Source organism: Ruegeria lacuscaerulensis (assembly GCF_013033355.1).
Lineage (GTDB): Bacteria > Pseudomonadota > Alphaproteobacteria > Rhodobacterales > Rhodobacteraceae > Ruegeria > Ruegeria lacuscaerulensis_A.
On sequence record NZ_WQDY01000003.1, the window covers coordinates 392,470 to 507,812 of the forward strand.

A 115,343-nucleotide genomic window follows, 5' to 3' on the forward strand; every position below is an offset into this window, starting at 1 on the left:
TGACCGCTCTCGCCCAGCAACGGAGCGATATAGGGAATCAAAACCGAAGTCGCCGTGGCATTCACATTGACGGCCTTTGCCCATTCCTTCGGGTCGATAAAGTGCGCAGGCGTCAGAGCCGAGCTGTGAACAGCCGTGTGCAGCCACAGATCCACCTTGCCCCAACGATCATGAATACCCCGGCACAGCGTCGCCATGGCGTTCGGGTCGGCGATGTCCATGGGGGCCAGCGTGGCCGCGCCACCTTTGGCCTGAATACGGTCATCCAGCTCTTCCAGCCCACCGGTGGTACGGGCGACAGCGACAATGTGGTACTCGGGGGCCAGCGCCTCGGCCAGAGCAGCGCCCAAGCCCCGTGACGCCCCAGTGATTAGGGCAATTTTGGTCTGATCGGTCATGACAGCGGTTTGAACCCCCGCAGGCAGGGCGTCAAGTCGGTTTAGCTGCCGGGAATGGCGATGCGCCGGGTCTGGCCGCTTTGTCGCAGCATCACGCCATCCGGATCAATTGCCACCACAGTGCCCGAGGATACGCGGCTGCCGGGCTTGACCTCTTTCACTCGTCCCGACGACAATCGCATGAGCGCGCGCAAATCCGATTTCGGGCCAAAGACCCCAAGGAGGGATACAGAGTTCTTTTTAAGCGCGCTTTTTTGCGTGGCCGCGCTTTTGACGGTGGCGTTCGACATAAATTCCGGCCGGGCCGCAGCGGCCCGATCCCTTGTTGTGAGTGCTTGGTAGGCGGGGCCTTAACAAAGCCAACCAGTAAGAAAAACCCCCTTGGGGGATCACGAAAACGACAGCGAATGTGCCCGTGGAGAAGCCCTTGAGCTTACGTTTTCTTCGCCGCAGAGTTGTGGGCGAAAACCCACCGATCCAGTATGCACGGGCAAAAAGAAAGCCCGCATCACTTCAGTGACGCGGGCCTTCGTCATTGCCGATTCGGTATATAAACTAACCCGAGGCCAGTTTTGCGGCGTTCCACGATCCGCCGGGTACCTGCATATCCTCGCGTTTTTTGCTGACGCGGCTGCTGTTTTCCAGCGTGTCCAGGTAATCCCCACTGACGCTGCCAGTGATGTAATTTCCGTCGAAACACGAACAGTCAAAAGCCTCGATCTCGGGGTTTCCTTCCTTGGCCGCCCAGATCAGATCGTCGAGGTTTTGATAAAACAATGCATCCGCGCCCAGTTCCTGCCGGATTTCTTCAATATCCTTGCCATTAGCGACCAGCTCATGCTTGGTGGGCATGTCGATGCCATAGACATTGGGATATTTCACAGGCGGCGAGGCGCTGGCGATATAGACTTTCTTCGCTCCGGCCTCGCGGCACATCTGCACGATTTTCTTGATCGTGTTGCCGCGCACAATGGAATCGTCGATCAGCAGCACGTTGTGACCTTTGAACTCCAACGGAACCGCGTTCAGCTTGCGGCGCACAGATTTTTGACGCTCTTCCTGACCGGGCATGATGAAGGTCCGGCCCACATAGCGGTTCTTTACCAAACCCTCGCGGTATGGGATGCCAGTTGCCTTGGCGACCTCCAGCGCGACGGGACGGGCGCTGTCCGGCACAGGAATAATGCGGTCGATATCCAGACCGGCGGCCTCGATCTGTCGGGCCAGTGTTTGACCCATGCGCATTTGGGTTTTGTAAACCGAAACCCCATCCAGCAGCGAATCCGGACGCGCCAGATAAACATACTCGAAAATGCAGGGCGTCAGTTGCCCATCAACCGCCTGGAATGTGTGCATGTTGCCGTCCAGATCGATCAAGATCGCCTCGCCGGGTTTCACATCGCGTAGTTTGTCAAAGCCGTTGATGCCAAAGGCCACATCCTCAGAGGCAAAGGCATAGTCGTCACCCTTTCCATCCACATCACGCTTGGCGACCGAAAGCGGTCGGATGCCATAGGGATCACGGAAGGCCAGCATTCCGACGCCTGCGACAAGACAGATCACCGAATAGGCGCCCTGTACCCGCTCCATTGTCATCTTGACGCCGGCAAACAGGTTGCGGATCGGTTCTGCATTGCCGTTAACCTTGATCGCATCGGCGACCTTGTCGGCCAGCACGTTCAGCAGGATCTCGGAATCCGAAGTGGTGCGCAGGTGGCGGCTGTATTTAGCGGTCACCTTTTCGCGCTGTTCGGCGGTGTTGGTGATGTTGCCGTTATGGACCAGATAGATGCCGTAGGGCGCATTGACGAAAAAAGGCTGTGCCTCGGCCGCGCTGAGCGAGCCTGCGGTCGGATAGCGTACATGGCCCATGCCAACTTTGCCCAGCAAGGTTTCTGCGTCCTTGGCGTTGAACACGTCTTTGACCAGACCGTTGGCCTTTTTCTCTCGGAAGAACTCTCCGGTATATGTGACGATCCCCGAGGCGTCTTGCCCCCGGTGCTGCAGCATCAGCAGCCCGTCATAGATTTCCGCAAAGACATCATGTGTCCTGCTTGCGATCCCCAAAATCCCACACATGTACGGGCTCCAATTTTCTATGACGATTTGAGAGGTTTCGGTGACTGGTGGTGCTGGATGGCAGTATCTGAGGACTCGATCGCCTGACAGGCGTTGAATGCGCGCGCTTTGTCCTTTGCAGGGGCGGGCACGTGAGAAAACAGATACAGCAAGATCGGCAGCTCCGATTCCATGTCAGTTCGGCTCTCACATAATGCCTTACGGTGCCTGTGTCATCAAAGGATCACAATTGCGATTTGACGCAGGTGGTTTTTGCGGGAATTGCGCTTCAAACAGTGACAGGTCAGGCCGCATGTGCTGTCATTTCTGTGATTACCAATTTTCTGTTTTGATACCATTCGGACGGACCTACCCATGTGGCAACACAAACAAGGACAAAAAAAAGAAACACAGCCAAAACGCAGATGTCACCGATGCCGTGGCATGGGTCGGTCTCCCTGTCCGATTTGCAACGGCGCGGGCGAAGTTGTCAAAAGCCGAGACATTCACGGAAAACCAATCTTTACACGGTGTACCGGGTGTTTTGGGCTCAAAAACATCAAATGCACGGTCTGTGCGGGTGAAGGGTTCACCTGAGCAATACAGTCTTGCCCAAAAAAAAGCCCGGTCCATGCCGGGCTTTTCGCTTATTCTGTGGTTGCCGGGGCGGCTTCGGGTGTGACCTCGCCGCCTTCTGTGCAGCTTGCCACCAACTCCTCGTATTGGCGTGTCACCCAACCGAGCGCTGCTTCGGGGTTCTGTTCTTCGATCTGACCGCTGAACTGTTCAAACACCTTGGCCGAGCGGCTTTCATCGACGATCGTATATGACTGACCTGTCATGACGGTATCGTAGACAAAGAATGCGATTGCGACCAGCAGGATGCCGCGCGCGATCCCGAAGAAGAAGCCAAGTGCTTGATCCAAACCACCCAGGGCTGAGCGTTGCACAAGCGACGAAAATAGAGGGGTGAAGATGCTGACCACGATCAGCGCCACCGCAAAGACCGCCGCAAAACCGGTGATAACAGACAATTCACAACTGTCTTGCAAGAAATCTCCGACGACCGGAACCTCTTTCACCAATGGCACCGCTTGAGGTGCAAAAATAAAGGCCAGTACCGCGGCTGCGACCCATCCCGCAATTGCCAGAATCTCACGCAACAAACCGCGGGAATAGGCCAGAAGGCCCGACACCACGATGATCAGGGCAACCACCCCGTCAATAATTGTAAAACCTTCCATGGCCCTCGCCTGTAATTTTTTCAGCCTCTTAAGGCGTTACCTTAACCTGCTCCGAAGGTTTCGCCAACAAACCCTACCAAATCAGAGGGGCGGGTGAGTGTCAGACCTGCCACAGTGCCAGTTTTGCCACCTGCCGGAGCTATGGCTGATGTGAAACCAAGTTTCTGGGCTTCTTTCAACCTATTTTCGGTTTGTGCAGCTGGTCTTAGAGCACCTGACAGAGAGATTTCCCCGAATACAACGGTGTCTGAAGGCAGAGCTGTATCCTCGCGCGCGCTCAGCAAAGCGGCGGCAACGGCAAGGTCTGCTGCCGGCTCGCTAATTTTTAATCCGCCTGCAACGTTTAGATATACGTCCAACCCAGTGAAGGGGACGCCACAGCGGGCTTCAAGCACCGCCAGTATCATAGCAAGTCTACCGCTGTCCCACCCGACGACCGTGCGACGCGGTTGCGAATGTGGTGATGGCGCGACAAGTGCTTGTAATTCAACCAAAACCGGGCGCGTTCCTTCGATTCCGGCAAATACCGCCGAGCCAGGGCTGGGTGTTCCGCGCTCGGACAAAAACAGGGCAGAGGGGTTCGTGACCTGGGCCAGTCCTTTACCCGTCATTTCGAAAACGCCGATCTCGTCCGCAGGACCAAAACGGTTCTTCACCGCACGCAGGATACGGAACTGATGGCCACGTTCCCCTTCAAAATAGAGCACAGTGTCAACCATGTGTTCGACGACACGGGGGCCTGCGATCTGACCCTCTTTGGTTACATGGCCGACCATGATGATCGAAATGCCATGTCGTTTCGCAAACGTGGTCAATTCATGCGCTGCTGCCCTTACTTGTGACACCGATCCGGGGGCGCTGTCGACATTGTCCGCCCACATGGTCTGAATCGAGTCGATAATGGCAAGGCCGGGTTTTTCCGCTTCAAGCGTGGTAAGGATGTTGCGCAGGTTTGTTTCTGCCGCGAGTTGCACCGGCGCGTCCTCCAGTCCCAGACGGCGGGCGCGCATCCGCACCTGGGCGCTGGCTTCCTCGCCCGAGACATAGATGGTCTTGACGCCAGCACGAGCAAACCGTGCGGCGGCTTGCAACAGAAGGGTGGATTTGCCGATGCCCGGATCTCCGCCCACCAGCAGGGCCGAGGCGGGGACAAGGCCACCGCCCAGCACGCGATCCAGTTCCTCGACCCCACACATTGTGCGAGGCGGAGGGGTTTCCTCGGTCGACAGGTCCGTGAGTGCGATGGTCTGGCCCCGCTTGCCGCCGAGGGATTTCTTGGCCGGGCCAGCCGAAAGGGGGGCTTCTTGTATGATCGTGTTCCACTCGCCGCAGCCGTCACAGCGGCCGGACCAGCGGGAATGCGTGGCACCACAGGCCGAGCATGAAAAAGTCGTCTTTGCCATGCGGCCCTTGGTGCCCGAGGTGGGGCGGTTCTTCAAGCCCTTGCGGGCTTTCATTTCCGCCGGTGGCGCGCCACGTCCTCAAGCCCTGCGGGCCATCGTCCGCGGCGGGCGCCTGTGGCGCCTATTCAGCGGCGCGAGGGGGCGACATCGCGATGACACTGGATTCGGTGGACTTGTGCTCGTCCGACTGCGATTGCAGTTGCGTGGACAACTCAGGCAACAGGTCGAACAATTCGTCACGCAGGCGGGCGAGTTGCGATTTGGCGATCGATTCCTCGATCTCGACATCGCGGGTCCATTGCCGCAGTTCTTGCTGAATGGTTTGCGCGTCACCGATGCGCTGCTGGAATTGCTCGATCTCTTCTTGGCGCTGCTGGAGGAACGTACGTGCCCGCGCCACGCGTTCGTCGCTGTAGGTGACGGCGAGTTCGTGGCTGATCTGGCTCATTTGCGCGGCCAGTTCGAGGATTTCCGGCTCCAGCGATTGGAGGTCGGGATGTTGGCGCAGAAAGGCAATACGCTCTTTGACCGCGTCGAATTCAGACGACATCATGAATGTGTCACCTCGGTCTGCAGCATGGGCCATTTGGTAGGCGTAGGTGATGTCATGCATGTTCATCGCGAACTTGCGATGCGCATTCTCAAGCGCCATCATTCGACCGTTTGCGGGCAGATAGAAGGCCAGCATGAGAATCAGTGCGGTCAATCCGATCTGGATAAACATGCCCGCATCTATAGCCGGTGTGGTGCCGAATCCGGCTTGCATGGACAGCCAGGGCAGGACCCCAAATGCCGATAAGGCGGTGGTCGTCACGGCCGCAAGCGCAGCCGCGCAGATTACGATAAAGGTCAGTCTTAAAAAGGCATTCTGAAATTGCAATGTTATGTTTTGGAGGGCGGCCATGGTTGTCGATCTCCTTCTAGAACCGGAACACACCGGAGCCGAAGCGGAGTAGACTTAACGTACAGACAGAGATCCGCCACGGACCCGAAAACTACTATTTGTTGCTGCTCGAAATATTAAGATGATACTTGGGTAAATGTTTTCAATCAATTAGCTTTAAGCTTTTCGTGAGGCGGATGTCATCTCTGTAATATGTCCCAATGCCAGCGAGGCCAGAATGCAGCCCGTGAACAGGTAAAGACCCCATGCGGTTTCGATGGTCGCGTAAGAGATGCCCTTGGCCAGCGTGATGTAGAGCGCGATCAGGAAAATATCGGCCATGGCCAGCTTGCCGAGGATGTTGAGCGCGGGCTGGACGCGCGGGTCCAGCAGGTTCCATTGGATCAGTGCGGTGCCGATGGTTTTGACGTAAGGCGCGAAGAGCGCGAAGACTGTGACGACCAGTGCGAGGAAGATATCGGATTTCCAGAGCGATTGCAGGCCGGTGATGACACTGATTTCGCTTAGGCCGAAGATCGGCAGGAGGCCCGCGCGCATCAGCGGGGCGAACCATGCGATGGGGTAGAGGATCAGGAGCGAGAGGGTGGCGAGGCGGAGGGTCATTGCATTGGTAAATCCGGTTCTTGTTGCCAACATCTATGGGCCGACAAATCCAGTCGCAAGTTTTTCATTGAGGTCGCAATTGCCCATGTTTAAGTGCTTTGGGGTTTAGTCATTCTTCTTGGAGTTGCAGTGCCTGATCCTGTGATAAAAATCGTATACGGTCCGTCTGCACTGAGCAAAGGTGTCTCTAATGCGTCGACAGGGGGACCAGGCGCTCTTCTGTCCGCCGGTAGTTCGGCTGCTGACAGATTGCCCTTCGACCGGGAGCAGCTTTTTAGAGTGCTGCATTTCCGGTTGTACGAAACCAACGGTGCTAGACAAAGGGCCAATTGGTTTGGAGGACGGATTTACAACAAGTTTTCTGGCGAAGATCCTATATATATACCAGTTTCGGGAACGCATTTGACGCAAACACTGGATGCAATCCGAATTCAGGCTTCGGACTTTGTAGTTGCTAGTGGGCACTACTTGCTGAGATATGACTACGCTAAACGGGCTTATTACCAATTGAAAAGCGAACGGCAGCGGGAAGGCGATTAACGCACCGCCTCAATCGGCCCCTCAGCACTGCCACTGATGAACTGCTCGACATAGGGATCACCCGACGCATCCATCTGCTCAACAGGGCCAGTCCACTGTATGACGCCTCCGTGCAGCATCGCCACATTATCGGCAATGGCGCGGACGGAACTCATATCGTGGGTGATGGTCATGGCCGTTGCGCCCATCTCGGTCACGATCTCGCGGATCAGGTCGTTGATAACGCCGGACATGATCGGGTCCAGCCCGGTGGTGGGCTCGTCAAAGAAAATGATCTCGGGCTCGGCAGCGATGGCACGGGCAAGGCCCACGCGTTTTTGCATCCCGCCCGACAGTTCCGAAGGGAACCGGTCGGCAACGTCCGATTTCAGGCCCACACGCCTCAGTTTATCAATCGCGATCTCGCGGGCATATTCCGCGGGGCGCTTGAGCGGGCCGCGCAGCAGACGGAACGAGACGTTCTGCCAGACGGGCAGAGAGTCAAACAGAGCCGCCCCCTGAAACAGCATCCCGAACCGGGCCAAAAATGCATCGCGGTCGCCTGTTGCGGCATCCTTGCCATCCACATAGATCATGCCGCTGTCGGGTTTGATCAACCCGAGAACGCATTTCAGCGCCACAGACTTTCCGGTTCCCGAACCGCCTATGATCACCATCGACGTGCCCTTGGGGATATCGAGGTTCATGCCTTGCAGGACTCGGTTATCACCGAAGGCTTTGTGTACATTCTCCAGCCGTATCATACCGAAAAAAACACCCCTGTGAGAATGAAGTTGGCGGCCAGGATCATGATCGCCGCCGCTTCGACCGAGGATTTGGTCGCACGGCCCACGCCCTGCGCGCCGCGGCCCGAGTTCATGCCATAGTAGCAGCCCATCACGGCCGTGATGAGGCCAAACGTTGCACCCTTGACCAGCGATGAAATCACATCGTGCAATTCCAGAAAATTGACCGTGTTCTGAAGGTAAGCGGCAGAGTTGAAACCTAGGTTCTGAGTGGCAACCACATAACCACCTGCGATGCCAATCACGTCGCCCACGGCAACAAGAACTGGCACGGTCAATATGGCTGCCAGAACACGCGGTGCGGTTAAGTATTTCATCGGGTGCGTGGACAGGGTGACTAGCGCGTCGATTTGTTCAGTCACTTTCATCGTTGCGATCTCGGCCGCGATCGAAGAGGTCACGCGTGCCGCGATCATCAGACCACCAAGAACTGGTCCCAGCTCGCGTACCATGCCGATGGCCACGATCTGAGGCACCACGGCCTCGGCGTTGAAACGGGCGCCGCCAGCATAGATTTGCAGCGCCAATGCGCCGCCGGTAAAAATGGCGGTCAGGCCGACCACGGGCAGGGAAAGCCAACCGATATTCATCAGCGCAACGACAAATTCGCGTGGATAAAACGGAGGCCGGAAGACGTGCGATATCGCGTCCACTGTAAACAGTGCCACCTTTCCAAAGGTGGCAAACACAGTCAGGACGGCACGGCCTATACCGCCCAGCAGTCTCAAAGGGTTCATTCCACGTAACCTCGGGAATAGCGCGCACCGAGCGACGTGAGAATCTCGTAGCCGATAGTGCCTGCGGCCTCGGCGAGGTCGTCTACGGTCTGGTGGCCGTTGAGAATGCGCATTCGTTCTGGGTCCTCAGGCAAATCAGTGACATCCACGGTGATCAGGTCCATGGAGATACGCCCAACGACGGGGCAGGGTTGACCACCTGCGAACGCATCAATGCCGCCCCCGATCGCGCGGTGCAGACCGTCAGCATAGCCCGCTGCAACGGTCGCGATACGTGACGGACGGCGCGCGGTCCAACTGTTGCCGTAGCCAACAGTCTCGCCCTCGGCCAACTCGCGGACCTGAATGACGGGCAGGTCCACAGTCACCACAGGTTTCGCGTCGGCAAAAGGCAGACCACCGTACAGACCGACACCGGGCCGGCAGAAGTCGAAATGGAATTCCGGCCCCAAAAGTAACCCTCCGGTCGCAGCCAAGGACCGTTGGGCCGAGACTCCATCAGTCATATCGCGGAAAGTCTTGAGTTGTTGCCGGTTCATCGGGTGATCCGGCTCGTCCGAGCAAGCCAGATGCGACATGACAACAACCGGGTTCAGATCCTCAACCCGCGTTCGCAGCTCGGCCCAATCGGATGGTTCAAAGCCAAGTCGGTTCATGCCGCTGTCGAGCTGGATGCCAAATGAATGCGAGGGCAGGCTTTGTTCGTGGCGCAGAAACTGTTCGGGCGAGTTCAGCAAAGGTGTCAGGTCGTTCCCGCGCAGCAGTTCGGTATCGCCTTCCATATGCCCTGAGAAGACGCCGATCATCGGACCTGGGCCAACAGCTTCGCGGACGGCTGCGCCTTCTTCGGCGACGGCAACAAAGAACTTGCGAACACCTTCTTCGGCGAGGGTGTCCGAGACAGGACCCGCACCCAAGCCATAGGCGTCTGCCTTGACCACGGCGCCGGTCTCGACATTCGTTTTCGTATCTAGTGCGCGCCAGTTGCTGGCGAGCGCATGCAGGTTGATCGTCAGACGTGCGGTACTCATGGAACTGTTCATGACATTGGATCGCTGCAGGTCAAGGGGGTACGCACCGTTTATTGCCGGTTTGACGGGAACGTGGGCGAGGAATGGCTTGTCAGTATGGCAAACAAGGAACCTATGCGCCGAAAAAATCAGGGCTTATTGTTTTCACTGCGTCATCAACACAAGATTGGTGCGAGAATCATTTACGCTCATCCTGGGCGTCGGCAGGAGTAGAATTTGTGCAGTTTTCATCAGGTGTTACTGGCATAGAAGCCGAAATCCCCGAGTTCTTCCGGGCCGTTTTCAGCGCATCCGAAGGGTCGGATGAAGGTGAAGCGTTGAAGGCGCTGACTGTTGCACTGATCAAGACCACTGAGGCCGATGATTTGCTGTGCGTGACAGTGCATACATCCGAGCGCCTGTGCGGGTGCATTTTCTTTTCTCGCCTGACTTATGACGAAGACCCGCGCAAGGTGGTGCTGATGTCCCCGGTTGCGGTTGCTACAGATCGTCAGAAGCAAGGGATCGGACAGAAGTTGATCGCGTACGGGTTGGAACAGGTTCGCCAAGCAGGGGCCGAGGTCGCGGTGACTTATGGTGACCCGGCCTATTACGGTAAGTCGGGGTTTCAGTCGATGACACCAGAGTTCGCGCGACCGCCCCACGATCTGAGCCAGCCGCATGGGTGGCTTGGCCAATCGCTGAACACCAAGGAATTTAGGCCAATAGCCGGGCCATCGCGCTGTGTGCCAGCCTTCGATCAGCCCGGGTTGTGGTGACTGTCAGTAGCCTTCGATCTGGCCGTCCTGCTGCCAGGGTTTGACCAGGTTGCCAAAGCGAGTGAACTGCGCCTCAAACGACAGTTCGACCGTGCCGATGGGGCCGTGACGCTGCTTGCCGACAATGACTTCGGCCTTGCCATGCAGGCGGTCCATGGCCTGCTTCCACTCTTCCATCTTTTCCAGCTCATGATCGCCAGGCTTTTCACGCTCTTTGTAGTATTCCTCGCGGAACACGAACATCACAACGTCGGCGTCCTGTTCGATCGAGCCCGATTCCCGCAGGTCAGACAGTTGCGGGCGCTTGTCGTCGCGACTTTCCACCTGACGCGAGAGCTGAGACAGGGCGATCACCGGGATATTCAACTCCTTGGCGATGGCCTTCATGCCCATCGAAATTTCGGCAATTTCGTTGACGCGGTTGTCGGACATGCCCCGGCACAGCTGCAGATAGTCGATCACCAACAGATCCAGCCCATGCGTTCGCTTGAGCCGCCGCGCGCGGGCGGCAAGCTGCGAGATCGGCAGGGCAGGGGTGTCGTCGATGAACAGCGGGCAGGCTTCCAACTCCTTGGCGGCGTCCACGAACCTGCGGAACTCGGCCTCGGTCATATCGCCTTGACGGATCTTGTGGCTTGAGATTTCAGAGGCTTCGGCCAGAACCCGGCCGGCCAGTTGTTCCGCGCTCATCTCCAGAGAAAAGAACCCGACCACGCCGCCATCCACAGCCCCTTCGGACCCGTCCGATTTGGTGCCGCGCTTATACGCCTTGGCCACGTTGAACGCGACGTTGGTCGCCAATGAGGTTTTCCCCATCGACGGACGCCCGGCCAGAATGATCAGGTCCGACGGGTGCAGGCCCCCAAGCTGTTTGTCCAAATCGGCCAGACCGGTGGAAATCCCCGCCATGCCGCCACCGCGCTGATACGCTTCGTTGGTGACGTTGACGGCTTCTGTGACCGCCTTGAGGAAGGATTGAAATCCCTGTTCGGTCTGGCCCTGCTCGGATAACTGGTAAAGCTGTTGCTCGGCCTCGACGATCTGTTCCTTGGGCTCGCTGGACACATCAACCCGTGCCGCCTTGTCCGAGATGTCGCGGCCCAGCCGGATCAATTCGCGCCGGATGGCGAGGTCATAGATCATCTGGGCATAATCATGCACCGCAAACGCACTGATCGAAGCACCCGCCAGTTTGACCAGATAGGCGGGGCCCCCCAACTCCTTCAGGCCCTCATCCTCGGCCATGAAGGACTTCAGCGTCACGGGCGAGGCCAGCGCATTCTTGGCGATGCGATTGGCCGCGACCTCATAGATGCGGGCATGGACCGGATCATAGAAATGCTCGGCCCCAATGATCGAGGCCACCCGGTCATACAGATCGTTGTTCGTCAGGATGGCACCCAGAAGCTGTTGTTCAGCCTCAATGGAATGCGGCATGGTTTCGGCGTTCTGAATCTGCGCCGCTGCCTGCTCGATACTGCTTATCTCGTTCATTTTGTCCCCACTGCCCTGATGAGGTTCTACACGCGAATGGCCGTCCCAATCCATCTGGAAATCCCTGTGGTTAACTTAGGGTAAGACCTAGGGATAAGTTTCCAGACAGATAGGATATCTGAATGTGTATCGCTTATTATGTAGGAAAGGCGGGGAAAGTCACCAGATATCGTGCTAGGTGCACCGATTCTTCCGGGCTTATCCCCAAATTGCCCACAAGAGGTTTATGTGGATTTATTGGCTTCCTGCCATCCACGCGGGTCGTTCAGGAAGGCCTCGACCCCGTCAAGTGTCTCAGTGTCAAAGGCTTTCTGCGCCTTGGCCTCGGCCAGAACGTCCCACCACGTACACAGCGAATGCAGCTTCACGCCGTGGTCGCCCAGCGTCTTTTCGGTCTCGGGGAAGATGCCATAGTAGAAGATCACCGCCGTATGGCCGCAGGTTGCGCCGGTTTCGCGGATTGCATCCACAAAAGACAGCTTGGACCCGCCATCGGTGGTCAGGTCCTCGACAAGCAGCACGCGATCACCTTCGGACATTGCGCCCTCGATACGGGCGTTGCGGCCGTATCCTTTGGGCTTTTTGCGCACATAGGTCATCGGCAGGGCCATACGCTCGGCGACCATGGCGGCAAAGGGGATGCCTGCGGTTTCGCCACCGGCGATGTTGTCGAACGCCTCGAACCCGGCATCGCGCATCACGGTGACGGTCAGGAAATCCATCAGAGTCGAGCGGATACGCGGATATGAGATCAGCTTGCGGCAGTCGATATAGGTCGGGCTGGGCAGGCCCGAGGCCAGCGTGAACGGCTCGCGCGAATTAAAGTGGACGGCCTTGATCTCCAGCAGCATCCGCGCGGTCAGGCGGGCGATTTCGGTGCTGTCGGGGTACGAGCTGGGGATCATGGTGCAAACCTCTGGGCTGAAAACAGGTTGCGGGCTGATAACGCGCGGCACCCCCTAGAGTCGAGGGGGCGGGCAAAAGAAAAGCGGACCCGCAAGGGGCCCGCTTTGCACGTTCAGTATGGCGCGCGGTCAGCTTGTCATGTCATAGGCGCGTTCACCATGCACCGACAGGTCGAGGCCATTGGTTTCTGTCTCGGCATCCACCCGCAGCGGCGTGATCAGCGCGACCAGTTTGATCAGCACAAAGGTCACGACGGAGGTGAAGACACCCACGATGACCAGGCCACCCAACTGTGCGGTCCAGGCCCCTAGGCCAAAGACGGCGATCATGATGGTGCCAAAGATGCCCCCAACGCCATGCACGGCGAACACATCCAGCGTATCGTCGATTTTCAGAATGTTGCGGATGACATTCACCGCTTCCTGGCACAGCACACCAGCGACGGCACCGATGATCAGCGCCTGAACCGGATCCACATAGCCCGAGGCAGGTGTGATGGAGGCCAAGCCAGCGATCGTACCGGTCACCAGACCGACCATCGACGCCTTGCCATATTTGATCCGCTCGTACAGTGCCCAAGTCAGAGAGGCGGTCGCGGCCGAGATATGCGTCACGGTCATCGCCATCGCAGCGCCGCCGTCAGCGGCCAGTTGCGAACCGCCATTGAAGCCGAACCAGCCAACCCACAGCATCGCGGCACCGATCATGACAAAACCCGGATTGTGTGGGGGCGTCGTGCGGTTGCGGCGCGGGCCCAGCACCACGGCGATGATCAGCGCGGCCAGACCGGCGGTTTCATGCACAACGATGCCGCCTGCGAAATCGCGCACGCCGACTTCGCCCAAAATGCCGCCATCGGTCAGCATGCCGCCGCCCCAGATCCAATGCACCACCGGCGCATAGCACAGCAACATCCACAGGCCCGAGAAGGTCAGCACAAAGCCAAAGCCCACGCGTTCCACATATGCGCCTACGATCAGCGCGGGCGTGATGATGGCAAAGGTCATCTGGAACGCGAAAAAGAGAACCTCAGGCAGGTTGCCTGACAGGCTGTCTGCATCGACCCCATTCAGAAACGCCTTGCCCAGACCGCCCCACAGCCCAGATCCACCGTCGCCGAACGCGATGGAATAGCCTGCGACTAGCCACAGGATGCTCATCAGGCAGGCGATGCTGAAACAGTGCATGAAAACGCTCAGCACGTTGCGGGCGCGCACGAGGCCACCATAGAACAGGGCCAGGCCCGGAAGTGTCATAAACAGGACCAGGGCGGTTGCCACTATGATCCAGGCGGTATCGGCTCCATTCATCAGCCGCTCTCCTCTTCAGCTTGCGTGGCGGGGCTTGAAGCGGAGCACGGGTGGGGAAAAAAGAGGCAATCGTTAAAAAAGACGCCTATTTATGGGGCTTTTGTCTAATTGATGATTAAATGTGCGTCATGTTTGCGTGTTTGCAAAAAAATTAGGCGATATTAGAAAGCGCATCTGACAACAAATTCAGCGCGTGATTGCGCGCGGCCAGCCGGACGGCGCCTCGGCCAAGTGCTCCAAATTCGATGGTTTGTGTTTGGGTCAACTGCCCTGTAGCGGCGATTCCGAAGCAGACGCGCCCCTCGGGTTTGAACTCGGACCCACCGGGGCCCGCGATGCCGGTGATCGATACGGCCAGTTGCGCGTTGGAATGGTGCAGGGCGCCCTCGGCCATCTCGCGGGCAACCTGCTCCGAGACCGCGCCGTGCGCGTCCAGGGTCGCCGCCTGTACGCCCAACATCTGCTGTTTTGCGGCGTTGGTGTAGGTCACGAAACCTCGGTCCACCACGGCCGAACTGCCGGGGATGTCGGTCAGTGCCGCAGCGACCATACCCCCGGTGCAACTTTCTGCGGTGGCGATCATCACTCCTTGCGCCTTGGCGCGGTCCAGTAGCGCGGCGACGGTCATAGCCCCAAAACCCCATGCGCGATCCCGGCCAGGATCAAGACGCCGATGGCGGCAAAGACCCCGGCGATCACATCATCCAGCATCACGCCCATCGCATCCCCCTTGCGGTCGGCCCAGCCAACCGGGCCGGGTTTGGTGATGTCGAACAGACGGAACAACAGGAACCCTGCAACCCAGCCGGGCCACAGCGCCGTGATCTCGATCCCATGCGCCCATGACGGGTATGAGATCGCCCACAGCGCGATGAACTGGCCTGCGACCTCATCTATGACGATCTCGGACGGGTCGTGATCCTCTTGCCCTGCGGTCATCACGCGGGTGGCCCAGAGCCCGCCGAAGAACACCGCGAACGTGGCGATCACCAGCAGGGGAAAACCACCCAGTGTATGCAAGACCCACGCCAAGGGCAGGGCGGCGAGCGATCCCCATGTGCCGGGCGCAGGGCGCAGATAGCCCACACCGCAGACGGTGCCGATCAGCCGCGCGGCGGTCATGATTTCACCAGACAGGCTGTGGCAAGCGAGGCAATGCCTTCGCTGCGGCCCGTGAAGCCCAGCCGTTCGGACGTTGTCGCCTTGACCGAGACCTGATCGGTCCGCAGCCCCATAATCCGGGCCATCTCGATCCGCATCGCCTCGGCATGCGGGCCGATCTTGGGGTATTCGCAGACCAGCGTGCAATCGATATTCGAGATCGCGTATCCCATCGTCGCGGTCAGCTCGACCGCGTGGCGTAGGAAAATCTCGCTGGCGGCCCCTTTCCATTGCGGGTCCGAGGGCGGGAAGTGCTGGCCGATATCGCCCTGCGCCAGCGCGCCATAGATCGCATCCGTCACAGCGTGCATCCCAACATCGGCGTCCGAATGCCCTTGAAGACCACGATCATGCGGCACCTGCACGCCGCACAGGATTACATGATCCCCGTCGCCAAACCGATGCACGTCATACCCGTTGCCCAGCCTTACATCCATATTCGTTCCCAATATGCGTTCCGCCCGGGCAAAATCCTCGGGCCTTGTGATTTTGATGTTATCCGCATCGCCCGGCACGATGGCCACGTTCAGTCCTGCGGCGCGGGCAACCTCGACATCGTCCGCCGCGCCGCCCGCATGAGCGGCATGGGCCGCGACGATGGTGTTATAGTGAAAGCCCTGTGGTGTCTGTGCGGCGAAAAGGCCGGTGCGATCCTGCGTGCCAGTCACCGCTTGTCCGTCTCCGGTCCAAAGCGCATCCGTGACTGCCAAGCCGGGGGCGGCAGCGGGGCTGGCTTCGAGCGCCTGCAACACGTTGTGAATAGTCTGAGCACTGACACAGGGACGGGCGACATCATGGATCAGAACGCGGGTCACATCCAGATCGCTCAGGGCGGCCAGCCCATTGCGCACCGAACCCGGACGATCTGCGCCACCTGCGGTCAGGATCAGATCTGAAGCGGCAAATTCTTCCCAAGCGGTGCTGTCCTCGGGGGACAGGACCAGCACGATGTGATCGACTTGCCCGTGAAACTGCTCAATCGTCCAGTCCGCGACGCGGCGTCCGCCTAGCGGTCGCCATTGTTTCGGGATACCCCCTCCGGCGCGCAGGCCACGTCCTGCGGCAACGATTATGGCTGCGGTGATCATGGGCGGTGTCTCCGGTAAATTCGGGGCAATGTTTAGGGTGCGGTGAATGCAGAGGCAATCACCCGCGTTATCCCGCCTAAAAATTAAGCAGGTGATGATTTTGCGGGCTTTTCAGCTGCCGTTTTGTTGTTCATATACGCTCAATTCGATATCTAAGTCGCAACTGCCCAAGGATTAAGCACGTTGAATCTTCAACTCGCAGACAAAGACCTGACTCCGCCGGTGCTGCTGGCCCCGATGGCCGGAATCACCGACCGCCCGTTTCGCGATCTGGTGATGCGCTTTGGCGCGGGTATGGTGGTCAGTGAAATGGTTGCAAGCCAGGAAATGGTGCAGGCCAAACCCGGCGTGCGCGAACGGGCCGAGCTGTCGGCCGACGTGGAAAACACCGCCGTTCAACTAGCCGGGCGTGAGGCGCATTGGATGGCCGAGGCCGCCCGGCAGGTCGCTGATCGGGGCGCGCGGGTGATCGACATCAACATGGGGTGTCCGGCCAAGAAGGTCACGAATGGCTATTCCGGCTCGGCGCTGCTGAAAACGCCGGATCATGCGCTGACATTGATCGAGGCGGTGGTCGCGGCGGTTGATGTGCCGGTCACGCTGAAAACGCGGTTGGGGTGGGACGACAAATTACTGAATGCGCCGGACGTCGCGCGGCGCGCGCAGGAGGCAGGGGTGCAGATGGTGACGATCCACGGGCGCACGCGCTGTCAGTTCTACAAGGGGCAGGCGGACTGGCAGGCGATCCGCGCGGTGAAAGAGGCGGTCGATATCCCTGTAGTCGCAAATGGGGATATCGTGGATACGGAAACAGCGGGAACCGCGTTGGATCAGTCAGGCGCGGATGGCGTCATGATCGGGCGGGGTGCTCAAGGTCAGCCTTGGGTTCTGGCTCAGGTCTGCCACGATCTTTATGGCGCGCCTGCGCCGGTGGTGCCTCAGGGCGAGGACCTGATCGAGATGGTCCGCGCGCATTATCAGGCGATGCTGGGCTTTTACGGTAGCGATCTGGGTCTGCGCGTCGCGCGCAAACACCTGGGTTGGTATATGGATCAGGCTGGTACGCCAGCAGCCTTGCGCCGCGCCGTTCTGACCTCTCGCGATACGGATGAGGTGATCCGCCTGCTGGGTGACGCCTTAAGCACTGAGGCGGAGGCTGTCGCATGAATTCAGACCAGAGTATTTGGACTTCGCTTCCGGTACCGGCATTCATAATTGATGGCGATGATCGGATATCCGACGTTAATTCAGCCGGCGAAGGATTCCTGAATGCCTCGCGTAAATCGGTGATCGGGCACCCGGTTTGGGATCAGATTGCGGTCGACGCGCCACTGGAAGAGGCGTTCGAGCGCGCGCGGGCGCAGGGAACACCCTTGTTCGTGAATGATGTAGATGCGGGCTCGGGCAATCGTGCGCCGCTGCAATGCGCGCTGCAGATTGCCCCTTTGGTTGGCCATCCGGGTTCAATGATCATGATCATCTCGCCGCGAGAACTGGCAGGGCGGATGACGCGGGGCAATACTGTTAAATCGGCGGCGCAGTCGGCGATCGGCATGGCCGAGATGCTGGCGCATGAGATCAAGAATCCACTGGCCGGCATCACTGGCGCGGCGCAACTGCTGAGTATGAATATCTCACAGCAAGACCTTGAACTTACAGACCTTATCGTCGCTGAGAGTCGTCGTATCGTAAAGCTGTTGGAACAGGTCGAGCAATTCGGAAACCTGTCGGAGCCTGATTTCAAGCCAGTGAATATTCATGATGTTCTGGACCGCGCACGCCGGTCGGCCTTGCTGGGATTCGGCGCGCATATGAAAATCATCGAGGAATACGACCCTTCGTTGCCGCTGGCCTATGGAGACCCGGATCAATTCCTGCAGGTTATTCTGAACTTGTTGAAAAACGCGTCGGAAGCTGCTGATCCCAAAGGTGGAATAATTCGCATCAAGACGTATTTCGAACACTCCTTCCGACTTCGGCGCAGTGATGGTTCGGGTCATTCCCTGCCATTGCAGATCGAGATTATCGACGACGGGCCGGGCCTGCCCGAGAAAATCCGCAGCGATATCTTCGACCCGTTCGTGTCGGGCAAGGAAAACGGCACCGGCCTGGGGCTGGCGCTGGTGAGCAAGATCATCTCGGACCATGACGGCTGGATTTCCGCCGACTCGGTGCCGGGCCGTACGGTGTTCCGCATTTCGCTGAGGCGGGCGCCGAAGGATGCAACGTAAGACAAAGCCGGAAAGAGCTTAAGGAGAGCACCAAATGGATGGAACAGTTCTGGTCGCAGATGACGACCGCACGATCCGCACCGTTTTGACACAGGCCCTGACGCGGGCAGGATGCAAGGTGCATGCGACCTCTTCGCTGACCACGCTGATGCGCTGGGTTGGTGAGGGCAAGGGGGATGTGGTGATCTCGGATGTTGTCATGCCGGACGGAAACGGTCTGGAAATGCTTCCAAAAATCGCTCAGGACCGCCCAGGTTTACCGGTCATTGTGATTTCGGCCCAAAACACGATCATGACGGCAATTCAGGCGGCCGAGGCGGATGCATATGATTATCTGCCCAAGCCCTTCGACCTGCCGGATTTGATGAAGCGTACTGCGCGCGCACTCGAGCAGAAACAGCGCGTTCAGACCGAGGTTGCTGAACCAGTCGACGAGCGTCCGGAAGAATTGCCTTTGGTCGGACGGACACCGGTAATGCAAGCGCTTTATCGGCTGGTTGCACGGGTGATGAACACCGATCTTTCGGTCATGATATCTGGTGAAAGTGGAACGGGTAAATCGCTGATAGCAAGGGCAATTCACGATTTCTCGGATCGTCGGACGCTGCCATTTGTAACTGCAACTGCGGCTGATCTGCGGGATCTGGAAGGCCCCGCGCGGGTGATGGCTCGTGTGCGTGGCGGAACGTTGCTGATTGATGAAATTGCCGATATCGAGGACGAACTGCAGGCCCGTATCGTGCGCATGATGGACACGCCCGGCGATCACGTACCGCGCTTTATGGCAACCAGCCAGTCCGACCTGACCGAGGCGATGGAGAGTGGGCGTGTGCGTCAGGATCTCTACTACCGTTTGTGCGGAGCGACCATCCATGTGCCAGCATTGCGGGAACGGGTTGATGACATCACCTTGCTGGCTGATCACTTTCTGGCACGCGAAGAACGTGAACACGGCACCAAGCGCTGGCTTAGTGCTGACGCGGTGGAACTGGTTCGACGCTATTCCTGGCCGGGTAACGTGCGGCAGCTTGAAAACGCAATCCGCCGCCTGAGCCTGACCAGCCGCGCCGATGAAATCTCGAAAGCCGAGGTTGAGATGGTGCTGGGCAGTCAGCCCGAGGCTGAACCTGTTCTGGGTGACGGCGAACGCGAAAAACTATCGGCGTCGGTTGCGCGTCATCTGAGGCGCTACTTTGATCTGCACGGTAATTTGCTGCCACCTCCGGGTCTCTACCAACGCATTCTGCGCGAGGTCGAAGCCCCGCTTATCGAACTGGCGCTGGATGCAACTGGCGGGAATCAGGCAAAATGTGCTGATCTTCTGGGGATTAACCGGAATACGCTGCGGAAAAAGATTACAGACCTCGATATTCAGGTGACACGCAGACGCAAACTGATGTAATATGGCCACACAAAGCGTGGCATCCGGGTTCTGACCCGGCAAGGATCACGAAATATGGCGGTTAGCTGCGAAAGCGGCGCATCAGGATGAGGGCAGACGGTGGCATCCCGAGCACAGAGCGGGCTGATCCTATCGATTAATCGGTGGCGAAAATCCCGAAAGCTGCGCAATTTTAGCACCTTGGGTCTGGTTCTGCTGGGCCCTGCTTTGGCGTTGGCGACGTATCTTGTGATCGGCCCCTTTGACCTTGGGGCTTCTGCGCCAACTCTGCGGCTGATCCTGCTTGCAGACTTGGTCTATGTACTGGTCGTTGCGGCGCTTGTGCTCAGTCAGGTTGGTACGTTGATTGCGGCACGGCGTGCGAAATCGGCCGGATCGCGTCTACACCTCAGACTGATCGGAGCATTTACGCTTTTGGCGTTGGTTCCAACCGTGACAGTTGCCATCTTCGCCGGATTGACGGTGAACATCGGGCTTGAGGGTTGGTTTTCAGACCGTGTTAGGCAGGTTGTGGGCTCATCTCTCACGGCCGCTGAAGCTTACGAGCAAGAGCACCGCGAGGGCTTGACGCAGGACGCCACAGTTCTTGCGCGGTTCTTGGACAATTCACGCGCAGTGGATTTCTATATCTCGGACGCCGAATTGCGGTCTGTGTTGGCACAGGGACAATCTCAGATTCAGCGTGGTCTGCGCGAGGCTTATGTCATCGACGGCAGTGGCGAGATCAAATCGCGCGGCGACAGGTCGTACCTGTTCAACTACGAAGCTCCGACGCCAGAGCAACTGGTCGAAGCCGCCGATACGGGCCTTTTGATCATTGCAGATTGGCAGAACAGCGAATTCAGGGCGTTGGTTCCTCTGCGCGCCTTTCTGGATCGATACCTTTATGTAAGTCGCGAAGTCGACGGGCAGTTGCTGACCTTGCTGGACGACACCAAGGAAACGGCACAGTTCTATCAACAGCTTGAAAGCGACCGGGGCCGGGTTCTGTTCGAGTTCGGTCTTTTATATCTTGGCTTTGCGGTCATTTTGATCCTTGCTGCGATGTCTTTGGGAATGTGGTTTGCCGAGCGCCTCTCGCGCCCGGTGGGGCGGTTGACAACGGCGGCCCAAAGGGTTGGTGCGGGTGATCTGAGCGTTCAGGTGATTGAAGAGGCCAGCGATGATGAGATCGCGATGCTGGGCCGTTACTTCAACCAGATGACACGGCAGTTGAAAGGGCAGCGCGATACCCTTCTTGAGAATACGCGGCAAATCGAACGCCGCCGGCGATTGTTTGACTCGGTTCTCAGCTCGGTTACCTCCGGGGTTGTCGGCGTAGATCCGGACGGTTGCGTAACATTCGTGAACCGCTCGGCTGAACGGTTGCTGGATTGGTCGCGTGGCGAAGAACACTTGGCCATCGGCATTGCCGTTCCTGAATTCCTTCCCCTGTTCGAAACGCTGAAGGACAGCGGTCAGGAAGCGGTTCAAGGTGAGGTCAAGGTGACCCGTAAAGGGCGCTTGGAAAACCTGTTGGTACGTATGGCCACCCGCCGCGGCGAGGACGGTGGACTTGAAGGATACGTGGTTGCATTTGACGACGTAACCGATCTGGTCAGTGCGCAGAGGTTGGCAGCCTGGGGGGACGTGGCGCGCCGGATCGCGCATGAGATCAAGAACCCTTTGACCCCGATCCAACTGAGCGCGGAACGGATCAAACGCAAATTCTCGACCAAGCTGGATGAAGAGGATTGCGACAAGTTGGTGTCGATGACGGATGTCATCGTGCGTCAGACTAATGATTTGCGCCGGATCGTCGACGAGTTCTCAAAATTCGCCCGGATGCCCGAACCCGAGCGGCGCGAGGAAAACATTGTCGAGCTGGTGCAAGAAGCGGTCTTGTTGCAGCAATCGGGACAACCGGATGTCGAGATTCTGGCCTCTTTGCCAGACCAGCCCATCCAACTGGATGTGGACGCGACGATGTTGAATCAGGCTTTGACGAACCTGATCAAAAACGCGGGTGAAGCTATCGAAACGCTGAAAAGAAAGGGTGCCCCCGACAATCTGAAGCCACAGATAAAAGTGGACGTGACGCCCGATGACGCAGGTACGGTGATAACGATAGCAGATAACGGAATAGGTTTACCGGAAGACAGGGCGCGATTGTTCGAGCCCTATGTGACCACACGAGACGAGGGGACGGGCCTAGGCCTGCCCATCGTTAAGAAAATAATCGAAGAACATGGCGGTGCACTGACTTTGGAAGATGCACCGGTATTTGACGGACAGGACCATTTTGGCGCGATGGCCGTGATCCGGTTGCCCGGGGGCAATTTCCCCCAATCCTCGGCGCCACAAAAGCAGGCAATTAAAACAAACAAACTGAAAGCAGGCCAAAGATGAGTGACATTCTAATCGTAGATGACGAACGCGATATTCGCGAGCTGGTGTCCGACATTCTGGAGGACGAAGGCTATTCAACCCGGCTGGCTGGCAACTCGGACGAGTGCATGGCCTCGATCAATTCCGAGCCGCCGGGTCTGCTGATTCTGGATATTTGGCTGAAGGACAGCCGTATGGACGGGATCGACATTCTTAAGGCGGTCAAACGCGACAATCCGGATGTGCCCGTGGTGATCATTTCGGGTCACGGGAACATCGAGATCGCCGTCGCGGCGATCAAGCAGGGGGCTTATGATTTTATCGAAAAGCCCTTTAACATTGATCAGTTGATGGTTGTTATCCGTCGCGCGATGGAAACCTCGCGCTTGCGCCGCGAGAACGCCTCGCTCAAGCGCAAGGAGGTCACGAATTCCGACATGATCGGCAAGTCCGCCTCGTTCCGCGCGATGCAGGGACAGTTGGACAAGGTGACCAAGTCGAACGGTCGCGTCATGCTCAGCGGCCCTGCCGGATCCGGCAAAGAGATCGCAGCGCGGTACATTCACGCCCATTCGAACCGGGCAAACGCACCATTTGTGACGGTCAATTGCGCCGGTATCGAACCAGAGCGTGTGGAAGAGGTTCTGTTTGGTCGAGAATCATCAGAGCGCGGCGTCGAATCCGGATTGCTGGAAGAGGCTCATGGGGGTGTTGTCTACTTTGACGAGGTTGCCGATATGCCGTTGGGGACTCAGTCCAAGATCCTGCGGGTGCTTGTCGATCAGCAATTCCAGCGTGTTGGCGGGTCAGACAAGGTGCGCGTGGATCTGCGTGTCATTTCATCGACCAACAAGAACCTCGACGAAGAAATCGCGGCAGAACGGTTCCGCGAAGAGCTGTATCACCGCCTGAATGTTGTTCCGATTGACGTGCCCTCGTTGGAGGATCGGCGCGAGGACATTCCGGTTCTGGCGCAACACTTCATAGAAATGTGCAATGAGTCTCAGGGTCTGCCGGTGCGCGAGATTTCGGATGAAGCCGTGGCTTTGCTGCAAACCATGACCTGGCCGGGCAACGTGCGTCAGCTGAAGAACTTGATCGAGCGTGTGCTGATCCTTGGAGATGGGACCGGCCCGATTGAGGCCAGAGAACTGCCGACCGAGGATGAAAAATCCGACGACTCCGGTCGTGTGGTTTTGTCGGGTACACTGGCGACTCTGCCGCTGCGCGAGGCGCGCGAGGCGTTCGAGCGTGAATATCTGCTGACGCAGATCAACCGGTTTGGCGGCAATATTAGTCGCACCGCCAGCTTTGTCGGGATGGAACGCAGCGCGCTGCATCGCAAGTTGAAGTCGTTAGGCGTTGTGACATCGAACAAGTCGGGTGCGCGGGTTGCGCAGATTGACGAACCTGAGCCGGCGGAATAATCCGCCGGGTCTTTAACCCGTCTGGCCAGGTGTGATGATCTGGAAAGAGCCATCGTCAAATTTGACGAAACAGGACTCGGTGCTCAGGGGTGGTAGTTCGATTGTACGAACGGCGGGCACGCGGCTTTTAACGCTTTGCTTACAAGGCGGCAGGCTGATCGGGCGATAACCTTTGGCAGCCATGCACTGTGCTTCGACCGTGTTGCGCAGGCCTTGGTTGACATCGACTGTGTAGATCTGACCAGGTTGCCACCAACCGCCTGTGCGGTGGCATCGACCACGGCTGTCGCAATATGTTCGTCCGGGCCAATAAGTCGGCGGTCCCTGACGAACCTGATTGGCGACTGGCGCATCATTCAGGGCCTGCACCTGACATTGCGTCGTCTCGGTCTGCACGCGCGATACACTTTCGCCCTCGCGATAGTACATCGACAATGGTCCGCATGCGGTCAGGACTGTCAAAGGAAGGAGTAAACGAATTACTGTTTTCATGGGCTTAGAATGCCCTGACCTCAGGGATTTTACAATTCAATTGACCACTTCGGGACCATCTGTCATTCAAAACGTTCAGGCAGAAGGGCCCACGATATGAAGGTCATCATTTGCGGCGCTGGCCAAGTAGGCTGGCAGATTGCACGGCATCTGTCGGGCGAATTGAACGACGTGACGGTAGTGGACAATAACCCTGATCTTGTCCGCAGGGCTACTGAAACGTTGGACGTTCAGGGCATTGCCGGCTTTGCCAGCTACCCGGATGTCTTGGAGCGGGCAGGTGCGCGCGATGCCGAGATGATCATTGCGGCAACGCATTCGGACGAGGTGAACATGGTCACCTGTCAGATGGCGCATTCCGTTTTTTCAATTCAGCGCAAGATCGCGCGTTTGCGGTCAAAATCCTACCTGCAAGCTATTCACTCAGATCTCTACCGTCGGGATCACCTGCCTATAGACGTCGTAATCAGTCCCGAGCGCGAGGTGGCCGCTGCCGCCATGCGCCGCCTTTCGGCGCCTTCGGCATTCGATACCGAGATGTTCATGGATGAGAAGGCACAGCTTTTGGGCATCCGTATCGATGAGGATTGCCCGATCGTGAACACGCCCCTGAGGCAGCTGACGGATCTGTTTTCGACCCTCAGTTCCATCGTTGTCGGGGTGCGGCGCGAGGGTACGTTGTTTGCGCCGGAATCCGAAGATCAGCTGTTCGTTGGTGACGAATGCTATGTCTTTGCCAATGTCAAAGACGTGGACCGCACGATGGAGGTTTTCGGCAAAGCGCAAAGGAAACAGGATCGCGTGGTGATCGTTGGAGGCGGCAATGTCGGGCTGGAAGTCGCGCGCACATTGGAAGAACGCGAAAGTCGTGTCCGCGCCAAGATTATCGAGCGGGACCGCAGTTGTGCAGAACAAGCCGCCGAAGCATTGGAACGGACAATTGTTCTGAACGGCGATGGTCTGGACGCTGCACTGCTGCGTGAGGCCGGGATCGAACGGGCGGACGCCATGCTGGCCGTGACGGATGACGACCGCGCCAACATGTTGGCTGCCGTGCGAGCCAAAGCTGAAGGATGCGCATTGGCGATTGCTTTGATCAACGACCCCAGCATGGTCGCGCTGATGGGGCCGCTTGGCATTGATGCATATATCAACCCGCGCGCGACAACGGTCAGTTCGATCCTGCGCCATATCCGGCACGGACGGGTGCGGCAGGTCTATTCGATTGGGGACGCCGAGGCCGAGGTGATCGAGGCCGAAGTCCTCTCGACCTCTCCAATGGCCGGGCAAAGGCTGCGCGACATTGACTTCCCCGAAGGTGTTCTGGTGGGTGCGGTCCGCAAGGGCGATGAGTTGGTGCGTCCCTCGGGCAGTCTGCGGATCGAGGAAAAAGACGTGGTCGCGATCTTTGCGATGGCCAAGGATGTGCCAGAGGTCGAGCGCTTGATGCAGGTTTCGATTGATTTCTTCTGATGGCGCGGGTTGTTGCACATCAGATCGGACTGGTGCGGCGCTTGCCGTTGTTCTTGCTGATCTGGGGCATCGCCGCAGTGTCGATGTGGATACCTGCGGCTTATGCGCTGGCTTTGAATGATCACGATACCTCGCGGTCGTTCTTCTACTCTGGATTACTGGGTTTGTTCGTGGTGGCCACGATTGCGTTGGCCTCATCCAATCGTATTCCTCGCCGGGGAACTCTTGGGCAATTGGCCGTGCTTCTTGGCTGTTTTACCGTTCTACCGTTGTTTTTGGCGATTCCTTTGCATGATGCGCTTGGAAACACCACTTTTCTGAACGCTTATTTCGACATGGTCAGCGCCTTGACTACCACGGGCGCGGATATCTTCCCTGACCCTGAACGGTTGAGCGCCCCTCTGCATCTGTGGCGGGCCCAAGTAGGCTGGATGGGCGGGTTGCTGATGTGGATTTCGGCGGCGGCCATTCTTGCGCCGTTGTCGCTGGGCGGGTTCGAGGTAACGGCACGTGGTCAGCCGGGACGTCCTGTGACAGGAGTGGCGCAAAGTGAACGTGTTGATCCGCGTGGCCGTCTCATCCGCGTGACCCGGACTCTGACCCCGGTTTATGCCGGGTTAACGCTGGTGATCTGCTTGTTGCTGCTGATAACCGGCGAAACCGGCCTGACCGCGATCTGTCATGCGATGTCCACGATGGCGACGTCGGGTATCTCTCCGGTCGGGGGATTGGAAGGAGCGCAGGCTGGGATCACTGGTGAGGCGATCATCTTTCTGTTCCTTTTCTTCGCGTTGTCGCGTCTGACGTTTTCCACCGATACGGCAACAACCGGGTATTCGCGGTTGGACAAAGACCCCGAGTTCCGGATCGGCCTTATGATCGTTGTCGCTGTCGCCGCACTGTTGTTCACCCGCGTTTGGGCCGGAGTGAATGAAATCGGCAACCAACTGACGCCGGTTCAAGCGCTCAGTGTAATCTGGGGTATGGTTTTCACAGTATTGTCCTTTTTGACCACCGCTGGGTTCGAAAGTGCAAACTGGAACGATGCGCAACAGTTGTCGGGGTTGGGGACTCCGGGCCTTGTTCTGTTGGGAATCGCGTTGATTGGTGGTGGTGTCGCGACCACAGCCGGAGGGGTCAAACTGCTGCGTGTGTTTGCTCTTTACCTGAACGGTGCGCGCGAGATCGACAGGCTGATCTACCCGTCTTCTGTTAGCGGGGTCGGGGGCGGAAATAAGCGCATCCAAAGCGACGGCGCCTTTATTGCGTGGATCTTTCTGATGATGTTCGCGTTGACGGCTGCATTGTTCAACATGTTGTTGGCAGCAATGGGCGCGGGGTTCGAACAGGCGATGGTTTTGACAGTTGCCGCCCTCAGCACCACGGGCCCTCTGATCGAATTGGCGACTGACGTGCCCATCAGACTGGTCGATCTATCGGGGGGCGCAAAGCTGACAATGTGCGCGGCCATGGTGATTGGACGGCTTGAGACGCTGGCAATTATCGCCTTGATCACACCGTCCTTGTGGCGGGACTGAGAATCAACACTCGTGTTAATGATTGATTTTTCATCTGGAAACTCGGTTAACGACACTCCATACTCTGCCAGAGGGAGCGCGTTGGTCCGCAGCGCGTAGCAAGAACAATGGCGAGTTTATAAAAATATGGCTTCGGACAGACAGAATCTGCAGGACGCGTTCCTGAACAATGTACGTAAGGCAAAGGTCCCGGTCACAATTTTCCTGATCAACGGTGTGAAATTGCAAGGTGTGATCACGTGGTTTGATAACTTTTGCGTGTTGTTGCGCCGCGACGGACAGTCGCAGCTGGTTTATAAGCATGCGATCTCGACCATCATGCCATCACAGCCGATCAACCTGTATGAGGGCGAAGACGCCTCTTGATGGAACATGACAGGACGCGCACCCGCGCTTGGGTGCTGCATCCGGAAATCAAGTCAGATGAACAGCGCCGTGTCCCCGAACCGGCGCTGGCAGAAGCGGTTGCTTTGGCCGCTGCTTTGCCCGACCTTGACGTGGTCGGGTCAGAAATTGTGCGCTTGCCGCGGGCGCAGGCCGGTTTGTTGTTCGGCAGTGGCAAGATTGAAGAACTGGCCGAGCGGCTGCACGACAACAAAATCGAACTGGTGCTGATCGACGGTCCGGTGACGCCTGTCCAGCAGCGCAACCTTGAAAAGGCGTGGAAAGTCAAAATCCTCGACCGGACGGGGCTGATCCTCGAGATTTTTAGCGACCGCGCCCGGACACGTGAAGGTGTTCTACAGGTCGAGATGGCCGCACTCAGCTATCAACGGACACGATTGGTACGCGCCTGGACCCACCTTGAACGACAGCGCGGCGGATTGGGTTTTGTCGGCGGCCCCGGCGAGACGCAGATCGAAGCCGACCGGCGCGCCATTGACGAACAACTTGTTCGCTTGCGGCGGCAATTGCAGAAAGTTGTCAAGACACGCACCCTGCATCGTGCAGCCCGTGCCAAGGTGCCGTATCCGATTGTGGCGCTGGTGGGTTATACAAACGCGGGCAAGTCCACTTTGTTCAACCGTCTGACCGGTGCCGAAGTTATGGCCAAGGACATGCTGTTTGCCACGCTTGATCCAACTATGCGCCGGGTCGAACTGCCTGATGGTCCCGAGGTCATCCTGTCGGATACGGTGGGCTTTATCTCGAACCTGCCGACCGAGCTGGTGGCTGCCTTTCGCGCCACGTTAGAGGAAGTTCTGGGTGCCGATATCGTCGTCCATGTCCGCGACATCAGCCATGAAGAGACTGAAGCACAGGCGCAGGATGTCGAAACCATCCTGACCTCTCTTGGGGTCGAGGATAACCGCCCGCGTCTGGAAGTTTGGAACAAGATCGATCTGTTGAACCCCGAAGAACGCGAAGCGGCTGTTGCCCGTGCGGATCGTGACCCTGAGGTTTACGCGATTTCGGCGGTCACAGGAGAAGGGGTTGACCCGCTTTTGGCCGACATCGCAACCAAGCTTCAAGGCGTTCGACACGAAACGACGCTGTTGCTGGGCTATGCAGAGGGTGACAAGCGGGCATGGTTGTTCCGTCAGGACGTGGTTCGGGCCGAAAAACAGACCGAGGATGGTTTCGAACTGACCGTTCTATGGACGGACAAGCAAGCCGCGCAATTCGCAGCGCTTTAGGCGTTATTTCCCGTCGATCTGGCGTTGATAATCGTCGGCGTCAAACCATCCCAGCGAAGTTTTCACCTTGTGGTCCTCGGTCAATTCCCACTCTTCCCAGCCGCGGGTGATGACATGGTTGCCGGTTTGCGCGTGATGACCCTCCAATGTCCAAACAAAGATGGCGTGACTACCTGCCCATCGCATCATGTCGCAGCGCACCTCGAGGTCAGGAAAGTCTGCGTAGAACCCGCGCGCCATTTCAGCAACTGCGGCCCGTCCGACAATCGGCTCTCCTCGGTTTATCGTGATTTGCCCGTCAGGAGCGTAAAACCGCGCCACTTCGTCAGGGTTGCCGGAACTCCAGGCAATCGCATAATCGCGCGCGAGATTGTTCAACCTATCCCGAATGCTGGCCATAAATACCCCCAAACCAAATGTCTTTGCCTAAGGGGAGGGTACGGCAAAACCACCGCTTTCGTCCACGTAAGCTGAAAAAAAGGGGCAAGGTCTTGCCGAACAGGGGAAATTAGCGCGGGATCAGGTTGGTAACGCCGACCGCAGCCGCGCGGGCGAGATCAAGGTCCAGCGACATCGGAATATACTCTCCGCGGCGCCACAGTAGGGCTTGGTCATCATAATAGCGGGATAGAAAATGACCCGACTGACCGGTTGCCGTTATAAAGACCGAACTGTCGGGGTCGGCAAAATCATAGACGCCCCGATATCCTGCACCATGAACGTTCTGGAACGGGTCCGGCCCTTCGCCTGAGGTGCGCCCGCGTAGCAAAGTATTGTCTCCGCCGCTGGTGGATTGGCGGATATTGACAAAGAACCGCAGAACCGGGACCGAGCCCAGAACCGGGTGATCATGGGTCGCCTGATGAGCATCGCCCCAGCGTAAGGATTGCAGCGCGCCGCCGTATTTCTCGGTGATCCAGATCAGCGCATCATCCAGTGCAAGGCGGGCCATATTACTACATGTTTCCGTTGGTGCGCTTTGCCGAACGTCGCACCAGACCGCCGCGCCATCAATGTTCCGATAGACGCGTTCGATGAACAGCGGCTCGACATGTTTAAACTCTGCCGCAATCGGCCCCAATTCGTCCGAGATCAAACGGATCTGAAGCGCCCGCAGCCACGCCGCATAGATCAAAGGTTCAGGCAGATGTTCGTTCATCTCGCCATTCCACTCGGCCAGCAAATTAAGTGCAATCTGACGTTGCCGTTCTGGTGTACCTTCGGGGGCCGAAGCTCCAGTGAACCACAAATCTGCCCCGATCAGCGGCAACAGGGACCGAGCAGTGAAGCTTACGGTGTCCAGCTGTGCCTCGATAAAGCTGTCGCGCGTATGGACCTCGCGCGATTGCATCAGCCTTTCCCATCTGTGAATGCGTTGGGTATCGCCCCATTCATACGACACATGTCTCGGAAATGGGCGGTTGATGACCTTGTTGTTGGTATTACCTAGGATACCGCCTGCAGGGGCCACGAATTCGGGGTTATCGCCATAGGGCAGACGTCCCTGCCAGCGGTTCTCGTTCAGCCAACCCGGTGTCGGAATGCGTCCCCGGCTTTGGTTTCGCAGGTCGCGGCGGGGCATCGCACCGATCAGTTTCATACCAATGGTATCCGTATCGACCAGCGAAAGGTTCTGGGACGGAGCAATGAAAAGCTCGGCCGTGTCAATCGCCTGTCGCACTGTGTCCGCATTCATCAGCGCCATTGAAGCAGACATCGAGGTGTCCTGCGCGCTGAGCGCAGTCCACGACAACGACGTTACATGCCCCGGAGGCGTGATGGCTCCCAAGTCAAAGTCACTGCCGGGCAGGACAGGTCCGTTCTCTGTCCAGCGCAAAGTCAGTGTAATGGGCGCTTCGTCCTTTATTTCTATGATCGATGGACGGCTGCGGAACTGTTTGAAACCGTCGGGCGTCAGGTATTCTTCGGGGTTGTCGGGGTTGAGCTGTTCGATATGTATGTCCTGGTCGTCCAGATAGGACGATGTCAGCCCCCATCCCAGACGATCGCTGCGCCCGGTCATGATTGCAGGAACGCCGGGAATACTTGCCCCGATCACGCCACCCTTGGCCAGCTGCAGACGGGCCAGATACCAAATGCCTGGCGCTGTAAAGCCCAGATGCGGGTCATTGGCCAGCAAGGTGCCCCCGATGGCCGAACGTGAAGGTGCGGCGCTCCAGGCGTTGGAGGCTCCGGCCAGTCCGCGCTTGGGAAATGGGGATAACGGGGTATCGGGCTTTGGGGTGCCCGCCGCGTAGCGGGGAACGCCGGGAAACAAAGCTGCGTATTCGGGTAGGGCTGCGATCCCCGACCCCGGAACATCGGGTAAAATATCAGCCAGTCTTTCGGCATCGTTCAGCATCAGCGATGTGCGCGCCCGCAGCACCTCATCCTCAAGATGTCCAGATAGTTGCAATGCCATCAGCTTGATGACCGCTAGGCTGTCGCCGGGTTGCCAAGGAGAGACCGGCGCGTTGAACAGGAACATCTCGGGTGCGCCGCGACCCAACGCGCTTTCGTTGATCTCGGCCAGACGTGCGTTTACCCCCGAGGCATACGCCCGCAGGGCTGCTTTGGTATAGTCGTCCTGAACCGTGACCGAACGATGGGCCAGCCCGTATAGGTCCAGTCTGCGCAACAGTTTGTCGATGTGAACGGTGCGCGCGCCAAAAACCTCGGATAAACGTCCCTGTGCGGTTCTGCGCAGCACGGTCATCTGCCAAAGCCGGTCCTGAGCATGCGCATAGCCCAGCCCAAAGTACACATCCGGGTCAGTCGTACCCAATATATGAGGAACATTTGCGGTGTCGCGGACGATCTCGACCGGGGCTGTCAGGCCCTGAACTTCGACCGTCTGATCATATTCCGGCAAGGATTGACTGGCCAAAAAATACACCAGCAGGACAGCGGCCAAAGTTAACAGAACGAGGCCCGATGCGATACGCACCAGCCAGCGAAATACTATAGCCATCTGCGGTCCAATTTCCTGTTCATCCGTCGAATGGCGCAAGAGTAAAGGAACCCATCGCGAACCGAAAGAGCAGCGCGGGCAGTTTGTTCCACCGCGCCGTTACGAAAAGCAAACCCCGCCACTGACCGGGGTCAGGGCGGGGCGAAACCGGGGGTCTCCGGTTCGGGTCTTAAGGAATGACCCGTGTGTATTTGGTGCCTTCTACGGTGGCGCCAATCTGCAGGCCGGCTTGGCCAAATACAGCAGCTAACACCGGCGAGCGCAGTGTCGTTGTGTCGGTCGACAGGCTATCGCCCTGATCGCTGACCACATAGCCGATATCGGCCCCAGCGGTCCAACCGCTGGAACGGCGGAAATCGTTTAGCGCGTCTTGCGTCATGAAGAACAGGACATGTGCATATTGCTGCGCCCCGATCTGCAGCCCGGCGGTGCCTTTGACCGCCGAGTAATAATCGACAGTGGCGCCGTTGATACGCAGTGCGCCGCGGCCATATCCGCCACCAAATACAAATCCGGCTTCGGTGATCAAAGGCATGACCAGCATGCCGTTGGCCTTTTCGGCGATCTCGACCGTGTTGGGGTAGCGCGCGTACATTTCGGTCAAAGTCGCATCGACACGCGCATCAATCGTGGCTGCGTTCGAATTGCCGACACCGTTGCCGCAAGCGGCAGTCAGGGTCAGGCCGGCCATGCCAATGGCAAAGCCACGACGGCTTAGTCGGGGGGAGTTGGAACTGCTCATGTTTTTTCTCTGTATAACTGCCTGAATTGTCGGGTGTTCCCGATCTTATCTGCAAGGATACGCTGATTGATTCTGTGTGTCACGGGAAAGCTGGCCCCGTACTGATCACAATCGGCGAAAATTCGCGACAATATGTCTATTGCCCTTGCAACAGCTTGGCGACCGCCGGTGCGAAATAAGTCAGGATGCCGTCACACCCCGCGCGTTTGAATGCAAGCAGGCTTTCCAGCATCACTTTTTCCCCGTCGATCCAACCGTTCTGCGCCGCGGCCTGAACCATCGCGTATTCACCCGAGACCTGATAGGCATAGGTCGGTGCCCCGAAGGTGTCTTTTACTCGGCGGCAGATGTCCAGATAGGGCATCCCGGGTTTGATCATCACCATATCCGCGCCTTCGGTCAGGTCGCGTTCAATCAACCGCAGGGCCTCGTCCGAGTTCGCCGGGTCCATCTGGTAGGTCTTCTTGTCCCCGGTCAGCGCGCCTGAGGCACCCACCGCATCGCGGAACGGACCATAAAAGGCGCTGGCGTATTTGGCAGCATAGCTCAGGATCATCACATTATGGTGCCCCGCCGATTCCAAGGACTGACGCATCGCTCCGATCCGACCATCCATCATGTCCGAAGGGCCGATGATGTCTGCTCCGGATTCGGCCTGCGCGAGTGTCATTTTGACCAATGCCTCGACGGTCTGGTCATTCACAATCTCGCCATCTACGACATAGCCGTCATGGCCATTGATGTTGTAGGGGTCCAGCGCCACGTCGGTCATCACTGCGATATCAGGCGCCGCTGCCTTGATGGCCCGTATTGCCCGGTTGGACAGATTGTCAGGGTTCCAGGCTTCGGCACAGTCCTCGGTTTTCAGGCCGGGATCGGTGTAAGGAAAGATGCAGATTGCCGGGATTCCAAGCGCCTGCGCCTCAACAGCGGCCTTTGCGATCAAATCGACCGAGCGGCGGACGACGCCGGGCATCGATGGCACGTGCTCTTCCACACCCTCTCCATCCCGGACAAAGACCGGCCAGATCAGATCATCCGTGGTCAGAGTATTCTCGCGCACCAACCCGCGTATAGCTGGCGATTGACGGGCCCTGCGAAAGCGGGTCTGGGGATAGGGGGCGATGGTGGGTTTCATGTCGCACTCTCCTTGAATATTCCCGCATTGGGTGGCATGAATTCCGCGTAGTCTCAAGGGTAACGATGGACGCGCCGGTGCGAAGAGGGTCCCTGGTGACAGTGAACAAGGGGCCGATGCGTGAACTTATACTCTTCGATCTTTGAAGTCATTGACATGCGCAGCTTTTCCAATCTGTGGTATTGGATCGTGCTGGCGGTGCTTTGGTCTTCAGCTAGCCACTGGGCGATGGGGGTTCCGTTTGATCTCGTTTCGCGCGCCCGTCGCAACGGAGGTCAGGCCGAGCAGGATCTGTTGGATATCGTTCGGATTAACGTTAATCGGCTGATTTACATCGTCGAGGTTTCGGGACTGGTTATTCTGGCGTTTGGCTGTTTCTTTTTCACAGGTCTGGCTACGCTTGGCTTTTATTACGGGATTGAACTTGCACAGGCGGTATTCTTGTTGTTGTTTCCGGTCGGTTTGGTCATGCTGATCAACATCTCGGCGGCTCGTAAGTTGCAACGAACCGAGGTTGGCCTTGAACCGGTTGCCAAAATACTGACCAGATGCAGGATTTATACGCAGATTGTCGGAATGATTTCGATCTTGATCACCTCGCTCTGGGGTATGTATCAGAACTTTTCCTTCGGCGTTCTGGGATAGAGAATTCGGAAAGGTTAGGCGATGAAGGCTCCGAACCATGTCACGGTTGGCGGCGCCCCCGAAGGGTTTGACGCACAGCTTGTCCTGAATGAGATCACCCGCTCGGGCGGACCGGTATGCCATGTGGCGCGTGATGACAAACGGCTTGAAGCGATGCGCGCCGCATTGGCGTTCTTTGCGCCCGATATGCCGGTGTTTGTGTTTCCGGGCTGGGATTGTCTGCCCTATGACCGCGTCTCGCCCAATGCCGATATCGCCGCCGCCCGTGTGGCGACGCTGGCCGCGCTGGTGCATCAGATGCCCGACCGGTTCGTGCTGCTGACCACGCTGAATGCAGCGACCCAACGCGTGCCTGCGCGCGAGGTTCTGCGCGAGGCCGCTTTTACCGCCCGTGTCGATCATCGCGTGGACGAGGCCGCGCTGCGCAATTTCCTTGTACGCATGGGCTTCACACAAAGTCCCACAGTGATGGAGCCGGGTGACTATGCCATTCGCGGCGGGATCATCGACATCTTCCCTCCGGGCGAGTCCGGCCCCGTGCGGCTGGACCTGTTCGGTGACGTTCTGGACGGCGCGCGCCGGTTCGATCCCGTCTCGCAGCGCACCACCGAAAAACTGGAGGTGGTGGAACTGGCCCCGGTCTCCGAGGTCATTCTGGACGAGGCCGCCATCACGCGTTTCCGCCAGAACTATCGCATCGAGTTCGGCGCGGCGGGCACCGATGACCCTCTGTACGAGGCGGTCAGCGCAGGGCGCAAACATCAGGGCATCGAACACTGGCTGCCCTTCTTCCACGACAAGCTGGAGACGCTGTTCGACTACCTTCCCGAAGCATCGATCACCGTCGATGATCAGGTCACACCCGCGCGTCTGGCGCGGTGGGATACGATTGCCGATCAGTATGAAACCCGAAAACTGGCACTAGCCAACCGATCCCGCATGGACACGGTCTACAAGCCGACCCCGCCCGGATTGCTCTATCTGGACGATACGGCTTGGGAGGCTGCGGTCGGCGATCGTCGGGTGATGCAATTCAGCCCTTTACCTAAGGCCAGCGGGCCGGGCGTGATCGACGCGGGCGGGCGGATCGGACGCAACTTTGCACCCGAACGGCAGCAGGAAAGCATCAGCCTGTTTGGGGCTTTGGCCGCGCATATCACCGACAAGATGGCCAAAGGCCCGGTGCTGATTGCGTCTTATTCCGAAGGCGCCCGCGAACGCCTGACCGGTTTGATCGAAGACGAAGGTCTGGCCGAGGCGATCCCTGTCACCGATGGCACCCGCGTCGGTAAACGGGGCCTGCATCTGGCCGTCTGGGCGCTGGAGCATGGGTTTGAGACGCCCGACCTGACGGTCATTGCCGAACAGGACGTGCTGGGCGACCGCCTGATCCGCCAACCCAAGAAGCGTCGCAAGGCCGAGAACTTCCTGACCGAGACCCAATCCCTAACCCCCGGCGATCTGGTCGTCCATGTGGATCACGGCATCGGCCGCTATCAGGGGATGGAGGTCGTCACCGCCGCCGGCGCCGCCCATGAATGCCTGCTGCTGGAATACGCCGAACAGTCGAAATTGTATCTACCGGTCGAAAACATCGAGTTGCTATCGAAATACGGCCATGACGAAGGTCTGCTGGACCGTCTAGGCGGTGGCGCATGGCAGGCTAAAAAAGCCAAGCTGAAAGAGCGTATCCGCGAGATGGCGGATAAGCTGATCCGCATCGCCGCCGAACGCGCGCTGCGCAAAGCACCGGTGATGGACCCACCGCCCCACGCGTGGGAGGAGTTCAGCGCGCGCTTTCCTTATCAGGAAACCGACGACCAGCTGCGCGCGATTTCCGAAGTGATGGAGGACATGCATTCCGGCGCGCCGATGGATCGACTGATCTGCGGCGATGTGGGCTTTGGCAAGACTGAGGTCGCCATGCGCGCCGCCTTTGTCGCCGCCATGTCCGGCGTGCAGGTGGCGGTGATTGCGCCGACAACGCTGCTGGCCCGTCAGCACGCTGCCTCGTTCAAAGAACGCTTCCGGGGCTTCCCGTTGGAAGTTCGGCAACTGTCGCGCTTTGTCCCGACCAAAGAGGCGCAACAAACCCGCGATGGCCTGGCGCGTGGCACAGTGGATATCGTGATCGGCACCCATGCGCTGCTGGCCAAGGGCATCCGGTTCAACAATCTGGGCCTGCTGATCATCGACGAAGAGCAGCATTTCGGCGTCGGCCACAAAGAGCGCCTGAAACAGTTGCGCAGCGACATCCACGTCCTGACCCTGACGGCAACGCCGATCCCGCGCACCCTGCAGCTTTCTCTGACCGGCGTACGCGACCTGTCAATCATCGGCACGCCACCTATCGACCGTCTCGCCATCCGCACCTATGTCAGCGAATTCGATGCGGTCACCATCCGCGAGGCGCTGCTGCGCGAACATTACCGTGGCGGGCAGAGTTTCTACGTTGTCCCGCGCATCTCGGACCTGCCCGAGATCGAGGAGTTCCTGAAAGATCAGCTGCCTGAACTGACCTATGTGGTTGCCCACGGTCAGATGGCCGCGGGGGACCTTGATGACCGCATGAACGCCTTTTACGACGGTAAGTACGATGTGCTGCTGGCGACGACTATTGTGGAAAGCGGGTTGGATATCCCCACCGCAAACACGATGGTCGTGCATCGGGCCGATATGTTCGGCCTGTCCCAACTCTATCAAATTCGCGGTAGGGTGGGGCGTTCAAAGACGCGCGCCTATGCTTACCTGACCACCAAACCGCGTAAGAAACTGACCGCAACGGCCGAGAAACGCCTGCGGGTTCTGGGCTCGCTGGATACGCTGGGGGCGGGGTTCACGCTGGCCAGCCAAGACCTCGATATCCGAGGTGCGGGCAACCTGCTGGGCGAAGAACAATCGGGCCAGATGCGCGATGTGGGCTATGAGCTTTACCAGTCGATGCTGGAAGAGGCGATTGCCAAGATCAAATCCGGTGAGATGGAAGGGCTGTCCGACAGCGACGATCAATGGGCTCCGCAGATCAATCTGGGTGTGCCGGTCCTGATCCCCGAAGACTACGTGCCCGATCTGGATGTGCGTTTGGGCCTGTACCGTCGCCTGTCCTCGCTGTCGACCAAAGTCGAACTGGAGGGCTTTGCGGCGGAACTGATCGATCGGTTCGGGAAGCTGCCGAAAGAAGTGAACACCCTGATGCTGGTTGTCCGCATCAAAGCCATGTGCAAACGCGCGGGGATTGCGAAACTCGACGGTGGGCCCAAGGGCGCGACGTTGCAGTTTCACAATGACAAATTTGCCTCGCCGCAGGGGTTGGTCGAATTCATCCAAAACCAGCGCGGGATGGCCAAGGTCAAGGACAACAAGATTGTCGTGCGGCGCGACTGGAAGAATGACAGCGATAAGATCAAAGGGGCTTTTGCCATCGCTCGTGATCTGGCCGAGAAAGTAATCGCCCAGAAAAAGAAGGCCAAAGCAGGCTAACGCCGGCGCAGGGGGCGCTGCCCCCGCCGCGCGTGCCGCGCGACTCCCCCGAGGTATTTCGGGCCAGATGAACAAGGGATCCCAGCTTCATCTGGCTAAAAATACCTCCGCCGGAGGCATCGCGCGTCAGCGCGAATTAACTGCGCATCGCGGCTTGGGCGCAGAAACACGAGGCTGCGACTGCCCGATCTGCCCGAGCCAAGGCAAGGTCCAACCGTTGTCTGATCTGTTGGATTTCGACCGTTTCGTTCCGCGCCTTGAGGCAATCGTGTAGGCCCTTGAGGCTCCAGACGTTGTCCGGGTGGATCGACGCGCGGCTGAGTGTGCCGCCAAGGCCAAGGTCTTCGCGATAGATGGCCTCGGCTTCGGTCACGTGGCCTTGTTCGAACAAAAGAGCGCCTAGCGCATGACGGGTGGGCTGCATCCAGCCCCACGGCTCGTCATAGGGCAGGTTGTCGTCCAATTCGACCGAGCGGCGCAGGTGGGCATAGGCCGCGTCGAAGTTTTCCTTTCGGTATTCGATCTCACCCCGCAGCATTTCGTGGGCGATCTCCAGCAGGTCTACAACACGGTTGTTGTGCATCAGACGAGTTTCGGGGACGCGGGCTTTGGCTGATAGAAAGAGTTGTTCTTCGGTTTCGGCCTCGGCCACGTCTCCGGTCGCGGCATAGGCAATCGCGCGGGCGTAAAACGTGGTCGCAGTCAGTGTGCGATATAAGTCGGGGTCCGCGGGCAGCTCCAGCGCTTTGGCCTCATCCCATCGACCAAAGCGGATCAGGATATGGGGGCCCATGGACATATAGCTTTCGAAGTAATCGGCCATGGGCGGGCTTTCGATGCGCAGCATGTCTTCGGGTGTGGTGTCCCAAAGGCCCTGATTGGCGCGCAGGGCAGGTTCCATCTGCCCCAGAAACAGCGCGCCGTAGATGACGAAGTGGTAGTCGTGCTGACGGTAGCCTGTGTAGATATTGAACGCGCCTTCGCGTTCATAATACTTTAAGTCGGCCTCGATGGCCTTTTCGTTCCAATGAACCACATTGTGATAGTGGCCGCATAGTACGTCTATATGGGTGGGCATATGCACCAGATGACCCGCATCAGGGACCAGAGTGCGCAGGACATCGCCCGCTTTCAGGGCTTTTTCAGGGGTCGGAGACATCTCCATCAGATGCACATAGAGATGCAGAAGCCCGGGATGGGACACGGCGGCAGGATCATTGGCCATGGCGTCTTCTAACGCCTTTTGCGCTTCGATCGTGGCGGCACCTTTGGCGGGCTGGCCGGTTTTCAAGTCCCACATTTGCCAGGGGGTCAGGTTCAGCAGCGCCTCGACATAGATCGTTCGCAGGTCCAGGTGATCGGGCTGTGCGGCAAAAGCGTGGCGCATAGCGTCGGCGAAGTTGTGGTCCCAGACATGCATGTCGGGGATCGGATCGCGCTGAGGATACCGCGCGCGCAGGGCGTGGATCAGGGCTTGCTCGACTGGTGACCCACTGTCTGCCAAAGCAACCGCCTGCTGTGTCGCGTCATAGGCCAGCGCCAGCGCCTTTTTCTGCCCTCGATCATCGCGCAAATCCCAGGGCAGGTTGTAATTTGGCCCTGCCGCATAAGCGATCCCCCAATAAGCCATCGCACTGTCGGGGTCGGCATCGGCAGCCTTTTGAAAGCAAACGACCGCTTCGTCATGGTTATAGCCATAGGTCCAGTTTAATCCGCGGTCGAACCACTGCTGTGCCTCGGGTGAGGTGGTGGTGACCGGGCAGGAATATGTGCCCAAATCGTAATAATCGCTCATCGGAGTCTCCCCTCGGGTTGGGAGAAGCCTAGCGCGATTTCAAAGTCTTGCACAGATCAGGCAGGCAGTCGGTTTTCGATCCGCCCCATATGTAACATCAGGACGAAACCCAGTGTGCTCATGGTCAGAATGCCAGCGCCCAGCGGCAGAATGGACCCATCGAACAGCAACCCGATCGAACCGGCAATGACAGCAGCCAGAACAGTTGAAACCGCGCCGATGACCGAGGCCGCCATGCCAGCGATGTGGCCCATCGGCTCCATCGCGATGGCGTTGAGGTTACCCATGGTCATTCCGGCCATGAAGAACACCGCCGTTTGCCAACTGACGAACAGCGCGAAGGAGAGGTTGGCCGACAGGTCGAATGAATTCAGCAGCAGTACAGATGAAGTAAACAGGATCTGACCGCCCAATACCCAGGTCACAATGCGCCGCATTCCCAACCGTACCACCAGCGCCGCATTCAACAGGCTGGCCGAGCCGGACATCAGCGCGACGAAGCCAAACCAAAATGGGAAGCTATGGGCGCTGTCGTGGATCTCGCCATAGACCTGCTGAACCATTGTCAGCATCGTGAACAGCATTCCAAGGCACAGGGTCTGAACCAAAATCGACACACGGACCGAGGGATGGGCAAACATCTGCTGCGCCGCATCCAGCATCAGCGGAAAGCGCAGGGGGCGGCGGTTCTCGGGTGTCAGAGACTCGGGAAGGCGTAGGCCCATCCAGACGATGGTGATCAGCGAAAACAGCATGAAACATACGAAAATGCCGCGCCATCCCGTCAAAGCGATGACACCAGCGCCCATCATCGGAGCAATCGCAGGGACCAGAGTAAAGATCATCATAGCGATAGAGACGATGCGCGCCATTTCACGCCCGGAATAGAGGTCGCGGATGATGGCCATCGCAACCACGCGCGGGGCGGAACAGCCCATTCCCTGAAAAATGCGGGCGACGAGTAACATCTCAAGCGATGAGCTGGCCCAAGCAACTGCCGCAGACACAATGTAAAGCGCCGATCCCACATAGATTACGGGTTTGCGGCCAAACGCGTCTGACAACGGGCCAGTGAAGAACGTGCCGATCCCCATCCCCAACACAAACGAGGTCAGGATCAGTTGCGCCTTGTTGATGTCATCAGGGCTGAACTGCGCGCCGATATCAGGCAGCGCAGGCAGGATCGAGTCGATGGAAAAGGCGATCGTCGCAAACATCATTGCGACAAGCGCGACAAACTCTCCGCGTGACATACGATGCGCCATTGGGCCCTCCTGACCTGTTCGCGCTATCACGCGCGGTCAGGGGGCGCCAGCCATGTCGATGCACAGGGGGTTGTGCTAATTTGCAGAGGAAGTCTCAAGTTGAGACATGATGTCAGCGATTACACCTTCCCACATCTCGGGCGGTTGCGCACCGGGAACCGCATGCTGGTTGGCCACGATAAAGGTGGGGACCGAGTTCACTCCCATCTGACGTGAGTGGCTGTCGCGGTTGCTGATATCTTCCCGGTCCGCGTCTGACTTCAGCAGTTTCAGAACGACAGCGGCGTCCATGCCGATTGTATCTGCGATATCGGCCAGAACCTCGTGGTCGCCAATGTCACGGGTCTGCACGAAATAGGCATCAAACAGGGCGTCCACGGCCTGGGTTTGTTTGCCTTCGATTCCGGCCCAGTGAATTAGGCGATGTGCGTCCAGCGTGTTGGGGGTTCGCTTCATCCCTTCAAAGTCGATTTTCAGACCCGCGTTTTCGGCGTGTTCCACCACCGGCGCATAAGCGCGCACCGCGCCCTCTTTGCCACCGAACTTGCGTTCGAGGTATTCGCGGCGGTCCATACCGGCATCGGGCATGTCGGGGTTCAGTTGGAACGGGTGCCATTCGATAACGAACGGATGATCAGGGATCGCAGCCAATGCCTTGTCCAGGTGGGTCTTGCCGATGTAACACCACGGGCAGATCGGATCGGACATGATATCAAGCTTGACGGTCTGGGTCATGGTTGGCTCGCCTTGAAATAGGCCGGAAGCGCCCGGCGCAGGAGTTTTCCGTTGCCGCCAGTCGGAAGCTCGGGCAGGTGGATGAAGGCGCGAGGTTGTTTGTACCGCGCCAGGTTGGCCTCCACATAGGTGCGCAGGACCGTCTCGTCCAGCTTTTCCGGCCCGGTGTAGAAGGCTGCTATCAGGAACGTGTCCTGTTTGACCTCGACTGCGGCAGCGCCGACCTGTGTGATGCCGGGATACTGGGACAACACGGCCTCAACCTCGACAGGTGACACGCGATAGCCGCCCGCGTTCATCATGTCGTCATCGCGCCCGAGATAGGTGATCTGACCGTCTATGGCCATGGCACCCTGATCGCCGGTCAGAAACCAGTCACCCTGCATCCGGGCCTGTGCCTCTTCCGGGGCATTCAGATAGGTCAGCATCAAACCCGGATCATCGCGGTGAATGGCGATGGTGCCTTCCTGACCCTGCGGGACTGGACCATCCGGGCCCAGGATCGCCACGCGGCGACCGGGTTGCGGTTGTCCCAGCGCCTCACCCCGTGCCGGATGGTCGGGGCTGGACGAGATGAAGGTCGAGCATTCAGACATTCCGTAGGCTTCGAACAGCTCAGTCCCTGTGGCGCGCAGCCAATGCTGGTGCAAAGTTGGCGACAGCTTTTCGCCTGCGCATAAGCCGTGGCGCAATTCGGGCAAATGCAAAGTACCAGTCGATGCGACAATCTTGCGGAATACGCCCGGCGCGGCTGCAAAGATCGAGACCCTGTGGTCGCGTATCACATTTGGCAGTGAGGTAAGCTCGGTGCCGGGGTCGGGGATCAACGCGGTCGCTCCGATGGTCCAGGGGTCCATTAGCCCCGTGCCCAAGGTGTAGGTCCAGTTAAATGCACCCGCATGACAAAGTCGGTCATCATCGCGCAGCCCATACCAGCCGTCGACCATCATTTGTCGCGCCCAGATCGCACGATGTGCATGCGCCACGGCACGCGGTTTGCCGGAAGTACCAGACGTATAGACCACATAGGCCATACGATCGGGGTCACCCATCTGGAACGCGGCGGGCGATAGGTTCCGCATCACGGCAAGGTCTGGCAGGGTGATCTGCATCGGGTGATCCGTGCATGCGACCGAGGGGTCTCGGAGCACAGCGGTGGGGTTCAGATCTTGAATGATCTTCGCCGTCTCGGGCGCAGTCAGCTGCGACGAAGTTGGAACGGGTACAATCCCAACTGCAATCGCTCCAAGATAGGCGATTGGGAAATCAACAGTATTCCCAAGGCGCATCAACGCGATATCGCCGGGATGCAAACCGGTTTGAAGCAACCCGGCCCCTGTTCCCAGAATAGCCTGTTTGAGCGCGGCATAGGTCCAGTCCTGAGGATCATCTCCGCCGATGACGGACAAGGCCGTCTTTTCCGCCAGACGATCTGCATGACGCAACACATGGGCCGCCAGATTGAAGGGCGCGGGACAGGGCGGGGGAGGGCCTTGATCAAACACAGACAGCATGGGCCTTGGCTAACGTGACGACTGCCGCGTTGCAAGCGGGACAGCCTGCCCCTATAGAATGACGCATGAGCAAAGAAGACCAGACATCGCTGATCCGCATCGCGCGCGAAACCGGAGAACACACGGAACTAGAGCCGCTAGACCTGGGTGCCCGTGTGCGCGAATTACGTAAGGCGCGCAGCTGGACGCTGGAACAGGCGGCCACGCAGGCGGGGCTGGCGCGATCGACGCTTAGCAAGATCGAGAACGGGCAAATGTCCCCTACCTATGACGCTCTGAAAAAACTGGCTGTAGGGTTGGAGATTTCGGTGCCTCAGCTGTTCACGCCTCCGCAGCGCGAACAGGTGATCGGGCGGATGTCAGTCACGCGGATGGGCGAGGGCGCGGCACACCCGACCACGACCTATGAGCATGAGTTGCTGGCCGAAACGCTGACAAAGAAGCAGATGCTCCCTTACCGCGCCCGCGTTCGTGCCCGGTCAATGGATGAATTCGACGGCTGGGTGCGTCATGACGGTGAAGAATTTCTGTATGTGCTGACTGGGGTAGTGCGGCTGTATACGGAATTCTATGAACCGGTCGAAATGCGCCGTGGCGACAGCGCTTATTACGACGGCAGCATGGGGCACAACGTCGTATCTGTCAGTGATGAGGACGCGATGATCCTTTGGGTGACGTCACTTGCCTAGCCCGCGACTGAACTCGCGGTTCAGTCCTTCGGTGAACAGGAAGTCTTCCAGCTCTTCCCGAGCTTCATTTACGGTCAGGTGGTGGCGCTTGGCCAGATAGGCTTCAAATCCCTTGCGATCTTTGCTGAGTTGCGTCTTGTCCTGTTCGCGCAGGTTCGGAAAACGCCGTTTTGCCCGCGCGTACATCGCATCCCAGTCTTGCGTCAGGTCAGTCCAGTTCAACATCTGTTCGCATCCCGTTTTTCAGGTTCCATCGCTGCCCGGCCTTCCAATAGGTTACGAAGGGGGGGCTGCGCGGGTCGCATGACAAAATGTCGCACCCTGAGGGTGCTTTGGGCGCAATACAAAAAAGCTCGTTGCAGGCAAACCGCAACGGGCCGACGGACCGGTGTTTGGAGTGAGTGGAGGCTGGTCCGTGATTGTTGTGCGCCGCGCGGCAGGTGGAACGTTATGGTATTAAAAACAAATGAATATTATGGCCGCGCGAAGCGTATCTCTGTCAAAAGGCTACAACGCAAAGATGTATTTCGTAAAGGTATTTCTGCGATTGTCGTAAATATGATGAAAACCAAAGGCATACGCAGCTTTTGGTGGCTGGCAGTCTGCAACACACACCATGTAGGGAATGTTGCAGTTTGTGCTGATTTCCGCCGAGGGCCTTTTCTGACCTTCAGGTGCCAGAGTTGAAAGCCGCTAGGGCTCGTACCACCAAACCTGAGGCATGTACTCCGGCCCGTCGCCGTAGATTGGCAGGACCTCTGGCTGCTTCAACTCTTTGGCATGCGCAATACGCCCGACATCGAAGTTCCAAATTGGAATGACATAACGGCCAGCGGTCAGAACCCGATCCAACGCCCGTGTGGCGGCCACGAAGTCCTCGCGACTTTCTGATGCCAGCATAGCGTCGATCAACCCGTCGACAGCAGGTGACGCCACCCCCATCAGGTTGCGTGTTCCTTGCGAGTCGGCATTGTCGCTACCCCAGTACAAGCGTTGTTCATTGCCGGGCGACAACGACAGCGCTCGGCGGAAGAAAGTTATGTCGAAATCCAGATCGCCAGTTCGTCCAGTGAACTGAGCGCTGTCGACTTGTTCGATGTTGACCTGAATCCCAAGGCGTTCCAGTGCGCGGGAATAGATTTCGATTGCGGTCTCACCCTCGCTGTCGCCTTGTTGCAAGAGGACGTTAAGTGTGAATGGCTTACCTTCCGCGTTGCGCAGCAGTCCATTTTGAATGGTCCACCCAGCTTCGGCAAGCAATTGGGATGCTTTGCGGATATTGGCCCTGTTGCGCGCGGATCCGTCGCTTTCGGGCAGCGAATACCCTTCAACGGTGCCTGGCAGCAAATCCTCCTCGAATTGCAGCAAAAGCTCCTCAACCCGCCCCGTCGCAGCGCCGGGTTGCATGGCCAATTCCGAGCCTGAGAAATACGAAGTGATCCTTGGTTGGGCGCCGCCAGTGATTGTGTCGTTGATGAACTCGAAGTTGAACGCCAGCATCAATGCCTCGCGTACACGCCAATCGTCAAACGGCGCTTTGCGTGTATTTATCACAAACCCTGTCATTCCTGAGGGCTTGCCGTGGGGGATCTCGGTCTTGATGACATCTCCACGCTGAATTGCCGGGAATGTATATTGCGTGTCCCACTTGTCCGCGTTGAACTCGCGAACGGCGGTCAGTTCTCCGGCCTTGAAGGCTTCGAACAGGACAGTCCCGTCGCCATAGAACTCAATCCGTATTTCATCCAAGTTCATCGTGCCGCGGCGGAAGGGAATATCTGCCCCCCAGTAGTCTGGATTGCGACGCAGGTTCACGTAGCGGCCAGCCTCATAGCTGTCGACCAAATACGGTCCGGTTCCTAGGGGAATGTCTTGCAATGGGGCATTCGCGAAATCCTTTCCCTCCCACTGCGCTTTTTGAAGGATAGGTCTCAGACCGGCGATCAGGGCCAATTCGCGATCGGGTTCATTGAAGTTGATCCTGACAGAGCGGGGGCCGGTCCGTTCGATACTGTCTATTTTGCCCCACAAGCCGCGATAGCGCAGGTGACCTTCAGTTCCCAATATCTCATACGACCAGATGACATCGTCGATCGTGACCGATGTTCCATCCGAGAAGCGAGCGTCTTCGCGCAGCGTAAATTCGACCCAAGAGCGGTCCGGCGCAGTGTCGACTGATTCGGCTAACAAACCGTAAAGAGTGAAAGGTTCGTCCCAAGAACGTCCCATTAGGCTTTCATGGGTCCAAAATCGCAATTGCCAAGGGGAGGTCCCTTTTTGCACAAACGGGTTCAAACTGTTATAGCCGCCGGTATTCCCGAAAACGACTTTGCCGCCTTTGGGCGCGTCTGGATTAGCATAGGGCAAAGACACAAAATCCGGTGGTAGTGCCGGGTCGCCGTACATAGCTATGCCATGGGCCGATTCTGCATTGCCTGACGCGGCGGCAAAAACAATAGTGATTCCCGTGATCACAAGGCGAAAGGGACGAAGAAAATCGGGGCTCATTTTGGAAACAATCCTGCTCTGGCCTTATTTTGTTGGGATTCATCGTACCGATGATTTTTCTTATTATCAAACTTTTAGCTTGGACGAAGGCGTGGAATTGCTTATAAAGGGTGCACTGCTCGATAGGTTTCTTGCCTGTATGAAACCTGCCTCAATAACTTAACGCCCGCTTCGTGCGGGCGTTTTTTTTGGGCGGTATGCATGTCTGAAACTAAGCTTCGATGTTTCTCGTTCCCTTTGCAGGTGCAGCATGGCACTGTGCGCCCAAAGTGGTTTGCAAGGGAGAGGCGGCATGAGCCTGACGGGAAAAACGGCGATTATCACGGGGTCGAATTCTGGTATCGGACTTGGCGTCGCGCGCGAGCTGGCCAAGGCCGGGGCGAATGTGGTTTTGAACTCGTTCACCGACAGGGATGAAGACCATGCCCTAGCCGAAGAGATTTCAAAAGAGACCGGTACAAAGGCGCGCTACATTCAAGCTGATATGTCCAAAGGTGATGAGTGCCGCGCCCTGATCGAGCAGTCCGGGGCCTGCGATATTCTGGTCAACAATGCCGGCATTCAGCACGTCGCACCGATTGATCAGTTCCCGGTCGACAAGTGGGACGCAATCATCGCGATCAATATGAACTCGGCCTTTCATACAACTGCTGCGGCGCTGCCGATGATGCGGCAGGCAGGGTGGGGGCGTGTCGTCAATATCGCCTCGGCTCATGGCCTGACGGCCTCGCCTTTCAAAGCGGCCTATGTGGCGGCCAAGCATGGGGTTGTGGGTATGACCAAGACGGTTGCCTTGGAGACGGCGCAGGAGCCGATCACCTGCAACGCTGTCTGTCCTGGCTATGTGCTGACGCCTCTGGTCGAGGCGCAAATCCCTGATACGATGAAGGAATACAACATGAGCCGAGAGGACGTGATCAAAAACGTCATGTTGCAGCGCCAGCCATCCAAAGAGTTTGCGACGGTCGAACAGCTTGGCGGAACGGTGCAATTCCTATGCTCGGACGCGGCGGCGCAGATCACGGGGACAACGATTTCTGTGGATGGCGGCTGGACCGCGCTCTGAGTCAGGAGTTTTTCGGTGAAACGCATCAATCTGGCTTTGCAAGGCGGTGGCGCGCACGGGGCGTTTACCTGGGGCGTGTTGGATCGGATTCTGGATGAAGAGGATATCGAGGTTGCGGCGATCACCGGAACCTCGGCCGGGGCGCTGAACGGGGCGGCGTTCAAGTCTGGCATGGTGCGTGATGGCCGCGACGGGGCGCGTGCCAACTTGAACGGATTGTGGGAGCGGATGGGCGCTGTGGGCGACATGCGGTTGGCCAACTGGATGCAAGCGATTGAACCCGCTCAGGTCGCGCAGGCGATGGAATATTCGCTGCCCTTTTCCGTGGGCGATGCGTGGTCGCGGCTGGTTTCGCCCTATGCCTACGGCCCGTTCTACCGCAATCCGCTGGAGCCTGTGGTCGACCGATTCAATTTCGATCAGGTCTGTGCGGATGAAGGCCCGCGCCTTCATGTCTGCGCCACTTGTGTACGCAGCGGCAAGATTCGTGTTTTTACGGGGGATGAGATTTCAACCGACGCGATTTTGGCCTCGGCCTGTTTGCCGACGCTGTTTCAGGCGGTTGAAATCTTTGATCCCAAATCGGGCCGGACCGAAGCCTATTGGGATGGGGGATACACCGGCAATCCGGCGCTGTATCCTTTGTTCAACAAAGACCTGCCAGATGACGTAGTGATCGTGAATATCAACCCGCTGGAGCGCGACGAGGTACCGAAGACCCCACAGCAAATCCAGAACCGGGTCATTGAGATCAGCTTCAACTCATCTCTGTTCCGAGAGCTGCGCGCGATCAGTTTCGTGCAGCGCCTGCTGGCCGAGGGCAAGCTGCAAGCGGGTGAGATGAGCCGCGTTCTGGTCCATATGATTGCCGATGACGACTTGATGAACGATCTGTCGGTGGCGACCAAGACGGTGCCGAACCCGGTGATCCTGCACAAATTGAAAGAGGCCGGGCGCAGGGCAGCTGATCGTTTTCTGGTCGATCACAAGGGTGATCTGGGTCAGAAAAGTACTGTAAACCTGCCCGAAATGTTTAGCTGATCACTCTGGCGGCTGGGTCGGGTCTTTGTCATTCGGATAAACCAGCCCGGCCGAGATCACCAGTTTGGCAGCGTCCTCGATTGACATGTCCAACAGGATCACATCCTCTTCGGGGAAGAACAGCAAAAAGCCCGAGGTCGGGTTAGGCGTGGTTGGGACAAAAATGCTCAGCAAGTTGCCGCCGGTCTCGGCGCGGTCGTTGACTTCGCCCCGGGCCGTGGTCGAGACGAAGCCAATCGCCCAGATGCCCCGGCGGGGATATTGGATCAGGCAGGCTTTCTCGAAAGAGCGTTCAGTCTGGGCAAAGACCGTCTCTGAAATCTGCTTGATCCCTGAATAGACCGAGCGCACCACAGGCATCCGGTTCACAAGGCTTTCGGCGAAATGGATCAGCGAGCGGCCCAGAATGCCTTTGGCGATCCAGCCGACCAGCACCGTGAAGATCAGGAAGATCACCACGCCCACGCCGCGCAGGTTGACCCCCACATATTCGGATGGCTGGAATTTCTGTGGGATCAGCGGCAGGACCGCGCTGTCGATCCAGCCCACGACGGACCAGATAAGCCAGATGGTCAGCCAAACCGGCGCAATGACAACTATGCCCGTCAGGAATGACGCGCGCAGCCGGGAAAACAGGCCCGGTCGGCGGTGAGGTTCTTCGTCAAAGGGCGTGTTCATTGCGGTCCTGAGTGATTTGCCGATTTAGTTAAGCAGTCCGGGGCCTTGGTACAATAGCTTTGCTCACTCGGACAGGGCGCGTGCGATTCCGGCGGCCAATTTTGCGTTATTTCTGACCAATGCAATGTTCGCGGTCAGCGAACGCCCCTCGGTTTGTTCATAGATGCGCTGCAACAAGTAAGGGGTGACGCCTTTGCCTGTGATCCGATGCGCGTCGGCGTCTGCTTGGGCCGAAGCGATGATTGGGGCCAATTCCTCGGCCGGGATTTGATCTGCGTTGGGGATCGGGTTGGCCACAAGTTGCCCACCGGGAAGCCCGAGGGCGCGGCGGGTGGCGTGGGCCTTGGCGATAGCTTCGGCTGTGTCCATGCGCAATGGTGCCGCATACGGGGATTTGGCGGACCAGAAGGCAGGAAATTCGTCCTGTCCATGCGAGATGACCGGAACGCCCAGCGTTTCAAGAACTTCAAGCGTTTTGGCCAGATCGAGTATGGCTTTTGCACCGGCGGCCACAACAGTCACAGGGGTTTGAGCCAACTCATGCAGGTCTGCTGAAATATCGAACGAAGTTTCGGCGCCTTGATGTACGCCGCCTATCCCGCCGGTGGCGAAGACCTGAATTCCAGCGTAATGCGCAGCGATCATTGTGGCGGCGACGGTGGTGGCTCCGGTCCCGCCGGTCGAGATACAGGCCGCCATGTCCGCGCGCGAGATTTTGGCGACACCTTGCGCCTGACCAAGCGCTTTGAGTTGATCCGCTTCCAGCCCCACGTTCAGCACGCCGTCGATGACTGCAATCGTTGCTGGAACGGCACCCGCGTCGCGGATATCCTGTTCCACCTGCGCCGCGACCTCGATGTTCTGAGGGTAGGGCATCCCGTGGGTTATGATGGTGCTTTCCAGCGCAACGATGGGCTGGCCTGCGTCTTTGGCGGCGCGGACCTCGGCCGAGTAGTGGATGTCGATCACAGTGGGGTTTCTCCGGAAACGTAAGTGGCGGCGGCGTGCAAGGCGCGGGTCAGGGCTGCGTCGGGGGCGGCCCCGGCGGCCTCGGACGCGATATGCGCCGCCATGAAAGTGTCGCCAGCGCCGGTCACGCGAGTGACCAGAACGGACGGTGGTGTCTGGGTCAGGATGTCATCGCCATGGCCGACGGTGGCCGAGTTGCCGCCATCGGTGACCAGCACCCGCAGCGCGCCGCGACCCAGCAGGCCCTTGGCGGCGGATTCGGAATCGGTGAACTCGCGCTGGCATAGGATGCCGGCCTCTTCGAGGTTCACATAAAGCGTCGCGCGGGCGTGTTTGAGGAAGGGCAACAGGCGCTCGGCCTTACCGGGTGAGGCCGGGGCCACGCGCAGATCGGCCTTGGCAAAGGTCGGGCTTTGGGCGATTTCTTCCAGCAAAGTCAGCGTCAGGTTGCCGTCCAGCGCAATAGGGCCCTCGAACGGCGCGTCCGTGGATCCCAGCGGGCCTTGCATCAGCGGGCGCAGGATTTTGGCCCCTGCGGCCTCTAGCGAATGGGCATCCGCAATGGCGGCGATCAGCCCGTTGGCCCCTTCGACCGCCATATAGCGGTCGGTCGGCAAATCCTGCGAGCGGTAGACGTGATCCGTGACCATGCCCAGCCGTGCGCAGGCATTGACCAGTTCGTCGCCTTCAGGATCGCGGCCAATGGCAGTGAGCAGGGTGGGTGTCATACCGAACCGCACCAGTGTCATGGCGATATTCATGGCCACGCCGCCGGGCAGGCGGGTGATCCGCCCCGGCACGTCTGACCCCTGCCGCATGGCGCTGGCCGAACGTCCGATCACGTCCCACAGGACCGAACCGATACACAGGATTTCGCTAGTCTGAGTCATGCCCGTGTCATGCCGCAGCACCCGCGCGGGTGCAAGGGTTAACGCTCACATCGCGTCGGTCAGGGCCTTCAGCGCGGCAACCGGGTCGTCCTGCGACCAGATCTCATCGCCAATACCGAAGAAATCGGTGTGTGGCGACAGCGCGCGGATCAGGTCGGGGGTCAGTCCGCCTTCGGCCACAACCGGCACCTCGATCATCTCGGACCACCATTGGAACAGGTCTTTTTCGGCGATCGTGCCGTCGCCCAAGGCCGATGTGCCCACCGGGCCAAAGGCCACGTAGTCCGCGCCGTTCTCGCCCGCGGTCATACCATCATGGCTGGAGGCCGCGCAAAAGCTGCCGACGATGGCATCCGCGCCCAGTTCTTTGCGTGCTGCCCGGACCGAGCGCGCACCGTCATCCAGATGTACCCCGTCCAGCCCCAGCCGCTGCGCCAGCAGGACATGGTTCGAGATCACGATCGCCACATCCCGTGCATGGGCGACCTCGCGGCAGGCATCGGCGGCGCGGGCGATAGTGTCTTCGTCGCTGCCCGCCAAGGCGAGGCGAATGCAGGCGATATCAGAACTGTCCAACACGCGGCCCAGCTGCTCGGGGAAGGTGCTTAGGGTGATCGTGGGCGGGGTGATCAGGTAAATCTGCGGCTGCTCGGGGGTGTCCATTGGCGCGTCCTTCGCTTTCAGTCTTTGGCGCGGTTTAGCGGATTGCGCCGGGGAAGCAAACTTTTATGCCTGATATTGGCGCAATTGGCCGCCCGGACGGCTTGCCCTGCGCTAATGTGCCGATTACAGCAGGCGGAACTTTCGGAGACAGCCATGCCCAGCGACAAATCCCAGCCTTCCTTTGTGCTCGTGCGCCCTCAGATGGGGGAAAACATAGGCGCCGCCGCGCGGGCGATGTGGAACTTCGGGTTGGACCGGATGCGGATTGTTGCGCCACGTGATGGCTGGCCGAACCCCAAGGCTGTGGCGATGTCCAGCGGGGCGGGGCGGTTGTTGGATGAGGCGCAGCTGTTTGATGATCTGGCTGGGTCTTTGGCTGACAGCACCTTTGTCTTCGCCACTACTGCACGCCAGCGCGGGTTGACCAAGCCAGTCTACAGCCCGGAACGCGCCATGCAGATTGCCGCTGAAAAAGTCGCGGCGGGCGAAAAGGTTGCCGTACTGTTTGGCCCCGAGCGCGCGGGGCTTGAGAATGAAGATATCGCCAAGGCAAACGCCATCATCTCGGTCCCAGTGAATCCGGAATATGCCTCGCTCAACCTCGGGCAATGTGTGCTGCTGACCGCCTATGAGTGGATGCGCCAAAGCGCCGATGTGGTGCATGAGGCCACTGATTTGGGCAAGGGCGATTGGGCGACAGGGATCGAGGTTGAAAAACTGGTCGAACATTACGAGGACCGGCTGGAAGAGGCGGGGTTCTTCTACCCACCCGAAAAGGCCGAAGGGATGAAGACTAATCTGCGCAACCTGTGGTCGCGTATGCGGATGACGCGGGCGGATGTGCAGATGCTGCACGGGATCATGCGGCAGATGGTCCGCTGGAAGGACAAGGGCTAAGGCTGGACCTATCTTCCGCTTCACCCTAGCGTGCGACGAAACAAGGACATGAGGACAGCATGAGCGGCAAGCGCAGCATCTTCGAAGAGGTCTCGGGCGACCAGAAACAAGAGGCGGTTCAGCCCGGTATGATCGACCGTGGCCGAGGTGGCGCGCGTAAGGCGATCCGGGCGTGGCTGATGATGCTGTTTGCGCTGGTCGTGATCATGATCGCTGTGGGTGGGCTGACGCGCCTGACCGATAGCGGGTTGTCGATTACTGAGTGGCGGCCGATCACCGGGGCCATCCCGCCGATGTCCGAGGCCGACTGGCAATCCGAGTTCGACAAGTACAAAGAGATCGACCAGTGGCGCATTCAGAACCAGTGGATGGAGCTGAATGATTTCAAATTCATTTACTGGTGGGAATGGGGCCACCGCCAGTTGGGGCGCGTGATTGGTCTGGTCTGGGCAATCGGGTTCTTTGGCTTTTTGGCCGCGCGGAAAATCCCGACTGGCTGGACGGGCAAGCTGTTGATCCCCGGTGTTCTGGGCGGAGTTCAGGGTGCCGTCGGCTGGTGGATGGTCGCCTCGGGCGTGACGCAGGGCGAGGGTATGACTGCCGTCGCCAGCTATCGCCTGGCCACTCATCTGGGGCTGGCCTTTGTGATTCTTGGGTTCCTGGCGTGGTACATCTTAGAGCTGGGTCGCGAGGAGCGTGACCTGATGCAGGCGCGCCGCGCGAAAGAAGCGAAACTGTTCTCTCTCTCGACCGGCCTGATGCATTTCGCCTTCCTGCAAATTCTGATCGGTGCACTGGTCGCCGGGATCGATGCGGGGCGGTCCTACACCGACTGGCCGTTGATCGGCGGGCAGCTTTTGCCGCCCGATGCTTTGATGCTGGAGCCGATGTGGCGCAACTTTTTCGAAAGCCCCGGTCTGGTGCAGTTTATTCACCGCTGTGCGGGCTATCTGCTGCTGATCTTCGGCGTCATCGTCTGGCGGCGCGGCGGCACCAGCGCGCATCCGCAAACACGGTTTGCCTTCAACGCGGCCTTTGCAGCGCTGGCCCTGCAAGTGGTGATTGGGATTGTGACCGTGGTTTATGCCGCGCCGTGGCAGATCGCTATCTTCCATCAGTTCATGGCCGTGGTCGTCTGGACCCTGATCCTGCGCGCGCGTTTCCTGACTGCTTACCCAATCGCAACCTCGATCCGCGGAGCGTGACATGACCGCCTTTGACGACCTGATGGCCTTTCAACGGGAAACCTCGGCTTTGGGGCAGATTGCCGGGCGGCTGGGCTGGGATCAGGAAACCGTGATGCCGCGCGGGGCCGCCCCGCAACGGGCCGAGGAAATGGCCGCCATCGAAGCGGTCCTGCACGCGCGCCGATCCGACCCGCGCGTGGCTGAATGGCTGGATCAGGCCGACCCGCAAGATGAAGCTGGCAAGGCGCAGATCCGAGAAATCCGCCGATCCTATGAGCGCACGGTCAAAGTTCCCGCTGATTTGGCCAAGGCGATTGCGCGTGTCACATCCGCTGCGCAGGGCACGTGGGCGCAGGCCCGTGCGGACGAAGACGTGGCCACGTTCCTGCCTGTGCTGCATGAGGTCGTTGCCCTGAAACGTGAAGAGGGCGCGGCGCTAGCGCGAGGCGGTGATGTTTATGACGCCATGGTCGAAGATTATGAACCCTACACCACGGGCACTCAAATTGCCGAGATATTCGACCAGATGCGCCCGCGCCTGGTGGCCCTGCGCGCCGCTGTTCTGGATCGCCCCGCGCCGCAAGCCCTGACCGGCACTTTTGACGAACTGACCCAGATGCGCCTGTCGCAGAAACTGGCGACCACTTTTGGCTATGATCTGAACACGGGCCGCGTGGACAAGGCGGTGCATCCGTTCAGCTCGGGCAGTGGGTTGGATGTGCGCATCACAACCCGCACCAGCGAAACCGACCCGTTCAACTGCTTCTACTCGACTATTCATGAGGTCGGCCATGCCGCTTATGAGCAAGGCATCGACCAAGCTTATGCGCTGACCCCGCTGGGCAGTGGGGTGTCGATGGGTGTGCATGAAAGCCAAAGCCGGATTTATGAAAACCAGTTGGGCCGCTCCCGCGCCTTTACCGGCTGGCTATTCGATCAGATGACAGCGGCGTTTGGCGATTTCGGGATCAGCGACGCCGACGCATTCTATGCAACCGTCAATGGTGTCCATAACGGCTATATCCGGACCGAAGCCGATGAGGTGCAATATAACCTGCATATCATGCTGCGCTTTGATCTGGAACGCGCCTTGATGGCCGGAGACCTGCAGGTCAGCGATCTGGAAGCCGCGTGGAATGACCGTTTCAAGGCCGATTTCGGCTATGCGGTCGACAAGCCTTCGAACGGGTGTTTGCAGGATGTGCATTGGTCGGTGGGGCTGTTTGGCTATTTCCCGACCTATTCGCTGGGCAATGTCTATGCCGGGTGTCTGTATGAGGCTCTGCGCGCGGCGCTGCCCGATCTGGACGCGCAATTGGCGCAGGGCGACACGTCCGCCGCGACCGGTTGGCTGCGCGAGAACCTGCAAAGCCACGGTGGGCTGTATGCCCCACGCGAAACCATCCAACGCGCCAGTGGGATCGAGCCCGAGGCCGGTCCTTTGCTGGACTATCTCGAAGCCAAATTCGGCCAGCTTTACGCGCTGTAATCCTCACGTTCTTGTGTTGAGGCATGGGAATTACCGCCTCAACCGATAAACTATCCCGGATATGTTCTGGGAGGAGCGCATGTCGTTCAGAAATAAGGTCAAATCGCACGCTGCCGTCGTCCTGACAAGCGAGAGATTGCAAAGCGCACGCCGAACGGTGCGGGAAATACGTCGACGGCTAAGCGGCACACCTCATGTCGTTCAATACTTCCACGACGTGAGCGATCCTTATTGTCACCTGAGTGTGCAACTTCTTGGCCAACTTCGCGACAAATATGACGTGCGGATCGAACCGCATCTCATGTCTCGCCCGACATCAGATATCCTGCCTGCGCCAGAACAATATCGGCACAACGTCTTGCTGGATTCTGTTAGATGGGCAAAACGATTGGGTTTGAATGCGCCGGGAAATATTTCGCCGGAAGGTCCCGTATTTGATCTGGCCGAGCGGCGGCTTGCAGCCGAGCTGAATGGGGCGGATTTTGTCAAAGCGGCTTCGCAGATTAGCCAAATGCTTTGGTCAGCCAAGGATATACCCGATTGGCCGCAGGCCGATCCGATACAGGCGCGTGCAGATGGCGATCGGGCGTTGCAGGCCGCGGGGCAGTATCTGGGTGGTACGGTTTCCTATGGTGGTGAATGCTACTGGGGGCCAGACCGGCTCGCCTATTTGGAAACTCGGCTTGAGACGCTTGGGCTGGGGCAAGCAAACCCGTTTATCGTGCCCGAGATCAGCGAACCCACGCTCGATGCTGCGGGACAGGAACTGGAGTTCTTCTTTTCTTTCCGCAGCCCTTATTCCTACCTCGCATTAGATCGCGTCCGGGATTTGACGGCCCGATCGAATGCGAAACTGATCCTTCGACCCGTGTTGCCGATGCTGATGCGGGGGCTTCCGGTTCCGAGTGCCAAATCCTCATACATTCTCAAGGATTGCGCCCGCGAGGCGCGGCGTCTGGGCATCCCGTTTGGCCGCATCAGCGACCCGTTGGGTGCGGGGGTCGAACGTGGATACGCTTTGTTGGACCATGCCGAGGCCCAAGGGCGGCTGGCCGAATATTGCTCGTCCTTCATGACGGCGGTCTGGTCCAAGGGGATGGATGCCAGCACCGATGCTGGGCTGGCCTATATTGTCACGGCTGCCGGCCTGGATTGGAACGCGGCGAGGGGGGAGATTGAATCCTCACACTGGCGCGACAGGGTTGAAGCCAACCAGGCCAGACTGCAGCAAATAGGTCTTTGGGGGGTTCCTAGTTTTCACCTCGCAGGTCAAAGCGTATGGGGCCAGGATCGGCTTTGGGTTCTGGCAGACCTGTTGCGTGGCAAGGCTTAGCTTCACGGCCGAACGGATTGGAAAGACGCTGTAAATTGCCCAGAACATGATCGCGCAGGCCGCCCCCAAGCGTTTCCAAGTTGAGGTAATTCCTCAGCACATTCAGCCACAACACCAAGTTTCTCATTCAGAAAAAAAGCCCCGCAGCAAAAGGTGCGGGGCCGGATTTGTTGTTAGCAGTTTTGCTTATTCCTCGGCTTCTTCGTCACCCTGATCGGCGATCCATGCGACGCTAACGACCTCTTCGCCTTTCCCGGTGTTGAACACCCGCACGCCGCCCGCGCTGCGCGACCGGAAAGAAATGCCGTCGACCGGAACCCTGATCGACTGCCCCTTGGAGGTGGCCAGCATGATCTGATCGTCGATCTCGACCGGGAACGAGGCCACAAGCTCTCCGCCGCGCATGGCTTTGTCCATCGCCGCAACGCCCATGCCGCCACGCCCGCGCACGGGGTAATCGTGGCTGGAACTCAGCTTGCCTGCACCGCCCTTGGTGATCGTCAGGATCAAGTTTTCGGCTGCCGACATCTCGGCGTAGCGTTCCTGCGGCAGAACACTATCTGCGTTGCCTTCCTCGTCATCGCCCTCGGCCTCATCGGTGACACCGGCCATCAGGCGGCGCATCTTGAGGTAAGCCGCGCGCTCGTCCGAGCTCGCGTCGAAGTGACGGATGATCGACATCGAAACAACCTCATCCTCGCCGTTCAGGCGCACGCCCCGCACACCAACCGAGGATCGGCTGTTGAACACCCGCACATCCGTGGACGGGAAGCGGATCGCGCGGCCGGATTTGGTAACCAGCATCACGTCGTCATCTTCGGAACAGATGCGCGCGTTGATCAGCTTGGTGTCGGCGTGCTCGTCCTCGAACTTCATGGCGATTTTGCCATTGCGCTTGACGTTGGTGAAATCCGACAGGCGGTTGCGCCGCACGGTGCCCGCGCTGGTGGCGAACATGATCTGCAGGTTTTCCCATTCCTCATCCGGCACATCCACTGGCATGATGGCTGCGATGGAGACACCGGTCGGGATCGGCAGGATATTGACGATCGCCTTGCCTTTGCCGGTGCGCCCGGATTGCGGCAGGCGCCAGGTTTTGAGCTTGTAGACCATGCCGTCCGTGGTGAAGAACAGCAGCTGCGTATGGGTGTTGGCCACGAAGAGGGTGGTGACTACGTCCTCTTCCTTGGTCTGCATTCCCGACAAGCCCTTGCCGCCACGCTTTTGCGCCCGGAAATCGGCAAGCGGCGTGCGCTTGATATAACCGCCCGAGGTGACGGTTACGACCATGTCTTCCCGCTCGATCAGGTCTTCGTCTTCCATGTCGCCGGACCAGTCGACGATCTCGGTGCGACGGGGGACGGCAAACTGCTCACGGACTTCGCGCAGCTCATCGCCGATGATCGACATGATGCGTTCGCGTGAGGACAGGATATCGAGGTATTCCTTGATCTTGGCCGCCAGTTGCTCCAGCTCGTCCGTGACCTCTTTGACGCCCAGTTGGGTCAGTCGCTGCAGGCGCAGTTCCAGAATGGCGCGGGCCTGAACCTCGGTCAGGTTATAGGTGCCGTCGTCGTTCATCTTGGACAGAGGATCGTCGATCAGACGCAGGTAGCCCTCGATCTCGGCCGCAGGCCAACGGCGCGTCATCAGTTTCTCGCGCGCCTCAGCCGCGTCAGCCGACGAACGGATGGTGGCAACCACTTCGTCTACGTTCGAAACGGCCACAGCCAGACCACACAGGATATGGCTGCGTTCCCGCGCTTTGCGCAGGTCATAGGCGGTGCGGCGGGCGACGACATCCTCACGGAAGTCGATGAACGAGGTCAGGAACCGGCGCAGAGTCAGCTGCTCGGGCCGACCACCGTTCAGCGCCAACATGTTGCAGCCAAAGGACGTCTGCATCGGCGAGAAACGATAAAGCTGGTTCAGCACCACCTCAGGCGTCGCATCGCGTTTCAACTCGACCACGACACGTACGCCGTTGCGGTCGGATTCGTCCTGCACATGAGCGACGCCTTCGATGCGTTTTTCACGCACCGCCTCGGCGATCTTTTCAATCATCGAGGCCTTGTTCACCTGATAGGGAATCTCGTCCACGACGATGGCGTAGCGGTCCTTGCGCAACTCTTCCACGCGGGTCTTGGCGCGGATGATGACGCTGCCGCGTCCTTCCAGATAAGCTTTGCGCGCACCGGACCGACCCAGCATGACGCCGCCGGTCGGGAAATCAGGGCCGGGGACGTATTCGATCAGTTGCTCCGACGTCAGGTCCGGATCGTCGATCAGCGCCAGCGTGGCGTCGACCACCTCACCTAGATTGTGCGGAGGGATATTCGTCGCCATACCCACGGCGATACCGCCGGCACCATTGACCAGCATGTTCGGGAACCGGGCGGGCAGGACGGTCGGCTCTTTATCCTTACCGTCGTAGTTGTCCTGAAAATCGACCGTCTCTTTTTCGATGTCGGCCAGCAGAGAGGCGGCGGGCTTGTCCATCCGCACTTCGGTATATCGCATGGCCGCCGGGTTATCGCCGTCCATCGAGCCAAAGTTGCCCTGACCGTCAAGCAGTGGCAGCGACATCGAGAAATCCTGCGCCATCCGCACCAGCGCGTCATAAATCGCGCTGTCACCGTGCGGGTGGTATTTACCCATCACATCGCCGACCGGACGGGCCGATTTGCGATAGGCCTTGTCATGGGTGTTGCCGGTTTCGTGCATCGCGTACAGAATCCGCCGGTGCACCGGTTTCAGCCCGTCGCGCAGATCAGGGATCGCGCGGCTGACGATGACCGACATGGCATAATCCAGATAGGACGTGCGCATCTCGGATTCGATAGACACCGTCGGACCGTCATAAACGGGGCGCTCGGGCGGGGTTTCATCCATGTTTTCTGGGGTTTCTGGCGTATCGCTCACGTAAACTGCCCGATCTTTAGCTTGGGTCTATATCTTGTGGATGCACTCTATCAGACCCGGCACATAAGGTGCAAGCAAGCTGATCATTTCCGCCGAAAAAGCCAGGGTAACAGTTGGGTAACATATTGTTATCCAAGTATTAGGTGGTTTCCGTGCTACCCTAAAGAGACCTTGCAATAAACTTGGAGGTCTGAATGACGCAAAGCGAAACCGAATTGATGCTGAAAGGGTACGGGCTGACAACGGCGGAATTCTTCTATCACATGCCCGACTATATCCACGTCCTGAACACGTTCATCTGGCAGGATTACGATCTTGCCCCGGACCATCCGAAACTGTTCGATTTCATCGAATTCTGGCAGCGCGAGATCGACGGCCCGCTGCATTCCGTGCGCTATACGCATCGCAAGATGATCGCGCCGGGCGAATGGCGCAACATGGTGGGTGAGTTTCGAGTAAACTAGCGGATCAGCCGACCCGCCATGCATAGACTGAGCAGCCGGTTGAACCGCTGCCTGTAAAGCTGTTGCCATCTTCGGACAGGCGTCCACGCCAAGTCACCGTTATGCCCGGGAAGTAATCTGTACCGCTGAGTTGCTGATCGTTCAGAAAGACCACAGTGTTGGCGTTCTGTCCCAATGAATCAGTGAGGCTTCCGGTAAACTTATTCCCGCCCGCGTTGGCATAATTGATTGATCCCGTAACCTTGATGACCAAGGCGCAGGTCGCTTTGTATTTCCAGCTTCCGGTCAGGGTCACAGCCGGTGCTGTCGGTGTTCGGGCAGAGGCCACGGCTTTGCAAACCGTTCCGCTTTTTGCGTCAAGCTCCTCGAGCGCGTGTTTCGTGCCCAGATCATCAGCGCCCAGCTCCGAGCCACTGGCGGACAGATAGTTGGCAAAAGCGCGTCGGGTCCTGGGGCCGGCGATTCCGTCCGCTCCACCGGCGCTACATCCAAGCCTGTTCAATGCAGCTTGTGTTTCGCGCATGACCTTAATGTCATCGGAAACAACTGGCAGCTCATTGTCGAAGGGAACAGTGTCATCGGTCTGCGTTAAGGTATCTGAGCTGACCAAAACCTCTCGGAGTTGCAGTGCAACTTGATAGGAATAGTCATCAGATTGATCCGAGTAGTTTTCAAGAAACGTGTCGAAAGCGGCAATCGTGCCGACGGACCGCGCAATGCTCAGATCGGCGCGAATATCCGTTACGGGCGCCGCTGCGGCTGCTGTTGTCTCCAGAGCGGCGGGCGTGAAATAGAAATCACCCAGCAATTCGTCATAATACGCAGGGACTTGGTTATGCTGAACGGTCCGGGAAAGGTCGCGCACTTCGGTGCGCAGGTCGGCGACCATACTGCGCAATTCCAGCCCGGGTTCTGACAGACGCGGCAGCAGGGCGCGGGTGAACACCGAGTTTTGCGCCGCGTCCTCATCGCTCAGCCGGTCCAGGGCCATCTGGCCAGCGCCAGCCGAGAAAATCACAAACATCCCTTGCGGTGTGTTGATCCGACCAAGACCACGTGTTCCGCCGATGCTGCGCCCATTCGTCGTTTCAAAAGGGTTGTCGCGGCATGCATCGATGATCGCGATAGAAGTTCGCGCACCAGTGGCGCGCACACGATCCAACAGGCTCGACAGGGCTATGGACTCGGCTTTTACAAAGCCGGTCTCGCCGGACGTGGGGGTTACAATGTCGGTCGGCAGCAGATAGTTCTCTCCGTCGATTTCAACGCCATGTCCTGCGAAGAAAACAAACGCGGTATCGCCCGCATCCAGTTGGGATGTGAATTCTGAAATGCGCTGGTTCATACCACGACGATCAAGGTTGAGGCCGGTGATTGTCTGGAAGCCCAAACCTTGCAGTTTTTCCGAAACTGCCTCGGCATCGGCCACGGCCTTTTGCAAATCGACCACCGTATCGTAGCTGTCATTTCCGATGACGAGGGCCAGACGCTCTTGCGCGAACAAGGGCATGCCAATGACCGCAAACCAAACGATCCAAAACCATTTCATCCGGGCTACCTTTCATCAGTCGACCTGCGGAAAACATAGCGTGTAGTAGTGAAAAGGTCAGTGACTTCGATTACATTGCCTTGTCGGGCATGGATCGTAGATTTTGAAGCGTGTTTGCTTATGATCTGTTTTCAAGAGTGACCGTTCGAGGAGGAGCAGATGAACAGGTTAAGTTTCGTGATCGCAGTCGCGACCATGTTGGGCAGTCCGGTTTTGGCGGACGGCATAATGGGAAACCTGAAAAAAGGGGCCGAAAAGGTCGGGCAAACTGTCGGCAAAGGTGTCGATGCGGTTGGTGATACCGTAGATTCGACTACTGAACTTTTGTCAAACGAGGCCACACCGGAAGAAACGCGTGCCAAGTTAGACGCTATGGCCAGCCAGATCTTGAACCAGCTCATGGTCGAAAACCCACAGGCTCAGGCGCTATATGACATTAGCGCAGGGTATGCTGTGTTTGATTCCCGTAAAATCACTGTATTCCCGGTTGCCGCAGGTTACGGGCGTGGGGTGGCCGTTTCGAAAGAAACGGGCGAGCACACCTACATGAACATGGGCACGGGCGGTGTAGGAGCTGCGCTTGGCATTGGCGGATTTGAAACGAAATATGTGATCCTGTTCGAAACTCAGGCAGATTTGGACAAGTTTATCGACCAAGGATACGATGCAACTGCAGAAGCCGAAGCCATGCACGGCTACGAAAAAGAGGGCGACACCCTGCGTTTTACCGATGGGCGGTCATTCTTTGTGCTCAGTAAAAAAGGCTGGCGCGTGTCCGCAGGGGCTTCGGGAACAAAATACTGGAAGTCTCCTGAACTGAACTAGCCTGAACAGCTCGCACCACCCAACACGCAAAACTTGGCGCAATGAGGATGGTTCAGATGCACGTCCGCTTCGGCTTCGGCCAGAGTGGACCCCATTTCGAACTCGGGCTCATACGCCAACAAGGTGCAGGCCAGAACCGCGGGCTTTTCCGCGCCTTTGCGTTTCACGACCATCCGAGCATTTGAACACATGACGGCTTCGGGGGATTTGTCTAGAATGCCCCAACAAGCTGTTGTGATCTCGGGTACTTCGATGGTTTCATCCATTTCGGGGAACAGAACGGTTTGAGCCGGGTTCTGCGCGTCAATGTCAAAACCGTGTTGCTGGAAGAATGACGCATATCCGGTACGGCTGTCAGCATCACTGTCGCCCCACACCGTACGACCGGCAACTGCCATCTGAAACCCGTTGTCGCGCAACCACTCCATTCCGGTTACTGTCTTGGCAAAGCTGCCTTTGCCGCGCTCCTCATCATGCAGGGCAGGGTTGTAGTGGTCGACGGAAATCCGAAGGGTCAGCTTATCCCCATAATCTTGCTGCAACGCCAGCAGTCCGTCGCGCATCTTCCGGCGCATCATTGGCACCATCGCATTGGTCAGAATCAAAACCTCATAACCGCGTTCAAGAGCGGCGCGGGTCATGTCGATCATCTCGGGGTTCATGAACGGCTCGCCGCCGGTAAAGCCGATCTCGCGTATGGGCCAGTTTCGCTGTTCGATCTGGTCCAGATAGTCGCGCACTTCGTCAGCAGTGATATAGACCAGTGCGTCATTGGTCGGGCTGCTGAGGATATAGCAGTTCTGGCATTCGATGTTGCACAATGTACCAGTGTTGAACCACAACGTTTCGGGGTTCTTCAACGCCACCGTCGCACGGGTTTGCCCGTCCGCCGTTACCAATTTGTCCTGAAATTTGCCGATATTGGCGCTGCTTGGGGCGTTGTCTTTCATTCCGGTATCCGGTTCTTTGAAGTCATGTCACTGAATTAGCTGTTTGATATGGGTTCGTTAAGTGCGACATCAACGACCTGACAAAGTTTTGAAGATGAGGACAATGGCCCCGATGGTTGCGCTAACATTGGACATAACCCAGAGGGCAAGGTAAGGAAAACACATGGTTTCTCGTGTTATCCCTGTTGACCCCTTCGACCTGGTCATATTTGGCGGAACCGGTGATCTTGCGCAGCGCAAGATCCTGCCGGCCCTGTTTCGCCGGTTTTGCGCCGGGCAATGGGCCGAGGGCGCGCAACTCATCGGGGCTGCGCGGACCAGTTATGACAGCGTTTCGTTTCGCAAAGTCGTCCGCGAATCGCTTTTGAAATTCGCTGCAAAGCAGTGCAAAAACGGTCCTGCGTTAGAGGCATTTTTGCAGCGTATCGATTATGTCGCGCTCGACGGTTCGTCAAAGGATGGGTGGGCGCAATTGGCGGACAAGCTCAAACCCGAGCGGGTCCGGGCGTTCTACTTTTCAGTAGGGCCAAACTTGTTCGGACCCTTGGCCGAGAGGATCGAGGCTCATGACCTGATTTCACCATTGACGCGGATCGTGGTGGAAAAGCCTTTTGGCCATGATCTGGCCAGTGCTCAGGCGTTGAACGCGACTTTGGCCGCTCATTTCTCGGAAAAACAGATTTACCGGATCGATCACTACCTTGGAAAAGAGACGGTCCAGAACCTGATGGCCGTGCGCTTTGGAAACATGCTGTTCGAACCGCTCTGGAACAGTCAATATGTCGATCACATCCAGATAACGGTGGCCGAGTCCGTCGGGATTGACGGGCGCGAAGAGTATTACGAGCGCGCGGGTGCGATGCGTGACATGATGCAGAACCACCTCATGCAGCTGTTGTGCCTGATCGCGATGGAGCCTCCGGCGAAGTTTGACCCCGACTCCGTGCGGGACGAAAAACTCAAGGTAATCCGCGCTCTGGACCCGGTCGAGCCGCACCATATCGTTCGCGGCCAGTTCGAGGATGAAGATACCGGGTATCGCCAAATCGTAGGCAATCCGCGCTCGACCACGGAAAGCTATGTGGCGCTGAAGGCGCATGTCAGCAATTGGCGATGGGCGGGCACTCCATTCTATTTGCGCACCGGCAAGCGGTTGGTCGCGCGGTCTTCGGTGATCAACGTAATGTTCAAGGACGCGCCGCACTCGATCTTTGGCGCTGACGCCGGCCGGCACGCGAATGTCTTGTCAATCCGGTTGCAACCAAACGAAGGCATTACCTTGAAGGTGACGATCAAAGAGCCGGGGCCGGGCGGAATGCGTTTGGTCGACGTGCCGCTGGACATGAGTTTTGCCGAGGCATTGGGGCCGGAAAATCAGGACCCACCCGACGCTTATGAGCGGTTGGTGATGGACGTCATACGCGGCAACCAGACCCTGTTCATGCGCGGCGATGAGGTCGAGGCCGCATGGGCCTGGACCGATCCGGTTATTGCAGGTTGGCAGGCGCGCGGCGATGTGCCGAAACCATATGATAGCGGCAGCACAGGTCCGGGCGACGCCGAGCTGCTGATGAAACGAGACGGTCGCCGCTGGCAAGGAATAAACCCATGAAAATTCAGGAATACCCCGACCGGGACATGCTGGCTATCGACGTTGCCAACGCGTTGGCCGGAGAGCTTGAGGCCGCCTTGCTGCACCATGACATGGTCTCGTTCGCGGTGCCCGGTGGCACCACGCCGGGGCCGATCTTTGACGGATTGTGCGCCGCTGATCTGGAGTGGGACCGCGTTCGCATCCTGCCCACCGATGAACGCTGCGTCCCCGGTGACAGCGAGCGTTCGAATGAACGACTGATCCGTCAACGCTTGCTGACAAATCGCGCTTCGGTCGCGCAATATGTTCCCCTGTATGTCGACGGTAAAGACCCGGACGCAGTTCTGCCCGAGATCGAAAGCCTTATCTCCCCGGTTCTGCCCTTGTCTGTCCTGGTTCTGGGCATGGGCGAGGACATGCACACTGCCTCGCTGTTTCCGGGGATGGAGGGGCTTGCCGCTGCCTTGGACAGTCACGCACCACCGCTGGCCGTTGCGCGTACACAGACCCAGCCCGAAGCACGCATTTCGCTGACGGCACCCGTACTGGACGGAGCGCTGTCCAAGCATCTGGTTATTTTCGGCGCGGCCAAGCGCGACGCTTTGAACAAGGCGATGGCCTTGCCGCCGGAAGAGGCACCGATTGGCGCTGTTCTCAGCGGTATGACAGTTCATTGGGCGGAGTGAGGCGATGAAACTGGATGATCTCAAGAGTCTGTCGGACGACAGTAAGACCATTCTGCAGCTGTTCGATCAGCACCCCGACCGGGCGCAGGCGTTTTCAGCCTCAACCGGTGATTTGTTGTTCGACTATTCCAAGACCCAGATTGACGCCGATATTCGCACAGCTCTGATCGGTCTTTGCGACCAATCGAATCTGGCTGATCGTCGTGACGCCATGTTCTCGGGCGCTAAGATCAACGAAACCGAAGGCCGCGCGGTTTTGCATACAGCGCTGCGTAACCTCGACGGTGGCCCGGTCGAGGTCGACGGGCTGGATGTCATGCCCGACGTTCTGGAAACTCTGCAACAGATGCGGGTCTTTGCGGAAGAAGTGCGTGGGGGAACCTATGCTGGGGCAGGGGGCAGTTTTACCGATGTGGTGAATATCGGCATTGGCGGGTCCGATTTGGGGCCGGTGATGGCGACGCATGCGCTGTCGCCGTATCACGACGGCCCTCGGCTACACTATGTATCCAATGTGGATGGGGCGCATATCGCAGATATTCTGCGCCAGCTGGACCCGACGCGTACTCTGGTGATTGTGGCCTCGAAAACCTTCACAACGATCGAAACCATGACCAATGCCCGTACGGCACGGGCTTGGATGTCCGAGGGGGGCGGCGATCCGGCACGCCAATTCGCTGCCGTCTCAAGCGCCATGGACAAAACCCGGGCCTTTGGCATTCCCGAAGAGCGCGTGTTCGGGTTTGCCGATTGGGTCGGTGGGCGGTACTCGGTTTGGGGGCCGGTGGGCTTGCCGGTGATGATCGCCGTGGGATCGACCGCGTTTGACGCATTCCTGCGCGGCGCTCAGTCGATGGACGTTCATTTCCGGGCCGCCGATTGGATCGAGAATATGCCTGTCATGCTGGCCCTTGTGGGTATATGGCATCGGCAAGTGCAGGGGCACGCCAGCCGAGCGGTTTTGCCCTATGATCAACGTCTTCTGCGTCTGCCCGCCTATTTCCAACAGCTTGAGATGGAGTCGAACGGCAAATCCGTCGCGATGGATGGTTCAACCTTGGATGTATCCTCGGGGCCTGTGGTCTGGGGGGAACCCGGAACCAACGGTCAGCATGCCTTTTACCAACTGATCCACCAAGGCACCGACGTGATCCCGTGCGAGTTCATGGTCGCAGCCCAAGGGCACGAGCCTGAATTGGCCCATCATCATCGCTTGTTGCTGTCCAACTGTCTGGCGCAATCCGAGGCGTTAATGCAAGGTCGATCCTTGGAGGAGGCGCGAAGCCGGATGGCCGCCAAGGGGCTGGACGGGGCCGAGCTAGAACGTCAGGCGCGCCACCGTGTTTTTCCCGGTAATCGTCCGTCGACCACATTGATCTATCCGCAGCTTACACCGTTTGTGCTGGGTCAGATCATTGCGCTTTATGAACACCGCGTCTTTGTTGAAGGTGTTCTGCTGGGTATCAACTCGTTCGATCAATGGGGTGTCGAACTGGGTAAAGAGCTTGCGACCTCGCTGGGTCCGATCGTGGACGGAGAGGAAGACACCGCTGGAAAAGACGGTTCGACTGCCGCTTTGGTCGAATACGCGTTGCGACACCGGGCTGAGTGACCCTCAGCTTGCCGCCGTGCGGACGCATAAACCTGTTGTAAGGCAATGGATTGCTTGGCAGGGTTTTCCCAATCACTTGGTCTTTCAACTGGCCGAGCTAATATGTGGTGCCGCCGACAAGAAGCGGTATCAATAAAGGGAGGATGTCCATGCTAGGACAAATGATGACGCAGCCGCTGCTGATCTCGTCGCTCATTGTGCACGCGGATCGGTACCACGGCCAGACCGAGATCATCTCGGTCGAGACAGATGGGTCGGTGACCGAAAGCAACTGGTCACAAGTGTCCACGAACGCGCGCAAGCTGGCGTCGGCGCTGACGGCATTGGGGCTAGACCCTCAAGCGCGGATCGGAACCTTGGCGTGGAACAATCGTCGGCATCTAGAAATCTATTATGGAACCTCTGGTGCCGGGTTTGTCTGTCATACGATCAACCCCCGCCTTTTCCCTGAACAGCTGACTTACATCATCAACCACGCGCAGGACCGTGTGCTGTTCTTCGACGCGACCTTTATTCCTCTGGTCGCGGCGTTGAAGGACCATTTGACCGAGGTCGAACACTTTGTTCTGATGGGACCGCGAAACGAGGATGTGATTGCCCAAGTCCCCGGTGTTCAGTTTTATGACGAGCTGATCGAGACAGGCGACGCGGGCTTCGAATGGCCGAGTTTTGACGAAAACACCGCATCCAGCCTGTGTTACACCTCTGGCACGACCGGAAACCCCAAAGGGGTGCTGTATTCCCATCGCTCGACTGTGCTGCATAGCTTTGGTTCAAACACGCGCGACGTGATCGGGTATTCGGCGATGGATGTGGTCATGCCTGTAGTGCCGATGTTCCATGTGAACGCGTGGGGCTCACCCTATGCTTGCGCCATGTCGGGGTCTCGCATGGTTCTGCCTGGGCCGGATCTGCATGGTGAAGCATTGGTCAAGCTGATCGACGCTTATGGTGTGACGCTTGCAATGGGGGTTCCGACGATCTGGCAGGGCTTGTTGGCCTATGCACAGAAATCGGGCAGCAAGTTAGACAGCCTTGAACGTACTGTGATCGGCGGCGCCGCGTGCCCACCGTCGATGATTGAGACATTCCGCGAAACCTATGGCGTGGACACGGTTCATGCTTGGGGCATGAGCGAAATGAGCCCGCTTGGAACCGCGAATTACCCCTTGGCAAAGCATGGTGACCTGCCAATCGAAGAACAACACAAGCTGCGCGAAAGCCAAGGACGCCCGTGTTATGGGGTCGAACTGAAGATCGTGGACGATGACGGGAACGAACTTCCAAATGATGGAGAAACGCAAGGTGATCTGATGGTGCGCGGCCATTGGGTTTTGGATAACTATTTCCAGATGCAGGATGATGATCTGCTGCAGGATGGTTGGTTTGCTACTGGCGATGTCGCCACGCTGGACCCAGACGGTTACATGACCATTCGGGACCGATCCAAAGACATCATCAAGTCGGGTGGCGAGTGGATCAGTTCGGTTGAGCTGGAAAACATCGCCGTGGCTCATCCCAAACTGGCTACGGCTGCCGTCATTGGCGTTCCCCACCCGAAATGGGATGAACGCCCTTTACTTGTTGCGGTCAAGGCTGAAGGCCAAGACCCGAGTGAAGATGAGCTGTTGGCGTTTTTTGACGGTAAGATTGCCAAATGGCAGGTGCCGGACAAGGTGGTCTTTGTGGATGCACTGCCGCTGAACGCGACGGGAAAGGTGCTTAAACGCAATCTGCGCGCAGATTTCGAAAACGCACTGACAGCTTAGGTCCGTAGAACTAGAGAGAATGGCTCCGGCGGTAGGGATCGAACCTACGACCAATTGATTAACAGTCAACTGCTCTACCGCTGAGCTACGCCGGAACGGTTCGCGCCGTATAGCAATCACAATCTCTGCCGTCCAGAGGGGAGAGGGAAGTTTTTTGACGAAAAAAATTCGACCGCAGGACGACGATCGTTTCATGCCAAATCAGTGTGCCTTCGAAGGGGATTTGGCTCCGGCGGTAGGGATCGAACCTACGACCAATTGATTAACAGTCAACTGCTCTACCGCTGAGCTACGCCGGAACTGAGGGCCGTATAACAACCTCGAAAATTGCCGTCCAGAGGGGAACGACCCGAAATAACGAAAAATTTTTCTGATCATGCAATTCGATGGAATTCGGCGTCTATAGCTAGGTTCCCTTTCGGTGAAGCCATTGATTTTACGGTTAAATCGACCAAATGAGCGAACACGTTGCGTTCGGCGGCAGGAAGCAACGCTTTGGGAGTTTCGATGTAGATACGCTCAGCCAATTGTCTCGCCGTGCCGGGTTGATCGGCAAGCGCACCCAGAATCTGTGCCTCGCGTGTCAGGCGATGCTGTATCAGCCAATCCAGCCGGGCAGCTGGATCAGTGATAGGAGCACCGTGTCCTGCGTGAAAGGTTGACCAAGTGCGGTCGCGCAGACGGTGACAGGCTTGCATAAAGTCCGTCAGATCTCCGTCCGGGGGTGAAACCAATGAGCTGGCCCATCCCATGACATGATCGGCGGTGAAACAGGTATCACCCCAGCCCAAAGCGATGTGGTTGCCCAAGTGCCCCGGGGTATGAATGACTTCAAGCTGCCATTCGTCACCTTCGATGGTTTCGCCATCGGCGAGTTCGATATCCGGACGAAAGGCGGTATCGATTCCTTCGCCGCCTCCGGCCAGGCCCCGTTGCGCCAGGTCCGCCATCACTGTACTGCGCCCGGCTTCGGGGCCTCCAAAAGCCAGAATCGGCGCGCCGGTGCGCCGCGCCAATAGAGCGGCGAGCGGAGAGTGATCCAGATGGGTATGCGTGACGATGATATGGCTTATGCGTTGACCCGCTTGAAGGGCGGATAGAATCGCGTCCAGATGTGTCTCGCTCATCGGTCCGGGGTCGATGACCGCGCAATCCTTTGTGCCCAGCAAATAGGTATTCGTCCCGCGATACGTCATCGGCGACGGGTTCGGCGCCAGAATGCGCCTAAGCCCGGTTTGTAATTCGACCGCTTGGCCGGGCGGTGGGTTGAAATCATCGGGGGCCTGCATTCTGCGCTCTTTCTCTTGTCCGATCAGCCCGTTAGGTTTAGCGCATGTCGAGTGCATGGCTCAAACCCTATATGCCGCGAAGTCTTTATGCGCGAGCGGCCCTGATACTGGTTCTGCCAGTGATCGTGCTGTTGCTTGTTGTTGGCATCGCCTTTTTGCAGAAACACCTTGAAGACGTGACAGAGCAGATGACCCGCACGGCTTCCCGAGAGGTGATGCTTGTGCTTGCGACGATGCAGGATGCCGAGACCCAGCAGCAAGCCATGGCCGAGATTCGGCCTGATCTGAGCGCGCTTGAGATGAAGGTGCGTTTCCTTGGCATCAATGAACGCCCCGAAGTTGGTTATCGCCGATGGTACGATTTCATTGCGCCGCAGGTCGATTCCGATTTGCATGCCTTTCTACCCAATCTGGTGGCAATTGCGCTGCCCAGCGGGGATGAAGCGCGCCTATATTTGAATACAGATTTGGGATTGTTGCAGCTTACAATGGATCGGCGACGCTTGTCTCCGGCTGCTCCGCACCAGTTGATCGTGACGATGGTGTTTTTTGCGGTCATCATGACGTCGATATCGTTCTTGTATATGCGCAACCAACTGCGTCCGATTACACGGTTGGCTGATGCAGCGCAGGCGTTTGGCCGTGGCAGGGTAGTACCGTACGCGCCCGGAGGCGCAATTGAGGTCAGAGCTGCGGGAAACGCCTTTCTCGATATGCGCGCCCGAATCGAGCGGCAAATGGAACAGCGCACCATGATGTTGTCAGGTGTCAGCCACGATCTGCGCACTCCCTTGACCCGTCTGAAACTGGGGCTGTCGATGTTGCCCGAAGATGAATCCACGCCGTTGCAGAAAGACGTGGACGAAATGCAGCTGCTGCTGGACGCGTTTCTCGACTTTTCACGCGGTGCGGCGGAAGGCGCGCCCGAACAGGTGGATCCGTCTGAGCTGTTGAAACAGATCGTCAACGACGCCCAACGGGCCGGGCATACCGCTGAACTTGTCGCAACCGAAGGCTCGGGTGCCGCCATGTTGCGTCCAACGTCGATCCGCCGGGCTGTCGAGAATCTGATCGGAAATGCTGTTCGATACGGAAACCGAGCTGAGGTCAGCCTATCGCTTACCCCCAAAACGCTGCGTATCCGGGTCGAAGATGACGGGCCGGGCATTCCGCTAGAACAGCGCACCGAGGCCGTGAAACCGTTCTCGCGCCTGGACCCGGCGCGCAACCAGAATCAAGGCAGCGGTGTTGGCCTGGGGCTTGCAATTGTTGCGGATATTGCCCGCGCACACGGGGGTGTTTTGCGGCTTGGGAAAAGTGAACGCCTGGGTGGGCTCAGCGCGGATATCATCATAGGACGGTAAATTTGGTAGGCCCGGCAGGACTTGAACCCGCAACCAAAGCGTTATGAGCGCTCTGCTCTAACCAATTGAGCTACAGGCCCGTCTGAGCGCTTTGAGTATCACGGTGAACGCCCGCGTCAAGCCTGACCGTTGCAACATCTTCCACAATCGACTAACCCGCGCGGGAACCATTCATGAGGGGTTGGCCATGACAGCGGGCAAGAACGGAATCACCTATGCGGACGCGGGTGTTGATATTGATGCAGGCAACGCGCTGGTCCACCGGATTAAACCTGCGGCCAAGCGGACCAACCGCTCGGGCGTGATGAGCGGGCTGGGCGGGTTCGGCGCGCTGTTTGACCTTAAAGATGCCGGATATGTCGATCCGATCCTGGTGGGCGCGACTGATGGTGTGGGCACCAAGCTGCGCATCGCCATTGATACCGGCGTGGTTGATGGTGTGGGCATCGATCTGGTGGCCATGTGCGTCAACGACCTGATCTGTCAGGGGGCCGAGCCGCTGTTTTTCCTCGACTATTTCGCCACTGGCAAGCTGGACACCGACACGGCCGCTCGGATTATTGAAGGCATTGCTGAAGGTTGCGTGCAGTCTGGCTGCGCCCTGATCGGTGGTGAGACGGCGGAAATGCCCGGCATGTACCCCGATGGCGATTTTGATCTGGCCGGATTCTCGGTCGGCGCGATGGAGCGTGGCGCGCATCTGCCCGCAGGTGTGCAGCAGGGAGATGTGTTGCTGGGTCTGGCCTCGAACGGGGTGCATTCCAACGGCTACTCTCTGGTGCGCAAACTGGTCGAGATTTCTGGGCTGGGATGGGACGCCGAGTCGCCGTTCAGCGACGGTACGCTGGGTGAGGCACTGCTGACGCCCACGCGTCTTTATGTCAAGCAGGCGCTGCAAGCGATCCGGGCAGGGGGCGTTCACGCGCTGGCCCATATCACCGGCGGCGGTTTGACAGAAAACCTGCCGCGTGTCTTGCCCGAAGGGCTGGGTGCCGGGATCGACCTGAACGCCTGGGATTTGCCGCCCGTCTTCCGTTGGATGGCTGAAACCGGTGGGATTGCTGAGACTGAGATGTTGAAAACCTTCAACTGCGGTATCGGCATGATCGTAGTCTGCGCCGAAGACCGCGCCGATGAACTGGCCGATCTGCTGGTCGAAGCCGGGGAAACCGTATCGCGCATCGGCACAGTCACCGAGGCGGCCGGTGTGGCCTACACTGGCAAACTGCTGTGAGCCACAAGCGCGTTGCCATCCTGATCTCGGGCGGGGGGTCCAACATGGTGTCGCTGGTCGATTCCATGATCGGCGACCACCCCGCGCGACCCTGTCTGGTGCTGTCCAACGACGCTCAAGCCGGGGGGCTGGTCAAGGCGGCTGAGCGGGGCATCCCGACGGCTTCGGTCGATCACCGTCCGTTCAAAGGCGACCGCGCTGCGTTCGAGGCAGAGCTGCTGAAACCGCTTGAGGCTGCGCAGCCTGATATCGTCTGTCTGGCTGGGTTCATGCGCGTTCTGACCGGTGACTTTGTATCGCGCTTTCAGGGGCGGATGCTAAACATCCACCCTTCACTGTTGCCGAAATACAAGGGCCTGAACACGCATGCCCGCGCGATCGAGGCAGGCGATGAGGAACATGGATGTTCGGTTCACGAGGTAACGGCGGCATTGGATGACGGTCCGATCCTTGGCCAAGCCCGTTTGCAGATTGAGCCAAACGACACACCTATGACTTTGGCGGCACGGGTTCTGGTGTGGGAACATAAGCTTTATCCAGCCGTGCTGCGCCGCTTTAGCTCTGGCGACCACACACCCGTGTTGCTGCCCTGATCGCCGCAGAGTGATTTACACGCCAGTGTTATTCGGCCTATGGTTTGGGCTATCGCCCTGAACGGCACAAAAGCGACGGGCTACTACGAAAAACAAGAGCAAGAACACCACCGCGCATGAAGACCCTGACAACGACGCAAGAGCTGGCCGAATACTGTAAGGCCGCTGCAAGCTATGACTATGTGACAATCGATACCGAGTTCCTGCGCGAGCGGACGTATTATTCGAAACTCTGTCTGGTGCAATTGGCGGTGCCATCTTCGGACGAGAACAGCGCAGTGCTTGTTGATCCACTGTCTGAGGGATTGTCGCTTGAGCCTCTTTACGAACTGTTCAGAAACGAGGGTGTGGTAAAGGTTTTTCACGCGGCCCGCCAGGATCTTGAGATCTTTTGGGTTGAAGCAAATGTGTTCCCGACGCCCCTGTTTGATACCCAAGTTGCCGCGATGGTTTGCGGCTTCGGAGAGCAGGTCGGTTATGAAACGTTGGTGCGCAAGATTTGCAAGCAGGGTTTGGACAAGACCTCGCGCTTCACCGACTGGTCTCGCCGTCCGTTGTCGGACGCGCAAAAGACCTATGCCTTGGCCGATGTGACCCACCTGCGACAGATCTACGAACATCTGGCGAAAGAGTTGAAAAAAACGGAACGCAGCCATTGGGTTGCTGAAGAACTGCGCATACTGACCCACCCCGAAACCTATGATATCCGCCCGGCAGATGCGTGGAAACGGGTTAAGACACGAACGAACTCGGCCAAGTTTTTGGCTGTGGTACGTGAGTTGGCCCAGTTTCGTGAGGCCTATGCGCAAGAAAACAACGTACCCCGCAGCCGTGTGTTCAAGGACGACGCGCTGATCGAGTTGGCCTCGACCAAGCCGAAATCCCCGTCTGATCTTGGTGGCTCGCGTTTGTTGCTTCGCGAGGCGCGCAAAGGCGCGATTGCCGAAGGTATTTTGGCGGCCGTTAAAAAGGGTGTGAATTGCCCGCCTGACCAGATGCCGCGTGTTGATAACAGCCGCGACAAGCTAAAGGTCAACCCGGCATTGGCCGATCTGCTGCGGGTATTGCTAAAGTCCAAGACCGAAAGTTCGGGCGTGGCAGCAAAACTGATCGCCACCAGTTCGGAATTGGATCAGATCGCGGCGGGAGAGCGTGACCTGCCTGCGATGTCAGGTTGGCGGTTCGAAGTGTTTGGTGAAGACGCCCTTAAACTGTGCGAAGGTAAGATCGCCTTGGCAGCCAAGGGCCAGTCGGTCAAGGTTGTGTCGTTGTAGCCGACTTAGCGCCGCCGCGATTCCAGAGCATTTTCCTGACCGACTACGCGAACCAGACGGATGCCTTGCAGATCGTCTTGTGACACGTTGATTGCATCCAACACCTGACGTGAACGTTCAGAGCCTTGATTGGTTGCTGTGGCCGGATACGAAACGCGGAAGGTATATTCCAGTACGCCGTTCTTCTGGTTTTCTTCACTTTCAATACGAACGAGTCGGGCATCATAGGCGCCCTGACGTGCGGCGACGCCAGTGACCAGAATGATCGCCCCCCCGGGTGTTGGGTCGATCCTCAGCTCATCAACGCGCGCAATAGCAACGCTGTTGTCCACGGGGTCTGGCCGACTGAATAGGCCGGCGCCTTCACGCTGTTGGGGCACCAGTGCGTTTGGGTCATTGGCCAAAGTCTGTGTCGGTGCAGGCGCGGGTGTGCTGGACCCAAACCAGTTGGTCGGATTTACACGCGACTCGCGCCATCCGCTACAAGCCGACAGTGTTAGCGTGGCGACCAAAAGAACAGACAGTGTTTTTTGCATGGATTTAAAGCTCTGACCGGTATTTCCCGAACTGGCCTAACGCAAATTCCCTGCTTTGAAAACCCACGCTGGGGCTGGACAGGCAGGGGGCAGAGGCATAGGTCACGATTGTGACCGCAATGAAAGGACCGCAGGGATATGGCAACGCCTGCCTTTGAAGACATCGTCGAGGATTTCGAGTTTCTGGAAGACTGGGAAGACCGCTATCGCCATGTCATTGAGCAGGGCAAGGCTATGGAACCCCTTGAGGACGCGCTGAAAGTTCCCGCAACCAAGGTTCATGGCTGCGCCAGTCAGGTCTGGCTGCATCCGGTTATCGAAGCTGGAGTATTTAGGTTTGACGGAGACAGCGACGCGCTGATCGTGCGCGGCCTGATCGCGGTTTTGCGGGCTTTGTACAATGGCGTGCCAGTTGCCGAGGTTGCCAAGGTTGACGCCAGCGCAGAATTGGCGCGATTGGGCCTGAACGACCACCTCTCAGCGCAGCGGTCCAATGGTCTGCGGGCGATGATCGAGCGTATTCGCGAAGTTGCGCAAGAGAACGCGTGACGTAACTCAGCCGCGATTGGCCCAATCTGTTAACGTAGACTCGAGATCGCCATATCCGGTGAAACGCCTTTCGAACGCCAGGCCAAGGCGGTCGGCGCATTCCTGAGCGCGTTTCGTCAGCAACGGGTCGTCAGTCTGAGCCTGATAGACCAGTTTCGTGTAGTTGCCGAAATACATGTCGCGCAATTCAGGATGCCGGTCCAGGCCCAGCGGCTTCCAAACAAAGGCATCAAACTGGCGTGCCAGAAAATCGGTCAGGTAGAAGGCGGTGGTTTCATCCTCGCCGCGTGCGTCGAAAACATCATTGCCTTCAAAAAACGAATAGCAATGCGGGCCTTTGACCATCTCGACGCCCAATTCTGCACAAGCGTTTTGCAGCAGGCCGCCAGTACCGCAATCGGCATAGACCACATAGATCGTGTCGTACTGCGTGCGATGTTTGGTGATTGCATCCTGCACGGCCTGAGTAATCCGCTCGGGATGGACATGTAAGATGGCGGGCAAGCAGGTCAGGTCCATATGGTCCCAACCATTGCGGTTCTTCAGATCCAGAATCTCGCGTGCCAGCGCGCCGCAAGCCAACAACAGAATTCGCCCTTGCGCAGCGGACTCGTATCCGTCTGTCGTCAAGCTTGCATCGTCTGGCAGATTGTCCTGCGGCATGGCTTGGCTCCTGCGCCTAAGATGTAAACGAAAAGGGCCGCCCGTTGCCGGACGGCCCTGAATTCAGATGTCCGTCTGATCAGCCCGCCAGTTGGTTGTGCTTGCGCGACACGAAGTCTTTCGCGGTCTCAACGGCGACGGCAGCGTCGCGGCAATATGCGTCGGCACCAATGGCTTTTCCGAACTCTTCGTTCAGCGGAGCGCCACCGACCAGTACGATGTATTCTTCGCGCAAACCTTGCTCGACCAGAGTATCGATCACGACTTTCATGTACGGCATGGTGGTTGTCAGCAGGGCCGACATGCCCAGAATGTCGGGCTTTTCGGTTTCCAGTGCTTCCAGGTAGTTCTCGACCGGGTTGTTGATGCCGATATCGACGACCTCAAAACCAGCGCCTTCCATCATCATCGACACAAGGTTTTTGCCGATGTCGTGGATGTCGCCCTTGACGGTGCCGATCACCATCTTGCCAACGCGCGGTGCGCCGGTTTCGGCCAGCAGCGGCTTCAGGATGGACATGCCGCCCTTCATCGCGTTTGCGGCTAGCAGAACTTCGGGAACAAACAGGATGCCGTCGCGGAAGTCGTGGCCTACGATGGTCATACCGCCAACCAGCGCCTTGGTCAGAATGTCATAGGGGGTCCATCCGCGTTCCAGCAGGATGTTCACACCTTCTTCGATTTCTTCCTTCAAACCGTCGTAAAGATCGTCGAACATCTGTTCGACCAATTCCTCGTCATTCAGTTCGGACAGGACGATGTCTTCTTCATCGGACATTGGGTGTTTCCCTAGAGCTGTTCGGGCTTGGCGCCCATTGGTGGCATTTTTTTCGTTTTGGCCAAAACGTCGCATTTAGACTGTGACGATTGCGACCTTGGCGGTTCCGAGACCGACCTATACGTCAAAATATTGATCAACTCGACGTCATAATCTGCAAGATGATCCTGCATTCGGTTCAATTCCAGCATGTTTGGCCAAGCAATTTGAAATCAACACGTAAGACGAGGGGCGCTTGCCTGAACCGCGTATGGCGAGTATACCTGTAGAGGGAACATAAAGAGAACAAATATGACTGACGCGCAAATCCGGGGCCGAGGTGTCGCTACAAATGTTGCTGGTCGGTTCGAAGCGTTTACCACTGAACGCTGCGCGGATGGATGGCCCGAGGACGATGATCTACCGCCATTGCGCACCGAGTTGCGAGACGAGGTCGCGCGCAGCATCATAACCTACAACCGGTCGCCCGATTTGCCGTTTGACCGCTCGATCAACCCGTATCGAGGGTGCGAACACGGGTGTGTTTATTGCTTTGCGCGACCGTCCCATGCCTATCTCGGTCTGTCGCCGGGGCTGGATTTTGAAACACGCCTGATTGCCCGGCCCAACGCGGCCGAGGTGCTGCGGCGGGAACTGTCCTCGAAATCCTACAAGGTGGCCACAGTGGCGTTGGGCACCAATACTGACCCTTACCAACCAGTCGAAAAAACACGCTCTGTCACAAGGGATTGCCTGCAAGTCTTGAGCGATTTTCAGCACCCGGTCGGAATCGTCACCAAAGGTGCTTTGATCGAGCGTGATCTGGACATTTTGGCCCCCATGGCAGCCAAGGGGCTGGTACGGGTGGGGATTTCCCTGACAACTTTGGACGCCGGCCTGTCGCGCCGGATGGAGCCTCGTGCCCCTTCGCCCCGGCGGCGTCTGGCGATCATACGGCGGCTGACCGAGGCCGGGATACCGGTGCGGGTCATGACCTCGCCTCTGATCCCCGGCTTGACGGATCATGAGCTTGAGCAGCTGCTTGAGGCCGGGCGCGACGCAGGCGCCGATGCGGCCAGTTGGATCATGCTGCGCCTACCACGAGAAGTGTCCGAGCTGTGGCAGCGTTGGTTGGCAGATCTTGAACCGGCCCGGGCGGAGAAAGTCATGTCGAAACTGCGCGAGATGCATGGGGGCCGCGACTATGACCCGCGCTGGGGGCATCGGATGCGGGGTGAGGGCGAATATGCCGCGCTTATTGCGAAACGATTTACCGTGGCGGTCAAACGGTTGGGGCTGGCCACGCGCACCCCGGCGTTGCGTCTGGACCTGTTCACTAGGCCACCGCAGGCGGGCGACCAACTGGCTTTGTTCTAACGAAAAAAGCCCCGGAACCGGTCCGGGGCGTTCTGTAATCTGTAACCGCAATCAGCGGTTCTCGATATCCACATAGTCGCGAGTGGTCTCGCCCAGATACAGCTGGCGCGGACGGCCGATCTTGTTCTGGGGGTCGGCGATCATCTCTTTCCACTGGCTGACCCAGCCCACGGTGCGCGACAGGGCAAAGATCGGAGTGAACATCGAGGTCGGGAAGCCCATCGCCTCGAGGATGATACCCGAATAGAAGTCGACGTTCGGGAACAGCTTTTTCTCGGCGAAATACGGATCTTCCAGAGCCTGCTTTTCCAGCGCCTTGGCAACCTGCAGTTTTGGGTTGTCTTCGATGCCCAACAGATCCAGCACTTCGTCGGCGGACTGTTTCATCACTTTGGCGCGCGGGTCAAAGTTCTTGTAGACGCGGTGGCCAAAGCCCATCAGGCGGAACGGATCGTCCTTGTCCTTGGCGCGGGCGATGAATTCGGGGATGCGATCAACGCTGCCGATTTCTTCCAGCATCTCCAGACATGCTTGGTTTGCGCCACCGTGCGCCGGACCCCACAGGCAGGCGATGCCAGCCGCGATACAGGCAAACGGGTTGGCACCCGAGCTTGACGCCAGACGCACGGTCGAGGTCGAGGCGTTTTGCTCGTGATCTGCGTGCAGGGTAAAGATGCGGTCCATCGCACGGCTGAGGATCGGGTTGACCTCATATTCTTCGGCCGGAACGCTGAAGCACATGCGCAAGAAGTTCGATGCATAGTCCAGATCGTTGCGCGGATACACGAAGGGCTGGCCAGTGTGGTACTTATAGGCCCATGCCGCGATGGTTGGCATTTTTGCGATCAGACGGTGCGAAGCGACCTCACGCTGGCGCGGGTCTGCGATATCAGTTGAGTCGTGATAGAAGGCCGACATCGCGCCCACAACACCGACCATGATTGCCATCGGATGCGCGTCGCGGCGGAAGCCACGGTAGAAATACTGCATCTGCTCGTGCAGCATGGTGTGGCGCGTGATGGTGGTTTCGAACTTTTCCAAAACGGGCGCGCTCGGCAACTCTCCGTACAGCAGCAGGTAGCAAACCTCGAGGAAGTGAGATTTTCCGGCCAGCTGGTCGATCGGATATCCCCGGTGCAGCAGCTCGCCCTTTTCGCCGTCGATGTATGTGATGGTGCTGTCACAGCTGGCGGTCGACGTAAAGCCGGGGTCATACGTGAATACACCTGCCGTTCCGTAAAGCTTACGGATGTCGATCACGTCAGGCCCAGCGGTCGGTGAATGAATCGGCAGCTCATAAGTTTCGCCATTAAGTGACAGAGTGGCTGATTTGTTGCTGTCGGTCATAGTGTCCCTTCCTCAATCATGCGCAGTATGGATCGCTGTCCGATCCTGCGGGCAACGGATGCGCGCAATCGCGCAAACCGGGTGTTAGCGGAGCAGCGTTACCCAAATGTGAACCTTTTACTCAGGTCGCTGCGTCAGAAAGCCGTGCCAGGGTTTCATCCCGCCCAAGCACCAGCATCATGTCAAAAACCGAAGGTGTCACCGCGCGGCCTGCCAGTACGGCGCGCAACGGCCCCGCCAGCTTGCCGAACTTGATGCCTTGTGCTTCCGCAAAGGAATTCAAGGCGTCCTCCAGTTCGCTTCGCGTCCAGCTAACACTTTGCAACTGCGGCGTCAATTCATTCAGTATACCGTCGGATACTGAGGCAAGCGCCTTGGCCGCTTTCTCATCCGGTTGAATAGGGCGGGAAGTCAGTGCAAAATGTGCCTTTTCAAGCAGTTCGGGGAATGTGCGAGCCCGATCCTTGAGGCAATACATCGCACGTTCCAGATCACCGGATTGTGTTTCTGTCAGCGCAGGCAGGTCAGCCGCGGCCAGATACGCCTCGATTTCCTGCCGCAATGCGGCATCATCGGCGACGGCAATATGTTGACCGCACAAGTTTTCCAGTTTCTTCAGATCGAAACGGGCCGGGCTTTTGCCGATTCCGTCCAGATCGAACCATTCTTTCGCCTGCGCGTCGGTAAAGAATTCGTCGTCGCCGTGACTCCAGCCCAGACGCGCCAGATAGTTGCGCATCCCGGCCGCCGGATAACCCATAGCCTGGTATTCCTGCGCGCCCAACGCGCCGTGGCGTTTCGACAGTTTCTTGCCATCGGGCCCGTGAATGAGCGGGATATGAGCCCAGACGGGAACATCCCAGCCCATCGCCTGATAAATCATCATCTGGCGCGCTGCATTGTTCAGGTGGTCGTCGCCCCGGATCACATGGGTGACGCCCATATCGTGATCGTCTACCACAACGGCCAGCATATAGACCGGCGTCCCGTCCGAACGCAGCAGGACCATGTCGTCCAACTGCTCGTTGCGGATGGTCACGTCCCCCTGAACCTGATCGCGGATCACCGTCTCTCCGTCTTGCGGGGCCTTGATGCGGATCACGAAAGGCGCGTCGGGGTGGGTCGCTGCGTCAGCGTCGCGCCAAGGGCTACGGAACTGGGTCGATTTGCCCTCGGCCTTCGCTTGTTCACGGAAGGCGGCGATTTCTTCTTGCGTCGCAAAGCACTTGTACGCTTTGCCCTCGGCCAGCAGTTGATGGGCGACCTCAGCGTGACGGGCGGCGCCTTCGAACTGGCTGACGACATCGCCATCATGGTCAAGACCCAGCCACGCCATACCCTGCAGAATGGCTGCCGTCGCCTCGGGGGTAGAGCGTTCGCGGTCCGTATCCTCGATCCGCAGCAGGAACTTGCCACCGCGACCACGGGCATAGAGCCAGTTGAACAGCGCGGTGCGGGCGCCGCCGATATGCAGAAAACCGGTGGGCGAGGGGGCGAAACGGGTGACGACCTGATCGGACATTGTTTGGATTAACCTTTTGGTAACCGTGTCGGGCATAGTTTGACGCCTGTCTAACGAGGCTGAGAGACGGGAGCAACCATGCGTGTTCTGGCCCGGGTCGAGGCCGCTTTGCTGAACCAGACAGGTTACCTGTTTCAATGGTCTCCGGTCTGTCTGGCGATCGGAATCGGCCTGTACTTCGGTTTGCGGTCTGAGCCGGAATGGCAGGTCTATGCCGGCTTGTTCGTGGCGGGTATGGCAGCTTTGGCTGCTGCGCGCTGGATGCGGCCAGGCTGGGCGTCGTTGGCAATCGGGGGCGCGCTTGTTTGTGCGGGGTTTATCCTTGCAGGAGCCCGCGCCCATACGGTGGCAGAGCCGGTCTTGTCATGGCGTTACTACGGCCCGGTCGAGGGGCGGGTCGTTGCCATTGACCGCTCTGCGTCGGATGCGCTGCGGGTAACGCTGGATCGGGTGCGAGTAGGGGACGTACCACTAGATCGCAGACCGCAGCGCGTCCGGCTATCTTTGCATGGTAGTGATGCTTCGCTTGTGCCAGGACAGCGGATCATGACCACCGGTCACCTGTCTCCGCCACAAGGCCCGGTCGAGCCCGGCGGGTTTGATTTCCGGCGTCATGCTTGGTTTCAGGGTTTGGGTGCGGTCGGTTACACCCGCGTTCCTGTTCTCACGGTTTCGGGTCCGGATCCGGCCGGCGTCCGCATCACCGCGTTAAGGCTGGCATTGTCCGAACATGTGCGTGCCGTGTTGCCCGGAGAGATTGGAGGGTTCGCCGCCGCAGTAACGACAGGGGATAGAAGCGGAATGGGGCAACAAACGCTCGCGTCTTTGCGGGCGTCGAATTTGGCGCATTTATTGGCGATCTCCGGTCTGCACATGGGGCTACTGACCGGTTTTGTTTATCTACTGTGCCGAATTGCTTTATCGGCGTTTCCTGCCATCGCGCTTCGGGTCTCGGTCCGAAAGATCGCGGCGGTTGGTGCACTTATTGCCGCAACGCTGTATCTGCTGCTGTCTGGCGGAAACGTGGCAACCGAACGCGCCTTTGTCATGGCCACCGTGATGCTGGGTGCGATTCTAGTCGACCGGCGGGCCATCTCATTGCGCGCGGTTGCCGTGGCCGCGTTGATCGTTTTGATCCTGAGGCCGGAATCTCTCTTGAGCCCCGGTTTTCAGATGTCCTTCGCGGCAACCACGGCGCTTGTGGCGGTGTTTGGGGCGGTGCGAAATGTTGGCCCGGTTCCGGGGCCGAAATGGTTAAAGCCAGTGATTGGATTGTTGATGTCGTCTGCCATCGCAGGGCTTGCGACGGCACCGATCGGAGCTGCACATTTCAATACGATGTCCCATTATGGCTTGCTGGCTAACATGTTGTCAGTCCCTGTGATGGGGACCGTCGTTGTTCCAGCAGCCGTCGTTGCAGCCCTGTTGGCACCGTTTGGTCTGGACTGGGTCGCGCTCGCCGTTATGGGCCTTGGGTTAGAGTGGATATTGCTGGTTGCTGAGACCGTATCAAACCTGGAAGGAGCGCAAGGCTATATCGTCAGCCCGCCTTACTATGTATTGCCAATGTTCGCTTTGGGGGCGTTGTGGACGGTTTTGTGGCGTGGGTCCGCGAAATGGGTTGGTTTGGGACCATGTATCGCGGCTATGTTCATGTGGGGTCAGGGTGAACGTCCCGATGTCTTGGTCGCGGATTCAGGTGGATTGGTCGGGGTCTTGACGGACAAGGGGCGCGCCTTGAGCAAAGAGAAAGGCAGCGGGTTCATCGCCACAGTATGGTTGGAAAATGATGGCGATGGTGTGAACCAGAAGACAGCCGCCGACCGATGGCCCCCAGCTGACGACCTTGTCCAAAGATATGTGTGGAAGGGGCAGGAGGTGATCCACCTGACCGGAAAGCGATCTGCAGGTAGCTTTACCGAGTGCCACGAAGGCCAGATTGTTATCTCAGCTGTGCCAGTTGTACTAAGCGGGAATTGCGTATTGTTCGACCCGGATAAATTGATGGAGACCGGGAGTCTGGCTTTTCAGAACGGTAAAATAAAGACCAGCGCAGAGGTCATTGGTCGCAGATTGTGGTCCCCGAAGCAAGCCGAAGACCACCAGACACAAAAAGGTCAGTAGCTGCGGATCAGGCCGACCAATCGGCCTTGCACCTTGACCTTGTCTTCGGGCAAGACGCGGGTTTCATAAGCCGGGTTCGCGGCCTCAAGCGCAATGGCATGACCGCGGCGGAAATATCGCTTCAGTGTTGCTTCTTGATCTTCAACAAGTGCCACTACGATATCGCCGTTGTCTGCGACCGATGTCTCGCGGATCACCACAACGTCGCCGTCATTTATGCCTGCATCGATCATCGAGTCGCCTCGGACCTCAAGCGCGTAGTGCTCGCCCTTGCCGGAAACCATTGATCCCGGCACAGCGACGCGGTGCGAGACATGGCTGATCGCTTCTATCGGAACACCCGCCGCGATACGGCCCATGACTGGCAATTCCATGGCATCCACGGTAACGGGTTCGAAATTCGCCGGTCGCGGCCCTTCGGGCTTGTCGCCTTCGATCACACGCGGCTTAAAGGCGGCTGTGGGCTCGCCGCCAAGACTTTCGGGCAGTTTGACGATTTCGATCGCCCGCGCCCGGTGGGCAAGTCGGCGGATAAATCCGCGTTCTTCCAGCGCAGTGATCAGCCGGTGAATTCCGGACTTGGATCTGAGGTCCAGCGCGGCCTTCATTTCGTCGAAACTAGGGGGAACACCATCCGCTTGAACACGTTTGTGGATGAATTCCAACAAATCCAACTGCTTCTTGGTCAGCATTGCTCACACCTCGTCGGTCATGCGTTTTCTTTTGTTCTACGCATGTTCACGTTTTGTGTCAATGGATTTGAGCGTTTGCTAAATCGGTAGGTACAGGACCTCATCGCCAGCAGGCCGCGCCGGATCATTTGGCTGCCGTACCAACAAAGCATTGGCCTGCGCCAGGACGCTTAAAAGCGAGCTGTCCTGATCGTCGCAAGCCCTTATCCCGTCGTTATCAAGAATGGCGCGCAAATAGTGTTCGCGCGGACCATTCTGGCCGAGCGGGGCAACCAGTTTAGCCGTTTGGAACGGTGTCAAAGCCTCGGCCAGCCCCACCATGCGTCGCACCATTGGTACCAAAAAGAGATAGCCGCAAACCATTGCGCTGACAGGATTTCCCGGCAACCCAACCATTGCAGCCTTGCCAAGCCGCCCGGCCATCAGCGGCTTTCCGGGACGCATGCGTATCTTGTAAAATGACCGCTCCATCCCGAGATTTGCGGATACGTCCGACACCAGATCATAATCCCCGACCGAGGCTCCTCCGATCGTGACGACCAGATCGGCGCCTGTTGCCAGATCAAAGGCTGTTTCAAGCGAAGCGACTGTGTCGCGCGCGATCGGCAGAATGCGAACTTCCGCTCCAACATCCTCTAGTAACGCCTTGAGACCAAATGTGTTTGACGCGATGATCTGATCAGGGCCGGGCGTATCGCCCGGCATGACCAATTCGTCTCCGGTCGAGATCAGTGCAACGATCGGCTTGCGGGCGACGGGAACCTCGGGGATGTTCATTGCGGCCATAAGGGCCACATCCTCGGGGCGGATGCGACGAGGGGCAGAGATCGTTGTGCCGGATTTAAAATCAACACCCTTGGGTCGAATGTTGGTCTTGTCGCCGGGCATGTCCGTGATTGTAATCAGATCATCCCTGCGTTCAGTATCTTCTTGGATCACGACAAAATCCGCGCCGTCTGGCACGGGGGCTCCGGTGAAAATGCGAACTGCCTGACCAGCGCCAACTTGACCAGAATACCTGCGCCCAGCGGCGGCCTCGCCGATGACTTTGAACATTGCGTGCAGTTCGACTTGGGATGACTTGACCGCGTATCCATCCATCGAAGATGCCGCAAACGGAGGTTGATCGCGTTTGGCCGCAACGTCCTGCGCCAAAATCCGACCGGTCGCTTGCGAGAGTGAAACAGTTTCTGCAGGCAGCCGGTCAACCAGGCCAAACAAGAGGGCCCGAGCGTCTTCGACAGTTATCATTTCGCTTCGTAACGGCCTGATTTACCGCCATCTTTTAGCAAGACTTTTATGCCGCCGATCTCCATTGCTTTGTCGACAGCCTTGGTCATGTCGTAAATCGTCAGGGCTGCGGTCGAGGCCGCGGTCAGCGCCTCCATCTCTACACCTGTTTGACCCGAGGTCTTGACGGTCGCTTCAATCTGAACGCCCGGCAGATCCGGGTCCAACGTCAATTCGACAGCAACCTTAGTCACGGGCAAAGGATGACACAGCGGGATCAGGTCAGGGGTTTTTTTCGCGCCCATGATACCAGCAAGACGTGCAACGCCCAGCACATCACCCTTTTTCGCACGCCCTTCTGATATTAAATCAAAGGTTTCCTGCGCCATCATGATGTGCCCAGCCGCCACGGCAACCCGGTCTGTTACCGCCTTATCGGACACATCCACCATGTGGGCTTGGCCCTGTGCGTCAAAGTGAGTGAGCGACATTACATTACTCCGGGGATCAAAGGGTTAGCCAGCAAGTTTCGCGTCGCCGTAGTGACATTGTCCTGCCGCATCAGGCTTTCGCCGATCAGGAAGGACCGTGCGCCATAGCGGGCGATGTCGGCCAGGTCGGCTGGCGTGCTCAGACCGCTTTCGCAAACAATAGTCCGATCGCCGGGCACCAGTTTTGACAACCTGCGCGTTGTATCAAGAGTTGTCTCAAACGTCTTGAGATTACGATTATTTATCCCAATCAGGCTGCTTTTGAGCTTGGTTGCGCGTTCCAGTTCGGCCTCATCATGCACTTCGATCAGGACATCCATGCCCCACTCAAAGGCCGTTTGCTCCAACTCGGCGGCTTGTTCATCTTCGACCGAGGCCATGATGATCAGAATACAGTCGGCGCCCAAAGCGCGAGCTTCGACGACCTGATAAGGGTCGTACATGAAATCCTTACGCAGCGCAGGCAATGACGTCGCTGCGCGGGCCGCCGTCAGGTATTCTTTGGCCCCTTGAAAGCTGGGCGTGTCCGTCAAAACCGACAGGCAGGTTGCGCCGCCTTCTTCGTAGGCTTTTGCCAGTACCGGAGGGTCAAAATCCGGGCGGATCAAACCTTTTGAGGGGCTTGCTTTCTTCACCTCGGCGATCAGACCATAGCCGGATCGCGCGGCGGCGGTCAGTGCTGTTGCAAAACCGCGCACCTCAGACGCAGACTTGGCTTCATCCTCCAAATCTTCCAAAGACTTATTGGTCTTATCTAATGCGACTTCCTCAAGCTTGTATGCTTTGATCTTGTCCAGAACCGTCTCGGTCATGCGGCCTCCTGAGTGATGCGGGCCAGTACCGCGATTTTTTCTTTGGCAGCGCCGCTGTCGATGCTGTGCGCGGCCTTCTCGACCCCGTCCTTGAGGTCGCTTGCAGCGTCGGCCACCACCAGTGCAGCGGCAGAGTTCAAAAGGACTGCGTCCCGGTACGCGGACGGAGTGCCATCCAGCAGGGCGCGGAAGGCAACAGCGTTTTCTTCAGGTGTTCCGCCCAGAATGTCCTCGAACGGGTGCACTGGCAGGCCAGCATCTTCTGGATGCAATTCAACCTCACGCACACCGCCGTTTTCCCATGAAGCTACCCAGCTGACACCAGTGATGGTTAATTCGTCGGTGCCATCGGATCCGTGAACCAGCCATGCGTGTTCGGTACCAAGCAGGCCAAGCGTCTCGGCCATCGGGCGGATCAATTCGCGGCTGAACGCGCCCGTTAATTGCCGTTTCACTCCAGCCGGGTTTGTAAGTGGCCCTAGAATGTTAAAGATCGTACGTGTCCCAAGTTCCTGCCGTGTTGGCATCACGTGGGCAATGGCCGGATGGTGCATGGGGGCCATCATAAAGCCTATACCAGCCTCTTTCAGTGCTTTTTCAACGACTTCTGGTCCGACCATCACGTTGATACCCATCTGACCCAACGCATCGGCCGCACCGGATTTCGAACTGAGGTTCCGGTTCCCGTGTTTTGCAACTGTGACGCCAGCGCCCGCGACGACAAAGGCTGTTGCGGTAGAGATATTCAGCGTTCCCTTGCCATCGCCACCTGTGCCGACGATATCCATCGCGCCGTCCGGCGCATTGACCGCGTTGCATTTGGCCCGCATCACTGCCGCGGCCGCCGCATATTCGTCGACCGTCTCGCCTCGGGTTCGCATCGCCATCAGCAAACCGCCGATCTGACTGGGTGTGGCGGCGCCATCGAAGAGGATGCCAAAAGCCTGTTCGGCTTCGGCGCGCGTCAAAGGCCGATCAGCAGCAGTGCCGATCAGCGGTTTCAATACGTCGCTCATGCGGGGACTTTCATCTCGGACAGGAAGTTCTTGAGCAAGGCATGGCCGTGCTCGGATGCAATCGATTCTGGGTGGAACTGAACGCCGTGAATAGGGAGCTGCTTATGTTGCAGGCCCATGATCGTCCCATCTTCCAGCTCAGCTGTGATTTCCAGGCAATCGGGCAGGGTGGTTCGGTCGACCACCAGCGAATGGTACCGGGTTGCCTCGAAGGGGGAAGGCAGCCCGGCGAACAGACCTTTCCCAGTGTGATGCATGGTGCCCACCTTGCCGTGCACAATCTCATGGCACCGAATAACGTCACCGCCGAATGCTTGCCCGATGGTCTGATGCCCAAGGCAAACGCCCATCAAGGGGGTCTGGGTTTCAGCAGCTGCCTGTGTCAGCGCCAGGCAAATCCCGGCCTGATCCGGGTCGCATGGTCCGGGGCTAAGAAGGATTCCAGCCGGGTTCATGGCCATGGCCTCTTGCACATCCAGCGCGTCATTTCGCCGAATGACCATTTCGGCACCAAGTTCGCCTAAATAGTGTACCAGATTGTAGGTAAACGAGTCGTAGTTGTCGATCAGCAGCAGCATTTGGGCACTTGTCTCGGGTTGGGCATTTGGGACTGGCGATACAGCCCCGAGCCGCGATATAATGTCGGGACATACATGCTCAGGCTTGCGAGGCAGCGTCAAGAGGACATCCGGTTCCATGCGCGCTTGCGGGTGAGTGTCGCAGAAGACGACGCAGGCAATCGAAGCAGGAATTAGTCGAAAGGCAATTAGAATGGGCGGATTTCTAGGAGGGATGATCGCAGGTGCGGTCGTGATAATGCTGTTGGGAGCGGCGTTGTCTCTAACCACGCCCCTGTCGCGCAAACCCGTTGTTGCGGATGTTGCACCCGAACCTGCACCAAGCGAAGTACCCGAGGTCGAGGCAGACAAGCCCGAAGCCATTGCAGATGCCGATTTGGTCACTTTGCCCGCGGCAGAGCCTGAACCAACCGATCAACAAGCAGATACGCTGGCAGGGCTTTCCGAAATTGAAGAGGCTCCGGATGATCAGCCGCAGGTCAACGAATCCGCGCCTGTTGTCGAAGAGGCAGCCGTCGTCGAACCTGATGAGGTGGCAGTGACGAGTGAGGCACCTGTTCAGCCGCAAGCGCCTGCAGTTTTGCCAGATACACCTATTGCCGAAGGGCAGCCCGAATTGATTGAGGAGCCCCCAGCCCCTCCAGCCCCGGAAGTCGCTGCACTAGAAGTACCTGTCGAACAGCCCCAGCCTGAGTCTGTCGAGCCGGAACCAGACCAATCCCAGGCTGCCGAGTTGGAACCGGCCCCTGACTTTGAATCGGAAAGTACAGAAGCAGAGCCTTTGCCGGAAATTGCCGCGCTTGAGCCGAAGGAAGATTTGCCTGAAGAAAATCCCATCGCGGTTGAGGGTGATGAAACGGACCTCAACCGCTCTCTGCCGCGCATCGCAGCCGTTCCACAGATCGGTGGCGACCAAAACGGCGCGGGGGGATCAACGGTTGGTCGGCGCGTTGTCCCGCTGACCGAACGGGACAACGCTCTGGCTGATCAGGTCGGATCAGGTCAGACTGCGGTGCCGGGAAAACCGATCGAAGCCTATGCGGCCAAATTCGATAACCCCGACGCGAAACCGCTGATGTCAATTATCCTGATTGACGACGAAGGCGCTTATGGTGCCGAAGCGTTGCAGGATTTCCCGTATCCGATCAGCTTTGCCGTCAGCCCCTCCGACCCCGACGCTGCCGACAAGATGGCCAGACATCGCTCTGCAGGTTTCGAGGTTCTTGCGATGGCGGATCTTCCTAAAACCGCCAGTGCGCAGGATGCCGAAGTGTCAATGGCCGTATGGTTGCAGACCTTGCCAGAAACGGTCGGTATTCTCGAAGGGGTCGAGACAGGCATTCAGGGCAATCGCAAGCTGGCTGATCAGGTTGCCGCTATTGCTGCCGGGACAGGCCGTGGCTTGATCACCCAGGACAACGGCCTCAACACGGTTCAGAAGCTGGCTGCCCGCAATGGGACGCCGTCCAGCGTGATTTTCCGAGACATAGACGGCGCACGTCAGGACCCAAAGATCATGCGCCGCTTTCTGGATCAGGCCGCATTCCGGGCCGGGCAGGAGGGGACGGTTGTCATGCTGGGACGGTTGCGCCCTGACACCATCTCGGCCTTGCTTGTCTGGGCCCTTGAAGACCGCGGAGGGCGTGTGGCCATGGCACCGATTTCCGCTGTCATGAAACAAGCCGTCCAATAAGCCCGTATGGCTGGCCGGTTTGGCCAGCCGTTTGATTAGCTGTTACCCGGTCCCGTAAAGCGCGCAGCATCAGCAGCCGCGCGTCGGATGGCATTGGATTTGTGCACGGTCTCCATGAATTCCGCCTCGGGGTCGCTGTCATAGACAACACCGCCGCCGGCCTGAATATACAGCTTGTGATCTTTCACAATCGCTGTGCGCAGGGCGATACACATATCCATGTCTCCACCCGCGCTGAAATATCCGACCCCGCCGCCATAGACACCGCGCTTTTCCGGCTCCAATTCGTCAATGATCTCCATCGCGCGGACCTTGGGCGCGCCTGAAACCGTGCCTGCAGGCATCCCGGCAAAGAACGCATCCAGCGCGTCTTTATCTTCGGCCAGTTCACCGACCACGTTCGACACAATGTGCATCACGTGGCTGTAGCGTTCGATGATGAATTCTTCGGTGGGTCGCACGGTGCCAATCTTGGCCACGCGGCCCGTGTCATTGCGGCCCAGATCCAGCAACATGAGATGCTCGGCCAGTTCTTTCTTGTCGGCCAGCAGATCGGCCTCGTTCGCCTTGTCTTCCTCGGGGGTCGCGCCACGGGGACGGGTGCCTGCAATTGGGCGGATCGTGACCTCATTGCCAAAGACACGCACCAGAATCTCGGGGCTGGCGCCCACGACCTGAAAACCGCCAAAGTTGAAGTAGAACATGAAGGGCGACGGGTTCGTGCGGCGCAACGACCGATACAGTGCAAAAGGCGGCAGCGGAAAATCCTGCGTCCAACGTTGGGCCGGAACCACCTGAAAGATATCGCCTGCGCGGATATAGTCTTTGGCTTTCTCGACCGCTTCCATATAGCCCGACTTGGTGAAGTTCGAGACAGGCGCGGCCACTTCGGACGCGTCGCCCAGATCGCGGGTTTCAGCGGGCATGGCGCGTTCCAGATCGCGAACGGCATCCATCACGCGCTCGGCCGCTTGGGCATAAGCCGCTTTGGCGGACTGACCTTCACTGACCCATGCGGGGGAAACAACGGTCACCTCACCTTTGACGCCGTCCAGAACGGCCACGACCGAGGGACGCAACATCACCGCATCTGGTAGCCCCAGTGGGTCAGGGTTCACGTCTGGCAGATACTCGACCAGGCGCACCATGTCATAACCCAGATAACCAAACAGCCCGGCGGCAGCCTGAGGCAGATCATCGGGCAGAGCGATCCGACTTTCAGCCAGCAGTGCCCGCAAATTATCCATCGGGTTGCCATACTGAGGCTGGAACGCCTCGGGGTCGAAACGCGCCGACCGGTTTAGCTCGGACACGTCGCCCTGGCAGCGCCAGATCAGATCCGGTTTCATACCAATGATCGAATAGCGCCCGCGTACCTCTCCGCCGGTAACCGATTCCAGCATGAACGCGTCTTTTTGCGCGCCCGTCAGCTTGAGCATCAGGGAAACGGGCGTATCCAGATCAGCCGCAAGGCGCGTATAGACTACCTGATTTTCGCCAGCCTCGTAGGCGCGAGCGAAACTGTCAAACTCAGGGGTAAGGGCCATATCGGTCTCTTTTAATAGCTCGCCTGAACGGCATTCAGGGCACGCTGGTCCACGGTTGGTCGTGCACGAACCTGCGCATCGCGGACAAAAGCGTCGAAAATATTCTGTGCCAACGCCTGGTCCAACTGCGCAGCAAGGGCCTCTCGGGCTTGCCGCAGTTCGTCTGTTTCATCTGGCGGCAGCAGCTCTTCCAGACGGACGATCAGAGCAGTACCCTCACCGGAAACAACACGCAGTTCGCCGGGCTCCATTTCAAACACCTGAACCATGAAATCGGCAGGAACATCTTCAAGGAATGCTGTACGCGTCAGGGCGTTCTCGACCCGGAATGGCAAACCCGTTGCGGTGAAATCGCCATCGCCCTCAAGCTGCTCAAGGACAGTTGCGGCTTGCTCCTCCAGCGCCTTGTTCGTCTCGGCCTGAGTCCATGCGGCGATTACACGGTCGCGCGCGCTGTCCAGCGGTTCGGGGCGGCGAGGTAACACTTGGTTCAGGCGCATCGCAAAGATCGAGCCGTCTTCCAGGAACGCGACCTCGGGGAAATCGCCCTCGTTCACGGCTAGTGCAGCAGTGCGGAACCCATCATAGGCCGCAACCCCGTCCTCGCTTTGCGTGGTCCAGTCGATCTGACCCAATTCCATCTCTGTTTCGCCGACAAGCTCTTCAAGCGTGGCACCACCTGCCAGCAGGTCGTTGATGTCTTCGGCTTGCGCCTCAATCTGGCGACGCGCGCGATCTGCGGCCAGCTCTTCGCGCAGGGCTGGGGCGGCGTCTTCGAATGAGGTGTTGTTTTCAGCCAGCGATCCATTGATGCGGAACAGAGCCGGCCCCAGAGAGGACGGAAGCGGGCCAACCACGGCGTCCAGATCGGCAGCAAAGACGCCGTCAGCTGCGTCCCCCAGATCGTCGCGGGTGACGTCGCCTAAATCAACATCGCTCAGTTCAAGCTCGCGCTCACGCACCAATTGCTCGAAGGTTGTTCCACCAACCTCAAGCTGCGCTTTGGCCGCTTCGGCGGCGGCTTCATCCGCAAAGGGCAGGCGTTCGACAAGACGGCGTTCGGGCTGCAGGTATTCGCCAGCGCGCTGGTCATACAGACGGCGGACCGAGTCTTCGTCAACGTCTACATTGTCCAGCAACATCTCCGGAGAAAGGATCGCATATGTCAGCTTCTTGGTGCGGGGCAGGGTGAACAGATCCCCGTTTTCATCGTAATATGATTGAATATGCGCGTCTGTCGGCGCTGCAATCGGCGCTGCCAGTGCGTCCGGACCCAGCGTTGCCACTGTAAAGCTGCGCCGCGCGCCAACAAAGTTCATCATCGCATCCGTCAGGGTTTCGGGCATTTCGATACCCCCCATGACCGCGCCCTGAACGATGGTTCGAGCCGACTCTTTGCGCAGGTCGGATTCGAATTCGGCATCGGACATTCCTACCTGATCCAGTTGGAATTCATAGGCGTCGCGGTCAAAGTTCCCGTCGATCCCCTGAAAGGCCGGGATTGCGACAATTTCCTGTTGCAGGTTTGCGTCCCCGATCGAGATGCCCAGCAGCCCAACTTCATTGTCCAGCGACGCCAGCGCCGTCAGACGCGACAGTGCCAACTGATCCAACCCGAATTCATGTGCCTGCGCGATCTGCAGCGGCTGACCGGTCTGTTGTTCCACGGCGCGGATTTCGCGTTGCAGCTCGCGGACATATTCATCGACCGAGACGCTTTCGTTCCCGACCTGTGCGACTGTGCGCACTGTGCCGGACAAGCTGGTTGCGCCAAACCCTGCGAGCCCCAACATCAAAAGGCCCATGAGGATCCAGACAAAGGTCTTCGATAGCTTTTTTACGCCTGCGGCCATGGTGCCCTCTTGTTTTGTGGCAAAGGTCTGCCCTGTCGGTTGCGGCCCTGAATACGATGCGCGCCGCCGAGGGGCAAGCTCAGAAGGTCAACGCTTCGAGCCGGTCGAACAATTGCGCCAGTCCGGCGCGGTCCAGGTTGGCAAAAGCCACTCGGACTTGCTGCTTTCCAGCCGGGTCTGTGTCGGGCATGAACATCGTTCCCGGCAGCAACAGAATGCCTGCCTCGGAAACCAGTTTTTGCGCCAATACGTCCGAAGGCATGTCGAACGGGTGTTCGAGATAGGCAAAATACGCGCCCAGCCCCAGCAGGCGCCAGCCTTTTGAGGTCAGGCGCGGCAGCATCTCTTGGATAGCGACACGGCGATCAAGGATCTCATCCCGCTCGCCCGCAACCCACTGGGACAGGTTTTGCATCCCCCAGAGCGCCGCAAACTGCCCCATCTGGCCAGGGCAGATGGCGACTGTATCCAGAAACTTTTCGATTTCGGCCAAAAGGTCGGGGCTTGTCGCGATTGCACCGACGCGGTGGCCGGTCAGCCGATAGGCCTTGGAAAAGGAATACAGGTGAACCAGCGTTTGATCCCAGTCGGCCTGGCTGAACAGGCGATGCGGCGGACCGCTGCGGCTGTCGAAGTCGCGGTATGTTTCGTCGACCAGCAGCCGGATGCCGGTTTCGCGGGCGAGATCGTAAAAGGCTTGGACCAGATCGGATGGATATTCCACACCGCCGGGGTTGTTCGGAGTAACCAATGATATTGCGCGGGTTCGATCCGTGATCAGCGCCCGGGCGGCGTCGGGGTCAGGCAGAAGGTCGTCATTGGTTTGCAAGTCGACCGCCGTCACCCCGGCCATATCAAGCCACATTTTATGATTGAAATACCATGGGGTTGGCAGGATAACCTCATCCCCTTCATCAGTCAGCGCCGAGATCGCCGCGGCGAAAGCCTGATTGCACCCCGAGGTGATCGCCACCTGGGATGGTTGTACTTCGGCGTCATAGTGCTGGCTGATTTGTGTAGCCAGCGCCTCGCGCAGGTCAGGATTACCCAGAACGGGGCCATACAAATGCGCTGCATCTGTATTGACCGCGAAATCCGCCATTGCCTGACGCAAGGCCAGTGGCGGCGGGTCAACAGGGGCCGCTTGGCTGACATTGATCAGGGGGCGGTTTTCGGGGAAGTCCACGCCTTCAAGCCAGCGACGCGCCTCCATCACCGGAGGAGGAAAAGTGGCGCTGGTGCGGGTCTGTGTCATGGCGTGGCTGCTGTTTGCGAGGCGTTGCCTCGCATTCCCAAGTATTTTCGGCGGAAGAGGCTACGGATCAGTCCGTGCCGCGATAGGGCTCGACATATTGTAGGGCCATATCCCAAGGGAAGAAGATCCAGGTATCTTGGCTGACCTCGGTGATGAATGTATCCACCATCGGGCGGCCCTTGGGCTTAGCGTAAACGGTGGCAAAATGTGCGTTGGGGTACATCGCACGCACCAATTCCAGCGTTTTTCCACTGTCGACCAGATCGTCAACGATCAGCACGCCGGTACCATCGCCCATCAACTGAGCATCGGGGGCTTTCAAAACCTCCGCCTCGCCTTGTTCTTGGTGGTGGTAGGAGCGAACACTGATTGTATCGACGGTGCGTATATCAAGCTCTCGGCTGACGATCATAGCAGGCGCCATGCCGCCGCGAGTAATTGCGACCACAGCGCGCCACGCGCCGTCATCGGGGCCTTGCCCGTCCAGACGCCAGGCTAAAGCACGGGAATCACGGTGAATCTGATCCCAACTGATATGAAAGCCTTTTTCGTGGGGTAGGCGGTCTTTGGCGCTCATCGGTGTTAACCCTTCTCAACGTCTGGTGCATCGACGGCCTTCATACCGACAATATGATAACCCGAATCCACGTGCAGGTTTTCACCGGTCACGCCACTGCTGAGGTCAGACAACAGGTACAAGGCCGAATTGCCAACATCGTCGATGGAGACATTGCGACGCAGGGGCGAGTTATACTCGTTCCACTTCATGATATAGCGGAAATCGCCGATGCCGCTGGCGGCCAGCGTCTTGATCGGGCCGGCCGAGATTGCGTTGACGCGGATACCGTCTTTGCCCAGATCTTCGGCAAGGTACTTGACCGACGCTTCCAGTGCCGCCTTGGCCACACCCATGACGTTATAATGCGGCATGACCTGCTCGGCCCCGTAATACGTCAGCGTGATCGCGCTGCCGCCGTCGGTCATCATCTTCTCGGCGCGTTGCATCACCGCTGTGAAAGAATAGACCGAAACGTCCATGGTGAGTTTGAAGTTGGCACGAGACGTATCCACGTACCGACCGCGAAGCTCGTTCTTGTCCGAAAAGCCAATGGCGTGGACGACAAAGTCTAATTTGCCCCACTTTTCTTCAAGCGCCGCAAACAGCGCGTCAATCGACTCTTCGTCACTGACGTCGCAAGGCAGCACAATCTCACTACCAAGCTGAGCGGCCAGAGGGTCAACTCGTTTCTTCAGCGCGTCGCCCTGATATGAGAATGCAAGATCGGCCCCCGCGTCGGACAATGCGCGGGCAATCCCCCATGCGATTGATTTGTCATTGGCCAGTCCCATGATGAGGCCGCGCTTGCCGGCCATCAACTGATTTGACATGTTCGGTTCTCCGCCTGTCCTTCGCATTATGTCTGGATGGTTTATGCCATTGGATGGCCTGCATCAAGGCCGTGTGCTCTTGCTCGTGGCGGGTTCTGGCCGTAGTGTGGTTAGCAAGAGTTTCCAGGGGATGGAAATGAGTGAAAGAGACGGCATTTTTGCTGGCACCGATCCGTTTGAAATCGCGACTCGGTGGCTGGAGGACGCCAAGGGCAGTGAACCAAATGATCCTAATGCGATTGCCTTGGCGACCGTAGACTCTGAAGGGTTGCCCAATGTGCGGATGGTCCTTCTCAAAGAGATCGAGCGGGATGCGTTTGTGTTTTATACAAACTATGAAAGTGCAAAGGCAGCAGAGCTGGACAGCGCTGGCAAGGCAGCTTTCGTGATGCATTGGAAATCTTTGCGGCGTCAAATCCGAGTTCGTGGTACAATTACGCGTGAAACCGGGCCGCAGGCTGACGAGTACTATGCGTCCCGCTCACTCAAAAGTCGTCTTGGGGCCTGGGCTTCGAAACAGTCACGCCCCCTGAGCAGCCGATCGGCCTTGATGGCCGAAGTTGCAAAAGTTACGGCAAAACTGGGTCCGAACCCTCCGCGTCCGCCGTTTTGGGGCGGATATAGGCTGGAACCAAACGAAATAGAATTCTGGGCCGACGGTGCGTTTCGGCTGCATGACAGGTTCCAATGGCGGCGCGATCAAGCGGGCTCTGGGTGGCAAGTGCAAAGGTTGAATCCATGACTTTCGCGTATCGTGAAATGCAACACTCAGAGATCAAAGGGTTTTTTCGGCTTGAATTTGTGTGCCAATCCCATACACATCGGACCCTTAACAAATTGAAAAAACTCGCGATGGAAACACCGTGCCAGAAGATCTGAACAACATGTACCGCGTTCGCGGGCACGTAAAATGGTTCGACCCCGCCAAAGGTTACGGGTTCGTTGTGTCTGACGAAGGCGGTCCTGATATTCTGTTGCATGTGAACGTGTTGCGCAATTTCGGTCAAAGTTCGGTGGCTGATGGCGCCGGGATCGAGATCATGACGCATCGCACGGATCGGGGTGTCCAGGCAGTTGAAGTGATTAGCGTTGATCCGCCTGCGCGAGCCGACTCGATGTTGTTGGCGGACTTCGCGGAACTTGACCCGGTTGAGATCGCCCAAGCCCCACTTGAGGCGGCACGGGTAAAATGGTTCGACAAAGGCAAGGGATTCGGGTTTGCCAACGTCTTTGGTCGCGGTGAGGATGTGTTTCTGCATATCGAGGTATTGCGTCGGTCAGGTTTGGCCGACCTTCAACCCGGAGAAGCGCTTGCGATGCGTGTCATTGATGGAAAACGCGGACGTATGGCGGCTCAGGTCATGGCCTGGGAAGCGGCGCTGGACGACTGAATCACCATGAAAGGGCGGCTGGCGGTTCTGACGACTATTGCAGTTTTTTGGACGAGTTCAGCGTTTGCCGCATGCAGCCCCGACCGGGTTACATTAAAAAATGACAAATCCCAGGTCAGTTTCGATATCGAGCTGGCTGTAAGCCCTCAGGAAAGAGCACAGGGTCTTATGTTCCGCGAGTCTTTGCCCCAACGGGCAGGGATGATGTTTATTTTCGATCCGCCTCAGCCCGTCGCGTTCTGGATGAAAAACACGCTGATTCCATTGGATATGATTTTTTTGGATCGCAGTGGGTCGGTCGTACATGTCCACAGCAACGCCATTCCTGGCGACCTGACTCCGATTGAGGGGGGAGATTCGGTTTATGCGGTCCTGGAAATCAATGCAGGGCTGGCCGAACGTTACCTGATCTCGCCCGGAACTCAGATGCGGCACGAAGTTTTTTCACAAGGTCCTGCAATTTGGCCCTGTTAGGGCTTTTCAAATCAGAACAGCGCGTTTAGGAAGGCGCACGGTCCGGGGCGTGGCGCAGTCTGGTAGCGCACCTGTTTTGGGTACAGGGGGTCGTAGGTTCGAATCCTGCCGCCCCGACCACTTCTTCTTACAATGTTGGTGATCCCCCCATTGCCTGGTAGAGCGCACTTAGCGCTTTATCCAGAGTCTTGCTTTCGACTGGCACCTGCACAGGCGGGCCTGTCCTTTGGGGGACATTAAAAAACACCTCGGCATCGATCCGATAGCCAGCAGTGTTTTTGGTCGATGTCAGGCGCATGACACTTTGAGGCAAGTCCTGCGGATATCCCTCGTAGTTGAGAATCAGATAAGCAGTCGTGTCCGGAGGCAAAAGCTCGGTGCATTCAAACACTTGATTCCCGACCCGTTCGAACTGCTCTCCTGGACCGCTACAGCTGACTTCAAACGTATCGAACAGACGCTTTGGATAGTCTTGAAACTGTGCACTGCGGGTTGGAATGGGCACATCTTGTGCTGTGCACGCCACGATCAGGCCCATTAGGGATAGGATTCCAAGCCTCGGTATCAATTCCTGTATCCTCGATCTGTCGTTTGGCGCGGTATGCCCGGATGTGCTTGTCCGATATGGGCCGTGCTGATTCTGTTTCAGTTTAAATACCTTAACGCAGGTTTATCAAATGCCGATAACTGTGCCGGAAATCACAGTTAATTGCGCGTTAGATTTAGTCGGGGGATGACCAATACCGGTGGACGAACTTGTGGAGGAATCGGGAAACACCTCGTTTCACGAAGGCGTTACAATCCGGTCAACAAAAAAGATTTCAAAAATGACCGAAAAATGACGTTGACGATCTATGGCTGAATACGCCAGATTGTATGGGCCGAATGTGGTGCCACTAAATCTGGTAGAAAAACCGGTGTTGGGCACAGGGCGAGGGTCGGAAAGCACATAATAGTAACGTGCAGCCGTTTGGACGGGTTTGCGCTGCCGCGGGTAGCGCAGGGTTCATTGCGCCCGAATTTTTTGGCAGGTGGGCGATCCTTGATTTGGGGGTCAATCACTAAGGGACAAGTTGATTGAATCTAGGGCGGCGGACATGCAGATTGACAGGAAATTCACTAAATCGGGACAAGATGCCTACGCGGATTTGGACTTTGTTTCCGCAACGTCTGAGATTCGGAATCCTGATGGCACGATAGTCTTCCGGCTGGATGATATCGAAGTGCCGTCAAGCTGGAGTCAGGTGGCCAGTGACGTCATCGCTCAGAAATACTTCCGCAAAGCCGGTGTGCCCACCAAGCTTAAGAAAGTTAAGGAAAAAGACGTGCCCGAATTCCTGTGGCGCTCGGTCCCGGCTGAGGGTGCAGAATTCGACGGAGAAACGTCTTCGAAACAGGTGTTTGACCGACTGGCTGGTGCCTGGGCTTATTGGGGCTGGAAGGGTGGCTATTTCTCGACCGAGGAAGACGCACGCGCCTACTTTGACGAGATGCGCTATATGCTGGCGACCCAACGCGCCGCGCCGAACTCGCCACAGTGGTTCAATACGGGCCTTCACTGGGCTTACGGTATCGACGGTCCTGCGCAGGGTCACCATTATGTCGACTATAAAACCGGCAAACTGACCAAGTCGAAATCCGCTTACGAACATCCGCAGCCGCACGCGTGCTTCATCCAGTCCGTCGATGATGATCTGGTGAACGAAGGCGGCATCATGGATCTGTGGGTGCGCGAGGCGCGCCTGTTTAAATACGGCTCGGGCACCGGGACCAACTTCAGCCATCTGCGCGCGGAAGGCGAGGCGCTGTCAGGCGGCGGCAAGTCCTCGGGTCTTATGGGCTTTCTCAAGATCGGCGACCGCGCCGCTGGCGCGATCAAATCAGGCGGTACAACCCGTCGAGCAGCAAAGATGGTAATCGTCGATGCAGATCACCCCGATATCGAGCAATTCATCGAGTGGAAGGTGATCGAAGAGCAAAAGGTGGCCTCGATCGTTGCCGGATCGAAGATGCACGAGAAGATGCTGAACGGCATTTTCGAGGCCATCCGCTCTTGGGACGGCGCCGCCGATGACGCCTATGATCCGAACAAGAATGACAGCCTGAAGACCGCTGTGCGCGAGGCCAAAAAGGTCGCAATCCCCGAGACTTACATCAAGCGCGTGCTGGATTATGCGCGGCAAGGCCACGACAGCATCGAATTCCCGACCTATGACACGGACTGGGATTCGGAAGCTTACAGCTCCGTCTCGGGCCAAAACTCGAACAACTCGATCCGCGTGACCAACGCGTTCCTGACCGCCGTCGAAAAAGACGCCGATTGGGAGCTGATCAACCGCACCGATGGTAAGGTCGCCAAGACCGTCAAGGCCCGCGATCTGTGGGAAAAGGTCGGTCACGCTGCATGGGCCTGTGCCGATCCGGGCATCCAGTTCCACGACACCGTCAATGAATGGCACACATGCCCTGAAGATGGTGAGATCCGCGGCTCGAACCCGTGCTCGGAATACATGTTCCTCGATGACACGGCCTGTAACTTAGCGTCGATGAACCTGCTGACCTTCCTCAAGGATGGTGAGTTCCAGGCGGCGGACTATATGCACGCTTCGCGCCTGTGGACCCTGACGCTGGAAATCTCGGTGACGATGGCGCAGTTCCCGTCGAAGGAAATCGCGCAACTGTCTTACGATTTCCGTACCTTGGGTCTGGGCTACGCGAATATCGGCGGTCTGTTGATGAACATGGGCTACAGCTATGACTCGGATGAGGGTCGGGCGATCTGCGGCGCGCTTACCGCGATCATGACTGGTGTGGCCTATGCGACTTCGGCGGAAATTGCCGGTGAGCTGGGTGCGTTCAAGGGCTATGAGCGCAACGCGGACCACATGCTGCGTGTCATCCGCAACCACCGCCGCGCGTCGCAGGGTGTCACGGAGGGCTATGAGAAGCTGGCAGTGAAGCCGGTACCTCTGGACCACGGCAATTGCCCGGACAAGCGTTTGATCGACTTGGCCATGTCGGCTTGGGATGAGGCGCTAAGCCTCGGCGAAAAGAACGGGTATCGCAACGCGCAGGCTACTGTGATCGCACCGACCGGCACCATTGGTCTGGTGATGGATTGCGACACCACAGGGATTGAGCCGGACTTTGCGCTGGTTAAGTTTAAAAAGCTTGCGGGCGGCGGTTACTTCAAGATCATCAACCGTTCGGTGCCTTCGGCGCTGGAGAAGCTGGGCTATTCCTCGTCTCAGATCGAAGAGATCGTGGGCTACGCGGTAGGTCATGGCACCATCGGCAACGCGCCGGGGATCAACCATACCTCACTGACTGGCCACGGCTTTGGCCCGAATGAGCTGGCGAAAGTGGACGCTGCGCTGGAAAGCGCGTTCGACATCCGGTTCGTCTTCAACCAGTGGACACTGGGCGAGGATTTCTGCACCGGCGTTCTGGGCATCCCGGCCACCAAGCTGAATGACCCGACTTTCGACCTTCTGCGTCACTTGGGTTTCACCCGCGCGGATATCGAAGCGGCGAATGATCACGTCTGCGGAACCATGACGCTGGAAGGCGCGCCGCACCTGAAAGAGGAACACTATTCCATCTTCGATTGCGCCAACCCGTGCGGCAAGAAAGGTAAGCGTTTCCTTGGGGTTGATAGCCACATCACCATGATGGCGGCGGCGCAGAGCTTCATCTCGGGTGCGATCTCGAAGACGATCAACATGCCGAACGACGCGACCATCGAAGACTGCCAGAAGGCATATGAGTTGTCGTGGTCGCTGGGTGTGAAGGCGAACGCGCTGTACCGCGACGGCTCGAAACTGTCTCAGCCTCTGGCCGCTGCATTGGTTGAGGATGATGATGAGGCCGCCGAGGTTCTGGAAAGCGGCACACCGGCCGAAAAAGCTGCCGTGCTGGCCGAGAAGGTCATCGAGAAGGTCGTCGTCAAGGAAATCGTCCGCTCGCACCGCGAAAAGATGCCCGAGCGTCGGAAGGGTTATACTCAGAAAGCCATCGTGGGCGGCCACAAGGTCTATCTGCGGACGGGTGAATACTCGGACGGCTCGCTGGGCGAAATTTTCATCGACATGCACAAGGAAGGCGCTGGCTTCCGGGCCATGATGAACAACTTTGCCATCGCGGTCTCGGTCGGCCTGCAATACGGCGTTCCGCTGGAAGAGTTCGTGGACGCCTTTACCTTCACCAAGTTCGAACCGGCGGGGATGGTGCAGGGTAACGACTCGATCAAGAACGCGACGTCGATCCTAGACTACATCTTCCGCGAGCTGGCCGTCAGCTATCTGGACCGCACTGATTTGGCCCATGTGAAGCCCGAAGGCGCGACCTTTGACGATATCGGCCGAGGCGAGGAAGAGGGTGTTTCGAACGTCTCGGAAATCAGCGAAACAGCGGCCTCCAAGTCATTGGAAGTATTGAAGCAAATCAGCTCGACCGGGTATCTGCGCAAGCGGTTGCCGCAGGATCTGGCCGTGTTCACACCGCAAGCAGATGCGACCGGAGTGGCGGAACCTGCCGCCGTGTTCGAAGCGCCTGCTGAAACTGCAGTTGCGACCGGCATGGACGCCCGCACCAAAGCCAAGATGCAAGGGTACGAGGGCGATCCCTGTGGTGAATGCGGAAACTACACATTGGTGCGCAATGGCACCTGTATGAAATGCAACACCTGCGGTGCGACCAGCGGGTGTAGCTAAGGCAAACGCCCCGTCAGGCGGGGTGTAGGGACCTGGGCTTTCCCCCGAATGCCCGGTCCCGACGAATACGGAAGAAGGCGCCGAGACTTACCGACGATGCCTTTTTCCACTCGGCCGACATGCCCGTGTCGGCCGGGAACAGGGTGGGGCGGAATATTGCTCTTTCCCACTCTCTCACGGGACGGGTGCGCTCGTCCCATGCGCAGTCCAGGCCGCAGGCAAAAAAACACCGGGCGGTCAACGATATGAGCCTGGATGGCGAAACTTAAAGGGGGCCTCGGCCCCCTTTTTTTCATAGACTTACGTTGGCAAGTGAATGTTAAATTTCTCGCGAAGGGCCGCGTCCAGCATGGGATCGAACCGTGCGGGTGACGGCGTGGACAAGATTTCCTCTTTCCGGGCCGTGGCCTTGGCGATCAGATCAGGCTTGTCCAATTCGGCCCATTCTTTGGGAGACGTGCGGTCGCCATAAGTCGGATACACGTAATCCGCTTGCATTCGGCTTAGCGTTGCATCGGTGCCGAGGTAATGGCCCGGGCCGCCCATGCAGACTTCGGCGATCTGGTCGAGCGCCAGTGTTTCATCCGTGACTTCGATCCCACGAACACAGCGCTGCGCCTGTCCTATAATGTCATCCCCTAGGATCAGGCTTTCAAAACAGAAACCCAGCAATGAGGCGTGCATTCCAGCGGCCTCGTACACCATATTCACGCCAGATAATCCCGCCATGACATTCGAGCACATCTGCTCCCAGCCGGCCTGCATATCTGGCATTTTCGAGTCCGATGCGCCGGCCGCCGCGCCGCCGGGAAGATCATAGAACTGGTGCATTTGTCCGCATCCGGCAGTCAGTAGGGCTTGCTCGCCCGAGCCTATGGACATAGCGCCGGTTCGCAGGTCCAACCCAAAGGGCCAGGTGCCAAAAACTGCAGGTGCGCCGGGGCTTACGGCATTTACATAAACCAGTCCGGCCAGGCATTCGGCGGTGGCCTGTGTGATTGCGCCCGCGATGGTCGAGGGGGCCGTCGCACCGGCCATACCTGCGGACAACAACAGTACCGGCATTCCTGCCCTGATACACTCCTCCATAACTTCGCAGCTTTCGGTGGCGAATTTCATCGGAGGAACAACGAAACAGTTCGAGTTCGATACAAATGGTCGCTCGCGCCACTTATCCTCTCCGCCCGCAATCATGTGCAACATCTCAACCGCTGGGGCGACATGGCTGGGCTCTGTGAACGACGTGCCGATGTGTTTGAACGTGCCAGAACAGGCGGCGTACACGGTGTTCAGGTCCATCTCCATGTTGTCCGTGATGTCACGACACACCATAGGGCGTTGAACGAAATGGATATTATCTAGTTGCTGACAAATCCGTGCTGCATCGTGCAGGTCTTGAACGGTCGAGTCCCGATACTCCCGACCATGGACGTCGACCATGCTGACAGCAGCGCCCGCGGTGCCATAGTGGACGCGCGTGCCCGACAGATCGAGATCCATCTGCCCATCACGGCTGTGCAGGGTCACGGAACGATTGGCATTGGCAATCGTGTCTTCGACCAGCGCCCGCGGAAAGCGAATGCGCCCGTCGTCGCCCAAGGTGCATCCAGCGCCGACCAGATAGTCAATCCCGCTTTGCGGCGCGTCCGCAAGCCCGATCGTTTCAAGCGCGGTCAGCGCGGCCTCGTGTATCTGTTCAACCTGCCGAGGGGTGAGCGGTTTCAGTGTTCCGCCTTCAAGGCCAGGGCGAACGGGGCGCAAGTGGTCGGGAAGGGCCGAGGCACGGGCCGCGCGACGTGCGGCACGGCCGCCGCTGCGAGAGGAGGTACGCGATTGGTCGTTCATATCAAAGTCCGATTGGTGAGTTGCGAGTGGTCTAAGGGCGGTTCAATCCCGGACTGGTCGCCCTCGGGCCGCGCGACCACGATCCGCACCGATGGTGCGGCTGATCAGCCGGATCTTCCAAACGTCACTGTGCATGAGGCTCCTCACCTTGTGGCGTGCAGTGTTCCAAGTCGGGTCGCCTCATTCTGTTCTGTTTGCGACTTCGATGACCAAAAGCGAAACAAACCTGAGTTTTTCGGCACATAGATTACCTTAGGTAAAGAAATTACCCGTTTGATCCGGAAATCTGTTATACTTCGGTCACTTATTTAGCAGCAATTCGTGATCTCAATTGATTTTTAACGATTGGCTTCCAGTTGTATGGCACTCTGAAAAGAATACTCGAATGTTTTGATGAAAGGCTTTTGTAGTCTAATGAACCATCTGCTGCCCATCATTGTCGCGATGACACTGACCGGCACCATCTCGGCTTTTGCCGAGGATTGGAGCGGGGCTTATGCAGGATTCAGCTTTGGTTATGCGGATGCAGATGGTCGGAACGGCGCAAGCGGTAGTGATTCTAGCTTCGGTCCTCATGTCGGGTATGACCACGATTTTGGGAATTTCGTTCTGGGAGGCGAGCTTGAGTATAATCGGCTGTCTTTGAATCTGGGCCAGAACGAAGGTAGCCTGGACAGCATGACCCGCGTGAAACTGCGTGGCGGGTACGATTTCGGATCTGCGCTTGGGTATGTAGTTGTGGGAGCCGCACGAGTAGATTCGTCGGTCGAAAATGACACGGCTGCGGTCTACGGAATCGGTGTTGCCTATCCGGTCACCGATAGATTTGTCATCAGTGGTGAGGCTTTGCGTCAGAACTTTGACGACGTGACCCGTTCCGAAGGCGGCCTCGATTCCAACGTGTTCAATTTGAGAACGACCTTTCGGTTCTGACCACGGCTACTCTGCTGCATTCTGGTCAGCCAACTCTTTCGCGAAATCACATATGGTTTTTAAAGCAGACGCAAAGCGCACGTCTTCGATTGTCATGGCCACGCGAATATGTCCTTTAGCAGCAGTGCCAAAACTTTCACCAGGCATCACTGCGATTCGACGTTTATCCAACAGTGCATTTGCGAACTCTAAACCACTGAGTCCGGTCGCTCGCACGTCCAGCATCAGGTACATCGCGCCTTGCGCGGGCACTAAACCGACTGTGGTCTGCGCGCTCAGAATTTCGACTGCCAGCGTCCGTCTGCGGCGAAACGGAGACGCGATGCTGTTTTCAAGTTCATCTCCGGCGGTCAGCGCAAAATGAGCCGCGTCCTGAACGAAGCCGGGTACGCCGTAGGTCGTGTGTGTGGCCAATGTGATCAGATAAGAGATCACTTTTTCAGGTCCGACGACCCACCCGCATCGAGAGCCCGTCATGGCATGCGATTTGGACATTGAGCCAACGACCAAAGTGCGGTCCGCCATATCAGGCAGGCTGCGGGGCGAGATGTGCGCTCCATCCCAAACCTGCGTGTCGTAAACTTCGTCGGAAATCAGCCACAGGTCGCGTTTACGGCAGACATCGGCCAGGCCCTCGAGGGTCTGGCGGGAATACACGACCCCGGTAGGGTTGTTTGGCGTATTGATGAGCAACGAAACCGCACCGTCAGAGGCGGCTTCGATCTGCTGGGGGTCTGGCTGAAAGGCTGCCTTGGCTGTGGTTTGAACCGTCCGGTCGATGGCGCCGGCGCCGCGGATCGTTCCAGGGTAGGTGGCATAGTACGGGTCCAGGTACAGGCCAACATCACCCGGATCGCAAACCGCCATATGGGCCGCGAACAGAGCCGATTGACCACCGGGTGTAATCAATACGTTGTTACGTGTGGTGGGAACACCGGTTCGCGTTTGAACGCGCGCAGCTACTGTATCGCGCAGCAGATCCGTACCGGGCACCAATGCGTATCCCGTATGGCCTTGTCGGGCGGACTGATTCATCGCACGCAGAATTGACGGGTCTGTGCGGATATCATGTTCCCCAATGGTCAGTTCGGTAACCGCAAGGCCTTCGGTTATCATTCGTCGGGCGCGGTAGAATACGTCCCACCCGTCGCCGTCGCCTCTGGTCAATTGCTTAATACGCCGTGACAGTTTCATGATGCGCCTCTGCCTGTTTTGTAGCCGAAAGGGCCAGAGCGTTTTGTGAATGTCAATTCGAGGCAGCGTGAAAACAGGGGCTTGGCGGAACAATGCCCGCATGATAACCAAACTCTATGAAACTGACGTTCTGCATCATTACCTGCTGCATTTCCTGCTGATTTATCAAGCGGGCCAGTTTCTTTCGTTTTCATCCCTGAGACAAGTTGCTAAGCCCGCGCCAACGCGAGACGCCACGCCGTTCTTAGGAGCCGACCGATGACTACGATCAAACTGCACAACACAAGGACCCGGACGAAAGAGGATTTCGTGCCGATCAGTGCTGACAACGTGCGGATGTATGTCTGTGGTCCGACGGTTTATGACCGCGCCCATCTGGGCAATGCGCGGCCCGTAGTGGTGTTTGACGTGCTCTATCGGTTGCTGCGCCACACCTATGGCGCGGATCACGTAACCTATGTGCGCAATTTCACCGACGTGGATGACAAGATCAACGCGACTGCTCTGGCGCGGCAGAAAGCGGGTGCAGCGGGCACGTTGGAGCAGCTTGTGCAGGAACGCTCGGACGAGACGATCGGCTGGTACCTGCATGACATGGGCGCTTTGGGCGCGCTGGAGCCCAACGCGATGCCGCGCGCGACGCAGTATATTGGCCAGATGATAGCCATGATCGAGGACTTGATCGCCAAAGGCCACGCCTATGCAGCCGAGGGGCATGTTCTGTTCGCTGTGGACAGCTGGAAGGCTAAATACGGCGCGCTGTCTGGTCGTTCGGTCGATGACATGATCGCCGGGGCGCGGGTCGAGGTTGCGCCTTACAAGAAAAACCCGATGGATTTCGTGCTTTGGAAACCGTCGAGTGACGAGTTGCCGGGCTGGGACAGCCCGTGGGGACGGGGACGTCCGGGATGGCATATCGAATGCTCGGCCATGAGCTATGAACTGTTGGGCGAAAGCTTCGATATTCACGGCGGCGGAAATGACCTGATGTTCCCGCATCATGAGAATGAGATCGCCCAAAGCTGCTGCGCCCATCCCGAGGGCGAGTTCGCGCGGGTTTGGCTGCACAATGAGATGCTGCAGGTCGAGGGTAAGAAGATGTCCAAATCGCTGGGCAATTTCTTCACCGTCCACGACCTGCTGGATCGGGGTGTGCCGGGTGAAGTGATCCGGTTTGTGTTCCTGCAAACGCATTACCGCAAGCCGATGGACTGGACCGAGAAAAAGGCGCGCGAAGCCGAGGCGACGTTGCGCAAGTGGCGGGCGCTGACAGCGGGCTTCGAGCCCGCCGCCAGCGCGGCCCCCTCGGTGATCGCCGCGCTGGGTGATGACCTCAACACGGCGGGGGCTGTCGCGGAACTCCACCGTCTGGCGGCAGAGGGTGACGCAGCGGGCCTGTCGGCCAGTGCGCAAGTTCTTGGGTTGTTGGTGCCTGAAATGGGCGCTTGGGCCGATACGGGCTCGGCAGATCTTTCTGGTCATGCGGCGCGTCTGGCCGAGGCGCGGGCCCAGGCGATGCAAAGCAAGGACTTCTCGGAAGTGGACCGGTTGAAGGCGGCCTATGTCGCAGCAGGGCTGGAAGTGCGGATGAGCAAGGACGGTGTGGAGCTGGTGCCGGGGGCCGGGTTTGACGCTGCCAAGCTGGAGGGTGTGTGATGTCGAAGGAACGGCTTTATCTATACGACACCACCCTGCGCGACGGGCAGCAGACCCAGGGTGTGCAGTTCTCGACTGCTGAAAAGGTGCAGATTGCCAAGGCTCTGGACGAGTTGGGCGTGGACTATATCGAGGGCGGTTGGCCCGGTGCAAACCCCACCGACAGCGCGTTTTTCGAGGTTGCGCCAAAGACCTCGGCCCGGTTGACGGCCTTTGGTATGACCAAACGGTCGGGCCGGTCGGCCGAGAATGATGATGTGCTGGCCGCCGTGATGAATGCTGGCACGCAGGCCGTCTGTCTGGTGGGCAAGTCCCATGACTACCACGTGACCCACGCGTTGGGGACCACGCTGGAAGAGAATGTCGAGAATGTCCGCGCCTCAGTCGCGCATATCGTGGCGCAGGGGCGCGAGGCGCTGTTTGACGCCGAGCATTTCTTTGATGGCTACAAGGACAATCCCGCCTATGCGGTTCAGGTCTGCCGGGCGGCGCTGGACGCAGGCGCGCGCTGGATTGTGCTGTGCGATACCAATGGCGGTGCGCTGCCTGCTGAGGTTTCGCGCATTGTGACCGAAGTGATCGCCGCAGGTCTGCCGGGCGATCGTTTGGGTATTCATACGCACAATGACACCGAAAACGCAGTCGCCTGTTCCCTTGCTGCTGTGGATGCAGGCGCGCGACAGATACAGGGCACGCTGAACGGGCTGGGCGAGCGGTGTGGCAATGCGAACCTGACCGCTTTGATCCCGACCTTGTTGCTGAAAGAACCCTATGCATCGAACTTTGATATAGGCGTCACCTCACAGGCGCTGGCCGGTCTGACGCGTATCAGCCGGATGCTGGATGACATCCTGAACCGGGTGCCCAGCAAACAATCGGCCTATGTGGGGGCCTCGGCCTTTGCGCATAAGGCGGGGCTGCACGCCAGCGCGATCCTCAAGGATCCCTCGACCTATGAGCATGTAGATCCGGGGGCAGTCGGCAATGCGCGGATCATCCCGATGTCAAATCAGGCTGGGCAATCGAACCTGCGCAAGCGCCTGACCGAGGCGGGGCTGTCGGTGGAAAAAGCCGACCCTGCATTGGGGCGCATCCTTGACCGGATCAAACAGCGCGAGGCCGAGGGCTATTCTTATGACACCGCACAGGCCAGTTTTGAACTGCTGGCGCGGGATGAGTTGGGGCAACTGCCCGAGTTCTTTGAGGTCAAGCGGTACAAAGTGACCGTTGAACGGCGCAAGAACAAGTACAACAAGATGGTCAGCCTGTCCGAAGCCGTGGTCGTGGTGAAAGTCGACGGCGAAAAGAAGCTGTCGGTCAGTGAGTCTCTGGATGAGGATGGCAGCGATCGCGGACCGGTGAACGCGCTTGCCAAGGCGCTGGCGAAAGATCTGGGGCAATATTCGCAGGTTCTGGCGGATATGCGGCTGGTGGATTTCAAGGTGCGCATCACCCAAGGCGGGACCGAGGCTGTGACCCGCGTCATCATCGACAGCGAAGACGGGCAGGGGCGGCGCTGGTCGACCGTGGGCGTCAGTGCGAACATAGTCGATGCCTCGTTCGAGGCTCTGCTGGATGCGATCCAGTGGAAACTGGTGCGTGATTGCGGGCCGCAGGCGGTGGTGGCCGAGTGAGCGTTGCCTTCGACGATGACGTAAAGGCCTGCGCCGCACTTGTGCATCGCGCTGATCCGGATCGGTTCATGGCGGTGATGGCGGCTCCGGTTGCGGTGCGACCCAAGCTCTTTCCGATTTACGCACTAAATGCCGAGGTGGCGCGCGCGCCGTGGGTCACGCAAGAGACGATGATCGCCGAAATGCGTCTGCAATGGTGGCGCGATGCGTTGCAGGAAATTGCCGAAAGTGGAACTGTGCGCCGCCACGAGGTTGTAACGCCCTTGTCCCGTGTGCTGTCGCCTCATCTGGCCGCGCAACTTGATGAGTATGTGGCCGTAAGGCGTTGGGATATATATCGTGATCCGTTCGAAGATCAGGCCCATTTCGACACCTATCTGGACCAGAGTGCAGGTAGCCTAATGGTTGCTTCTGCGCAGGTTCTGGGGCCAGCGGATGAGGGAGTTTTGCGCGACTTCGGCTATGCGGTTGGCGTGGCGAATTGGTTGCGCGCGATCCCCGAGCTTGAGGCGCGCGGGCGCATCCCATTGTTGGACGGCACACCTGACGGGGTGCGGGCGCTGGCGCAAGCAGGGTTGGACCAGTTGCGGCGGGCGCGGGCGAATGCGGCGATGGTGTCGGCACAGGCACGTCCGGCGCTGTATTCCGGGTGGCAAGCCGAATGGGTGCTGCGTCGCGCCATTGCCAAACCGGATCGTGTGGCTGCCGGGGATATGGCGCAGGGGGAAATGCGGCGCAGGTTGTCCCTGATGTGGACGGCCGCGCGGGGGCACTGGTAGGCGATCAGGCGGCCTCGGGTTCCGTGGGCTTCAACACCAGCCACAACAGCGCGCCACCGGCCAAGGTCAACAGAGGGATCATGGCAAGGTTCACCGCCGTCCACCCCTCGACCGCCGAACCGCCCGAGCAGTTCATCAACCCGCCCGAAGCAAGCGAGGCAAAGGTTACGCCGCCGAACACCAGCAGGTCATTCAGACCCTGCATCCGCCCGCGTTCATTCACGTCATGGGCAGAGGCCAGCATCGTAGTGGCCCCGATAAAGCCAAAGTTCCAACCGATACCCAGCAGGATCAGCGCGATGAAGAAATTGCCAAGCTCGACCCCTTGCAGGGCGACCACTCCGGCTGCGCCCAGAATGGCAAGGCCGAGGGCGACGATTCTCTCGACTCCAAAGCGGGCGATCAACTGACCGGTGAAAAAGCTGGGGATATACATGGCCAGAACATGCCCAGTCACCACATCGGCCGCGTCATTGGCCGAATAGCCGCAGCCGACAACCGCCAGCGGGGTTGAGGTCATGACAAGGTTCATCAGCGCATATGACACCATCGCGCAGATGATCGCGACGGCGATGCGCGGGGTTTTCAACATCTCAAGCCGGGTGCGACCTTTGGGTGCGCCCTCTGCCATTTTTGCCGGGGTCGGGATGTCGAGAAAGAAGAACAGGACAGAGCCGATCACATTCACCGCAATCACCGCCATATAGGTGCCGAGGAACGGGATCACATAGGCAGTTGAGGTCAGCTTGACGATCTGTGGCCCGATGATCGCCGCCGCAAGCCCTCCGGCCATGACATAGGAAATCGCTTTGGGGCGGAAAGCGTCCGAGGCCGTATCGGCGGCGGCAAAGCGGTAAAAGCCGTGTGCGCTCATATAGATACCGGTCAACAGGCTGCCTAGCAGAAAGATGGGGAATGACCCCAGATACAGGCCGTAAGCCCCGACCAGACCACCAAGCGCACCTGCGGTTGCACCCACCAAAAAGCCAACGCGCCGTCCCCAGCGCTGCATGATGGCCGAGATCGGCGTGGCCGCCAGCATCGAGCCCAGCACGATCAGTGAGATCGGAAGGGTCGCCAGACAGGCATTGGTCGCCAGCGACTCGCCCGCCAAGCCGCCGACGATAAAGATCATCGGCATCTGAGCGCCCAGCACCGCTTGCGCGGCCACCAGAACGGCGACGTTGCGTTTGGCCTGGCTGTCATCGGGGGTAGTGGCAGTCATCGTCATGCGCTCATGGGTATCCGCGAAAAGCATGTCGCACAAGCGGGTTGCATATGCGTCAAAGCAGCCTAACGTGTGCGCTATTAAACAGCCTGAGGCCCGCATGTCCGTCGGACGTATCATCGAAACCAACGACTGTGTGCGTGAGGGGGCCGAGTGGCTGGGCAATGCCTGCCCGCGCATGGCCTATGCGCTGGATCAGGTGGGACCGTTGCCCCTGCGTCGCAAGCCTGACGGGTTCGCGCAACTGCTCAGCGCGATTGTCAGCCAGCAGGTCAGCGTGGCCTCGGCCAATGCGATCTGGAAACGGTTACAGGACGCGAAACTGACCGGCCCGCGCAAGATCATATGGGCCACGGATGATGACCTGCGCGCCGTTGGGCTGAGCCGTCAGAAAATTCGCTATGCCCGCGCGCTGGCCGAGGCGCGCATTGATTACAAGGCGTTACGCGACCTTCCTGATGCGGATGTGGTCGCCATTCTGACCGAGGTTCCGGGCATCGGCGTCTGGACCGCCGAGATCTACGCCATGTTCTCGCTGGGCCGTGCCGATGTGATCGCGCCGGGCGATCTGGCCCTGCAGGAGGCCGCGCGTATCCTCTACGATTTGCCCAAACGCCCGACTGACAAAGAACTGCGACAGATGGCCGGCGCGTGGTCGCCCTGGCGCTCGGTTGCGGCGCGGGTGTTGTGGGCCTATTACCGGGTGGCAAAGGAACGAGAAGGGATCAGATGACTCGAGTATTGAATGCGCTCCGAAAAGAGCCGGTTTCGGGCGACACGCGTTCGGTCGTGGTGTTTGTGCATGGCTATGGTGCCAACGGGGCCGACCTGTTGGGGCTGGCCGACCTGCTGGGGGAACATCTGCCGGATACGCTGTTTGTTGCGCCTGATGCGCCCGAGCAAATCCCCGGAATGCCCAACGGTTTCCAGTGGTTTCCGATCCCGTGGATCGACGGCTCGTCCGAGGAAGAAGCACGCCGCGGTATGGAGATGGCGGTCGAGGATTTCAACGCCTTCCTTGACGCGCTGATGGTGGATGAGGACGTGCTGCCCGAACAGGTGGTGCTGTTCGGCTTCAGTCAGGGCACGATGATGAGCCTGCACGTGGCCCCGCGCCGCGAAGACCCAGTAGTTGGAATTGTCGCCTTTTCGGGCCGGTTGCTGGAGCCTGACCTGCTGCCCGATGAAACGGTTAGCCGGATGCCGATCCTTCTGGTGCATGGAGACGCTGATGATGTGGTGCCGCCGCAATCGCTGCCTGAGGCGGCCGAGGCGCTGCAGGCTGCCGATTTCAAAGAGGTTTACGCCCATATCATGAAGGGCACCGGCCACGGTATCGCGCCTGATGGCCTGAGCGTGGCGTTGGCCTTCATGCGTGACAAGCTGAGCCTTTGATCCAATGATCGCAGTTCGGCCGATGATGCCCGAGGATGTGGCAGCCGCGTGCCGGATCCTCAACCAGATTATCGAGATCGGGGGGACGACTGCGTTCGAGATCCCGTTCTCTGAGGCACTTTTTGCGCAAAGTTATCTGGAAGGGCCGGACAAGATTTGTTGTCATGTTGCACTGGACCGTGATGGCGAGGTGGCCGGTTTCCAGTGGCTGGGATCGCATGCAAAATTGCCTGAAGACTGCGCCGATATCGCCACTTTTGCGCGCCGCGATCCGGTTCTGAAAGGTGTTGGGCGCGCGCTGTTTGCCGAAACCTCGAAACATGCGGCGGCTTTGGGGTTCAGCGCGATCAATGCCACGATCCGGGCCGATAACCGGCAAGGGCTGAGTTACTACGACAAGATGGGTTTTCTGGACTACTCGGTCGCTTATGGCGTTCCCCTTCGTGACGGCACACCGGTTGATCGGATTTCCAAACGGTTTGAACTGAGAAAGGGTTAGGAATGCTAGTCGTTACTGGAACGGTTGAGGTCGCGCCGGAAGGCATTGAACAGGCGGCAAAAGCCGCGCAGGAAATGGTGGCGGAAACGGTGAAGGAACAAGGCTGTAACGTCTACGAATTCAGCCAGGTTCTTGGGCATTACAACCGCTTCCGAGTGTACGAAGAGTGGGAAAGCCAAGCTGCGCTTGAGGCGCATATGGCCACGCCGCATATGGCCGTGTTTCAGGATGCTTTGGGTGAGGTTGGGGTCACATCCGCGGATATTTACCGCATCGTAGGCGGCGAAAAACAGCCGCTTCGGTAATCAATTCCAAAGGTGGGGTTCTGTGAACTCCACCGAGTTGCCCGCCGGATCGCGTACGTAAAGCGAGTGCGCGCCGTTCGGCCAGTCGAACTCGGCATCCAGGGGTACGTTCCAGTCCAGCAGGTGTTTGCGCATCACCGCGATCTGGTCGCGGGGCATGGACAGGCAGACATGGCCCGGTCCGCGCGCTCCATGAGGGGGCACGGGCAGGTCGGGGTTCAGTGGCGGTTTCTCGGTCTCGTCAGCGTTGAAGATCAGCAGAACCGTTGCACCCACGCGATAGAACACATGCCGGTCGGTGACCCGCTGGATTTTTTCAAGTGCCAGAACCTCACCATAGAATTGTTCGGCCACGTCAAGGTCATCGACGTACAAAGCGGCCTCAAGAATGCCCAGCGGGGTGGGGATATCCGACGTGATTTTCATGGCCTAAGCCTATCATAAACGGAGGTTTTTGTCACCGACGTGGTCGGCGGTCACGTTTACGCTGAGGGGCCGCGTTGATCGCGGGTTCGGGCAGGCTGTCCCATTGGCCGGGATCCAGCCCATCCAGCGTCCAGTCGCCAATGCGGGCGCGGATCAGGCGCAGGGTCGGGTGGCCCACAGCCGCCGTCATGCGCCGAACCTGCCGGTTCTTGCCTTCGCGCAGGGTTAGCTCGATCCAGCAATCGGGCACTGTCTGACGTTCGCGGATCGGAGGGGTGCGCGGCCAAAGCCCATCGGGTTCGTCCATCATCCGGGCCTTGGCGGGGCGGCTCACGCCATCTTTCAACTCGACCCCGTCGCGCAGCGCCTTTAGCGCGGCGGCGTCGGGCAGGCCTTCGACCTGTACCCAGTAGGTTTTGGCCATCTTGTGCTTAGGGTCGGCGATATGCGCCTGCAGCCGCCCATTGTCGGTCAGCAGCATCAGCCCTTCGCTGTCACGGTCCAACCGCCCGGCAGGATAGACGTCCGGTAGGTCGATGAAATCCGACAGGGTGCTGCGCGGTGTGTCCGCATTCGCCCGGTCGGTAAATTGCGGCAGCACGTCGAAGGGTTTGTTGAATCGAATAAACCAGCT

The 115,343-nt window shown here is 58.3% G+C and carries 102 protein-coding genes and 4 tRNA genes (2 of these 106 only partly in view); 46 read left to right on the plus strand and 60 right to left on the minus strand.

Features of this window, described 5'->3' with window-relative positions; genetic code table 11:
* The 10 genes from GOW48_RS08105 to alr form a co-directional block, all read right to left on the minus strand.
* Window positions 1-398: the 5' portion of an SDR family NAD(P)-dependent oxidoreductase gene (locus GOW48_RS08105; RefSeq protein ID WP_170354364.1), read on the minus strand. It extends 247 nt beyond the left edge of the window; only the first 398 of its 645 coding nucleotides appear in the window; its start codon is at window positions 396-398; its stop codon lies off the left edge, out of view.
* Window positions 399-439: 41 nt separating this feature from the next.
* Window positions 440-688 (minus strand): hypothetical protein, encoded by a 249-nt coding sequence (locus GOW48_RS08110; protein WP_170752815.1) that lies wholly within the window; start codon window positions 686-688, stop codon window positions 440-442.
* A 265-nt stretch (window positions 689-953) separates the two neighbouring features.
* Window positions 954-2,477: an amidophosphoribosyltransferase gene (gene purF / locus GOW48_RS08115; protein WP_170354362.1), complete on the minus strand. Its 1,524-nt coding sequence runs from the start codon at window positions 2,475-2,477 to the stop codon at window positions 954-956.
* Between the two features lie 626 nt (window positions 2,478-3,103).
* The gene (locus GOW48_RS08120) at window positions 3,104-3,700 is read right to left on the minus strand and encodes a CvpA family protein (RefSeq protein ID WP_170752817.1); all 597 of its coding nucleotides are present in this window, start codon (window positions 3,698-3,700) and stop codon (window positions 3,104-3,106) included.
* Window positions 3,701-3,741: 41 nt separating this feature from the next.
* Window positions 3,742-5,103, minus strand: a complete 1,362-nt coding sequence (gene radA, locus GOW48_RS08125; protein WP_170753005.1) for a DNA repair protein RadA — start codon at window positions 5,101-5,103, stop codon at window positions 3,742-3,744.
* Window positions 5,104-5,224: 121 nt separating this feature from the next.
* Window positions 5,225-6,007, minus strand: coding sequence for a DNA repair protein (locus GOW48_RS08130; RefSeq protein ID WP_170752818.1), 783 nt, complete (start codon window positions 6,005-6,007; stop codon window positions 5,225-5,227).
* Between the two features lie 156 nt (window positions 6,008-6,163).
* Window positions 6,164-6,610 carry a paraquat-inducible protein A gene (locus GOW48_RS08135; RefSeq protein WP_170752820.1) on the minus strand — a complete coding sequence of 149 codons (447 nt, stop codon included), beginning with the start codon at window positions 6,608-6,610 and terminating at the stop codon, window positions 6,164-6,166.
* Between the two features lie 536 nt (window positions 6,611-7,146).
* Window positions 7,147-7,893 (minus strand): ABC transporter ATP-binding protein, encoded by a 747-nt coding sequence (locus tag GOW48_RS08140; RefSeq protein ID WP_170724251.1) that lies wholly within the window; start codon window positions 7,891-7,893, stop codon window positions 7,147-7,149.
* A complete protein-coding gene (locus tag GOW48_RS08145) occupies window positions 7,890-8,672 on the minus strand; it encodes an MlaE family ABC transporter permease (protein ID WP_170354356.1) in 783 nt (260 codons plus the stop codon). The genes GOW48_RS08140 and GOW48_RS08145 overlap by 4 nt, the downstream gene beginning before the upstream one ends.
* Complete coding sequence (gene alr / locus GOW48_RS08150) at window positions 8,669-9,703, minus strand: alanine racemase (RefSeq protein WP_170354355.1); 1,035 nt, start codon at window positions 9,701-9,703, stop codon at window positions 8,669-8,671. The genes GOW48_RS08145 and alr overlap by 4 nt, the downstream gene beginning before the upstream one ends.
* Window positions 9,704-9,921: 218 nt before the next feature.
* Between alr and GOW48_RS08155 the strand changes: the two genes are divergently transcribed.
* On the plus strand, window positions 9,922-10,461 hold the full coding sequence (locus GOW48_RS08155; protein ID WP_170752822.1) for a GNAT family N-acetyltransferase: 540 nt from the start codon (window positions 9,922-9,924) through the stop codon (window positions 10,459-10,461).
* A gap of 3 nt (window positions 10,462-10,464) precedes the next feature.
* Here GOW48_RS08155 and GOW48_RS08160 read toward each other — a convergent pair whose 3' ends face one another.
* From GOW48_RS08160 to GOW48_RS08185, 6 genes are all read right to left on the minus strand, one after another.
* Window positions 10,465-11,955: a replicative DNA helicase gene (locus GOW48_RS08160; protein WP_170354353.1), complete on the minus strand. Its 1,491-nt coding sequence runs from the start codon at window positions 11,953-11,955 to the stop codon at window positions 10,465-10,467.
* Window positions 11,956-12,179: 224 nt separating this feature from the next.
* The gene (locus GOW48_RS08165; RefSeq protein ID WP_170752824.1) at window positions 12,180-12,860 is read right to left on the minus strand and encodes an orotate phosphoribosyltransferase; all 681 of its coding nucleotides are present in this window, start codon (window positions 12,858-12,860) and stop codon (window positions 12,180-12,182) included.
* Window positions 12,861-12,989: 129 nt separating this feature from the next.
* On the minus strand, window positions 12,990-14,171 hold the full coding sequence (locus tag GOW48_RS08170; RefSeq protein WP_170752826.1) for an ammonium transporter: 1,182 nt from the start codon (window positions 14,169-14,171) through the stop codon (window positions 12,990-12,992).
* 151 nt (window positions 14,172-14,322) lie between these two features.
* Complete coding sequence (locus GOW48_RS08175) at window positions 14,323-14,799, minus strand: CinA family protein (protein WP_170752828.1); 477 nt, start codon at window positions 14,797-14,799, stop codon at window positions 14,323-14,325.
* Window positions 14,796-15,293, minus strand: coding sequence for a phosphatidylglycerophosphatase A family protein (locus GOW48_RS08180; RefSeq protein WP_170354349.1), 498 nt, complete (start codon window positions 15,291-15,293; stop codon window positions 14,796-14,798). The genes GOW48_RS08175 and GOW48_RS08180 overlap by 4 nt, the downstream gene beginning before the upstream one ends.
* Window positions 15,290-16,420 carry a bifunctional 2-C-methyl-D-erythritol 4-phosphate cytidylyltransferase/2-C-methyl-D-erythritol 2,4-cyclodiphosphate synthase gene (locus GOW48_RS08185; protein WP_170752830.1) on the minus strand — a complete coding sequence of 377 codons (1,131 nt, stop codon included), beginning with the start codon at window positions 16,418-16,420 and terminating at the stop codon, window positions 15,290-15,292. The genes GOW48_RS08180 and GOW48_RS08185 overlap by 4 nt, the downstream gene beginning before the upstream one ends.
* 183 nt (window positions 16,421-16,603) lie before the next feature.
* On the opposite strand from GOW48_RS08185, the gene dusB reads away from it, so the two are divergent.
* From dusB to ntrX, 5 genes are all read left to right on the plus strand, one after another.
* Window positions 16,604-17,587, plus strand: coding sequence for a tRNA dihydrouridine synthase DusB (gene dusB, locus GOW48_RS08190; RefSeq protein ID WP_170752832.1), 984 nt, complete (start codon window positions 16,604-16,606; stop codon window positions 17,585-17,587).
* Entirely contained in the window at window positions 17,584-18,651 is a 1,068-nt protein-coding gene (locus GOW48_RS08195) for a two-component system sensor histidine kinase NtrB (protein ID WP_170752835.1), read from the plus strand. The genes dusB and GOW48_RS08195 overlap by 4 nt, the downstream gene beginning before the upstream one ends.
* Window positions 18,652-18,685: 34 nt before the next feature.
* Window positions 18,686-20,053: a response regulator gene (locus GOW48_RS08200; protein WP_170354345.1), complete on the plus strand. Its 1,368-nt coding sequence runs from the start codon at window positions 18,686-18,688 to the stop codon at window positions 20,051-20,053.
* Between the two features lie 99 nt (window positions 20,054-20,152).
* Complete coding sequence (locus tag GOW48_RS08205) at window positions 20,153-22,441, plus strand: sensor histidine kinase NtrY-like (RefSeq protein WP_170354344.1); 2,289 nt, start codon at window positions 20,153-20,155, stop codon at window positions 22,439-22,441.
* Entirely contained in the window at window positions 22,438-23,847 is a 1,410-nt protein-coding gene (ntrX, locus tag GOW48_RS08210; RefSeq protein WP_170752837.1) for a nitrogen assimilation response regulator NtrX, read from the plus strand. The genes GOW48_RS08205 and ntrX overlap by 4 nt, the downstream gene beginning before the upstream one ends.
* A gap of 12 nt (window positions 23,848-23,859) precedes the next feature.
* Here ntrX and GOW48_RS08215 read toward each other — a convergent pair whose 3' ends face one another.
* Window positions 23,860-24,276 carry a hypothetical protein gene (locus tag GOW48_RS08215; RefSeq protein WP_234899346.1) on the minus strand — a complete coding sequence of 139 codons (417 nt, stop codon included), beginning with the start codon at window positions 24,274-24,276 and terminating at the stop codon, window positions 23,860-23,862.
* 159 nt (window positions 24,277-24,435) lie between these two features.
* On the opposite strand from GOW48_RS08215, the gene trkA reads away from it, so the two are divergent.
* The 4 genes from trkA (at window position 24,436) to hflX (ending at window position 28,987) form a co-directional block, all read left to right on the plus strand.
* Entirely contained in the window at window positions 24,436-25,812 is a 1,377-nt protein-coding gene (gene trkA / locus GOW48_RS08220; RefSeq protein ID WP_170724253.1) for a Trk system potassium transporter TrkA, read from the plus strand.
* The gene (locus tag GOW48_RS08225; RefSeq protein WP_170752841.1) at window positions 25,812-27,350 is read left to right on the plus strand and encodes a TrkH family potassium uptake protein; all 1,539 of its coding nucleotides are present in this window, start codon (window positions 25,812-25,814) and stop codon (window positions 27,348-27,350) included. The genes trkA and GOW48_RS08225 overlap by 1 nt, the downstream gene beginning before the upstream one ends.
* Before the next feature lie 126 nt (window positions 27,351-27,476).
* Complete coding sequence (gene hfq / locus GOW48_RS08230; protein WP_005982826.1) at window positions 27,477-27,716, plus strand: RNA chaperone Hfq; 240 nt, start codon at window positions 27,477-27,479, stop codon at window positions 27,714-27,716.
* Entirely contained in the window at window positions 27,716-28,987 is a 1,272-nt protein-coding gene (gene hflX, locus GOW48_RS08235) for a GTPase HflX (protein WP_170752843.1), read from the plus strand. The genes hfq and hflX overlap by 1 nt, the downstream gene beginning before the upstream one ends.
* 3 nt (window positions 28,988-28,990) lie before the next feature.
* Here the strand turns inward: hflX and GOW48_RS08240 are convergent, their stop codons facing one another.
* The 4 genes from GOW48_RS08240 to hemB all read right to left on the minus strand — a co-directional run bounded on the left by GOW48_RS08240 (window position 28,991) and on the right by hemB (window position 33,838).
* Complete coding sequence (locus tag GOW48_RS08240) at window positions 28,991-29,386, minus strand: nuclear transport factor 2 family protein (protein WP_170752845.1); 396 nt, start codon at window positions 29,384-29,386, stop codon at window positions 28,991-28,993.
* Between the two features lie 109 nt (window positions 29,387-29,495).
* A complete protein-coding gene (locus GOW48_RS08245; RefSeq protein WP_170752847.1) occupies window positions 29,496-31,958 on the minus strand; it encodes a penicillin acylase family protein in 2,463 nt (820 codons plus the stop codon).
* Between the two features lie 169 nt (window positions 31,959-32,127).
* The gene (locus GOW48_RS08250) at window positions 32,128-32,700 is read right to left on the minus strand and encodes a lipid-binding SYLF domain-containing protein (RefSeq protein WP_170752849.1); all 573 of its coding nucleotides are present in this window, start codon (window positions 32,698-32,700) and stop codon (window positions 32,128-32,130) included.
* 136 nt (window positions 32,701-32,836) lie between these two features.
* Window positions 32,837-33,838, minus strand: coding sequence for a porphobilinogen synthase (gene hemB, locus GOW48_RS08255; protein WP_170752851.1), 1,002 nt, complete (start codon window positions 33,836-33,838; stop codon window positions 32,837-32,839).
* A 120-nt stretch (window positions 33,839-33,958) separates the two neighbouring features.
* Between hemB and GOW48_RS08260 the strand changes: the two genes are divergently transcribed.
* Entirely contained in the window at window positions 33,959-34,483 is a 525-nt protein-coding gene (locus GOW48_RS08260; protein ID WP_170752853.1) for a component of SufBCD complex, read from the plus strand.
* Window positions 34,484-34,504: 21 nt separating this feature from the next.
* Window positions 34,505-37,963, plus strand: a complete 3,459-nt coding sequence (gene mfd / locus GOW48_RS08265) for a transcription-repair coupling factor (RefSeq protein ID WP_170752855.1) — start codon at window positions 34,505-34,507, stop codon at window positions 37,961-37,963.
* 136 nt (window positions 37,964-38,099) lie between these two features.
* Here mfd and GOW48_RS08270 read toward each other — a convergent pair whose 3' ends face one another.
* The 4 genes from GOW48_RS08270 to GOW48_RS08285 form a co-directional block, all read right to left on the minus strand.
* Entirely contained in the window at window positions 38,100-39,758 is a 1,659-nt protein-coding gene (locus GOW48_RS08270) for a tetratricopeptide repeat protein (RefSeq protein ID WP_170752856.1), read from the minus strand.
* Window positions 39,759-39,814: 56 nt separating this feature from the next.
* Window positions 39,815-41,023 (minus strand): multidrug effflux MFS transporter, encoded by a 1,209-nt coding sequence (locus GOW48_RS08275; RefSeq protein ID WP_170752858.1) that lies wholly within the window; start codon window positions 41,021-41,023, stop codon window positions 39,815-39,817.
* A gap of 75 nt (window positions 41,024-41,098) precedes the next feature.
* Window positions 41,099-41,758 (minus strand): DsbA family oxidoreductase, encoded by a 660-nt coding sequence (locus tag GOW48_RS08280; RefSeq protein WP_170752860.1) that lies wholly within the window; start codon window positions 41,756-41,758, stop codon window positions 41,099-41,101.
* Window positions 41,755-43,272, minus strand: a complete 1,518-nt coding sequence (locus GOW48_RS08285) for a class I adenylate-forming enzyme family protein (protein WP_170752862.1) — start codon at window positions 43,270-43,272, stop codon at window positions 41,755-41,757. The genes GOW48_RS08280 and GOW48_RS08285 overlap by 4 nt, the downstream gene beginning before the upstream one ends.
* 65 nt (window positions 43,273-43,337) lie before the next feature.
* On the opposite strand from GOW48_RS08285, the gene GOW48_RS08290 reads away from it, so the two are divergent.
* Window positions 43,338-43,961: a helix-turn-helix domain-containing protein gene (locus GOW48_RS08290; protein WP_170354328.1), complete on the plus strand. Its 624-nt coding sequence runs from the start codon at window positions 43,338-43,340 to the stop codon at window positions 43,959-43,961.
* Here the strand turns inward: GOW48_RS08290 and GOW48_RS08295 are convergent.
* Window positions 43,950-44,186, minus strand: coding sequence for a hypothetical protein (locus GOW48_RS08295; RefSeq protein WP_170354327.1), 237 nt, complete (start codon window positions 44,184-44,186; stop codon window positions 43,950-43,952). The two genes, GOW48_RS08290 and GOW48_RS08295, sit on opposite strands and share 12 nt — an antisense overlap.
* A 468-nt stretch (window positions 44,187-44,654) precedes the next feature.
* On the minus strand, window positions 44,655-46,469 hold the full coding sequence (locus GOW48_RS08300; protein ID WP_170752864.1) for an extracellular solute-binding protein: 1,815 nt from the start codon (window positions 46,467-46,469) through the stop codon (window positions 44,655-44,657).
* A gap of 292 nt (window positions 46,470-46,761) precedes the next feature.
* Between GOW48_RS08300 and GOW48_RS08305 the strand changes: the two genes are divergently transcribed.
* The gene (locus GOW48_RS08305; RefSeq protein ID WP_170752866.1) at window positions 46,762-47,535 is read left to right on the plus strand and encodes a 3-hydroxybutyrate dehydrogenase; all 774 of its coding nucleotides are present in this window, start codon (window positions 46,762-46,764) and stop codon (window positions 47,533-47,535) included.
* Window positions 47,536-47,550: 15 nt separating this feature from the next.
* Window positions 47,551-48,576: a patatin-like phospholipase family protein gene (locus GOW48_RS08310; RefSeq protein WP_170752868.1), complete on the plus strand. Its 1,026-nt coding sequence runs from the start codon at window positions 47,551-47,553 to the stop codon at window positions 48,574-48,576.
* On the opposite strand, the gene GOW48_RS08315 is transcribed toward GOW48_RS08310, so the two are convergent.
* From GOW48_RS08315 to GOW48_RS08330, 4 genes are all read right to left on the minus strand, one after another.
* A complete protein-coding gene (locus GOW48_RS08315; RefSeq protein WP_170354323.1) occupies window positions 48,577-49,254 on the minus strand; it encodes a DUF502 domain-containing protein in 678 nt (225 codons plus the stop codon).
* A 63-nt stretch (window positions 49,255-49,317) separates the two neighbouring features.
* A complete protein-coding gene (locus GOW48_RS08320) occupies window positions 49,318-50,223 on the minus strand; it encodes a pseudouridine-5'-phosphate glycosidase (RefSeq protein WP_170752870.1) in 906 nt (301 codons plus the stop codon).
* Window positions 50,220-51,113, minus strand: coding sequence for a PfkB family carbohydrate kinase (locus tag GOW48_RS08325; protein ID WP_170752872.1), 894 nt, complete (start codon window positions 51,111-51,113; stop codon window positions 50,220-50,222). The genes GOW48_RS08320 and GOW48_RS08325 overlap by 4 nt, the downstream gene beginning before the upstream one ends.
* A 45-nt stretch (window positions 51,114-51,158) precedes the next feature.
* On the minus strand, window positions 51,159-51,776 hold the full coding sequence (locus tag GOW48_RS08330) for a thiamine phosphate synthase (RefSeq protein WP_170752874.1): 618 nt from the start codon (window positions 51,774-51,776) through the stop codon (window positions 51,159-51,161).
* A 153-nt stretch (window positions 51,777-51,929) separates the two neighbouring features.
* On the opposite strand from GOW48_RS08330, the gene GOW48_RS08335 reads away from it, so the two are divergent.
* From GOW48_RS08335 to GOW48_RS08350, 4 genes are all read left to right on the plus strand, one after another.
* Window positions 51,930-52,673: an RNA methyltransferase gene (locus GOW48_RS08335; RefSeq protein ID WP_170752876.1), complete on the plus strand. Its 744-nt coding sequence runs from the start codon at window positions 51,930-51,932 to the stop codon at window positions 52,671-52,673.
* A 59-nt stretch (window positions 52,674-52,732) separates the two neighbouring features.
* Entirely contained in the window at window positions 52,733-53,878 is a 1,146-nt protein-coding gene (ctaA, locus tag GOW48_RS08340; protein ID WP_170752878.1) for a heme A synthase, read from the plus strand.
* A gap of 1 nt (window position 53,879) precedes the next feature.
* On the plus strand, window positions 53,880-55,349 hold the full coding sequence (locus tag GOW48_RS08345) for a carboxypeptidase M32 (protein ID WP_170752880.1): 1,470 nt from the start codon (window positions 53,880-53,882) through the stop codon (window positions 55,347-55,349).
* A 79-nt stretch (window positions 55,350-55,428) separates the two neighbouring features.
* Window positions 55,429-56,682, plus strand: a complete 1,254-nt coding sequence (locus GOW48_RS08350) for a DsbA family protein (RefSeq protein ID WP_170752882.1) — start codon at window positions 55,429-55,431, stop codon at window positions 56,680-56,682.
* Window positions 56,683-56,868: 186 nt separating this feature from the next.
* Here GOW48_RS08350 and gyrA read toward each other — a convergent pair whose 3' ends face one another.
* The gene (gene gyrA / locus GOW48_RS08355) at window positions 56,869-59,604 is read right to left on the minus strand and encodes a DNA gyrase subunit A (protein WP_170752886.1); all 2,736 of its coding nucleotides are present in this window, start codon (window positions 59,602-59,604) and stop codon (window positions 56,869-56,871) included.
* Between the two features lie 194 nt (window positions 59,605-59,798).
* Here gyrA and GOW48_RS08360 point away from each other — a divergent pair, with 194 nt between their 5' ends.
* Complete coding sequence (locus GOW48_RS08360; protein ID WP_170752888.1) at window positions 59,799-60,068, plus strand: usg protein; 270 nt, start codon at window positions 59,799-59,801, stop codon at window positions 60,066-60,068.
* 4 nt (window positions 60,069-60,072) lie between these two features.
* On the opposite strand, the gene GOW48_RS08365 is transcribed toward GOW48_RS08360, so the two are convergent.
* Entirely contained in the window at window positions 60,073-61,617 is a 1,545-nt protein-coding gene (locus tag GOW48_RS08365; RefSeq protein ID WP_170752890.1) for a caspase family protein, read from the minus strand.
* A 159-nt stretch (window positions 61,618-61,776) separates the two neighbouring features.
* Between GOW48_RS08365 and GOW48_RS08370 the strand changes: the two genes are divergently transcribed.
* Window positions 61,777-62,442, plus strand: a complete 666-nt coding sequence (locus GOW48_RS08370) for a lipid-binding SYLF domain-containing protein (RefSeq protein ID WP_170752892.1) — start codon at window positions 61,777-61,779, stop codon at window positions 62,440-62,442.
* Here GOW48_RS08370 and GOW48_RS08375 read toward each other — a convergent pair.
* Complete coding sequence (locus GOW48_RS08375) at window positions 62,439-63,392, minus strand: radical SAM protein (RefSeq protein WP_170752894.1); 954 nt, start codon at window positions 63,390-63,392, stop codon at window positions 62,439-62,441. The genes GOW48_RS08370 and GOW48_RS08375 overlap by 4 nt on opposite strands.
* 163 nt (window positions 63,393-63,555) lie before the next feature.
* On the opposite strand from GOW48_RS08375, the gene zwf reads away from it, so the two are divergent.
* From zwf to GOW48_RS08395, 4 genes are all read left to right on the plus strand, one after another.
* A complete protein-coding gene (zwf, locus tag GOW48_RS08380) occupies window positions 63,556-65,004 on the plus strand; it encodes a glucose-6-phosphate dehydrogenase (protein WP_170752896.1) in 1,449 nt (482 codons plus the stop codon).
* Window positions 65,001-65,672, plus strand: coding sequence for a 6-phosphogluconolactonase (pgl, locus tag GOW48_RS08385; protein ID WP_170354309.1), 672 nt, complete (start codon window positions 65,001-65,003; stop codon window positions 65,670-65,672). Before zwf ends, pgl begins: the two co-directional genes overlap by 4 nt.
* A 4-nt stretch (window positions 65,673-65,676) precedes the next feature.
* Complete coding sequence (pgi, locus tag GOW48_RS08390; protein WP_170752898.1) at window positions 65,677-67,284, plus strand: glucose-6-phosphate isomerase; 1,608 nt, start codon at window positions 65,677-65,679, stop codon at window positions 67,282-67,284.
* A gap of 149 nt (window positions 67,285-67,433) precedes the next feature.
* On the plus strand, window positions 67,434-69,053 hold the full coding sequence (locus GOW48_RS08395) for a long-chain-fatty-acid--CoA ligase (protein WP_170752900.1): 1,620 nt from the start codon (window positions 67,434-67,436) through the stop codon (window positions 69,051-69,053).
* Window positions 69,054-69,073: 20 nt separating this feature from the next.
* Here the strand turns inward: GOW48_RS08395 and GOW48_RS08400 are convergent.
* The 3 genes from GOW48_RS08400 to GOW48_RS08410 form a co-directional block, all read right to left on the minus strand.
* Window positions 69,074-69,148: transfer RNA gene (locus GOW48_RS08400), tRNA-Asn, on the minus strand.
* Between the two features lie 129 nt (window positions 69,149-69,277).
* Window positions 69,278-69,352 (minus strand) — tRNA-Asn (locus GOW48_RS08405).
* A 75-nt stretch (window positions 69,353-69,427) separates the two neighbouring features.
* On the minus strand, window positions 69,428-70,342 hold the full coding sequence (locus GOW48_RS08410) for an MBL fold metallo-hydrolase (RefSeq protein WP_170752902.1): 915 nt from the start codon (window positions 70,340-70,342) through the stop codon (window positions 69,428-69,430).
* 44 nt (window positions 70,343-70,386) lie between these two features.
* On the opposite strand from GOW48_RS08410, the gene GOW48_RS08415 reads away from it, so the two are divergent.
* Window positions 70,387-71,706 carry an ATP-binding protein gene (locus GOW48_RS08415; protein WP_170752904.1) on the plus strand — a complete coding sequence of 440 codons (1,320 nt, stop codon included), beginning with the start codon at window positions 70,387-70,389 and terminating at the stop codon, window positions 71,704-71,706.
* Window positions 71,707-71,709: 3 nt separating this feature from the next.
* On the opposite strand, the gene GOW48_RS08420 is transcribed toward GOW48_RS08415, so the two are convergent.
* A tRNA-Ile gene (locus GOW48_RS08420) sits at window positions 71,710-71,786 on the minus strand.
* 107 nt (window positions 71,787-71,893) lie between these two features.
* Between GOW48_RS08420 and purM the strand changes: the two genes are divergently transcribed.
* The 3 genes from purM (at window position 71,894) to rnd (ending at window position 74,807) form a co-directional block, all read left to right on the plus strand.
* Entirely contained in the window at window positions 71,894-72,940 is a 1,047-nt protein-coding gene (purM, locus tag GOW48_RS08425) for a phosphoribosylformylglycinamidine cyclo-ligase (RefSeq protein WP_170753007.1), read from the plus strand.
* Window positions 72,937-73,533 carry a phosphoribosylglycinamide formyltransferase gene (purN, locus tag GOW48_RS08430; RefSeq protein ID WP_170752906.1) on the plus strand — a complete coding sequence of 199 codons (597 nt, stop codon included), beginning with the start codon at window positions 72,937-72,939 and terminating at the stop codon, window positions 73,531-73,533. Before purM ends, purN begins: the two co-directional genes overlap by 4 nt.
* A 116-nt stretch (window positions 73,534-73,649) precedes the next feature.
* A complete protein-coding gene (rnd, locus tag GOW48_RS08435) occupies window positions 73,650-74,807 on the plus strand; it encodes a ribonuclease D (protein WP_170752908.1) in 1,158 nt (385 codons plus the stop codon).
* A 5-nt stretch (window positions 74,808-74,812) separates the two neighbouring features.
* On the opposite strand, the gene GOW48_RS08440 is transcribed toward rnd, so the two are convergent.
* Window positions 74,813-75,343 carry a hypothetical protein gene (locus GOW48_RS08440; RefSeq protein ID WP_170752910.1) on the minus strand — a complete coding sequence of 177 codons (531 nt, stop codon included), beginning with the start codon at window positions 75,341-75,343 and terminating at the stop codon, window positions 74,813-74,815.
* A gap of 138 nt (window positions 75,344-75,481) precedes the next feature.
* On the opposite strand from GOW48_RS08440, the gene GOW48_RS08445 reads away from it, so the two are divergent.
* Entirely contained in the window at window positions 75,482-75,892 is a 411-nt protein-coding gene (locus GOW48_RS08445) for a SufE family protein (protein WP_170752912.1), read from the plus strand.
* 6 nt (window positions 75,893-75,898) lie between these two features.
* On the opposite strand, the gene GOW48_RS08450 is transcribed toward GOW48_RS08445, so the two are convergent.
* Both GOW48_RS08450 and GOW48_RS08455 read right to left on the minus strand, forming a co-directional pair.
* A complete protein-coding gene (locus GOW48_RS08450) occupies window positions 75,899-76,555 on the minus strand; it encodes a DUF1638 domain-containing protein (RefSeq protein ID WP_170752914.1) in 657 nt (218 codons plus the stop codon).
* Window positions 76,556-76,634: 79 nt separating this feature from the next.
* The gene (locus GOW48_RS08455) at window positions 76,635-77,333 is read right to left on the minus strand and encodes a corrinoid protein (protein ID WP_170354299.1); all 699 of its coding nucleotides are present in this window, start codon (window positions 77,331-77,333) and stop codon (window positions 76,635-76,637) included.
* Window positions 77,334-77,624: 291 nt separating this feature from the next.
* Between GOW48_RS08455 and GOW48_RS08460 the strand changes: the two genes are divergently transcribed.
* A complete protein-coding gene (locus GOW48_RS08460; RefSeq protein WP_170752916.1) occupies window positions 77,625-78,689 on the plus strand; it encodes a PA0069 family radical SAM protein in 1,065 nt (354 codons plus the stop codon).
* A gap of 51 nt (window positions 78,690-78,740) precedes the next feature.
* Here the strand turns inward: GOW48_RS08460 and gltA are convergent, their stop codons facing one another.
* Window positions 78,741-80,036 carry a citrate synthase gene (gene gltA / locus GOW48_RS08465; protein ID WP_170752918.1) on the minus strand — a complete coding sequence of 432 codons (1,296 nt, stop codon included), beginning with the start codon at window positions 80,034-80,036 and terminating at the stop codon, window positions 78,741-78,743.
* Window positions 80,037-80,157: 121 nt separating this feature from the next.
* Complete coding sequence (gene gltX, locus GOW48_RS08470; protein WP_170753009.1) at window positions 80,158-81,558, minus strand: glutamate--tRNA ligase; 1,401 nt, start codon at window positions 81,556-81,558, stop codon at window positions 80,158-80,160.
* A 78-nt stretch (window positions 81,559-81,636) separates the two neighbouring features.
* Here gltX and GOW48_RS08475 point away from each other — a divergent pair, with 78 nt between their 5' ends.
* On the plus strand, window positions 81,637-83,682 hold the full coding sequence (locus GOW48_RS08475) for a ComEC/Rec2 family competence protein (RefSeq protein ID WP_170752920.1): 2,046 nt from the start codon (window positions 81,637-81,639) through the stop codon (window positions 83,680-83,682).
* On the opposite strand, the gene lexA is transcribed toward GOW48_RS08475, so the two are convergent.
* From lexA to GOW48_RS08505, 6 genes are all read right to left on the minus strand, one after another.
* Window positions 83,676-84,374, minus strand: coding sequence for a transcriptional repressor LexA (lexA, locus tag GOW48_RS08480; protein WP_170354295.1), 699 nt, complete (start codon window positions 84,372-84,374; stop codon window positions 83,676-83,678). The genes GOW48_RS08475 and lexA overlap by 7 nt on opposite strands.
* Before the next feature lie 78 nt (window positions 84,375-84,452).
* Window positions 84,453-85,625 (minus strand): molybdopterin molybdotransferase MoeA, encoded by a 1,173-nt coding sequence (locus GOW48_RS08485; protein ID WP_170752922.1) that lies wholly within the window; start codon window positions 85,623-85,625, stop codon window positions 84,453-84,455.
* Window positions 85,622-86,095, minus strand: a complete 474-nt coding sequence (gene moaC, locus GOW48_RS08490; protein ID WP_170752924.1) for a cyclic pyranopterin monophosphate synthase MoaC — start codon at window positions 86,093-86,095, stop codon at window positions 85,622-85,624. Before moaC ends, GOW48_RS08485 begins: the two co-directional genes overlap by 4 nt.
* A complete protein-coding gene (trpC, locus tag GOW48_RS08495; RefSeq protein WP_170752926.1) occupies window positions 86,095-86,907 on the minus strand; it encodes an indole-3-glycerol phosphate synthase TrpC in 813 nt (270 codons plus the stop codon). Before trpC ends, moaC begins: the two co-directional genes overlap by 1 nt.
* The gene (gene trpD / locus GOW48_RS08500; RefSeq protein ID WP_170752928.1) at window positions 86,904-87,923 is read right to left on the minus strand and encodes an anthranilate phosphoribosyltransferase; all 1,020 of its coding nucleotides are present in this window, start codon (window positions 87,921-87,923) and stop codon (window positions 86,904-86,906) included. The genes trpC and trpD overlap by 4 nt, the downstream gene beginning before the upstream one ends.
* Complete coding sequence (locus GOW48_RS08505; RefSeq protein WP_170752930.1) at window positions 87,920-88,501, minus strand: anthranilate synthase component II; 582 nt, start codon at window positions 88,499-88,501, stop codon at window positions 87,920-87,922. Before GOW48_RS08505 ends, trpD begins: the two co-directional genes overlap by 4 nt.
* Before the next feature lie 193 nt (window positions 88,502-88,694).
* On the opposite strand from GOW48_RS08505, the gene GOW48_RS08510 reads away from it, so the two are divergent.
* Window positions 88,695-90,194, plus strand: coding sequence for a divergent polysaccharide deacetylase family protein (locus tag GOW48_RS08510; RefSeq protein WP_170752932.1), 1,500 nt, complete (start codon window positions 88,695-88,697; stop codon window positions 90,192-90,194).
* 35 nt (window positions 90,195-90,229) lie between these two features.
* Here GOW48_RS08510 and trpE read toward each other — a convergent pair whose 3' ends face one another.
* The 5 genes from trpE to fabI form a co-directional block, all read right to left on the minus strand.
* Complete coding sequence (trpE, locus tag GOW48_RS08515) at window positions 90,230-91,741, minus strand: anthranilate synthase component I (protein WP_170752934.1); 1,512 nt, start codon at window positions 91,739-91,741, stop codon at window positions 90,230-90,232.
* Between the two features lie 11 nt (window positions 91,742-91,752).
* Entirely contained in the window at window positions 91,753-93,594 is a 1,842-nt protein-coding gene (locus tag GOW48_RS08520) for a peptidyl-prolyl cis-trans isomerase (protein WP_170752936.1), read from the minus strand.
* Between the two features lie 79 nt (window positions 93,595-93,673).
* A complete protein-coding gene (locus GOW48_RS08525; protein ID WP_170752938.1) occupies window positions 93,674-94,849 on the minus strand; it encodes an aminotransferase in 1,176 nt (391 codons plus the stop codon).
* Window positions 94,850-94,916: 67 nt separating this feature from the next.
* Window positions 94,917-95,426 (minus strand): xanthine phosphoribosyltransferase, encoded by a 510-nt coding sequence (gpt, locus tag GOW48_RS08530; RefSeq protein WP_170354285.1) that lies wholly within the window; start codon window positions 95,424-95,426, stop codon window positions 94,917-94,919.
* Between the two features lie 5 nt (window positions 95,427-95,431).
* Window positions 95,432-96,238 carry an enoyl-ACP reductase FabI gene (fabI, locus tag GOW48_RS08535; protein ID WP_170354284.1) on the minus strand — a complete coding sequence of 269 codons (807 nt, stop codon included), beginning with the start codon at window positions 96,236-96,238 and terminating at the stop codon, window positions 95,432-95,434.
* Between the two features lie 136 nt (window positions 96,239-96,374).
* On the opposite strand from fabI, the gene pdxH reads away from it, so the two are divergent.
* The 4 genes from pdxH to GOW48_RS08555 all read left to right on the plus strand — a co-directional run bounded on the left by pdxH (window position 96,375) and on the right by GOW48_RS08555 (window position 98,223).
* Complete coding sequence (pdxH, locus tag GOW48_RS08540) at window positions 96,375-96,980, plus strand: pyridoxamine 5'-phosphate oxidase (RefSeq protein ID WP_170354283.1); 606 nt, start codon at window positions 96,375-96,377, stop codon at window positions 96,978-96,980.
* A 142-nt stretch (window positions 96,981-97,122) separates the two neighbouring features.
* Complete coding sequence (locus GOW48_RS08545) at window positions 97,123-97,629, plus strand: cold-shock protein (protein WP_174821856.1); 507 nt, start codon at window positions 97,123-97,125, stop codon at window positions 97,627-97,629.
* 6 nt (window positions 97,630-97,635) lie between these two features.
* The gene (locus GOW48_RS08550) at window positions 97,636-98,103 is read left to right on the plus strand and encodes a DUF192 domain-containing protein (RefSeq protein WP_170752940.1); all 468 of its coding nucleotides are present in this window, start codon (window positions 97,636-97,638) and stop codon (window positions 98,101-98,103) included.
* Between the two features lie 43 nt (window positions 98,104-98,146).
* Window positions 98,147-98,223: transfer RNA gene (locus tag GOW48_RS08555), tRNA-Pro, on the plus strand.
* A gap of 7 nt (window positions 98,224-98,230) precedes the next feature.
* Here GOW48_RS08555 and GOW48_RS08560 read toward each other — a convergent pair.
* A complete protein-coding gene (locus tag GOW48_RS08560) occupies window positions 98,231-98,641 on the minus strand; it encodes a hypothetical protein (RefSeq protein ID WP_170752942.1) in 411 nt (136 codons plus the stop codon).
* 559 nt (window positions 98,642-99,200) lie between these two features.
* On the opposite strand from GOW48_RS08560, the gene GOW48_RS08565 reads away from it, so the two are divergent.
* Window positions 99,201-102,815, plus strand: a complete 3,615-nt coding sequence (locus GOW48_RS08565) for a vitamin B12-dependent ribonucleotide reductase (protein ID WP_170752944.1) — start codon at window positions 99,201-99,203, stop codon at window positions 102,813-102,815.
* 300 nt (window positions 102,816-103,115) lie between these two features.
* On the opposite strand, the gene GOW48_RS08570 is transcribed toward GOW48_RS08565, so the two are convergent.
* Window positions 103,116-104,660 (minus strand): trimethylamine methyltransferase family protein, encoded by a 1,545-nt coding sequence (locus tag GOW48_RS08570; RefSeq protein WP_170752946.1) that lies wholly within the window; start codon window positions 104,658-104,660, stop codon window positions 103,116-103,118.
* Window positions 104,661-105,074: 414 nt separating this feature from the next.
* On the opposite strand from GOW48_RS08570, the gene GOW48_RS08575 reads away from it, so the two are divergent.
* Window positions 105,075-105,593 carry an outer membrane protein gene (locus tag GOW48_RS08575; RefSeq protein ID WP_234899347.1) on the plus strand — a complete coding sequence of 173 codons (519 nt, stop codon included), beginning with the start codon at window positions 105,075-105,077 and terminating at the stop codon, window positions 105,591-105,593.
* Between the two features lie 6 nt (window positions 105,594-105,599).
* Here the strand turns inward: GOW48_RS08575 and GOW48_RS08580 are convergent, their stop codons facing one another.
* Entirely contained in the window at window positions 105,600-106,787 is a 1,188-nt protein-coding gene (locus GOW48_RS08580; RefSeq protein ID WP_170752950.1) for a pyridoxal phosphate-dependent aminotransferase, read from the minus strand.
* Between the two features lie 258 nt (window positions 106,788-107,045).
* Here GOW48_RS08580 and cysS point away from each other — a divergent pair, with 258 nt between their 5' ends.
* From cysS to GOW48_RS08595, 3 genes are read left to right on the plus strand one after another with little or no spacing between them, the layout of a single operon-like run.
* Window positions 107,046-108,443, plus strand: coding sequence for a cysteine--tRNA ligase (gene cysS, locus GOW48_RS08585; RefSeq protein ID WP_170752952.1), 1,398 nt, complete (start codon window positions 107,046-107,048; stop codon window positions 108,441-108,443).
* A complete protein-coding gene (gene cimA / locus GOW48_RS08590) occupies window positions 108,443-110,077 on the plus strand; it encodes a citramalate synthase (protein WP_170752954.1) in 1,635 nt (544 codons plus the stop codon). Before cysS ends, cimA begins: the two co-directional genes overlap by 1 nt.
* The gene (locus tag GOW48_RS08595; protein ID WP_170752956.1) at window positions 110,074-110,856 is read left to right on the plus strand and encodes a squalene/phytoene synthase family protein; all 783 of its coding nucleotides are present in this window, start codon (window positions 110,074-110,076) and stop codon (window positions 110,854-110,856) included. The genes cimA and GOW48_RS08595 overlap by 4 nt, the downstream gene beginning before the upstream one ends.
* Window positions 110,857-110,860: 4 nt before the next feature.
* Here the strand turns inward: GOW48_RS08595 and GOW48_RS08600 are convergent, their stop codons facing one another.
* Window positions 110,861-112,087: an MFS transporter gene (locus GOW48_RS08600; protein ID WP_170753011.1), complete on the minus strand. Its 1,227-nt coding sequence runs from the start codon at window positions 112,085-112,087 to the stop codon at window positions 110,861-110,863.
* 97 nt (window positions 112,088-112,184) lie between these two features.
* Between GOW48_RS08600 and GOW48_RS08605 the strand changes: the two genes are divergently transcribed.
* Genes GOW48_RS08605 through GOW48_RS08620 form a run of 4 tightly spaced genes read left to right on the plus strand, consistent with a single transcriptional unit; the run spans window position 112,185 to window position 114,283 of the window.
* On the plus strand, window positions 112,185-112,817 hold the full coding sequence (locus GOW48_RS08605) for a DNA-3-methyladenine glycosylase family protein (RefSeq protein WP_170752958.1): 633 nt from the start codon (window positions 112,185-112,187) through the stop codon (window positions 112,815-112,817).
* Entirely contained in the window at window positions 112,814-113,479 is a 666-nt protein-coding gene (locus tag GOW48_RS08610) for an alpha/beta hydrolase (protein WP_170752959.1), read from the plus strand. Before GOW48_RS08605 ends, GOW48_RS08610 begins: the two co-directional genes overlap by 4 nt.
* 4 nt (window positions 113,480-113,483) lie before the next feature.
* Entirely contained in the window at window positions 113,484-113,978 is a 495-nt protein-coding gene (locus GOW48_RS08615; RefSeq protein ID WP_170752961.1) for a GNAT family N-acetyltransferase, read from the plus strand.
* A gap of 2 nt (window positions 113,979-113,980) precedes the next feature.
* On the plus strand, window positions 113,981-114,283 hold the full coding sequence (locus GOW48_RS08620; protein ID WP_170752963.1) for a putative quinol monooxygenase: 303 nt from the start codon (window positions 113,981-113,983) through the stop codon (window positions 114,281-114,283).
* Here GOW48_RS08620 and GOW48_RS08625 read toward each other — a convergent pair whose 3' ends face one another.
* The gene (locus GOW48_RS08625) at window positions 114,284-114,709 is read right to left on the minus strand and encodes a VOC family protein (protein WP_170752965.1); all 426 of its coding nucleotides are present in this window, start codon (window positions 114,707-114,709) and stop codon (window positions 114,284-114,286) included.
* A gap of 31 nt (window positions 114,710-114,740) precedes the next feature.
* Window positions 114,741-115,343, minus strand: partial view of a pseudouridine synthase gene (locus GOW48_RS08630; RefSeq protein WP_170752967.1) — the 3' portion only. 3 nt of this gene lie beyond the right edge of the window; the window shows 603 of its 606 coding nt (coding positions 4-606); its start codon lies beyond the right edge, outside the window; the stop codon is at window positions 114,741-114,743.

Bases quoted from the DNA above. Each gene is read 5' to 3' on its own strand.
- GOW48_RS08130 (WP_170752818.1), bottom strand. From the start codon at position 6,007: ATGGCCGCCCTCCAAAACATAACATTGCAATTTCAGAATGCCTTTTTA.
- radA (WP_170753005.1), bottom strand. From the start codon at position 5,103: ATGGCAAAGACGACTTTTTCATGCTCGGCCTGTGGTGCCACGCATTCC.
- GOW48_RS08525 (WP_170752938.1), bottom strand. From the start codon at position 94,849: ATGACACAGACCCGCACCAGCGCCACTTTTCCTCCTCCGGTGATGGAG.
- GOW48_RS08570 (WP_170752946.1), bottom strand. From the start codon at position 104,660: ATGAACGACCAATCGCGTACCTCCTCTCGCAGCGGCGGCCGTGCCGCA.
- GOW48_RS08375 (WP_170752894.1), bottom strand. From the start codon at position 63,392: ATGAAAGACAACGCCCCAAGCAGCGCCAATATCGGCAAATTTCAGGAC.
- gltA (WP_170752918.1), bottom strand. From the start codon at position 80,036: ATGACCGACAGCAACAAATCAGCCACTCTGTCACTTAATGGCGAAACT.
- trpD (WP_170752928.1), bottom strand. From the start codon at position 87,923: ATGAGCGACGTATTGAAACCGCTGATCGGCACTGCTGCTGATCGGCCT.
- GOW48_RS08545 (WP_174821856.1), top strand. From the start codon at position 97,123: ATGTACCGCGTTCGCGGGCACGTAAAATGGTTCGACCCCGCCAAAGGT.
- GOW48_RS08315 (WP_170354323.1), bottom strand. From the start codon at position 49,254: ATGAACACGCCCTTTGACGAAGAACCTCACCGCCGACCGGGCCTGTTT.
- GOW48_RS08195 (WP_170752835.1), top strand. From the start codon at position 17,584: ATGAATTCAGACCAGAGTATTTGGACTTCGCTTCCGGTACCGGCATTC.
- GOW48_RS08120 (WP_170752817.1), bottom strand. From the start codon at position 3,700: ATGGAAGGTTTTACAATTATTGACGGGGTGGTTGCCCTGATCATCGTG.
- GOW48_RS08550 (WP_170752940.1), top strand. From the start codon at position 97,636: ATGAAAGGGCGGCTGGCGGTTCTGACGACTATTGCAGTTTTTTGGACG.
- GOW48_RS08285 (WP_170752862.1), bottom strand. From the start codon at position 43,272: ATGCTGTCTGTGTTTGATCAAGGCCCTCCCCCGCCCTGTCCCGCGCCC.
- GOW48_RS08175 (WP_170752828.1), bottom strand. From the start codon at position 14,799: ATGACCGTCGCCGCGCTACTGGACCGCGCCAAGGCGCAAGGAGTGATG.
- ctaA (WP_170752878.1), top strand. From the start codon at position 52,733: ATGAGCGGCAAGCGCAGCATCTTCGAAGAGGTCTCGGGCGACCAGAAA.
- hflX (WP_170752843.1), top strand. From the start codon at position 27,716: ATGGAACATGACAGGACGCGCACCCGCGCTTGGGTGCTGCATCCGGAA.
- GOW48_RS08360 (WP_170752888.1), top strand. From the start codon at position 59,799: ATGACGCAAAGCGAAACCGAATTGATGCTGAAAGGGTACGGGCTGACA.
- GOW48_RS08415 (WP_170752904.1), top strand. From the start codon at position 70,387: ATGTCGAGTGCATGGCTCAAACCCTATATGCCGCGAAGTCTTTATGCG.
- GOW48_RS08580 (WP_170752950.1), bottom strand. From the start codon at position 106,787: ATGAAACTGTCACGGCGTATTAAGCAATTGACCAGAGGCGACGGCGAC.
- GOW48_RS08565 (WP_170752944.1), top strand. From the start codon at position 99,201: ATGCAGATTGACAGGAAATTCACTAAATCGGGACAAGATGCCTACGCG.
- GOW48_RS08505 (WP_170752930.1), bottom strand. From the start codon at position 88,501: ATGCTGCTGCTGATCGACAACTACGACTCGTTTACCTACAATCTGGTA.
- GOW48_RS08450 (WP_170752914.1), bottom strand. From the start codon at position 76,555: ATGCCGCAGGACAATCTGCCAGACGATGCAAGCTTGACGACAGACGGA.
- moaC (WP_170752924.1), bottom strand. From the start codon at position 86,095: ATGTCGCTCACTCACTTTGACGCACAGGGCCAAGCCCACATGGTGGAT.
- GOW48_RS08620 (WP_170752963.1), top strand. From the start codon at position 113,981: ATGCTAGTCGTTACTGGAACGGTTGAGGTCGCGCCGGAAGGCATTGAA.
- GOW48_RS08455 (WP_170354299.1), bottom strand. From the start codon at position 77,333: ATGTCCGATGAAGAAGACATCGTCCTGTCCGAACTGAATGACGAGGAA.
- GOW48_RS08270 (WP_170752856.1), bottom strand. From the start codon at position 39,758: ATGAGCGATTATTACGATTTGGGCACATATTCCTGCCCGGTCACCACC.
- GOW48_RS08160 (WP_170354353.1), bottom strand. From the start codon at position 11,955: ATGAACGAGATAAGCAGTATCGAGCAGGCAGCGGCGCAGATTCAGAAC.
- purF (WP_170354362.1), bottom strand. From the start codon at position 2,477: ATGTGTGGGATTTTGGGGATCGCAAGCAGGACACATGATGTCTTTGCG.
- alr (WP_170354355.1), bottom strand. From the start codon at position 9,703: ATGAGTACCGCACGTCTGACGATCAACCTGCATGCGCTCGCCAGCAAC.
- GOW48_RS08165 (WP_170752824.1), bottom strand. From the start codon at position 12,860: ATGATCCCCAGCTCGTACCCCGACAGCACCGAAATCGCCCGCCTGACC.
- GOW48_RS08485 (WP_170752922.1), bottom strand. From the start codon at position 85,625: ATGATAACTGTCGAAGACGCTCGGGCCCTCTTGTTTGGCCTGGTTGAC.
- zwf (WP_170752896.1), top strand. From the start codon at position 63,556: ATGGTTTCTCGTGTTATCCCTGTTGACCCCTTCGACCTGGTCATATTT.
- GOW48_RS08170 (WP_170752826.1), bottom strand. From the start codon at position 14,171: ATGAATGGAGCCGATACCGCCTGGATCATAGTGGCAACCGCCCTGGTC.
- cimA (WP_170752954.1), top strand. From the start codon at position 108,443: ATGTCGAAGGAACGGCTTTATCTATACGACACCACCCTGCGCGACGGG.
- GOW48_RS08275 (WP_170752858.1), bottom strand. From the start codon at position 41,023: ATGGCGCATCGTATGTCACGCGGAGAGTTTGTCGCGCTTGTCGCAATG.
- gpt (WP_170354285.1), bottom strand. From the start codon at position 95,426: ATGAGCGCCAAAGACCGCCTACCCCACGAAAAAGGCTTTCATATCAGT.
- GOW48_RS08395 (WP_170752900.1), top strand. From the start codon at position 67,434: ATGCTAGGACAAATGATGACGCAGCCGCTGCTGATCTCGTCGCTCATT.
- GOW48_RS08295 (WP_170354327.1), bottom strand. From the start codon at position 44,186: ATGTTGAACTGGACTGACCTGACGCAAGACTGGGATGCGATGTACGCG.
- GOW48_RS08510 (WP_170752932.1), top strand. From the start codon at position 88,695: ATGGGCGGATTTCTAGGAGGGATGATCGCAGGTGCGGTCGTGATAATG.
- pgi (WP_170752898.1), top strand. From the start codon at position 65,677: ATGAAACTGGATGATCTCAAGAGTCTGTCGGACGACAGTAAGACCATT.
- GOW48_RS08410 (WP_170752902.1), bottom strand. From the start codon at position 70,342: ATGCAGGCCCCCGATGATTTCAACCCACCGCCCGGCCAAGCGGTCGAA.
- GOW48_RS08245 (WP_170752847.1), bottom strand. From the start codon at position 31,958: ATGGCTATAGTATTTCGCTGGCTGGTGCGTATCGCATCGGGCCTCGTT.
- GOW48_RS08180 (WP_170354349.1), bottom strand. From the start codon at position 15,293: ATGACCGCCGCGCGGCTGATCGGCACCGTCTGCGGTGTGGGCTATCTG.
- GOW48_RS08520 (WP_170752936.1), bottom strand. From the start codon at position 93,594: ATGGCCGCAGGCGTAAAAAAGCTATCGAAGACCTTTGTCTGGATCCTC.
- pgl (WP_170354309.1), top strand. From the start codon at position 65,001: ATGAAAATTCAGGAATACCCCGACCGGGACATGCTGGCTATCGACGTT.
- GOW48_RS08135 (WP_170752820.1), bottom strand. From the start codon at position 6,610: ATGACCCTCCGCCTCGCCACCCTCTCGCTCCTGATCCTCTACCCCATC.
- GOW48_RS08225 (WP_170752841.1), top strand. From the start codon at position 25,812: ATGGCGCGGGTTGTTGCACATCAGATCGGACTGGTGCGGCGCTTGCCG.
- GOW48_RS08345 (WP_170752880.1), top strand. From the start codon at position 53,880: ATGACCGCCTTTGACGACCTGATGGCCTTTCAACGGGAAACCTCGGCT.
- GOW48_RS08330 (WP_170752874.1), bottom strand. From the start codon at position 51,776: ATGGACACCCCCGAGCAGCCGCAGATTTACCTGATCACCCCGCCCACG.
- pdxH (WP_170354283.1), top strand. From the start codon at position 96,375: ATGAGTGAAAGAGACGGCATTTTTGCTGGCACCGATCCGTTTGAAATC.
- GOW48_RS08625 (WP_170752965.1), bottom strand. From the start codon at position 114,709: ATGAAAATCACGTCGGATATCCCCACCCCGCTGGGCATTCTTGAGGCC.
- GOW48_RS08560 (WP_170752942.1), bottom strand. From the start codon at position 98,641: ATGGGCCTGATCGTGGCGTGCACAGCACAAGATGTGCCCATTCCAACC.
- trpE (WP_170752934.1), bottom strand. From the start codon at position 91,741: ATGGCCCTTACCCCTGAGTTTGACAGTTTCGCTCGCGCCTACGAGGCT.
- GOW48_RS08140 (WP_170724251.1), bottom strand. From the start codon at position 7,893: ATGATACGGCTGGAGAATGTACACAAAGCCTTCGGTGATAACCGAGTC.
- rnd (WP_170752908.1), top strand. From the start codon at position 73,650: ATGAAGACCCTGACAACGACGCAAGAGCTGGCCGAATACTGTAAGGCC.
- GOW48_RS08300 (WP_170752864.1), bottom strand. From the start codon at position 46,469: ATGAGCCCCGATTTTCTTCGTCCCTTTCGCCTTGTGATCACGGGAATC.
- GOW48_RS08445 (WP_170752912.1), top strand. From the start codon at position 75,482: ATGGCAACGCCTGCCTTTGAAGACATCGTCGAGGATTTCGAGTTTCTG.
- GOW48_RS08605 (WP_170752958.1), top strand. From the start codon at position 112,185: ATGTCCGTCGGACGTATCATCGAAACCAACGACTGTGTGCGTGAGGGG.
- GOW48_RS08280 (WP_170752860.1), bottom strand. From the start codon at position 41,758: ATGACCCAGACCGTCAAGCTTGATATCATGTCCGATCCGATCTGCCCG.
- purM (WP_170753007.1), top strand. From the start codon at position 71,894: ATGACAGCGGGCAAGAACGGAATCACCTATGCGGACGCGGGTGTTGAT.
- ntrX (WP_170752837.1), top strand. From the start codon at position 22,438: ATGAGTGACATTCTAATCGTAGATGACGAACGCGATATTCGCGAGCTG.
- GOW48_RS08185 (WP_170752830.1), bottom strand. From the start codon at position 16,420: ATGATCACCGCAGCCATAATCGTTGCCGCAGGACGTGGCCTGCGCGCC.
- GOW48_RS08370 (WP_170752892.1), top strand. From the start codon at position 61,777: ATGAACAGGTTAAGTTTCGTGATCGCAGTCGCGACCATGTTGGGCAGT.
- GOW48_RS08475 (WP_170752920.1), top strand. From the start codon at position 81,637: ATGCGTGTTCTGGCCCGGGTCGAGGCCGCTTTGCTGAACCAGACAGGT.
- mfd (WP_170752855.1), top strand. From the start codon at position 34,505: ATGAAGGCTCCGAACCATGTCACGGTTGGCGGCGCCCCCGAAGGGTTT.
- GOW48_RS08365 (WP_170752890.1), bottom strand. From the start codon at position 61,617: ATGAAATGGTTTTGGATCGTTTGGTTTGCGGTCATTGGCATGCCCTTG.
- GOW48_RS08600 (WP_170753011.1), bottom strand. From the start codon at position 112,087: ATGACGATGACTGCCACTACCCCCGATGACAGCCAGGCCAAACGCAAC.
- GOW48_RS08460 (WP_170752916.1), top strand. From the start codon at position 77,625: ATGACTGACGCGCAAATCCGGGGCCGAGGTGTCGCTACAAATGTTGCT.
- GOW48_RS08610 (WP_170752959.1), top strand. From the start codon at position 112,814: ATGACTCGAGTATTGAATGCGCTCCGAAAAGAGCCGGTTTCGGGCGAC.
- GOW48_RS08440 (WP_170752910.1), bottom strand. From the start codon at position 75,343: ATGCAAAAAACACTGTCTGTTCTTTTGGTCGCCACGCTAACACTGTCG.
- GOW48_RS08350 (WP_170752882.1), top strand. From the start codon at position 55,429: ATGTCGTTCAGAAATAAGGTCAAATCGCACGCTGCCGTCGTCCTGACA.
- hfq (WP_005982826.1), top strand. From the start codon at position 27,477: ATGGCTTCGGACAGACAGAATCTGCAGGACGCGTTCCTGAACAATGTA.
- GOW48_RS08335 (WP_170752876.1), top strand. From the start codon at position 51,930: ATGCCCAGCGACAAATCCCAGCCTTCCTTTGTGCTCGTGCGCCCTCAG.
- GOW48_RS08110 (WP_170752815.1), bottom strand. From the start codon at position 688: ATGTCGAACGCCACCGTCAAAAGCGCGGCCACGCAAAAAAGCGCGCTT.
- GOW48_RS08575 (WP_234899347.1), top strand. From the start codon at position 105,075: ATGAACCATCTGCTGCCCATCATTGTCGCGATGACACTGACCGGCACC.
- GOW48_RS08200 (WP_170354345.1), top strand. From the start codon at position 18,686: ATGGATGGAACAGTTCTGGTCGCAGATGACGACCGCACGATCCGCACC.
- GOW48_RS08250 (WP_170752849.1), bottom strand. From the start codon at position 32,700: ATGAGCAGTTCCAACTCCCCCCGACTAAGCCGTCGTGGCTTTGCCATT.
- GOW48_RS08290 (WP_170354328.1), top strand. From the start codon at position 43,338: ATGAGCAAAGAAGACCAGACATCGCTGATCCGCATCGCGCGCGAAACC.
- GOW48_RS08145 (WP_170354356.1), bottom strand. From the start codon at position 8,672: ATGAACCCTTTGAGACTGCTGGGCGGTATAGGCCGTGCCGTCCTGACT.
- hemB (WP_170752851.1), bottom strand. From the start codon at position 33,838: ATGAAACCCACCATCGCCCCCTATCCCCAGACCCGCTTTCGCAGGGCC.
- GOW48_RS08325 (WP_170752872.1), bottom strand. From the start codon at position 51,113: ATGACTCAGACTAGCGAAATCCTGTGTATCGGTTCGGTCCTGTGGGAC.
- GOW48_RS08215 (WP_234899346.1), bottom strand. From the start codon at position 24,276: ATGTACTATCGCGAGGGCGAAAGTGTATCGCGCGTGCAGACCGAGACG.
- cysS (WP_170752952.1), top strand. From the start codon at position 107,046: ATGACTACGATCAAACTGCACAACACAAGGACCCGGACGAAAGAGGAT.
- trkA (WP_170724253.1), top strand. From the start codon at position 24,436: ATGAAGGTCATCATTTGCGGCGCTGGCCAAGTAGGCTGGCAGATTGCA.
- gltX (WP_170753009.1), bottom strand. From the start codon at position 81,558: ATGTCCGATCAGGTCGTCACCCGTTTCGCCCCCTCGCCCACCGGTTTT.
- GOW48_RS08240 (WP_170752845.1), bottom strand. From the start codon at position 29,386: ATGGCCAGCATTCGGGATAGGTTGAACAATCTCGCGCGCGATTATGCG.
- GOW48_RS08615 (WP_170752961.1), top strand. From the start codon at position 113,484: ATGATCGCAGTTCGGCCGATGATGCCCGAGGATGTGGCAGCCGCGTGC.
- fabI (WP_170354284.1), bottom strand. From the start codon at position 96,238: ATGTCAAATCAGTTGATGGCCGGCAAGCGCGGCCTCATCATGGGACTG.
- trpC (WP_170752926.1), bottom strand. From the start codon at position 86,907: ATGACCGAGACGGTTCTGGACAAGATCAAAGCATACAAGCTTGAGGAA.
- GOW48_RS08305 (WP_170752866.1), top strand. From the start codon at position 46,762: ATGAGCCTGACGGGAAAAACGGCGATTATCACGGGGTCGAATTCTGGT.
- lexA (WP_170354295.1), bottom strand. From the start codon at position 84,374: ATGCTGACCAAGAAGCAGTTGGATTTGTTGGAATTCATCCACAAACGT.